Annotated in this window: 110 protein-coding genes and 1 pseudogene (2 of these 111 running past the window's edge); 50 read left to right on the top strand and 61 right to left on the bottom strand. The window is 64.1% G+C overall.

Translation table 11 applies throughout. From position 1 onward, the window contains the following. The 5 genes from amrB to NKK50_RS06475 all read right to left on the bottom strand — a co-directional run. Positions 1-1,044 carry the 5' portion of an AmmeMemoRadiSam system protein B gene (gene amrB / locus NKK50_RS06455; RefSeq protein ID WP_352543195.1) on the bottom strand. Its footprint begins 675 nt before the window's first position, so only the first 1,044 of its 1,719 coding nucleotides appear in the window; the start codon lies at positions 1,042-1,044; its stop codon lies off the left edge, out of view. Positions 1,045-1,193: 149 nt separating this feature from the next. Then, positions 1,194-4,157 carry a hypothetical protein gene (locus tag NKK50_RS06460; protein WP_352543196.1) on the bottom strand — a complete coding sequence of 988 codons (2,964 nt, stop codon included), beginning with the start codon at positions 4,155-4,157 and terminating at the stop codon, positions 1,194-1,196. Positions 4,158-4,229: 72 nt separating this feature from the next. Then, entirely contained in the window at positions 4,230-4,943 is a 714-nt protein-coding gene (locus NKK50_RS06465; protein WP_023712320.1) for a DUF4760 domain-containing protein, read from the bottom strand. Beyond that, positions 4,940-5,332 carry a hypothetical protein gene (locus tag NKK50_RS06470; RefSeq protein WP_031207749.1) on the bottom strand — a complete coding sequence of 131 codons (393 nt, stop codon included), beginning with the start codon at positions 5,330-5,332 and terminating at the stop codon, positions 4,940-4,942. The genes NKK50_RS06465 and NKK50_RS06470 overlap by 4 nt, the downstream gene beginning before the upstream one ends. An 89-nt stretch (positions 5,333-5,421) precedes the next feature. Beyond that, positions 5,422-7,641 carry a caspase family protein gene (locus NKK50_RS06475; RefSeq protein ID WP_023691987.1) on the bottom strand — a complete coding sequence of 740 codons (2,220 nt, stop codon included), beginning with the start codon at positions 7,639-7,641 and terminating at the stop codon, positions 5,422-5,424. 295 nt (positions 7,642-7,936) lie between these two features. Here NKK50_RS06475 and NKK50_RS06480 point away from each other — a divergent pair, with 295 nt between their 5' ends. Next, the gene (locus NKK50_RS06480; protein WP_023669789.1) at positions 7,937-8,341 is read left to right on the top strand and encodes a Fur family transcriptional regulator; all 405 of its coding nucleotides are present in this window, start codon (positions 7,937-7,939) and stop codon (positions 8,339-8,341) included. An 8-nt stretch (positions 8,342-8,349) separates the two neighbouring features. On the opposite strand, the gene NKK50_RS06485 is transcribed toward NKK50_RS06480, so the two are convergent. Together NKK50_RS06485 and polA are read right to left on the bottom strand one after the other, a co-directional pair. Next, on the bottom strand, positions 8,350-8,838 hold the full coding sequence (locus NKK50_RS06485; RefSeq protein WP_023691986.1) for a macro domain-containing protein: 489 nt from the start codon (positions 8,836-8,838) through the stop codon (positions 8,350-8,352). A gap of 7 nt (positions 8,839-8,845) precedes the next feature. Further along, positions 8,846-11,773: a DNA polymerase I gene (gene polA, locus NKK50_RS06490; protein ID WP_352499162.1), complete on the bottom strand. Its 2,928-nt coding sequence runs from the start codon at positions 11,771-11,773 to the stop codon at positions 8,846-8,848. Positions 11,774-12,217: 444 nt separating this feature from the next. On the opposite strand from polA, the gene NKK50_RS06495 reads away from it, so the two are divergent. From NKK50_RS06495 to NKK50_RS06525, 7 genes are all read left to right on the top strand, one after another. Beyond that, the gene (locus NKK50_RS06495) at positions 12,218-13,603 is read left to right on the top strand and encodes a M20/M25/M40 family metallo-hydrolase (RefSeq protein WP_352543197.1); all 1,386 of its coding nucleotides are present in this window, start codon (positions 12,218-12,220) and stop codon (positions 13,601-13,603) included. Positions 13,604-13,680: 77 nt separating this feature from the next. Next, the gene (locus NKK50_RS06500) at positions 13,681-14,301 is read left to right on the top strand and encodes a ribonuclease D (RefSeq protein WP_031245290.1); all 621 of its coding nucleotides are present in this window, start codon (positions 13,681-13,683) and stop codon (positions 14,299-14,301) included. An 80-nt stretch (positions 14,302-14,381) separates the two neighbouring features. Next, positions 14,382-14,588, top strand: coding sequence for a hypothetical protein (locus NKK50_RS06505; RefSeq protein ID WP_023683046.1), 207 nt, complete (start codon positions 14,382-14,384; stop codon positions 14,586-14,588). A gap of 105 nt (positions 14,589-14,693) precedes the next feature. Then, complete coding sequence (locus NKK50_RS06510; RefSeq protein ID WP_023704219.1) at positions 14,694-14,948, top strand: GlsB/YeaQ/YmgE family stress response membrane protein; 255 nt, start codon at positions 14,694-14,696, stop codon at positions 14,946-14,948. A 77-nt stretch (positions 14,949-15,025) separates the two neighbouring features. Further along, positions 15,026-15,172 (top strand): hypothetical protein, encoded by a 147-nt coding sequence (locus NKK50_RS06515; RefSeq protein WP_023686592.1) that lies wholly within the window; start codon positions 15,026-15,028, stop codon positions 15,170-15,172. A gap of 197 nt (positions 15,173-15,369) precedes the next feature. Next, positions 15,370-17,646 (top strand): transglycosylase domain-containing protein, encoded by a 2,277-nt coding sequence (locus NKK50_RS06520; protein WP_352543198.1) that lies wholly within the window; start codon positions 15,370-15,372, stop codon positions 17,644-17,646. 130 nt (positions 17,647-17,776) lie between these two features. Continuing rightward, positions 17,777-18,529: an SDR family NAD(P)-dependent oxidoreductase gene (locus tag NKK50_RS06525; RefSeq protein ID WP_023669777.1), complete on the top strand. Its 753-nt coding sequence runs from the start codon at positions 17,777-17,779 to the stop codon at positions 18,527-18,529. 15 nt (positions 18,530-18,544) lie between these two features. Here the strand turns inward: NKK50_RS06525 and NKK50_RS06530 are convergent, their stop codons facing one another. After that, positions 18,545-19,465, bottom strand: a complete 921-nt coding sequence (locus NKK50_RS06530) for a zinc-binding dehydrogenase (protein ID WP_352543199.1) — start codon at positions 19,463-19,465, stop codon at positions 18,545-18,547. A gap of 111 nt (positions 19,466-19,576) precedes the next feature. Between NKK50_RS06530 and NKK50_RS06535 the strand changes: the two genes are divergently transcribed. Continuing rightward, entirely contained in the window at positions 19,577-20,386 is an 810-nt protein-coding gene (locus NKK50_RS06535) for an AraC family transcriptional regulator (RefSeq protein ID WP_352543200.1), read from the top strand. 20 nt (positions 20,387-20,406) lie between these two features. Here the strand turns inward: NKK50_RS06535 and NKK50_RS06540 are convergent, their stop codons facing one another. From NKK50_RS06540 to NKK50_RS06550, 3 genes are all read right to left on the bottom strand, one after another. Continuing rightward, positions 20,407-22,197 (bottom strand): cation:proton antiporter domain-containing protein, encoded by a 1,791-nt coding sequence (locus NKK50_RS06540; RefSeq protein ID WP_352543201.1) that lies wholly within the window; start codon positions 22,195-22,197, stop codon positions 20,407-20,409. Between the two features lie 187 nt (positions 22,198-22,384). Then, positions 22,385-22,834: a baeRF12 domain-containing protein gene (locus NKK50_RS06545; protein ID WP_023726453.1), complete on the bottom strand. Its 450-nt coding sequence runs from the start codon at positions 22,832-22,834 to the stop codon at positions 22,385-22,387. A gap of 166 nt (positions 22,835-23,000) precedes the next feature. Then, positions 23,001-23,255, bottom strand: coding sequence for a hypothetical protein (locus NKK50_RS06550; protein ID WP_352543202.1), 255 nt, complete (start codon positions 23,253-23,255; stop codon positions 23,001-23,003). Here NKK50_RS06550 and cysG point away from each other — a divergent pair. The 5 genes from cysG to NKK50_RS06575 all read left to right on the top strand — a co-directional run bounded on the left by cysG (position 23,254) and on the right by NKK50_RS06575 (position 28,091). After that, positions 23,254-24,705 (top strand): siroheme synthase CysG, encoded by a 1,452-nt coding sequence (gene cysG, locus NKK50_RS06555; protein WP_023713439.1) that lies wholly within the window; start codon positions 23,254-23,256, stop codon positions 24,703-24,705. The genes NKK50_RS06550 and cysG overlap by 2 nt on opposite strands. Next, positions 24,702-24,995, top strand: coding sequence for a DUF2849 domain-containing protein (locus NKK50_RS06560; RefSeq protein WP_023669771.1), 294 nt, complete (start codon positions 24,702-24,704; stop codon positions 24,993-24,995). The genes cysG and NKK50_RS06560 overlap by 4 nt, the downstream gene beginning before the upstream one ends. A gap of 35 nt (positions 24,996-25,030) precedes the next feature. After that, on the top strand, positions 25,031-26,701 hold the full coding sequence (locus tag NKK50_RS06565) for a nitrite/sulfite reductase (RefSeq protein WP_023683051.1): 1,671 nt from the start codon (positions 25,031-25,033) through the stop codon (positions 26,699-26,701). Then, complete coding sequence (locus tag NKK50_RS06570) at positions 26,676-27,440, top strand: phosphoadenylyl-sulfate reductase (RefSeq protein ID WP_023669769.1); 765 nt, start codon at positions 26,676-26,678, stop codon at positions 27,438-27,440. The genes NKK50_RS06565 and NKK50_RS06570 overlap by 26 nt, the downstream gene beginning before the upstream one ends. A gap of 117 nt (positions 27,441-27,557) precedes the next feature. After that, positions 27,558-28,091 carry a DUF934 domain-containing protein gene (locus tag NKK50_RS06575; protein ID WP_023669768.1) on the top strand — a complete coding sequence of 178 codons (534 nt, stop codon included), beginning with the start codon at positions 27,558-27,560 and terminating at the stop codon, positions 28,089-28,091. A 319-nt stretch (positions 28,092-28,410) separates the two neighbouring features. Here NKK50_RS06575 and NKK50_RS06580 read toward each other — a convergent pair whose 3' ends face one another. Both NKK50_RS06580 and NKK50_RS06585 read right to left on the bottom strand, forming a co-directional pair. Beyond that, on the bottom strand, positions 28,411-29,433 hold the full coding sequence (locus NKK50_RS06580) for a fatty acid desaturase (protein ID WP_023669767.1): 1,023 nt from the start codon (positions 29,431-29,433) through the stop codon (positions 28,411-28,413). 84 nt (positions 29,434-29,517) lie between these two features. After that, positions 29,518-29,718, bottom strand: a complete 201-nt coding sequence (locus tag NKK50_RS06585; RefSeq protein WP_023669766.1) for a hypothetical protein — start codon at positions 29,716-29,718, stop codon at positions 29,518-29,520. A 259-nt stretch (positions 29,719-29,977) separates the two neighbouring features. Here NKK50_RS06585 and grpE point away from each other — a divergent pair, with 259 nt between their 5' ends. Both grpE and NKK50_RS06595 read left to right on the top strand, forming a co-directional pair. Then, positions 29,978-30,607 carry a nucleotide exchange factor GrpE gene (gene grpE, locus NKK50_RS06590; RefSeq protein WP_023691975.1) on the top strand — a complete coding sequence of 210 codons (630 nt, stop codon included), beginning with the start codon at positions 29,978-29,980 and terminating at the stop codon, positions 30,605-30,607. Positions 30,608-30,733: 126 nt separating this feature from the next. Beyond that, positions 30,734-31,366 (top strand): trimeric intracellular cation channel family protein, encoded by a 633-nt coding sequence (locus NKK50_RS06595; protein ID WP_023683056.1) that lies wholly within the window; start codon positions 30,734-30,736, stop codon positions 31,364-31,366. 86 nt (positions 31,367-31,452) lie between these two features. Here NKK50_RS06595 and olsB read toward each other — a convergent pair whose 3' ends face one another. The 6 genes from olsB to NKK50_RS06625 form a co-directional block, all read right to left on the bottom strand. After that, positions 31,453-32,328, bottom strand: a complete 876-nt coding sequence (gene olsB / locus NKK50_RS06600) for a l-ornithine N(alpha)-acyltransferase (protein WP_023683057.1) — start codon at positions 32,326-32,328, stop codon at positions 31,453-31,455. A gap of 276 nt (positions 32,329-32,604) precedes the next feature. Next, positions 32,605-34,893: a response regulator gene (locus NKK50_RS06605; protein ID WP_352543203.1), complete on the bottom strand. Its 2,289-nt coding sequence runs from the start codon at positions 34,891-34,893 to the stop codon at positions 32,605-32,607. A 141-nt stretch (positions 34,894-35,034) separates the two neighbouring features. Beyond that, positions 35,035-36,024, bottom strand: a complete 990-nt coding sequence (acuI, locus tag NKK50_RS06610) for an acrylyl-CoA reductase (NADPH) (protein WP_352543204.1) — start codon at positions 36,022-36,024, stop codon at positions 35,035-35,037. Between the two features lie 105 nt (positions 36,025-36,129). Next, a complete protein-coding gene (gene lspA, locus NKK50_RS06615; protein ID WP_023669760.1) occupies positions 36,130-36,618 on the bottom strand; it encodes a signal peptidase II in 489 nt (162 codons plus the stop codon). Then, complete coding sequence (locus NKK50_RS06620; protein ID WP_352543205.1) at positions 36,615-37,472, bottom strand: TrmH family RNA methyltransferase; 858 nt, start codon at positions 37,470-37,472, stop codon at positions 36,615-36,617. The genes lspA and NKK50_RS06620 overlap by 4 nt, the downstream gene beginning before the upstream one ends. Before the next feature lie 34 nt (positions 37,473-37,506). Next, complete coding sequence (locus tag NKK50_RS06625) at positions 37,507-38,589, bottom strand: RsmD family RNA methyltransferase (protein ID WP_023817165.1); 1,083 nt, start codon at positions 38,587-38,589, stop codon at positions 37,507-37,509. Positions 38,590-38,716: 127 nt separating this feature from the next. Here NKK50_RS06625 and NKK50_RS06630 point away from each other — a divergent pair, with 127 nt between their 5' ends. From NKK50_RS06630 to NKK50_RS06645, 4 genes and pseudogenes are all read left to right on the top strand, one after another. Then, positions 38,717-39,415 carry a helix-turn-helix transcriptional regulator gene (locus NKK50_RS06630; RefSeq protein ID WP_023698199.1) on the top strand — a complete coding sequence of 233 codons (699 nt, stop codon included), beginning with the start codon at positions 38,717-38,719 and terminating at the stop codon, positions 39,413-39,415. 91 nt (positions 39,416-39,506) lie between these two features. Next, positions 39,507-39,917: pseudogene (locus tag NKK50_RS06635) on the top strand (VOC family protein). Next, positions 39,914-40,333 (top strand): EVE domain-containing protein, encoded by a 420-nt coding sequence (locus tag NKK50_RS06640; protein ID WP_023683065.1) that lies wholly within the window; start codon positions 39,914-39,916, stop codon positions 40,331-40,333. The pseudogene NKK50_RS06635 and the gene NKK50_RS06640 overlap by 4 nt, the downstream one beginning before the upstream one ends. A 133-nt stretch (positions 40,334-40,466) precedes the next feature. Continuing rightward, positions 40,467-40,889, top strand: a complete 423-nt coding sequence (locus tag NKK50_RS06645) for a VOC family protein (protein ID WP_023683066.1) — start codon at positions 40,467-40,469, stop codon at positions 40,887-40,889. On the opposite strand, the gene lhpI is transcribed toward NKK50_RS06645, so the two are convergent. The 4 genes from lhpI to sppA all read right to left on the bottom strand — a co-directional run bounded on the left by lhpI (position 40,879) and on the right by sppA (position 43,595). Further along, positions 40,879-41,844, bottom strand: a complete 966-nt coding sequence (lhpI, locus tag NKK50_RS06650; RefSeq protein WP_023683067.1) for a bifunctional Delta(1)-pyrroline-2-carboxylate/Delta(1)-piperideine-2-carboxylate reductase — start codon at positions 41,842-41,844, stop codon at positions 40,879-40,881. The genes NKK50_RS06645 and lhpI overlap by 11 nt on opposite strands. 31 nt (positions 41,845-41,875) lie before the next feature. Further along, positions 41,876-42,220, bottom strand: a complete 345-nt coding sequence (locus NKK50_RS06655; protein ID WP_023698203.1) for a lipopolysaccharide assembly protein LapA domain-containing protein — start codon at positions 42,218-42,220, stop codon at positions 41,876-41,878. A 53-nt stretch (positions 42,221-42,273) separates the two neighbouring features. Beyond that, the gene (locus NKK50_RS06660; protein WP_023700102.1) at positions 42,274-42,558 is read right to left on the bottom strand and encodes an integration host factor subunit beta; all 285 of its coding nucleotides are present in this window, start codon (positions 42,556-42,558) and stop codon (positions 42,274-42,276) included. Between the two features lie 80 nt (positions 42,559-42,638). After that, positions 42,639-43,595 (bottom strand): signal peptide peptidase SppA, encoded by a 957-nt coding sequence (gene sppA, locus NKK50_RS06665; protein ID WP_023700101.1) that lies wholly within the window; start codon positions 43,593-43,595, stop codon positions 42,639-42,641. A gap of 295 nt (positions 43,596-43,890) precedes the next feature. Between sppA and lptC the strand changes: the two genes are divergently transcribed. The 6 genes from lptC (at position 43,891) to ptsN (ending at position 49,285) form a co-directional block, all read left to right on the top strand. Next, positions 43,891-44,604, top strand: a complete 714-nt coding sequence (lptC, locus tag NKK50_RS06670; protein WP_023669748.1) for an LPS export ABC transporter periplasmic protein LptC — start codon at positions 43,891-43,893, stop codon at positions 44,602-44,604. Further along, entirely contained in the window at positions 44,591-45,175 is a 585-nt protein-coding gene (locus NKK50_RS06675; RefSeq protein WP_023683069.1) for an LptA/OstA family protein, read from the top strand. The genes lptC and NKK50_RS06675 overlap by 14 nt, the downstream gene beginning before the upstream one ends. Then, entirely contained in the window at positions 45,172-45,990 is an 819-nt protein-coding gene (gene lptB / locus NKK50_RS06680) for an LPS export ABC transporter ATP-binding protein (RefSeq protein WP_023669746.1), read from the top strand. The genes NKK50_RS06675 and lptB overlap by 4 nt, the downstream gene beginning before the upstream one ends. Before the next feature lie 213 nt (positions 45,991-46,203). Next, positions 46,204-47,730: an RNA polymerase factor sigma-54 gene (gene rpoN, locus NKK50_RS06685; protein ID WP_023735117.1), complete on the top strand. Its 1,527-nt coding sequence runs from the start codon at positions 46,204-46,206 to the stop codon at positions 47,728-47,730. Positions 47,731-48,127: 397 nt separating this feature from the next. Further along, positions 48,128-48,712: a ribosome hibernation-promoting factor, HPF/YfiA family gene (hpf, locus tag NKK50_RS06690; RefSeq protein WP_023683071.1), complete on the top strand. Its 585-nt coding sequence runs from the start codon at positions 48,128-48,130 to the stop codon at positions 48,710-48,712. A gap of 108 nt (positions 48,713-48,820) precedes the next feature. Continuing rightward, entirely contained in the window at positions 48,821-49,285 is a 465-nt protein-coding gene (ptsN, locus tag NKK50_RS06695) for a PTS IIA-like nitrogen regulatory protein PtsN (RefSeq protein ID WP_023669743.1), read from the top strand. A gap of 71 nt (positions 49,286-49,356) precedes the next feature. On the opposite strand, the gene NKK50_RS06700 is transcribed toward ptsN, so the two are convergent. After that, a complete protein-coding gene (locus tag NKK50_RS06700) occupies positions 49,357-49,614 on the bottom strand; it encodes a BQ00720 family protein (protein ID WP_023683072.1) in 258 nt (85 codons plus the stop codon). Between the two features lie 64 nt (positions 49,615-49,678). Then, positions 49,679-50,104: an Hsp20 family protein gene (locus NKK50_RS06705; protein ID WP_023669741.1), complete on the bottom strand. Its 426-nt coding sequence runs from the start codon at positions 50,102-50,104 to the stop codon at positions 49,679-49,681. Positions 50,105-50,248: 144 nt separating this feature from the next. Here NKK50_RS06705 and NKK50_RS06710 point away from each other — a divergent pair, with 144 nt between their 5' ends. After that, positions 50,249-51,190: a nucleoside hydrolase gene (locus NKK50_RS06710; protein ID WP_023698210.1), complete on the top strand. Its 942-nt coding sequence runs from the start codon at positions 50,249-50,251 to the stop codon at positions 51,188-51,190. Between the two features lie 209 nt (positions 51,191-51,399). Here the strand turns inward: NKK50_RS06710 and NKK50_RS06715 are convergent, their stop codons facing one another. The 5 genes from NKK50_RS06715 to NKK50_RS06735 form a co-directional block, all read right to left on the bottom strand. After that, a complete protein-coding gene (locus NKK50_RS06715) occupies positions 51,400-51,714 on the bottom strand; it encodes a hypothetical protein (protein WP_023728527.1) in 315 nt (104 codons plus the stop codon). 106 nt (positions 51,715-51,820) lie between these two features. Further along, positions 51,821-52,435 carry a LysE family translocator gene (locus NKK50_RS06720; RefSeq protein WP_023669737.1) on the bottom strand — a complete coding sequence of 205 codons (615 nt, stop codon included), beginning with the start codon at positions 52,433-52,435 and terminating at the stop codon, positions 51,821-51,823. 98 nt (positions 52,436-52,533) lie between these two features. Continuing rightward, positions 52,534-53,994, bottom strand: coding sequence for an amidase (locus NKK50_RS06725; RefSeq protein ID WP_352543206.1), 1,461 nt, complete (start codon positions 53,992-53,994; stop codon positions 52,534-52,536). After that, complete coding sequence (locus tag NKK50_RS06730; protein ID WP_023740841.1) at positions 53,991-54,899, bottom strand: ribokinase; 909 nt, start codon at positions 54,897-54,899, stop codon at positions 53,991-53,993. Before NKK50_RS06730 ends, NKK50_RS06725 begins: the two co-directional genes overlap by 4 nt. A 141-nt stretch (positions 54,900-55,040) precedes the next feature. Then, the gene (locus tag NKK50_RS06735) at positions 55,041-55,928 is read right to left on the bottom strand and encodes a methylated-DNA--[protein]-cysteine S-methyltransferase (RefSeq protein ID WP_502896566.1); all 888 of its coding nucleotides are present in this window, start codon (positions 55,926-55,928) and stop codon (positions 55,041-55,043) included. A gap of 133 nt (positions 55,929-56,061) precedes the next feature. On the opposite strand from NKK50_RS06735, the gene NKK50_RS06740 reads away from it, so the two are divergent. Next, on the top strand, positions 56,062-56,877 hold the full coding sequence (locus NKK50_RS06740; protein WP_023683077.1) for a class I SAM-dependent methyltransferase: 816 nt from the start codon (positions 56,062-56,064) through the stop codon (positions 56,875-56,877). A gap of 10 nt (positions 56,878-56,887) precedes the next feature. Here the strand turns inward: NKK50_RS06740 and NKK50_RS06745 are convergent, their stop codons facing one another. Then, positions 56,888-57,382, bottom strand: coding sequence for a DUF2244 domain-containing protein (locus NKK50_RS06745; protein ID WP_023700093.1), 495 nt, complete (start codon positions 57,380-57,382; stop codon positions 56,888-56,890). Between the two features lie 22 nt (positions 57,383-57,404). Between NKK50_RS06745 and nth the strand changes: the two genes are divergently transcribed. Beyond that, positions 57,405-58,238, top strand: a complete 834-nt coding sequence (nth, locus tag NKK50_RS06750) for an endonuclease III (RefSeq protein WP_023691952.1) — start codon at positions 57,405-57,407, stop codon at positions 58,236-58,238. Here nth and NKK50_RS06755 read toward each other — a convergent pair. From NKK50_RS06755 to NKK50_RS06770, 4 genes are all read right to left on the bottom strand, one after another. Beyond that, a complete protein-coding gene (locus NKK50_RS06755) occupies positions 58,198-59,706 on the bottom strand; it encodes a tripartite tricarboxylate transporter permease (protein WP_023683079.1) in 1,509 nt (502 codons plus the stop codon). The genes nth and NKK50_RS06755 overlap by 41 nt on opposite strands. A gap of 9 nt (positions 59,707-59,715) precedes the next feature. Next, positions 59,716-60,189 carry a tripartite tricarboxylate transporter TctB family protein gene (locus tag NKK50_RS06760; protein WP_023683080.1) on the bottom strand — a complete coding sequence of 158 codons (474 nt, stop codon included), beginning with the start codon at positions 60,187-60,189 and terminating at the stop codon, positions 59,716-59,718. A 98-nt stretch (positions 60,190-60,287) separates the two neighbouring features. Beyond that, positions 60,288-61,265 carry a tripartite tricarboxylate transporter substrate-binding protein gene (locus NKK50_RS06765; RefSeq protein WP_023683081.1) on the bottom strand — a complete coding sequence of 326 codons (978 nt, stop codon included), beginning with the start codon at positions 61,263-61,265 and terminating at the stop codon, positions 60,288-60,290. A gap of 178 nt (positions 61,266-61,443) precedes the next feature. Beyond that, positions 61,444-61,899, bottom strand: coding sequence for a DUF2214 family protein (locus NKK50_RS06770; protein WP_023735112.1), 456 nt, complete (start codon positions 61,897-61,899; stop codon positions 61,444-61,446). A 141-nt stretch (positions 61,900-62,040) separates the two neighbouring features. Between NKK50_RS06770 and NKK50_RS06775 the strand changes: the two genes are divergently transcribed. The 3 genes from NKK50_RS06775 to NKK50_RS06785 all read left to right on the top strand — a co-directional run bounded on the left by NKK50_RS06775 (position 62,041) and on the right by NKK50_RS06785 (position 64,174). Then, the gene (locus tag NKK50_RS06775; protein WP_023683083.1) at positions 62,041-62,271 is read left to right on the top strand and encodes a YdeI/OmpD-associated family protein; all 231 of its coding nucleotides are present in this window, start codon (positions 62,041-62,043) and stop codon (positions 62,269-62,271) included. Positions 62,272-62,413: 142 nt separating this feature from the next. Beyond that, the gene (locus NKK50_RS06780) at positions 62,414-62,953 is read left to right on the top strand and encodes a GNAT family N-acetyltransferase (protein ID WP_023726468.1); all 540 of its coding nucleotides are present in this window, start codon (positions 62,414-62,416) and stop codon (positions 62,951-62,953) included. 120 nt (positions 62,954-63,073) lie between these two features. After that, entirely contained in the window at positions 63,074-64,174 is a 1,101-nt protein-coding gene (locus NKK50_RS06785) for an OmpA family protein (RefSeq protein WP_352543208.1), read from the top strand. Here the strand turns inward: NKK50_RS06785 and NKK50_RS06790 are convergent. Next, positions 64,161-64,934: an IclR family transcriptional regulator gene (locus NKK50_RS06790; protein WP_023683085.1), complete on the bottom strand. Its 774-nt coding sequence runs from the start codon at positions 64,932-64,934 to the stop codon at positions 64,161-64,163. The genes NKK50_RS06785 and NKK50_RS06790 overlap by 14 nt on opposite strands. 206 nt (positions 64,935-65,140) lie before the next feature. Between NKK50_RS06790 and NKK50_RS06795 the strand changes: the two genes are divergently transcribed. The 5 genes from NKK50_RS06795 (at position 65,141) to NKK50_RS06815 (ending at position 70,359) form a co-directional block, all read left to right on the top strand. Further along, positions 65,141-66,118 (top strand): Bug family tripartite tricarboxylate transporter substrate binding protein, encoded by a 978-nt coding sequence (locus NKK50_RS06795; protein ID WP_023726470.1) that lies wholly within the window; start codon positions 65,141-65,143, stop codon positions 66,116-66,118. A 125-nt stretch (positions 66,119-66,243) separates the two neighbouring features. Beyond that, entirely contained in the window at positions 66,244-66,780 is a 537-nt protein-coding gene (locus tag NKK50_RS06800; RefSeq protein WP_352543209.1) for a tripartite tricarboxylate transporter TctB family protein, read from the top strand. Positions 66,781-66,784: 4 nt separating this feature from the next. Beyond that, the gene (locus NKK50_RS06805; RefSeq protein WP_023686551.1) at positions 66,785-68,308 is read left to right on the top strand and encodes a tripartite tricarboxylate transporter permease; all 1,524 of its coding nucleotides are present in this window, start codon (positions 66,785-66,787) and stop codon (positions 68,306-68,308) included. A 15-nt stretch (positions 68,309-68,323) separates the two neighbouring features. Then, on the top strand, positions 68,324-69,502 hold the full coding sequence (locus NKK50_RS06810) for a CaiB/BaiF CoA transferase family protein (protein WP_031196007.1): 1,179 nt from the start codon (positions 68,324-68,326) through the stop codon (positions 69,500-69,502). Then, complete coding sequence (locus NKK50_RS06815) at positions 69,499-70,359, top strand: citryl-CoA lyase (protein WP_352543210.1); 861 nt, start codon at positions 69,499-69,501, stop codon at positions 70,357-70,359. The genes NKK50_RS06810 and NKK50_RS06815 overlap by 4 nt, the downstream gene beginning before the upstream one ends. 6 nt (positions 70,360-70,365) lie before the next feature. On the opposite strand, the gene NKK50_RS06820 is transcribed toward NKK50_RS06815, so the two are convergent. Then, on the bottom strand, positions 70,366-70,842 hold the full coding sequence (locus NKK50_RS06820) for an NUDIX hydrolase (protein WP_023669717.1): 477 nt from the start codon (positions 70,840-70,842) through the stop codon (positions 70,366-70,368). Between the two features lie 122 nt (positions 70,843-70,964). Beyond that, positions 70,965-71,267, bottom strand: a complete 303-nt coding sequence (locus NKK50_RS06825; protein ID WP_023683090.1) for a hypothetical protein — start codon at positions 71,265-71,267, stop codon at positions 70,965-70,967. Positions 71,268-71,485: 218 nt separating this feature from the next. Between NKK50_RS06825 and NKK50_RS06830 the strand changes: the two genes are divergently transcribed. After that, a complete protein-coding gene (locus NKK50_RS06830; protein ID WP_023669715.1) occupies positions 71,486-72,076 on the top strand; it encodes an invasion associated locus B family protein in 591 nt (196 codons plus the stop codon). Positions 72,077-72,091: 15 nt separating this feature from the next. On the opposite strand, the gene NKK50_RS06835 is transcribed toward NKK50_RS06830, so the two are convergent. The 6 genes from NKK50_RS06835 to NKK50_RS06860 form a co-directional block, all read right to left on the bottom strand. Next, the gene (locus tag NKK50_RS06835) at positions 72,092-72,784 is read right to left on the bottom strand and encodes a response regulator transcription factor (RefSeq protein WP_023833663.1); all 693 of its coding nucleotides are present in this window, start codon (positions 72,782-72,784) and stop codon (positions 72,092-72,094) included. Next, complete coding sequence (locus NKK50_RS06840; RefSeq protein WP_352543211.1) at positions 72,781-75,513, bottom strand: DUF4118 domain-containing protein; 2,733 nt, start codon at positions 75,511-75,513, stop codon at positions 72,781-72,783. The genes NKK50_RS06835 and NKK50_RS06840 overlap by 4 nt, the downstream gene beginning before the upstream one ends. A 66-nt stretch (positions 75,514-75,579) precedes the next feature. Further along, on the bottom strand, positions 75,580-76,146 hold the full coding sequence (kdpC, locus tag NKK50_RS06845) for a potassium-transporting ATPase subunit KdpC (protein ID WP_023744101.1): 567 nt from the start codon (positions 76,144-76,146) through the stop codon (positions 75,580-75,582). Between the two features lie 12 nt (positions 76,147-76,158). Continuing rightward, positions 76,159-78,252, bottom strand: coding sequence for a potassium-transporting ATPase subunit KdpB (gene kdpB, locus NKK50_RS06850; RefSeq protein ID WP_023824613.1), 2,094 nt, complete (start codon positions 78,250-78,252; stop codon positions 76,159-76,161). Between the two features lie 232 nt (positions 78,253-78,484). Continuing rightward, positions 78,485-80,188: a potassium-transporting ATPase subunit KdpA gene (kdpA, locus tag NKK50_RS06855; RefSeq protein ID WP_023699137.1), complete on the bottom strand. Its 1,704-nt coding sequence runs from the start codon at positions 80,186-80,188 to the stop codon at positions 78,485-78,487. A gap of 18 nt (positions 80,189-80,206) precedes the next feature. Continuing rightward, on the bottom strand, positions 80,207-80,296 hold the full coding sequence (locus tag NKK50_RS06860) for a K(+)-transporting ATPase subunit F (protein ID WP_023669708.1): 90 nt from the start codon (positions 80,294-80,296) through the stop codon (positions 80,207-80,209). Between the two features lie 402 nt (positions 80,297-80,698). On the opposite strand from NKK50_RS06860, the gene NKK50_RS06865 reads away from it, so the two are divergent. Then, positions 80,699-82,486 carry a flavin-containing monooxygenase gene (locus NKK50_RS06865; RefSeq protein WP_023714112.1) on the top strand — a complete coding sequence of 596 codons (1,788 nt, stop codon included), beginning with the start codon at positions 80,699-80,701 and terminating at the stop codon, positions 82,484-82,486. A gap of 208 nt (positions 82,487-82,694) precedes the next feature. Here NKK50_RS06865 and NKK50_RS06870 read toward each other — a convergent pair whose 3' ends face one another. Then, positions 82,695-83,927: an amidohydrolase/deacetylase family metallohydrolase gene (locus tag NKK50_RS06870; protein WP_023710832.1), complete on the bottom strand. Its 1,233-nt coding sequence runs from the start codon at positions 83,925-83,927 to the stop codon at positions 82,695-82,697. Positions 83,928-84,030: 103 nt separating this feature from the next. Further along, positions 84,031-84,396, bottom strand: coding sequence for a RidA family protein (locus tag NKK50_RS06875; RefSeq protein ID WP_023683098.1), 366 nt, complete (start codon positions 84,394-84,396; stop codon positions 84,031-84,033). A 175-nt stretch (positions 84,397-84,571) separates the two neighbouring features. On the opposite strand from NKK50_RS06875, the gene NKK50_RS06880 reads away from it, so the two are divergent. Further along, a complete protein-coding gene (locus NKK50_RS06880; protein ID WP_023710833.1) occupies positions 84,572-85,057 on the top strand; it encodes a hypothetical protein in 486 nt (161 codons plus the stop codon). Positions 85,058-85,188: 131 nt separating this feature from the next. Here NKK50_RS06880 and NKK50_RS06885 read toward each other — a convergent pair whose 3' ends face one another. Further along, positions 85,189-85,419 carry a hypothetical protein gene (locus tag NKK50_RS06885; RefSeq protein ID WP_023669703.1) on the bottom strand — a complete coding sequence of 77 codons (231 nt, stop codon included), beginning with the start codon at positions 85,417-85,419 and terminating at the stop codon, positions 85,189-85,191. Positions 85,420-85,565: 146 nt separating this feature from the next. Between NKK50_RS06885 and NKK50_RS06890 the strand changes: the two genes are divergently transcribed. From NKK50_RS06890 to NKK50_RS06900, 3 genes are all read left to right on the top strand, one after another. Further along, a complete protein-coding gene (locus tag NKK50_RS06890; protein WP_023683099.1) occupies positions 85,566-86,207 on the top strand; it encodes a glutathione S-transferase family protein in 642 nt (213 codons plus the stop codon). A gap of 137 nt (positions 86,208-86,344) precedes the next feature. Next, positions 86,345-87,847, top strand: coding sequence for a helicase HerA domain-containing protein (locus tag NKK50_RS06895; RefSeq protein WP_023683100.1), 1,503 nt, complete (start codon positions 86,345-86,347; stop codon positions 87,845-87,847). Between the two features lie 128 nt (positions 87,848-87,975). Then, complete coding sequence (locus NKK50_RS06900) at positions 87,976-88,941, top strand: hypothetical protein (RefSeq protein ID WP_023683101.1); 966 nt, start codon at positions 87,976-87,978, stop codon at positions 88,939-88,941. 70 nt (positions 88,942-89,011) lie between these two features. On the opposite strand, the gene NKK50_RS06905 is transcribed toward NKK50_RS06900, so the two are convergent. Then, positions 89,012-89,455, bottom strand: coding sequence for an SRPBCC family protein (locus NKK50_RS06905; RefSeq protein WP_352543212.1), 444 nt, complete (start codon positions 89,453-89,455; stop codon positions 89,012-89,014). A gap of 416 nt (positions 89,456-89,871) precedes the next feature. Between NKK50_RS06905 and eglC the strand changes: the two genes are divergently transcribed. From eglC to NKK50_RS06920, 3 genes are read left to right on the top strand one after another with little or no spacing between them, the layout of a single operon-like run. After that, complete coding sequence (gene eglC, locus NKK50_RS06910) at positions 89,872-91,296, top strand: endo-1,3-1,4-beta-glycanase EglC (RefSeq protein WP_033001007.1); 1,425 nt, start codon at positions 89,872-89,874, stop codon at positions 91,294-91,296. Then, positions 91,297-93,057, top strand: coding sequence for a type I secretion system permease/ATPase (locus tag NKK50_RS06915; RefSeq protein ID WP_352543213.1), 1,761 nt, complete (start codon positions 91,297-91,299; stop codon positions 93,055-93,057). 3 nt (positions 93,058-93,060) lie between these two features. Continuing rightward, on the top strand, positions 93,061-94,380 hold the full coding sequence (locus tag NKK50_RS06920; RefSeq protein WP_023735099.1) for an HlyD family type I secretion periplasmic adaptor subunit: 1,320 nt from the start codon (positions 93,061-93,063) through the stop codon (positions 94,378-94,380). 296 nt (positions 94,381-94,676) lie between these two features. On the opposite strand, the gene NKK50_RS06925 is transcribed toward NKK50_RS06920, so the two are convergent. Both NKK50_RS06925 and NKK50_RS06930 read right to left on the bottom strand, forming a co-directional pair. Then, a complete protein-coding gene (locus NKK50_RS06925) occupies positions 94,677-94,958 on the bottom strand; it encodes a type II toxin-antitoxin system ParD family antitoxin (protein WP_023669694.1) in 282 nt (93 codons plus the stop codon). A gap of 68 nt (positions 94,959-95,026) precedes the next feature. Further along, on the bottom strand, positions 95,027-96,022 hold the full coding sequence (locus NKK50_RS06930) for a GlxA family transcriptional regulator (RefSeq protein ID WP_352543214.1): 996 nt from the start codon (positions 96,020-96,022) through the stop codon (positions 95,027-95,029). Positions 96,023-96,300: 278 nt separating this feature from the next. Here NKK50_RS06930 and NKK50_RS06935 point away from each other — a divergent pair, with 278 nt between their 5' ends. The 3 genes from NKK50_RS06935 (at position 96,301) to NKK50_RS06945 (ending at position 98,777) form a co-directional block, all read left to right on the top strand. Next, complete coding sequence (locus tag NKK50_RS06935; RefSeq protein ID WP_352543215.1) at positions 96,301-97,449, top strand: amidohydrolase; 1,149 nt, start codon at positions 96,301-96,303, stop codon at positions 97,447-97,449. Positions 97,450-97,537: 88 nt separating this feature from the next. Beyond that, positions 97,538-97,897 (top strand): protein kinase family protein, encoded by a 360-nt coding sequence (locus NKK50_RS06940; RefSeq protein WP_023826351.1) that lies wholly within the window; start codon positions 97,538-97,540, stop codon positions 97,895-97,897. 445 nt (positions 97,898-98,342) lie between these two features. Beyond that, positions 98,343-98,777 carry a lipid-binding SYLF domain-containing protein gene (locus tag NKK50_RS06945; RefSeq protein ID WP_023744110.1) on the top strand — a complete coding sequence of 145 codons (435 nt, stop codon included), beginning with the start codon at positions 98,343-98,345 and terminating at the stop codon, positions 98,775-98,777. A gap of 292 nt (positions 98,778-99,069) precedes the next feature. Here NKK50_RS06945 and NKK50_RS06950 read toward each other — a convergent pair whose 3' ends face one another. From NKK50_RS06950 to NKK50_RS06985, 8 genes are all read right to left on the bottom strand, one after another. After that, a complete protein-coding gene (locus NKK50_RS06950; RefSeq protein WP_352499040.1) occupies positions 99,070-100,050 on the bottom strand; it encodes an ABC transporter permease in 981 nt (326 codons plus the stop codon). 262 nt (positions 100,051-100,312) lie between these two features. Beyond that, positions 100,313-101,284 (bottom strand): ABC transporter permease, encoded by a 972-nt coding sequence (locus NKK50_RS06955; protein WP_352543216.1) that lies wholly within the window; start codon positions 101,282-101,284, stop codon positions 100,313-100,315. Continuing rightward, a complete protein-coding gene (locus NKK50_RS06960; protein ID WP_352499042.1) occupies positions 101,281-102,831 on the bottom strand; it encodes a sugar ABC transporter ATP-binding protein in 1,551 nt (516 codons plus the stop codon). The genes NKK50_RS06955 and NKK50_RS06960 overlap by 4 nt, the downstream gene beginning before the upstream one ends. A gap of 278 nt (positions 102,832-103,109) precedes the next feature. Then, positions 103,110-104,144 (bottom strand): ABC transporter substrate-binding protein, encoded by a 1,035-nt coding sequence (locus NKK50_RS06965; protein ID WP_023683115.1) that lies wholly within the window; start codon positions 104,142-104,144, stop codon positions 103,110-103,112. 78 nt (positions 104,145-104,222) lie between these two features. Beyond that, a complete protein-coding gene (locus NKK50_RS06970; protein WP_023671055.1) occupies positions 104,223-105,137 on the bottom strand; it encodes a sugar phosphate isomerase/epimerase family protein in 915 nt (304 codons plus the stop codon). A gap of 22 nt (positions 105,138-105,159) precedes the next feature. Then, positions 105,160-106,695 (bottom strand): mannitol dehydrogenase family protein, encoded by a 1,536-nt coding sequence (locus NKK50_RS06975; protein WP_023817200.1) that lies wholly within the window; start codon positions 106,693-106,695, stop codon positions 105,160-105,162. Then, on the bottom strand, positions 106,692-107,474 hold the full coding sequence (locus NKK50_RS06980; RefSeq protein ID WP_023704171.1) for an SDR family oxidoreductase: 783 nt from the start codon (positions 107,472-107,474) through the stop codon (positions 106,692-106,694). The genes NKK50_RS06975 and NKK50_RS06980 overlap by 4 nt, the downstream gene beginning before the upstream one ends. Before the next feature lie 79 nt (positions 107,475-107,553). After that, on the bottom strand, positions 107,554-108,441 hold the full coding sequence (locus NKK50_RS06985) for a MurR/RpiR family transcriptional regulator (protein WP_352543217.1): 888 nt from the start codon (positions 108,439-108,441) through the stop codon (positions 107,554-107,556). Between the two features lie 289 nt (positions 108,442-108,730). On the opposite strand from NKK50_RS06985, the gene NKK50_RS06990 reads away from it, so the two are divergent. Continuing rightward, a complete protein-coding gene (locus NKK50_RS06990; RefSeq protein WP_023820598.1) occupies positions 108,731-109,915 on the top strand; it encodes a Gfo/Idh/MocA family protein in 1,185 nt (394 codons plus the stop codon). Between the two features lie 6 nt (positions 109,916-109,921). Here the strand turns inward: NKK50_RS06990 and NKK50_RS06995 are convergent, their stop codons facing one another. The 3 genes in view from NKK50_RS06995 to NKK50_RS07005 are tightly spaced (each overlapping or abutting the next) and all read right to left on the bottom strand, a layout consistent with a single transcriptional unit that may run on beyond the window. Continuing rightward, positions 109,922-110,785 (bottom strand): carbohydrate ABC transporter permease, encoded by an 864-nt coding sequence (locus NKK50_RS06995; RefSeq protein WP_023710857.1) that lies wholly within the window; start codon positions 110,783-110,785, stop codon positions 109,922-109,924. Beyond that, complete coding sequence (locus NKK50_RS07000; protein ID WP_023698623.1) at positions 110,782-111,672, bottom strand: carbohydrate ABC transporter permease; 891 nt, start codon at positions 111,670-111,672, stop codon at positions 110,782-110,784. Before NKK50_RS07000 ends, NKK50_RS06995 begins: the two co-directional genes overlap by 4 nt. Continuing rightward, positions 111,672-112,202: the 3' end of an ABC transporter substrate-binding protein gene (locus NKK50_RS07005; RefSeq protein ID WP_352543218.1), read on the bottom strand. Its footprint extends 762 nt past the window's final position; the window shows 531 of its 1,293 coding nt (coding positions 763-1,293); its start codon lies off the right edge, out of view; the stop codon is at positions 111,672-111,674. Before NKK50_RS07005 ends, NKK50_RS07000 begins: the two co-directional genes overlap by 1 nt.

A 112,202-nucleotide genomic window follows, 5' to 3' on the forward strand; every position in this document is an offset into this window, starting at 1 on the left:
GGTCAGGGCCAGCACGCTTTCGACGATCTTCTCGGCAACACCGTCGCGGACCAGGATCTTCTTCATGGCGCGGGCGAAATTCACGTCGCCCGCGAAATAGTAGAGCTTGTCGTCGGGACGGGCAGGATTGTTGAAGCCGGGGCCGAAGGCGCCGAACAGCGCCACGACATAGCTGGTGGTGCGCTCGACATAGTCGCTTGAATGCGCCTGCGAGTTCTCGTTGGCGACGACCAGCGGCGCAGCACCGAACAGTTCGCGCTGCAGCCTGGTCTGGATATAGAGCGCACCGACCGAATCGGCGTGATCCGGCTGGCGCAGCGCCGCGATGCCGTCGAGCGACCCGGCGGCGAGCATGTTGAGCGTCTGCTGGTCGAAACGCCTGGCTTCGTGCTGCGGCAGATAGTGGGAGAAATCGGTGGATTCGACGATCAGCGTGTCCTTGTCGACGATCGCTTTCAGCGCCTGCGCCAGCCGGTCCCAGTCGGCTCGCTTGGCTTTGACCGACATCGCCACCGGCACGATTTCAGCTTCGGGGAAATAGTGATGCAGGAAAGGCAGCATCGCCTGCACGCCATGCTCCCTGGCGAACAGGCAGGAGTCTTCGACCATGTCGCGGTTCGCTTCCAGAAGGTGCACGGCTTCCGTGTCGGCCTGGACTGGACCGAGCACTGTTTCAAAACCGCGCGGCGTCGTGGCGAAGAGTTTCTGCGTCTCGTGGAAATGGTCCGGCGACAGGATGACGATGCGCTTGTAGCGGAAGCCGGACGCGGCGTGGAAACCGAGTGCGACGAGATCTGCGACGAGCAGGTGGTGGGGGACTGTGATGCCGGTGAGGCGTTGGTTGGACGGCTCGATTCTGGCGACGGCGGCGATGGCGTCGGTGAAGAGTGTGGGGTCGGAATAGAAGGACGGGAAGTTTGTGTCGCCGGGCGGGCAGGTGATGGGAGCGGCAGACGCTTGAGGCACTGAGAGGATAAGCAAGGCGGTGGCAAAGATCAGAATGCTGGTCCGTGCCCAGGCACCCCCCTCTGTCCTGCCGGACATCTCCCCCGCAAGGGGGGAGATTGGATGTCGCCTCGACTTTCGCCAATCATCAACCTTGAAAATAGATCTCCAACAATGAAGAGACCGATCTCCCCCCTTGAGGGGGAGATGTCCGGCAGGCGAGAGGGGGGTGCCTGGGCGCCGACCTCTCACGGCTCAGCCAGCACAATGTTCTCCACGCCGCCGACATAGTAGAACGGCTTCTGCTTGGACGCGGTCAGCCGCAGCACTTCGCGCGAGATGTAGTCGGCGAGGCCGAACAGCGTCACGCCGCCGTCGGAGGTCTTGGCCCGGCCGCGCAGGCCTTCGAGGATCGAATAGGTGAAGACGCCATGGCCGAGGTCGGGCAGTTCGGCGGCGGTGTTGTTGGCAGCGGTGGCCGAGAAGACGACGATGCGTGCGTCCTGCGCGTCTTTTTCCAAGCGCGGGTTGAAGGCGTTGGCGGCGTGGCAGGTGTCGAGCAGCATGAAGCGCATGCCCTTGGCCCGCTCAACCGATTTCTGGATGTCGCCCCAGTCGACCAGCGAGGAGCGCTTCCAGCGGTCGGGATCCTGTTTGCGGCCGTCCGTGGGGATGAAATAATAGTCTTCGTCGATGTTGATGCCGTGACCGGCGACGAAAATGATGGTGGTGTCGTTCTCGCCGGGTCTGTCGAGGAAATCGGCGAGCTGGTCGTCGATGGTGTCGGAATCCGGCTCCAGGATGCTGTCGGCGCTGGCGACCTTGAACACGTCCTTGCCGGCATCGGGCGCCTCATCCAGCGCTTCGCGGTTGACCAGAACCAGCGTCTCCATCGCCGAGAACAAGGGCGCGGATTTCTGCGAGATCACCTTGAGGAATTCGGTAGCGTCGTCGACGGGATAGCGCAGATCGCAGGCGTGGCCGGCGCATGCATCGGTGAGGAAAGGATATTTGTCGACGCCGATCACGGCGACGTAGAGCTTGCCCTTGTTGGCGGGCTTTTCGGTTTTCCTGCCAATTGCTGTGACACTGCGCTCGGTCAGATAGCCGAACTCGTTGGTGCCGGTGATGCGAATGGTATTTTCGCCATTCTCGACCGGCACTTCGACGATGGTGCTCTTGCCGCCATCGGCCGAGCGCGCCGTGACATTGCCGACATTGCGGCTGTTCGACAGGATCGAAAATCCGGCGACATCGGCGCCGGCTTCCTGCGCGCCCGAAATCTCGACGGCGACATAGCCCTCGCGGACGTTGCTCTGGTCGGCGGCAAGCTTGATGCCGAATTCCGGCGGTTTGCGCTCGAGCAGCTTTTCCAGCTGGCGGTCGACGCCGGGGCGCATTTCCTGGACCGCCTGTTCGGCGCTGCGCAGGATGATGGCCCGGCGCACCATTTCCGGGCTCCAGAGATATTTCTTCAGCTGGCCGGCGCTGATGAAACGCCCTTCGTGGTCGCGGCCCTGATTGACGTGCCAGCCGATCAACTTGTCGCCATCGGCGGAGGAATAATAGTAGCCCTGCGGCATCCAGGCGATCCATTCGGAGCCGGCGAAGAACATCGACACGATCAGTTTGTGGCTCTTCAAATTCCACAGCCGCACGGTCTGGTCGGCGCTGCCGGTGACCAACAGCCCTTCCTTCTCGACGGCAACCATGGCGTTGATCTCGCCGGTGTGGCCGGTGAATTCACCCGATACCTCGGCGGTCGCGGTTTTGTATTCCAACAGCGTGCCGTCGCTTCCGCCGGTGATCAGGCCAAGCCCATTGCCGATCAGCGTGTAAGCCGAATGGACGAAGCCATTGGTGGCGGCATTCTCGATGCTGTGCATCACCTTTCCGCCGCTCGCGATTTCGAGCACGGCATTCTCCAGGCCGTCCTTGCCGCCGGGGACGGCGCGAAGCGACCACTCACCGTCGGTCAGTGCGGCGCGGGTATAGGTGCCCTGTTCCGCCAACGCCTTCGGGTCTTCGAAGAACCGCTCGGCCGTCGGTAGTGCCAGCACCTTGTCCAGCGTGCCCTGCAGCTCGGGACAGGACACGCGTTCAGGGCAGGGGTTGGTGTTGCCCCAAGCGATGGAGCTGCTCGCCGCATCGATCCCGATCGCCGTCACCGGTTCGCCGACCCCTTGCAGCATCGCCTTGCGCTCGCCGGTCATGGCGTTCCAGACCTGGATGGCGTTGCGGGTGCCGCCGGCTGTCGCCACCAGCGAGCCGTCGGCATTGCCGGCGCCAGCAAAGACCGTGCCGTCATGGCCGTTATAGTCGAGCAGTTGCTCGCCGCTGTCGGTATTCCAGACCACCGAGCGATGCTTGTCGGCGCAGCGATAGCTGCATGACGCAACAAGCCGCGAACCCGTGGCGAAGCTCAGAGCGCCGATCTGGAAATCCTGCTTCGGCATGGCGCGGACGAATTTGCCCGTGCTGGCCTGCCAGAGCTGGACGTCGCCGTCCTTGCTGCCGGTGGCGAACAGGCTGCCATCCAATGACACGGCGAGTGCGGCGACGCCGACATCGCGCAGCGGCTCGGCCTCGGCGGGCAAAGGAATTTCCTCGGCCTTGGCGACGTCCCAGAGCCGGATGCCGTTGTCGGTGGTCGTCGCTGCCAGCCGGGTTCCCGCAGCGGCGAAGGCGAGCTTTTCCACACGCCAGGAATCGGCATCGAATTTTTCCGCCAGCGTCCAGCCCGACGCGGATTTGTCGTCCGCCCGCCAGAGGTAGACGAAACCATCGCCACCGCCGGCGGCGAGCGTGTTTCCGTCGGGTGAAAAGGCGACATCATAAATGGCATAGTCGGCGGCCTTGAGCACGGTTTTGATCTTGCCGGTGGCGAAATCGAACAGCCTGATATCGCCATAAGGGGGCTTGTCGCCGATGCCGGCGCCGAAATAACCGCCGGCGGCGATCGTCTTGCCATCCGGCGACACGGCGATCGCAAAGACCTTGCCGTCATTGCCATTGCCAAGATAGCCGCGGATGGTGCGGAGCGTCACCCCGCTCTGCCAGTCCCAGATGCGGATGGTCTTGTCGTCAGATGCGGAGACCAGTTCCTCGCCGTCCGGCGTGAAGGCAAGGTCGGTGACCCTGGCGCTGTGGCCGCCGGTGTTGAGATCGAGGTGGAAATCGAGGTCCTCGGCACCGGCCGTTGACGTTAACACCAGAAGACCGACCAGGATTAGCCACCGGATAGCACGCAAGGGATGGGAGCTGCCCGGCACCTTGTTGCGCCACTATTTGGAGTCGGTGGGCGGCGGCGACCCGTGACGCACATAATTCTCGATCGCCTGGGCATAATTGGCGGAACCGGCCTTGCGTTCTTTTTCGATGTAGCCGGCAAAATAGCTCCAGAACGACACCGCATAGTCGCGGAAATAGGCATCGGCGACATCGCGCGAACAGAGCTTGCCCTCGACGCAGATCGAGAGACGATTGAGGAAATAGACGATGCGATCGAAATTGTCGTTGAAGTCGGCGATCGGCATGGTGCCGCCGCCGGCAGTCATGGCCTCGATCCCGATGCGTTGCCGAAACACTTGTTCCTCGGTCGGCGACGGCGTGGCGCTGAGCAGATTGTCGTATTTGGCGTTGAGTGCCGACAGGCGCTCCTTGAGCGCGCGTTGCGCCTGCTGAAAATCCTTGCTTTCCCAGAGCTCGACCAGCGACATCGTCTGCTCGACGCGCTTCTGTTCCTGGTTTGCAAGAAACTGGAAGACCGAGAAGCCCAGGGTGAAGATGATCGCCAGGCGCACGGCGAGACCCGACCAGGCGTAGATCAGCATGCGCCAGTCGCGGTCGGTGAACGGGTTGGCTTCCTTCTTGATCTCGTGACTGCTCGGCCACGGAAAGCCTTCGGTGGTTTCGGGCAAGGTCGCCGGCTTCTTGGCCGGTGCCGGCGCCGATGTGGCCGGCGATTTTTGCGTTGCAGTGCCCCCCGGCTTTTTCACCCGCAGCTGTCCAGTTGGATAATGGCGGTGGGATCGAGCACGATGCCAGGTGTCTCCAGCTTCTTTTTCAGGCAATCGAGCTGCGTGCGCGAAATCATGAACTGCACGTCCGGTTCGGCAGCCGCCTTGCTTGGTGACGGCAAGGGCTCGACCACGCCGCGCGAGGCGCAGCTGGAGAGATCGACGACAACGGCCGTGTTGCCGGTCTTGGCGATCTGGTCGTACTGGTCGAGAAAGCAGGTGGCGAGCTCGGAATTGGTGACGATCTGCTTGGCGCACAGGCCGCAATTCTCGTCCGCCGAGGCGCTGGCAATCAGCAACAGGCTGCCGGCAAGGCCGGCCGTCGCTGCACGCCAGGAGAGCACGGGGATAGTCACTGATGTCCTCATCTGTTGCATCCAGCCGCGGCGCATAGAAGTGTCGCGAGCCGGGAATGTTCATATATCACGCCGGCAAGAGCCGGCGAAGCGATGTCAGGTCAGGCGCGGGGCACCGTCTCCATCGGGAAGATCATCACCGCGCCTTTGGGACCGCTCTTGTCGGCAAGCCGCATCACCGAGCGCGTCGCCGGCGCCATGCCGATGTCGGCCAGCATGTCGGAAAAACCAGGCGTTCCCGATGCGGCACGCGTCACGGCGCGCACGCCTTCCTGGGCAAGAAAGCTCAGGTCCTCTTTCTCGCTCTGCGGCGGCGCCTCGGTCAGCACGGCAATCATGCGCTCCATGCCGAAGCTGGTGTCGGTGAAGGCGAGCAGCCCTTCCTTCAGGCCCTGATCGGCCTGCTGGTTGATCGGCGCCAGCCGCTCGGCGACGATGTGGGTGATCGAATAGTCGCTGCCGATATAGAGCACGTTGATGTCGACGAACTCGTCGGACTCGTTCCTGGCCGCAATGTGTACCTGATCGCCCGGCGAAACGCGCGGCACCGTCGAGGATTCGATCGGCTCCAGCACATCGCTGTCCTGGCGCTTGATCAGGAACTGGACGCTGACCTCGTCCGGCCGGTAGTCGGACGCCGCGGCGAGCCGCGACAGGCCGGTGGCGCGGAAGATCGTGGTCAGGGTCTTGGCTGTGTTTTCCGCAAGCTTGTCGCGGCCATCCTGATGGATGACGATGCGCGGCGGCTTGCTGCCGTCCTTCAAGCTGATGTCGCCGGACGCCGGCAGGAACCACAGCGCCGGTTCGTCGCTGGCGTTGGCGGCAGCGCCGTCCATGGATTTTTCGCGCAGCACCGCAAGCCGCAGATCGGCGCTCTTGCCGGGCTCGACCAGTGCGATGTGGAAGCCGGACTTCGGCTTCGCCACCAATTCGTCCAGAACCGAATTGACCAGCTCGGTTTCCTTTTCGAGCCCTGCGGTCGGCGCCGGCTTTGCCACCAGCAGCTTGTAGTCGACCGCGAGTTCGGCAACGCGCGCATAGGCGCCGGCGGGCACCGCCGTCGGCGCAAGCGCCGGCTTGCCGTCGAATTCGACCGGTGCGAGCTGGCATTCGAGGTTTTTTGCCGATTTCACTTCGAGATAGCCGACGGCGTCGGAGAGCTTCGACAGCGCCGAAGGCAAAATGGCGAGCTTGCTGCCGGGGGTCAGACCCTGCAGCAGCCCGGCGCCGATCGCGACATCGCCGTCCTTGACGGCAATCGGCCATTGCATGACGGCGTCGGTCTTGTCGGTGCCGAACACGCGGGCGTCCAGTTCGCCCTCGAACAGGGGCGTCGGCCTTGTGCGGCCATCGGCCGAATATTGCTGCAGCACGGCCTGGCCGAGCTGGCGATAGGTGACGTTGGGGTTCTCGGCCAATTTCGACAGGATCGTGAAGGTGAACAGGCCGAAGCGCGGCGCGTCGGGCGTGCCCTTGGGCAGCGGCATTTCCGGCGTCGTCTCGACCGTCTGCGCGGCATAGAAGGCGACCAGCTTGCCCCTGGCGATCGGCTCTGCGCCGGTCGGCGTCAGGTTGAAGGCCGGCTTGCGGCCGCCATTCTCGTCGAAACCGCGCGATGCGCTTGCCGAGATGTCGTCATAGGCCTTCACCGCGGCTGCTCTCGCCGCGTCGTCGCCGCCGACGAGGTCGGCGAACTCGACCTTGCGCTCCAGTTCGTCATCGACTTCCGCGGCGCGCGTCGCGGTGCCGGAATGGCAGCAGTCGAACACCACCCAGACAAAGGCGCCCTTGTCGCGGATGGCGTCGAGTGCGGCGCCGACCTCGTTGTCGACCAGCGCGTTCGGCACGCCCTCTTCGCGGTTGATCCATTTGTCGATATCGGACGGCAGGAAAATCTCGTCGAGGCCGTCGGTCTCGTCACCGGCCTTGGCTTGCGGCTGCTGGGCGCCGTGGCCCGACAGATGCAGATAGACGAAATCGTCGCGTTGCACCTTGCCGGCGAGGTCGGCAAGAGCGGCCTTGATCGCCGCATGCGTCGGCGGGCCGTTGGCGCCTTCGACGTCCTTGGCGAGCAGGATCACGTTCTCGGCCGAGAACTTCACCGGATCGGGCGTGTTCTTCAGGAGATAGTCGCGCACTAGGCCGGCATCGTTCTTCGGCCCGATCAGCCAGTTCTTCTGCGGCAGGTTCGGATAGTCGGTGCAGGCAACCAGCAGCGCGTGATAGGTGCGCGAGGCGGCGAGGGCGCGGAACGAGACCGTACCGGCAGCCACAAGCGCCGACGTGCCGACGAGCAGCGTCCGTCGTGTCAGTTTGATCATAATTGCTTCCCCAAGCCCGATCGAATTTGCAAGTGCGGCACCTTTCGTCGCGAATTTTGTCAGTATTTTGAATGTGGTCGGTGCCGTCAATCGGCGGTGGTGGTCATGGTGTCGATGGCGATAACGGAAACAGTGGCAAAAAGCCCGCTTCATCGCTATCTCAAGGGAATTGAGACCGTCGCATGGCAGAAATGATTTGCGAGCGGCGCTGGATCAAACAGATAGAACATGATGTCGTCCGAGAACCGCTCCACACTTTTCGGCATCATGCTCTAAACGATCGGAAAACGGGATCATGGCGGCAAGGGATGTGCTGACGAAGAATCAGCTGAGCGTACTCGAAAAGCTCGAGGCCGCCAGCGGACCGCTCAGCGCCTATACGCTTCTCGACCAGCTGCGCGAGCGCGGTTTCCGCGCGCCGCTACAGGTTTACCGGGCACTCGACAGCCTGGTGAAGTCAGGCTTCGTGCACCGGTTGGAAAGCCTCAACTCCTTCGTCGCCTGCGCCGAACCGCACGACCATACGCATTCGATGACAGCCTTCGCTATCTGCGACACATGCGGGCAGGTGATGGAGATGTCCGACCATGACGTCGACCATCGGCTGGACGAATGGGTGCGCTCGACCGGGTTTGCTGCGAAGAAGGCGGTGATCGAGTTTCGCGGGACGTGTGCCAAGTGCCTGGCTGAGGCGGCTTAGCTTGCTTCCTACTTGAGCCGAGGCGGTGCGCTATTCTCGAATTCGTTCAAGAATGTCTCATAGACGACGTACCGCGTAGGCCCAGGTGTTAGCTGCTCCATAAGCAGGGGTTTCACCTCGTCGAGCCAAGATAATTTGCCAAGGCCAGACCCGATTTTTGGCAAGGCGATGGATTCTACCCGGTTTTTGTCGGCCCATTTCACAAGCCCGCGAACTGCTTTCCGTAAATAGGGAAGCGTGGCGTGATACATATCTGGCTGGGTTGCCAGATAAATGAAGCCCGGCTGATTGCCGTCTGGCTCCAATGTCCAGATATGACCCCCAATAAACCTGCCGGTCCGAGCATATTTCTTGAACGCAGCCTGCACATTCGGCCACTTTTTCGAAATCTTCAGCGCAAGTCCGGTGCCAAGGCCCTCTTGATTGCCCTCTGCCACGCCTTGAGCGATATAGCTTTCCTGGGCGGCCAGCAGGTCTCCGGTGACAAAGACAATCATCGCACCTTCAATGCGCCTCGTCCCAGTTGTTCGCTGCGCGGGCATCGACATGCAGCGGCACCGACATCGAGATGGCCGGCATCGGCGCGTTCTCCATCACCCTGCGCACCACGGGGATCGTCGCCTCGACTTCCGCTTCAACCGTCTCGAAGATCAATTCGTCATGCACCTGCAAGAGCATGCGGGCGGACAGGCCGGCCTTTTCCAGCGCCTCGTCCATATGCACCATGGCGCGGCGGATGATATCGGCAGCGGTGCCTTGCAGCCTGGCGTTGATCGAGGCGCGCTCGTTGAAGGCACGGATCGACGGGTTTGACGACCGGATCTCAGGATAGTGGATGCGGCGGCCGAAGATGGTTTCGACGAAGCCATGCTCGCGGGCATAGGCTTTTGTTGCCTCGATATAGTCGCGGATGCCGGGGAAACGCTCGAAGTATTTCTTGATGTAGGCGCCGGCCTCCTCGCGCGGGATCGACAGCTGGTTGGCCAGCCCAAAGGCCGAGATGCCGTAGATGATGCCGAAATTGATTGCCTTGGCGCGGCGGCGCACTTCGGAAGGCATGCCTTCGACCGGCACGTTGAACATTTCCGAGGCGGTGATGGCGTGGATGTCGGCGCCATCGGCGAAGGCCTGCTTCAGTTGCGGGATCTCGGCGACGTGGGCAAGCACGCGCAGTTCGATCTGGCTGTAGTCGGCCGAGACCAGTTTCTGGCCCTTGTCGGCGATGAAGGCCGTCCTGATCTTGCGTCCCTCCGCGGTGCGCACCGGGATGTTCTGCAGATTGGGATCGGATGAGGAAAGCCGGCCCGTCGTCGTCGCGGCCAGCGCATAGGAGGTGTGGACGCGCCTGGTGTCGGGATGGATGAAGCCCGGCAGCGCGTCGGTGTAGGTCGATTTCAGCTTGGTCAGCTGGCGCCAGTCGACGATCTTGCGCGGCAGTTCGTGGCCTTCGGCGGCGAGATCCTCCAGAAGCTGCGCGGAAGTCGACCATTGCCCGGTCTTGGTCTTGGAGCCGCCGGGCAGGCCCATGCGGCCGAACAGGATGTCGCCCAGCTGCTTTGGCGACCCGATGTTGATGCGCTCGCCGACAAGGCCGTAGATTTCCTCTTCCAGGCGTGCGGCGCCTTGCGCCAGCTCGCCGGAGAGCCGCGACAGGATCTGGCGGTCGACCGAGATGCCGCGCTGCTCCATCCGCGCCAGCACCGGCACCAGCGGCCGCTCCAGCCGCTCATAGACCGAGACCAGGCCCTTGGCGGCAAGTCGGGGCTTCAGCACCTGCCACAGCCGCAGCGCCACGTCGGCATGGCCGGCGGCGTAGGCGGTCGCCCGGTCGATGTCGACCTGGTCGAAGCCGACCGAGCTTCTGCCGGAACCGGCGAGATCCTTGAGCGGCGTCGTGGCATGGCCGAGCCATTTGTCGGCGAGCGAGGACAAAGTGTGGTGGCCGGTGCCGGCGTCGAGCACATAGGAAATCAACATCGTGTCGTCGAAGGGTGCGATATCGATGCCGTGGCGGCTCATGACGACGATGTCGTATTTGGCGTCCTGGGCGATCTTGAGCACCGATTTGTCTTCCAGCAGCGGCTTCAGCAGCGCCAGCGCCTCGCGGATCGGAATCTGGTTCTCCAGCGTGCCGCCGCCGAGCAGGTCGCCGGCGCCGCTCTTGTGGGCGAGCGGCACATAGGCGGCGCGGCCGGGGCCGATCGCCAGAGAGAAACCGATGAGGTCGGCCAGCATCGGATCGGAAGACGTGGTTTCGGTGTCGAAGGCGACGATGCCGGTCTCCTTGGCTTGGGCCAGCCATGTCTTGAGCGTCGCCGTGTCGCGGATGGCGACATAGGCGGCGGGATCGATTTTGGCCGCAGCGGCCGTTTCCAGGCGAAGTGCGGCAAGCAGCGAAGGGGCGTCGCCGGCTCTGGCGGTTTCGGTTTTGGCTTCATCCTGTGTTGCCGCAGGCGCCGCTATGCCGGAACCGACATCGGGGCCGTGCGCGGTGTCGGCGCGCTCGACGGTGACGGCGACAGCCTGCACATCGCCGGCTTCGGTGCTGGTCGCCTCGGCCACACGGCGGGTCAGCGAGGTGAATTCCATGGTTTTGAGAAAGCCGATCAGCTTCGGCCCATCCGGCGCATGCAGCACGAAATCGTCGAGCCCGTCGGTCACCGGCACGTCGTTCTTCAGCGTCACCAGCTGGCGCGATATGCGCGCCTTGTCGGCATTGGCGATGATCGATTCGCGCCTCTTGTCCTGCTTGATCTCGCTGGCCCGGGCGAGCAGCCCGTCAAGGTCGCCGAACTGTTCCAGAAGCTGCGCCGCCGTTTTCGGCCCGATGCCGGGTACGCCCGGCACATTGTCGACGGAGTCGCCGGTCAGCGCCTGCAGGTCGATCATCTTTTCCGGCGGCACGCCCCATTTCTCGATGACTTCGGGGATGCCGATCTGGCGGTCCTTCATCGGGTCGTACATGCCGACCGTGGGTCCGACCAGCTGCATCAGATCCTTGTCGGAGGAGATGATAGTGGTGTCGCCGCCGGCCTCGCACGCCAGCCTGGCATAAGTGGCGATGAGGTCGTCGGCCTCGTAGCCTTCGATCTCGATGCAAGGCAGGTTGAAGGCCACGGTTGCCTGGCGGATCAGACCGAATTGCGGGATCAGGTCTTCGGGCGGTGCGTTGCGGTTGGCCTTGTATTCCGGGTAAAGATCATTGCGGAAGGTTTTCGACGAATAATCGAAAATGACCGCTAAATGCGTCGGCACGATGCCTACATCGGTGTTGCGGGCGTCCTGCATCAGCTTCCACAACATGTTGCAGAAGCCGGAGACCGCGCCGACCGGCAGCCCATCGGATTTGCGGGTCAGCGGCGGCAGCGCATGATAGGCGCGAAAGATGTAGCCGGAGCCGTCGATAAGGAAGAGATGGTCGCCTTTTTTCATGCCGGCAGGGATAGCGCGCCGGGACGGCGCGGTCCATGGCAAAGGCGGGCTTCCAACAGGTGTTGCGGCGACATGCTGACAGAGCCTGCCTGCCGATAGGTCCTGCTGCTGTTTGCCTCGGCGCTCACGGCTATGTTACAAAAGTGTAATTTTTGTGCCCTTGAAACGCCACGATCCGAGACACAAATAAAGGTCATCGGCAGTTTTCGCCGAGTCCGGAGCAAGGCCCGTCCCCCGCCTATCCCGGACAATTGCGGCAGCCTATCCCCCCTCTCCGGGCTGCCGCATCGTTTCGAGTAAAAGACCGCCGTGGTTCCCCTCCACCACGGCGGTTCTTTTTTGCCTTCTGACAAGTGTTTACGGTCCGTGGTCCAACGATCGCGGGCTTTTCGTTTTGATGCGCTGCCTTTACGGTCCCGGCACCGAAAAGAAAGGCCCGCAGTAATGTCCACCATTTCCTCCGTCCTCGACCGTCTCGACAAAAATCTCGACCAGAGCCTGGAGCGCCTGTTCGGCCTGCTCCGCATCAAGTCGATCTCGACCGATTCCGACTATGCCGCCGACTGCCGCAAGGCCGCCGAATGGCTGGTGGCGGACCTCAAGCTGATCGGCTTCGACGCTTCGGTGCGCGACACGCCGGGACACCCGATGGTGGTTGCGCACCATGAAGGCCCCGCCGGTTCGCCGCATGTGCTGTTTTACGGCCATTACGACGTGCAGCCGGTCGATCCGATCGAGCTTTGGGAGAACGACCCGTTTGCGCCGGCGGTCAAGGAGATCGAGCCCGGTCACAAGGTAATCACCGGCCGTGGCTCGGCCGACGACAAGGGGCAGCTGATGACCTTCGTCGAGGCCTGCCGCGCCTGGAAGCAGGTGCATGGCAATCTGCCCTGCCGCATCACCATCCTGTTCGAGGGCGAGGAGGAGTCCGGTTCGCCGTCGCTCAAGCCGTTCCTCGAGGCCAATGCCGATGAGCTCAAGGCCGATTTCGCTCTGGTCTGCGACACCGGCATGTGGGACCGCGAAACGCCGTCGATCTGCGTTTCGCTGCGCGGAATGGTCGGCGAGGAGGTCACGGTCAAGGCTGCCGATCGCGACCTGCATTCGGGCCTCTATGGCGGCGCCGCCGCCAACCCGATCCGCATCCTGGCGAAAATCCTCGCCGACATCCATGACGAGAACGGCCACATCACCATTCCCGGCTTCTATGACGGGGTTGAGGAAACGCCGTCGCAGATCCTGAAATCATGGGAAACTCTGGGCGAGACCGCCGAAACCTTCCTCGGACCGATCGGCCTCTCGATCCCGTCGGGCGAAAAAGGCCGCTCGGTGATGGAACTGACCTGGGCGCGGCCGACGGCCGAGTTCAACGGCATCATCGGCGGCTATACCGGCAAGGGGTTCAAGACGGTGATCGCGGCGGAAGCGTCGTCGAAAATCTCCTTCCGCCTCGTCCACAAGCAGGACCCCGAGAAGATCCGCGCCGCTTTCCGGAAATTCGTCGAGGCGCGCATTCCCGGGGACTGTTCGGTCGAATTCCACCCGCATGGCGGCGGGCCGGCAATTCAGCTTTCCTACGACTCGCCATTCCTGGCCAAGGCCAAGACTGCGCTGTCGGATGAATGGCCGAAGCCAGCGGTGACGACGGGCAGCGGCGGCTCGATACCGGTGGTCGGCGACTTCCAGACCTATCTCGGCATGGAATCGCTGCTGGTCGGGTTCGGGCTCGACGACGACCGCATCCACTCGCCCAACGAGAAATACGAGCTGACCTCCTTCCACAAGGGCCAGCGCTCCTGGGCGCGCATTCTCGATGCGCTGACGCGCTGAGGAGGCTGGGAAGTTTTCTTGTTGATTTTTCAGCGGATCGCGGCGAGGACGAGTTACGCCGCGATCCGGAGAAAACCATGCCCGACATCCGCTTCCACAAGAACGATCTGCCCGACCTCGCCCACTACAATGTCGACGCGGTGGCCATCGATACCGAGACGCTGGGGTTGAACCCGCACCGCGACCGGCTGTGCGTGGTGCAGATCTCGCCCGGCGATGGCTCGGCCGACGTGATCCAGATCGCGCCCGGCCAGAAGAAAGCGCCGAACCTCGTCAGCCTGCTGCGCAACCGCGGCATATCGAAACTGTTCCACTACGGCCGTTTCGACCTCGCCGTGCTCTACAACGCCTTCGGCGTCATGCCGGAGCCGGTGTTCTGCACCAAGATCGCCTCGCGGCTGACCCGCACCTATACCGACCGGCACGGCTTGAAGGACATCTGCTTCGAACTGCTTGGCGTCGGCCTGTCGAAGGCGCAGCAGTCGTCGGACTGGGCGGCCGAGACCCTGTCGCCCGAACAGCTCGAATATGCCGCTTCCGACGTTCTCTATCTGCACCGTCTGCGCGAGGTCCTGGCTGGACGCCTGGCGCGGGACGGGCGCACCAAGGAAGCCGACGCCTGCTTCTGCTTCCTGCCGACGCGTGCCAAGCTCGATTTGATGGGTTGGGACGAAGAGGATATTTTTGCCCACAGCTGATGGCCTTCAGATAACGCTTCCGGCAGCCTTGCAACCAGACACGCGTCGTGGCGTTCTGTCGACTCAATGAGGGGGATGACGTGGCAGACCGCAAACCGATAGCGACCGCCCCGACGGATGGATCCAAGGTCACTGTTCTGTGGAAGGACGGCGCCGGCGTCGTCAGCGAATCCGTCGGGCAATATCGCGACGGCGCCTGGTGGGTCTACACCGACAGCGATACCCAGAAAAAGGTCGACCCGACCAGCTGGCGGCCAGTCTCCAGCGACGATGACGACGATCAATGAGCGCCGCTAGCGGGTGCAACTGCTTTCGCATAGCCTGAAGTCGTTGATATCGAGGCCGATTCGGGGCCTTCCGCTCCGTAGCCTCTCTTCCTGGAGGAACGCGTCATGGGCATCGAAAGCCTTCTCATCTTCATCATAATCGGCGCCATTGCCGGCTGGCTCGCCGGCCTCATCGTCTCGGGCTTCGGCTTCGGCCTCATCGGCAACATCATCGTCGGCATTATCGGCGCCCTGATCGCCGGCTGGCTATTTCCAAGGCTCGGTTTCGCTATCGGCGGCGGCATTCTGGCTGCCATCATCAACGCCACGATCGGCGCCGTCATCCTGCTGGTGCTGGTCAAGGTTCTGAAGCGAGCTTGACGCTCTAAGTTTCATTCAACGCAATTCCTCAGGAGAAAGCCTGTGCTTTCCTGGAATTGCTGCCGAAGGAGCGCGCCGTGAAACAGAACACTCTCTATCTCCTTGTCGGCGCGCTCGTTGTCGTGGTCATCGCGCTCGGTGCATATGTCTATCACGAACAGACCAAGCCCAAGGGCGTCGAACTGAAGATCGACGACAAGGGCATTTCGATCCAGCAGAATTGAAATATTCGGGGTAGCCAGGGCCTCTGCCTTTTGCGGCAGACAGGCCGCGAGGATGCGGCTTTCGGACCCAGTTGGCGGCAGCGGATTTTAGAAATTCTTAAGGAAAGGGTGCATAAACCCTGCTTTAACGCGCCCTTAAACCGCCGCATCTACCCTCCAACCCGAGCGCCATTGACACCGGGAAGACAGCGCAACGCATGGCGAACCGCAGAGACAGTCGCATCGAACCCAGCTTCGAGGGATCGCCAAAGGCGAAATCCGCGGCCGGTTTTTCGGTGAACGAGGAGGATCGGGTCGTGCCGGCCAATCGCAAATCATCTTCGGCGCGCAAAACCTCCAAGGCAAAATCATCGTCACGCGGCAAGCGAGGCAAAGCCCGGCGCGGCCTTTTCGGCGTAATGGCCCGGATGTTCTACTGGTGCTTCGTGCTCTGCATCTGGGGCGGCATCGCGGTGGCCGGCATCGTCGTCTATTACGGCGCCAAGATGCCGGCGGCCACCACCTGGTCGATCCCCGACCGTGCGCCGAACATCAAGATCATCTCGGTCGACGGCCAGCTGCTGGCCAACAGGGGCATGAGCGGTGGCGAGGCGGTCGGCCTGCACGAAATGTCGCCCTACATTCCCGAAGCCGTCATCGCCATCGAGGACCGGCGCTTCTATTCGCATTTCGGCATCGACCCGATCGGTCTGTCGCGCGCCATGGTGACCAATGTTCTGGGCCGGCGTTTCTCGCAGGGCGGCTCGACGCTGACCCAGCAGCTGGCCAAGAACCTGTTCCTGAAGCCCGACCGCACGCTGGAGCGCAAGGTGCAGGAAGTGCTGCTGGCGCTGTGGCTGGAGCACAAGCATACCAAGGACCAGATCCTCGAAATGTACCTCAACCGGGTCTATTTCGGCTCCGGCGCCTACGGCGTCGAGGCGGCTTCGCGCCGCTATTTCGGCAAGAGCGCGCGCGATGTCACGCTGTCGGAGGCAGCCCTTCTCGCCGGCCTCTTGAAGGCGCCGTCGCGACTGTCGCCGGCGCGGGATCCGAAGGCGGCGGAGGAGCGTTCGCAGCTGGTGCTGGCGGCCATGCGCGACGAAGGCAAGATCAGCGCCAAGGAACTGGCCTCGGCGATGAGCGCGCCGGCAACGCGCGCGCCATCCTACTGGACCGGTTCCGAAAACTACGTCGCCGACACCATCATGGAAGAGCTGCCCGATTTGATCGGCGACGTGCGCAGCGACATCGTCGTCGACACCACCGTCGACCTCAACCTGCAGAAGCTCGCCGAAGAGTCGATCCGCCGGCTGATCGACGAGAGCGGCAAGAAGCTCAATGTCAGCCAAGGCGCGCTGGTGTCGATCGACAATTCCGGCGCCGTGCGCGCCATGGTCGGCGGCTACGACTATTCGACGAGCCAGTTCGACCGCGCCTCCGAAGCACGCCGTCAACCGGGCTCGGCGTTCAAGCCGTTCGTCTATATGGCCGCGCTGGAAGCTGGTCGCACGCCCGACAGCGTGCGCAACGACGCACCGATCAAGATCGGCAAGTGGACACCGGACAATTACGGCGGCAAGTATTTCGGCAAGGTGACGTTGGCGACCGCTTTGGCGAAGTCGCTGAATTCCGTCGCGGCACAGCTAACCATGGAGGTCGGCCCCGACGCGGTGGTCGAGGCGGCGCACCGCATGGGCATCCAATCCGATCTGATCGCCAACACCTCGATCGCGCTCGGCACTTCGGAAGTGACGCCGCTGGAGCTGACATCGGCCTATGTGCCGTTCGCCAATGGTGGCTACAAGCCCGACATCCATTTCATCCGCCGCATCACCACGACCGAAGGCAAGGTGCTCTATGACGACAATGGCGGCAGCGCGCCGCGCGTCGTCAAGCAGAACATTGTCGGCATGATGAACTCGATGATGACCGGCACGGTCGAGATCGGCACGGCGAAGAAGGCGGCCTTCGCCTGGCCGTCTGCTGGCAAGACCGGAACCAGCCAGAATTCGCGCGACGCCTGGTTCGTCGGCTACACCGCAAACCTCACCACCGGCGTGTGGTTCGGCAACGATGACGGCACGCCGATGAAGAAGGTCACCGGTGGCGCGCTGCCGGCACAGGCCTGGCACGAGTTCATGGTGGCCGCGCATGAAGGTGTGCCGGTCCGGCCGCTGCCCGGCACCTGGAAGTCGACGCCGCCCGACACCATCGTGCCCGACGATATTCCGTCAGTCGATAACAATCAGGCGGCGCCGTTGCCTGCCGTGGCCGTCAGCCGTTCTGAGCCTGCTGCCGCGCCGGCACCTGCTGCTGTACCCGCACAAGCACCGGTCCGCCGTCCGGCCGAAACGGTCGATGCCGACGGTTTCGACATGCCGGGCGACGGCGGCACCACGGCCTCGATCAAGCACCCGGTACCGCCGGGCAGCGTCGGCGGCCCGACCAAGAAGCGGAAAACCTCGATCCTGGATATTCTCGGCGGCGGCTGAGCGGCTCGTCATTCTGGCTTCAAACCAATGGCGAGCTGGCAATCCGTTCCTCATATGAGAGCTGCGGTGACAATTCGGCCTCTCGCCACCTCCGCCGCATTCGGCTACATCTCCGGCCGGAGTGACAGACATGGCTGAGACCGACACCAGAAAAACCATCGTGCTGACCGGAGCCAGCCGCGGCATCGGCCATGCCACGGTCAAGCGCTTTTCGCGTGAGGGCTGGCGGGTCATCACCTGTTCGCGCCAGGCTTTTGCCGAGGATTGCCCGTGGCCGGCCGGCCCAGAGGACCACATCAAGGTCGATCTCGCCGACCAGGAGGATGTCGGCATCGCCGTCTCGGAGATCCGTCACCGGCTGGAAGCGCATGGCGGGCAATTGCACGCGCTGGTCAACAATGCCGGCATTTCGCCGAAGCTCAAGGACGGCAACAGCCGCATGGATTCGATCGACACGCCGATGCATGTCTGGCGCGATGTGTTCCAGGTGAATTTCTTCGCGCCGATCATGCTCGCGCGGGGCCTCTTCAAGGAGCTTGCTGCAGCGAAAGGTTCGATCGTCAACGTCACCTCGATCGCCGGCACGCGCGTGCATCCTTTCGCCGGCACCGCCTATGCGACCTCGAAGGCGGCGCTCGGCTCGCTGACGCGCGAGATGGCGCATGATTTCGGCCCGCACGGCATCCGCGTCAATGCGATTGCGCCGGGCGAGATCGACACCGCGATCCTGTCGCCTGGCACCGACAAGATCGTCGAGACGATCCCACTCAGGCGCCTTGGCGCCACCTCGGAAGTCGCCGACATCATCTTCTTCCTGTGCTCGCAGCAGGCGTCCTATGTGACGGGCTCGGAAATCCACATCAATGGCGGCCAGCACGTCTGAGCACTGACAGACTGCTCATTCGGCGATGGTGAGAACAGCCTTGCCGCTGAAGCTGCGCTGTCGCAGGGCGTCCAGAGCCTGGGCGATGTCTGTCCACGGCACGGTCATGGACACACGGGTTTTCAGCCGGCCAGCCGCGACCAGAGCGAGCAGCGAGGCGATGTCCGCGCCAATGGCTGGACCGGATGTGTAGTAGGCGAAGGTCTGAAGCCTCGCTCCCTCATGGCCGGGAACGAACTGTCTGAAGCCAACCGGCGTGAGTTCGCCGCTGCTCGAACCGAACATGACGATGGTGCCGCCGGGGGCGACGCGGTCGATGGCATGGGCGAGGCTTTGGCCGCCGACCGACTCGGTGATCAGAGAGAATGGCCCTTCGGCCAGTTCGATCGACTCGACGACCTCGTGAGCACCAAGACCGCGGAGATCCTCGGCGTGCCGGGCGGCGGCGATTGCAATCACCGCGGCGCCTTGCTCGCGGGCGATCTGGATCTGGAAACGGCCGACCGCGCCGCTGGCGCCGGTGATCAACACCTGCTGTCCCGCGAGGTCGCCGCCATGGCGCAAGACCCTGAGAGCCGTCGTGCCCGCGACCGGAAGCGTGGCGGCGGACCCGAAGCTGACCTCGTCCGGGATGACGGCGAGGCGGTCGGTCGGAACGGCGACCTGTTCGGCCCAGCCGGCCTCGTCGACCAAAGCCACAACCCGGGCGCCGACGGCAGGCCCGGAGCCATCGGCTGCCGCCCGCTTGATTACCCCAACCACGTCCTGGCCAGGTATCCAGCCTTCCGGGCGTATGGTGAGCAGGCGCAATTCACCGCGGTTCAAGGAGGTTGCGTGGACGCAGACAAGCGCTTCGTTGGGGAGGGGCCGAGGGTCCTCGACCTCGGCGAGACTGATCCGGGTGATGCTCTCGGGAGAGATGACAAGCGCGCGCATGGGAAGCCTTCCTGCCGGTTTGTGACATGCCAGCCACGAACCAGAGTCTATCGACTCCCCGCATCAAAGAATTTAGCTATCACGGCGAATAGTCGCTAAAAGCCATCAATCATGAGGCAGCCGCTCCGCTACCCCTGGGTCAATTTCGATGTCGATGATGTGCAGGCACCTGCGATTGCCGTGCGCGTCGATGTCACCGAAACCAAAGCGGAAGTCGCCGCCCATTGGCACCGCAAGGGCCAGCTCGTCTTCGCGCTCGGCGGTGGCGTCACTTGCCGCGTCCCGAGCGGCCTGTGGATGGTGCCGCCGCATTGCGGTGTGTGGATTCCCGGCAGTATGGAACACAGCAACATCGCGACCGCCAATGCGCGGATCTTCTTCGTCTATATCGAGCCGGGAGCCGCCGATCTGCCGGACCGGTGCTGCACGCTGTCGATCTCGCCATTGTTGCGCGAACTGATCATCGAGCTGGCCGATCGCGTGGAGGAAGATGAGGCGAGGGACGGGCTCTTGACCACGATCCTGCTTTCGGAACTGCCGCGCATGCCTGTCCAGCAGCTGCATCTGCCGATCTCCGCCGAGCCGCGCTTGCGGCGGATCGCCGAAGCGTTGGCGCAGAACCCTGCCGATCGCAGCACGCTTGCCGAGTGGGCCAACCGTGTTGCGCTCTCAGAAAGCAGCCTCGCCCGTCTCATCGTGAAGCAGACCGGCCTGAGCTTCGGCCGCTGGCGCCAGCAATTCCACCTGATCGTCGCCATACGGGAGCTGGCCTCCGGTGCGAGTGTCCAGCAGGTTTCGGGCGATCTCGGTTACGGCTCCGTCACCGCCTTCATCACCATGTTCAAGAAGGCGCTTGGCAAGCCGCCGGCAAAATATCTCGCCAGCGTCGCGCGAAATGGCGGCTCCGCCTTCGTGGCGTGATGGGATCGGCGGTACAAGCCTCAGGCCGGAGAGGGTTCAATGGCTTCGTGGCGCGGCATTGGCTTTGGCCCCAGCACTTCTTCGACAATGCCGCGGGCGATTTCGCGTTCACCCATGATGACGGTGTCGGCGCCGAGCCCCTTCAGGTGCTCGACCTCGGCATCGGAATGGGCTCGCGCGATGACGTTGATGCCGGGGTTGGCGGCGCGTGCCCTGAGTACGATCTGCCCGGCCTCGAAGGCGTTGGGTATGGCAAGGATCAATCGCCTGGCGCCCTGCGGATTCGCGGCGGCGAATACACCTGCATTGGCCGCGTTGCCGGAGACGATTTCGGCGCCGTCGTCTCTCAGCCTCGCCAGCGTCTTGTCGGCGTCCTCGATGACCAGGAAGGGCAGCGATGCCTGTTTCAGCGCCGCACCGACCAGGCTGCCGACGCGGCCGTAGCCGATCAGGATGGTGTGGCCCGAAAGCGTTGTGCGTGGCGGTGGGCCATTCTCTTTTGCCGCGGCGGCCACCGAGGCCACTTGTCCGGGCTGCGTCGCCGGGCCGACCGGCTTGGCCTCTTCCGGTGGTGCTGCCTTGGCGGCGCGCGCGTCCAGCCACGGCTTCATCCAGTCGAGGGCAAGGAACATCAGCGGATTGACCAGGATCGACAGGATGGCGCCTGCCATGATCAGGTCGCGTCCCTGTTGCGGCAACAGTTTCAGCCCGACGCCGAGCTCGGCCAGGATGAACGAAAACTCCCCGATCTGCGCGAGGCTGGCCGAGATCATCAAGGCGGTTCCCAGCGGATAGCGGAAGGCGATGACGATGACGAAGGCGGCCAGCGACTTGCCGATGACGATGATGGCCAGCGTCGCCAGGATCGGCCAGCCATTGCTCATCAGGCTGAACGGATCGAACAGCATGCCGACCGAGACGAAGAACAGCACCGAGAAGGCGTCGCGCAGCGGCAGTGATTCCTCCGCCGCGCGGTGGCTGAGCTCGGATTCGCTCATGATCATGCCGGCGAAGAAGGCACCGAGCGCCAGCGAGACGCCGAACAGTTTGGCGGCGCCGAAGGCGACGCCGAGCGCGATCGCCAGCACCGCCAGCCGGAACAGTTCGCGCGAGCCGGTATGGGCGACGTAATGCAGGATCCACGGAATGACGCGGCGGCCAACCACCAGCATGACGATGACGAAGGCGACGACCTTGGCCAGCGTGAGGCCGACGACGCCCCAGATGCCGAAGCTGGCCGGCAGCGACAAAAGGCTCGCATGGTCATCGACCTGCGGCTGGCCGCCGAGCACGCCGGCCAACGCCGGCAAAAGCACCAGCGCCAGCACCATGGCGAGGTCCTCGACGATCAGCCAGCCGACGGCGATGCGGCCGCGCTCGGTCTCGATCAGCCGTCGCTCCTGCAACGCGCGCAACAGCACCACTGTGGACGCGACGGAAAGCGCCAGGCCGAAGACGAGGCCTGCGCCCATCGACCAGCCGAGCATCCAGGCAAGGCCGGCGCCCAGCGCGGTGGCAAAGCCGATCTGGACGATGGCGCCGGGTACGGCGATGGCGCGGACGGAGAGAAGATCCTTCAGGGAGAAATGCAGGCCGACGCCGAACATGAGCAGGATGACGCCGATTTCGGCCAACTCATTGGCAAGACTGGCATCGGCGACGAAACCCGGCGTGTTCGGTCCGACCAGCACGCCGGCGACGAGGTAGCCGACCAGCGGCGGGATGCGAAAACGGTTGGCGAGCGCCCCGAAGATGAATGCCAGCCCCAGACCGGCGACGATGGTGGCGATAAGGGGCGTGTCATGCGGCATTGTCTATGGAGCGCCTTTCGGGAAATGTCGGGTGTGCGCCGCCCGAAGCCGCCGCCTTTTTCAATATGGTGGAGGGGGTGCGGGCGACGCAACCCGCAAGACGTAAATTGGTGGCCAGAGGCACCGAAAACGAAAGGCACGCGCAGCAAAACCGCTGCGCGCGCCAATACCGAATGATCGATGAGCGTCACGCCGCGTGCAGCATGGCCTCGATGTCGATCAGCGGGCGGTTGGTCAGTGTCTTTGGGATCTCCGCCTGCACCTTGTCGGTGACTTCCTTGTGCAGTTTCTTGCGCATGGTGCCGAGCACCAGCGGTGGCGCGACCAGCACGATGTCGTCGAAGATGCCGTGATGGGCGAGCTTGTAGAGCCGGTCTGCGATCTCTTCGGCAAATCGTTCCTTGCCCTGCCGGTGCCAGTCGGTTTCCTCAACCGCGCTGCGATGCACGGAGGGGCCGTCATTGTAGCGGCCGGGACTGTCGCTGCCTTGTTCGCGCGTTGCCGGATTGTCCTGTTTCATCTCCTGGAAGAGCTGCAGGTTCGGATAGAGATTGTCGCCCTCGTTCTTCAGGAACAGCGCTTTCTCGCCATCGGCCACCATGACCAAAAGGCCATGTTTCAGGTTGATCTTGCTCATTTGCGGGCTCCTGTTTGAAGGTTCAAATCCAGCCGACGATTGTCTGTTACGGCAGGGGCAGAACGCGTGGCGAAGCGGGAACGTTCCACTTCGTTCGCCGAGATCGCACGCAGCCATATCAAGCCCGATCTATCGTCTATCGGAGCAATGTCCGGAGGTCACGGCTTTAATCTACTAAATTGGTAGAATTTAGAAAAAATAATTTTGCAGCTTGGCCGGCTGCCGGATAAAAGAGCCGCAGAACAAAGCCTGCGGCAGCAGCTTGAATCCGCCTGATATGCGGATGTGGAATATTTTTCTCTTGGCCCTTAGGCTTGCGGAAAACCGATTGCCTCCCGTCAGGGGATGCGCGAGTGGGTTCCTTCAGCTTTTTCGCGTCCGCGCCTAAAACTGCCGAATTGTTCCGGAATGTGTTCGTCATGCCGCACGCCAATCCCAAGCTCACCGCGTTCCCGGTCTTCATGCGGGTCGAAGGCGAAGCCGTGGCCATCGTCGGCGGCGGAGGCGAAGCGTTGGCCAAGGCGCGGCTACTTGATCAGTCGAGTGCTGTGCTTCGCATCATTGCCGATGTTGCCGACGCCGAATTGCTGAGCTTCATCGCCACGACCGGCGCCATCCGTATCGACGCCCCCTACGACGCCGCGCATCTCGAAGGCGCGGTCCTGGTGTTTGCCGCCAGCGGCGACGAGACGCTCGACCGCCGCGTCGCCCACGATGCGCGCCGCCTTGGCATTCCGGTCAATGCCGTCGACCGGCCGGAGCTATGCGATTTCTTCACCCCGGCGCTGGTCAACCGCGCCCCGGTCGCCATCGCCATCGGCACGGAAGGCGCGGGTCCGGTGCTGGCGCAGATGCTGCGCAGCCGCATCGACCGCATGCTGTCGCCGTCGCTCGGGCCGCTGGCAGCGCTTGCCGCCTCGTTCCGGGGTGCCGCCGAAAAGCTGCTGCCGAAAGGCAACGCCCGCCGCCAGTTCTGGAGCAGTTTTTTCCAGGGTGCACCGGCGCGCGCCGTCGAAGCCGGCGAGCTTTCGCAGGCGCATGACGCCGCCGCCGATCTGTTGCTGTCGAAGGCTCCGGCTTCGGGCCATATCGCGTTGGTTGGCGCCGGGCCAGGTGCTGAGGATCTTCTGACGCTGCGCGCGCATCGGCTTTTGATGGAAGCCGACGTCATCGTCTATGACGCGCTGGTGCCGGAGGCGATCGTCGCCATGGGCCGCCGCGACGCCGAGCGGCTGCCGGTCGGAAAACGCAAGGGATGCCACACCAAGAGCCAGGCCGAGATCAATGCGCTGCTGGTCGATCTCGGCAGGCAGGGCAAGCGCGTCGTGCGGCTGAAGTCGGGCGACCCGCTCGTGTTCGGCCGCGCCGGCGAGGAGATGGCCGCACTGCGCGATGCCGGCATCGCCTATGATGTCGTCCCCGGCGTCACCGCCGCCTTTGCCGCCGCCGCCGACTTCGAGCTGCCGCTGACGCTGCGCGGCGTCTCCTCGTCGATGGTGTTCACCACCGGCCATGATCTGAAGGGCAATTCGCTGCCGGATTGGGCCAAGCTCGCCATTTCCGGCGCCACCGTCGCCGTCTATATGGGCCGCTCGGTCGCCGCCGAAGTCGCCGGACGACTGATCGAGGCCGGCCTGTCGCCGGACACGGCGGTTGCCGTGGTCGAGAATGCCAGCTTGCAGAACCGCCGCCGTTTCCACGGCACACTGGCCGATTTGCCGTCGCTGGAAGAGCGCGCCGATCTGGCCGGTCCGGTGATGACCATCATCGGCGACGCGGTTGCCGGCGCCAACTTTGAACGTTCCGAGCCGCTCGCGGCCCATAACTATGAGGGCGCCGCCAACGCGGCCGACGCAGAGGTCGAGCCATGAAGATACTGACCGCAAACCGCCTCTCCGACGGCATCGCCGTCTGGTACGCCGATGGCGGCTGGGCCGAGACGGTCGACCATGCCGACCTTGCCCATGACCAAGCGGCAGAGGACAGGCTGGAAGCAATCGGCGCCAAGGCCAACGCCAACAATCAGGTTGTCGACGTCAATCTGATCGACGTTGAAGTCATCAATGGCGTCGTCGTGCCGGTACGCTTGCGCGAAAAGATCCGCGCCGCCGGCCCGACCATCCGGGAAGATCTGGGCAAGCAGGCTGCGCGGGCAGCGTAACAAAATACGGGCGGACGCGCCCTGAAAGACGAAACATGTACCGCTACGATGAGTTCGACCACGATTTTGTCCAGGCCCGCGTCGCCGAGTTCAGCGACCAGGTCGAACGCCGGCTGTCCGGCGAGATCACCGAGGATCAGTTCCGGCCGCTGCGGCTGATGAACGGCGTCTACCTGCAGCTGCACGCCTACATGCTGCGCATCGCGGTGCCCTATGGCACGCTGAACAGCGCGCAACTGCGCATGCTCGGCCACATCGCGCGCAAATACGACAAGGGCTACGGCCACTTCACCACGCGCCAGAACATCCAGTTCAACTGGCCGGCGCTGTCCGACATTCCGGCGATCCTGGCCGATCTCGCCAGCGTCGAGATGCATGCCATCCAGACCAGCGGCAATTGCATCCGCAACGTCACCGCCGATCACTTTGCCGGCGCCGCCGCCGACGAGGTCGCTGATCCGCGCCCCTATGCCGAGATCCTGCGGCAATGGTCGTCTGTGCATCCGGAATTCTCGTTCCTGCCGCGCAAGTTCAAGATCGCGGTGACCGGGGCCGAGCGCGACCGCGCCGCCATCCAGACGCATGATATCGGTCTGCATCTGAAGAAGAACGCCGCCGGCGAGCTCGGCTTTGCCGTCTATGTCGGTGGCGGCCAGGGCCGCACGCCGATGGTGGCGCGCAAGATCCGCGACTTCCTGCCGGAAGCCGACCTGCTGTCCTACTGCACGGCGATCCTGCGCGTGTACAACCTCTATGGCCGCCGCGACAACAAGTACAAGGCGCGCATCAAGATCCTCGTCCACGAGACCGGCGTCGAGGAAATCACCCGCCAGGTCGAGGCCGAATGGCAGGAGCTGAAGGACGCCGAGCTGAAGCTGCCGGAAGCCGACATCCGTGCCATCGACGCCTATTTCGCGCCGCCGGCACTGACCGCCCGGCCGGAAGGCGACGCGGCGATCAAGCTGGCGCGGCTCGATTCCAAAAGCTTCTCGGATTGGCTCGACCAGAATGTCGTGACGCATCGCCATCCCGACTATGCCGCGGTGACGATTTCGCTGAAAGGTATCGGCGAAGTGCCGGGCGATGCCACCGACAGCCAGATGGAAGCGGTCGCCGACATCGCCGAGAAATACGCGTTCGACGAACTGCGCGTCAGCCATGAGCAGAACCTGATCCTGCCGCATGTGGCGCGCGCCGATTTGAAAGCGGTCTACGACGCTTTGGTCGACATTGGCCTCGCGACGGCCAATTCCAACCTGATCAGCGACATCATCGCGTGCCCTGGCCTCGATTATTGCGCGCTGGCGACAGCGCGCTCGATCCCGATCGCGCAGGAGATTTCGCTTCGCTTCGCCTCGCTGGAGCGGCAGCGCGAGATCGGCGAATTGAAGCTGAAGATTTCCGGCTGCATCAATGCCTGCGGACATCACCATGTCGGCCATATCGGTATCCTCGGCGTCGAGAAGAAAGGCTCCGAACTCTACCAGGTGACGCTTGGCGGATCGGCCGACGAGAACACCTCGGTTGGCGAAATCATCGGCCGCGGCTTCTCTTCGGAAGAGATCACGGACGCCATCGAGCAGATCGTCGACACCTATCTCGGCCTTCGGCTCGGTCCCAGTGAACGTTTTATCGACGCCTACCGCCGTGTCGGTCCCGCGCCGTTCAAGGAGGCGCTCTATGCTGGCGAAACCAAGGCCGCTTGACCGCATCGTCGACGTCGACGACAGCATCGCCGCCAAAGCGGCGGGCTTCGACGCGCTGTATGGACATCTGAGCCCGCTCGACATCATCGAACGCGCGGCGAGCGAATTGTTTCATGACGAGATCGCCGCCGTGTCGTCCTTCGGCGCGGATTCCGCCGTCCTGCTGCATATGATCGCCAAGGTCGACCGCACGCTGCCGGTCATCTTCCTGGACACCGGCAAGCATTTCGGAGAGACGCTGGGCTATCGCGATGCGCTGGTCGCCGATTTCGGGCTGACCAACATCAGGGTGATCAAGCCCGAAGACGCGGCGCTCGAGCGGGTCGATCCGACCGGCAATCTGCACCAGAGCAATACCGATGCCTGCTGCGACGTGCGCAAGGTCGAGCCGCTGGCGCGCGGCGTCGCCCCCTTCCGCGCCTGGCTGACCGGCCGGAAGCGCTTCCAGGCGGCGACGCGAGCCGCGCTGCCGGTGTTCGAGGCGGTCGGCCCGCGCGTACGCGTCAATCCGCTGGCGCACTGGACGACATCCGACCAGGCTGACTACATGCGCGCGCATGCGCTGCGCGAAAATCCGCTGGTTGCGTACGGCTATCTGTCGATCGGCTGCTTCCCATGCACGCAGCCGGTGCAGCCGGGCGAGGATGCGCGAAGCGGACGCTGGGCCGGTCATGCCAAGACCGAGTGCGGCATCCATCTGTCGGGACTGGAAGTATCGCTGACCGACGCATCCCTTTAAGCTATGGTGATATTCAGGTGAGGCTGGCCTGCAACGGCGGCTTCCGCTCGGAGGCCGCCGGTTTCGTGTGGACCGGCTTTCGCGGACTTTCGATTTTTAGGGCTTTAGGAATTTTCTATGACTGAACAGACCACAGCGGAGACCCGCCTCTGGACCCGGACGGGGTTTCGCGAAGACGAGTGGACACATGCCGAAAGTGCGGATGCACTGGCGGGCAATGGCCGCTTCATCCTGCCGTTGCAGGCATTTCTCGGCCTTGATGCCGAGGTGCGGCGCTCGGCCAAGGAGCGGCTGGGCGTCGCATTGCTGCCGGGCGACCAGCTGGAAAAGATCGTGGATCTGCTCGACCAGCTGTCGCTGGTGGCGCTGGCCTTTCCGGCCTTCAGCGACGGCCGCTCGTTTTCCAAGGGCGAATTGCTGCGCAGCCGCTACGATTTCGAGGGCGCGGTCCGCGCCACGGGCCAGGTGCTCGTCGACCAGCTGCCGCATATGCTGCGCCTCGGCTTCGACGAGTTCGAGATCTCCAACCCGGTTCTGCTGAAGCGCCTCGAAGAAGGCCGCACAGGCGGGCTGGGCCTTTACTATCAGCCGACCGAAGCGTCGGAGCCGAAGGGGCCGAAATACTCCTGGCGGCGCGTTCGCAACAGCTGACGCGACGGTAATTCCGCCTGTCTTTACAAAGACTGTGATCGGGCCTTCTCCTGGCTGTCCGGACGGAAATATCCGCCGGGCGCGAGGGAGGAATCGGCGCTCATCGGCGGCAACACCAATGCACCGTCCATCATGATCGCCGAAAAGGCGCCTGACATGATCAGGGCTGCAAGGTCTGGATGCGCGAGGAGCGCAAGGCTGCCTGAGCCGGTTTTTGGGAGATGCCGCCGCGCCTTCGGTGCGGCGGTTTTTTTCTTTGTCTTACGGAATTCCCAAGCGAAAGCCCGGAAAACCGCCTCACACTTTGCTGGAATTGCTTTTAGGCCAAGGCCCGCGCTTCGCGAAACGAGACCAGCTTGCGGCGGTTCTCGTCCCACAACGCAAGCTTGACGCAGCGCAGGCTGTCGAGGAGCGTGACGCGGCCGATGCCGCGCAGTTCGGGATAGTCGCGCAGCACTTCCTGCAGCCGGTACCCCGGCACCTTGGCGGAGAGATGGTGCACGTGATGGACGCCGATATTGCCGGTGAACCAGTTCAGCACCGGCGGCAAATCGTAATAGGACGAGCCGTGCAGGGCGGCACGCTGGAATTCCCACTCTTCGTCCTTCGCCCATTCCGTCTCCTCGAACTGGTGCTGGACGTAGAACAGCCAGATTCCGGCCGATCCGGCCAGGATCACGATCGGCAAATGGACGATCAGGAAAGCGCCGGGGCCGACCAGCCAGATAAGCAGCGCTGCCGCGACCGCGATGCCGAGATTGGTGGTCATCGACGACACCCAGGGCGTCAGGCCGCCGCGCATCATGCCGACGGGCAGCCTCTGCTCGAAGATGAACAGCCAGATCGGCCCAAGGCCGAACATCACCAGGGGATGGCGGTAGAGACGATAGGCAAGGCGTCCCCGCCAAGACAGCTGCCGGTATTCAGCAACCGTCAACGTCCTGATATCGCCCATGCCGCGCTCGTCAAGATTGCCGGCGCTGGCGTGATGGGTGGCGTGCGCGCGCCGCCAGCAATCGTAAGGGGTCAGCGTCAGCACGCCGAGCGCGCGGCCGATCCAGTCGTCGGCAGTGCGGTTGGCGAAGAAGGAGCCGTGGCCGCAATCGTGCTGGATCATGAAGATCCGCACCAGAAAACCGGCGGCGGGAAGGATCAGGATCAAGCCCCACCAGTGGCCATAGGAATAGGCTGCCGAAGACAGCGCCCACAGCGTAACGAAAGGAATAAGGGTGATGGCGAGTTCAAGAGTGCTGCGTCGCCGGTCGGGCTTCTTGTAGCGCGCCAGGATCTTCAACCAGGCGCGCTTGCTGTTGGCGGCCGTCTCGGGGGAAATCATGTTCATCAGGAAGCATAGGCGGGGCGTCCCGCTGCCGCAAGGAAAAGCTCACGCAAAATTACTGCGCGTAATTGTCGCGCGATAGCATCGCTATTGACGGCGTTGGCCGCCGGCCATGCTGGCTTCTATGCCGTCCAGCCGGTCGAGCAGATCCCGGAAACGGGCGGGAATGTCGGCCTCGGTGCGGAAGGCCGGCAAGGTGCGCAAGAAGCGCGTCGTCGCCTCGGTGCCGAACTGGCGCCTGATGTCGGCGGCGAGCTCTTCGCTTCTGTTGCCAGTATTGCGGTCCATTGTCTCAAATCCTGTGTCGGTTTCAAAACTCCTCCAAGCTTTGAATGGTTCCCCATAGCGGGGTATTGGCAAGCAAAGGCTGCCGTTACGGTAAAGTTTGAATTAATTTTGAACGTCCTTGCGCCCCGCACCAAGTCCGACGGGCAGCCCGCAACATTGCCTGCTGTGGGGCGTCCTCCTGGGCTTGCCCCTTGATTTTTGGCCGCCAAACCTCGATATCGGGCGCAAATCCAAACCATTCGAATGACGGGAAATGGCGATGAGCGACCAGACAAAAGACGAACGCGCGCCCGAGGATATCGAAACGGCCGAGGCCGAGCGCACGCAAGGCGGCATCGACGGCGACTATGAAGCGCTGGTGCGGCTGCTGAAGGAAAACGAGGAGCTGAAGGACCGCGCGCTGCGCGTCGCAGCCGAGATGGAGAATCTGCGCCGCCGCACCGCCCGCGACGTGCATGATGCGCGCGCCTATGCGGTGGCCAATTTCGCCCGCGACATGCTGTCGGTGTCGGACAATCTGCGCCGCGCGCTCGATGCTATCCCCGCCGAGGCGAAAGCGGCCGGAGATGCCGGCTTCAAGGCGCTGATCGACGGCGTCGAGATCACCGAGCGCGCCATGCTGTCGACGCTGGAACGGCATGGGGTGAAGAAGCTCGAACCGGAAGGTGAGAAGTTCGACCCGAATTTCCACCAGGCGATGTTCGAAGTGCCCAATCCCGATGTGCCGGCCAACACCGTCGTCCAGGTCGTGCAGCCGGGCTATTCGATCGGCGAGCGCGTGCTGCGGCCGGCCATGGTCGGGGTCGCCAAGGGCGGCCCCAAGATCGCGGCCACCGAAGCGCCGGTCGAGCCGGGGCCGGTGAACGAGCAGGCCGAGAAGGATGCGTGAGTAGGGTAGGCAGTAGGGAATAGGGAATAGGGAATAGGGAATAGGGAATAGGGGCAGGCGTATCAATCGCGCGGCTTCGTGTTATTCATACTTTCCCTAATTCCCAATCCCTACTACCTCATGTCCCTGACACCCATCGACCTCCTCGACTATGCCGGCGTCGCCGTCTTTGCCGCGACCGGGGCGTTGGCGGCTTCGCGCAAGCAGCTCGACATTATCGGCTTCCTGTTTCTGGCCAGCGTCACCGGCATTGGCGGCGGCACGCTTCGCGACGTCATCCTCAACCTGCCCGTCTTTTGGGTCGCCAACTCCGGCTATGTGCTGGTTTGCGCGGCGGTTGCGGTGCTGGTCTTCTTCATCGCCCACCGCGTCGAATCCCGCTGGAAATGGCTGCTCTGGCTCGACGCCATCGGATTGGCGGCCTTTTCCGTAATGGGCGCGGCCAAGGGGCTGGCCATCACCGGCTCGCCGGTCGTCTCCGTTGTTATGGGCGTGTTGACCGCCACATTTGGCGGCATCCTGCGCGATCTGCTGGCCGGCGAGCCATCGGTACTGCTCAGGCCCGAAATCTACGTCACCGCCGCACTCGCGGGCGCCGGCCTCTACACACTTGGCGATCTTGCCGGCCTGCCGCCGCTCGCCTCGGATATCGCCGGCTTCGTCGCGGCTTTCCTGGTGCGCGGCGGCGCGCTGAAATTCGGCTGGACCTTTCCGTCCTACAAGAGCCGCCCGGGACGGCGACCGGAGGATATTCCGTAGGGAGAGGGATTAGGGAATAGGGAATAGGGAATAGTCGGTAGTCAGCAATTCGCGGCAGCCTTCACTACTGCCTACTGCCTACTGCCTCACGCCGCAAAGCGCTGCGCTTCCCCGCCATAATAGTTGACGTAGCGGGCGCCGATTTCCTTGACCGGCATCACCACGAACACATCGACGGTGGAGAACTCACGGTCGATGACGCAGCCGTCGCCGATGCGGGCGCCGACGCGCAGATAGCCCTTGACCAGCGGCGGCATGGCCGCGATCGCCGCCTTGGCGTTGACCGCCTCGATCGGCATCAGATCCATCGAGCAATAGCGGCCGGAGACCGCCCGCACATCCCAGGCGGAGTTGGTCCGGCAGTGATGGGCAAGGTAGGTGAGCGCCTCGGCATGCGCAGCCGGCACCGTGCCAGGGAACGAGGCACAACCGGTCATCACGCCGATCTCATAGTGGTTGATGTAGGCCCAGATGCCTTGCCACAGCGCCTCAATGGTGCGCTTCGAGCGGTATTCCGGCAGCACGCAGGAGCGGCCGAGCTCAAGGAAGCGCTGGCCGGGATGGCGGGCGATCAGCTTGGTCAGTTCGAACTCGCCTTCGGAATAGAAGCCGCCGGCGGTCGCCGCAATCTCTTGCCGCAGCAGGCGGTAAGTGCCGACGATGCGGCGATGCTCGGGGCCGGAGATCGAGGTGTCAAGCACCAGGAGATGGTCGCACAGCGGGTCGAAGCGGTCGGCGTCGCGCCGGTCCTGCGCCTGGAACAGGTCCTTCCTGGCGCCAAGCTCGTCATAAAACACCCGGTAGCGCACTTCCTGCGCGGCGGCGATCTCGGCCTCATTGCGGGCAAGCCGCACTTCGAGATTGCCGATACGGCCCAGCGGTGCGCCTGTTGCGACGGCATCGGCGTTCCGCGCGGCGAGCAAAGCGCCGCCTGCGCTGGGCCGAGTGTCACATTCCGGCATAACTGTATGCACGAGTGATTCTCCTTCGAGCCATCCCTCTTGGCACGGGGATACGGTGTAGGTGCAACAGGATTGTGACAGTACCGTGATACGGCGCGACGGGCAATACTTCGTCGGCTGGCGAAAACCCTCATTCGGCTACCTACGTGACGCGAGGATTGCGCCAGCGTCACCTTGAAGCGCGTCGCGCTGGGACGATTCACGCGACGCGCTTCAAGTCTTTGTTTTGTGCATGTCGTCTTCTCAAAACCGGGGCCATTTTCGAGCGACATGAATTCAGGCGGCCACCTGGCCCTCGACGGCATGGACCAGCGCGTCGGGATCGAGCGGCTTGGTGACAAAGCCGCTGGCGCCATGGGCGAGCACGGTGTGGCGGGTCTTTTCCTGGCTGTCGGCCGAAAGCACCATGATCGGAACCGGCGGCACAGCCATTTCCTCCTCGTGGCGGCGGATGGCGGCGATCGCGTCCAGCCCGTCCATGACCGGCATGTGCAGATCCATCAGCACCACATCGAAGCGGTTTTTCAGCCCGGCTTCGGTCACCGCCTCGACCGCGGCCTTGCCATTGCCGACCACTTTCACGCGATGTCCCGCCTTCAAAAGCGTGGCGCGGGCAAGCATGGCGTTGATGTCGTTGTCTTCGGCGATCAGCACCGACAAGCCTTGCCGGCGCCCGCCATGGACACGAAGGGCGGACACGCCGCTCTTTTCCGGCTTGGGCTGGGGCAAGGCAGGGGCGTGATTGGTCAACAGCACGCGCAGCAGCGTTTCGCCGCGCACCGGCCTTGCCAGGAAGGTGGCGTAGCCGCTGGCGCGGAATTCGCCAAGCATGCCGCGGTCGGTCGGCGCGATCAGCGTGATCGCCTCGCAATCGGCAAAGCCACTCTGGCGCAGGCGCTTGAGCAGTCTGCCGTCGCCGTCCTCCAGGGCCGCGTCGATCAACAGCACATCGCAATGTTCGGCGAAGGGCGTCGCCTGGGAAGCGGTTGCGGCGACGTCGACGGCGCCGCCATGGGCGCGGATGGTGCGGGCGATGGCGTCCGCCTCGACGGCGTTCTTCGACACGATCACGGCGCGCCGGCCGGCCAGGATGTTCTGCCGGTTCTGCGGTGCTTCGGTTGCTCCTGCGGCCGGGATCTCGAAGACGAATTCCGATCCCTCGCCAAGCCGGCTCGACACCGAAATGGCACCGCCCATGGCGGCGACCAGGCGCCTCGATATGGCCAGACCGAGGCCGGCGCCCCCATGGGTGCGGGTCGAGGTGCCGTCGGACTGTTCGAACTCCTCGAAGATGCGCTCCATATCCTCTTCGCGCAGGCCAGGGCCGGTGTCGGCGACGGTGAAGCAGATGCGGTCGCTGGTCTCGGTGCGGGCCCGTGCAACCGAAACCAGCACGCCGCCGGTGTCGGTGAACTTGATCGCATTGCCGATCAGGTTGAGCAGCACCTGCCTGACTCTTCCCGGATCGGCCATGATCATCTGTGGCACGTCGGGCTCGACATGACAGCCGAGGCCGATGTTCTTGGCGAAGGCTTTCGCCGCCATCAGTTCGATGATGTTGTCGGCGATTTCGCGCAGCGATGTCGGCTGCGGCTCCGGGTCGAAACGGCCGGCCTCTATCTTGGAATAGTCGAGCAAATCCTCGATGAGCGCCAAAAGCGCGCTGGCCGAGGTCGAGACGGCGCCGACATAGGTGCGCTGCTCGGGCGACAGATTGGTGTCGGCCAGTAGCTTGGCCATGCCCATGATGCCGTTCATCGGCGTGCGGATCTCATGGCTGACGGTGGCGAGGAAGCGCGACTTGGCCTGGCTGGCATATTCGGCGCGCTCGCGCGCGGTGATCAGCGAGGATTCGGCGCGTTTGCGCGCGGTGATGTCGCGGGCAATCGCCCGGTGCGAGACGGCGCCGCTATCCTTGTCGCGTACCGACAGTTCGATCCACGAGAACCAGCGCGGACCGTTCGGCGTGCGGATGGAGACGTCGGTGGAACTCAGGCATTCGTGATCCGAAAAGGCGGCGTCGGGAACGATACCGACATCGATGCCGAGGTCGGCCAGAGTCCTGCCGGCAAGGTCGCGTTGGTCGGTTCCGACGAGGCTGGCGAAAACCTTGTTGGCGTAGACGATGTGGCCGTCGCGGTCGCGGTGGACGACGAGATCGCCGAGCGCATCGATCAGCCCGCGAAAACGCTCCTCGCTCTCCTGCATCTCCCACATGCGGTCGGCCAGCGTCTCGATTTCGGCGCGGCTACGGGCCGCGGTTTCGTCGAGCAAGGCCGCCGCGCGGCGGACGGTGCGCCGGCTGCGCAGGTGCATGGCGACGCCGGCAAGGCCTGTTGCCAGCAGGCCGAGGGTGATGAAGATCGGCGCACCGGTGAGGTGGGAGAGGCCCGCCAGCACGACACTGGCGACCACCGTCAGGAACGGCAGGCCCTCGGACGTGGCGCGCGGCAAATCCGGCGCCAGCGGCGGCGGCGCAACACGCTGCCGCTTCGCCGTCGCCGGACTCGGCCCGTCGACGCTTTCGGCACGGCTCTTCTCTTTCCTGGCGGACTCCGCGATCATGCGGAACTCCTTGCCAGATAGAGATTATGGAAAAGCGCGGCGGATCGTTCGAATTTTAGCGGTCATGCATTTTTGGCGGTTTTCCGCATCGCCTGATCTTTTCCGAAACCTGATTCCCTTCGGGATCATGCTTCGGGAGCCTCACATATCGACAACCACGCGGCCCCTGATCTTGCCCTCGACGATGTCATGGGCGGCGGTGATGATGCCGTCGAAGCCGATGGTCGTCGAGAGGCCGGCGAGCTTCTTGAGATCAAGATCGCTGCCGATGCGGCGCCAGGCTTCCAGCCGCACAGCCTTTGGCGCCATCACTGAATCGATGCCGAGCAGCGAGACGCCGCGCAGGATGAACGGGGCGACGCTCGACGGCAGATCCATGCCACCCGCCAGGCCGCAGGCGGCGACCGCGCCGCCATAGGCAGTCATCGACAGCACATTGGCCAGCGTGTGGCTGCCGACGGCATCGATGCCGCCGGCCCAGCGCTCCTTGGCCAGCGGCTTGGCCGGCTGGGAGAGTTCCTCACGCGAAATCACTTCGGCGGCACCGAGGTCGATCAGATAGGGGCTCTCGGCGTTGCGGCCGGTCGAGGCGATGACGTGATAGCCAAGGCTGGACAGGATCGAGACCGCGACCGACCCAACGCCGCCGGCCGCACCCGTCACCACCACCGGGCCGCGATCCGGCAGGATGCCGTGCCGCTCCAGCGCCATGACGCTGAGCATGGCCGTATAGCCGGCGGTGCCGACCGCCATCGCATCGTGCGCGCTGATGCCGTCGGGCAACGGCACCAGCCAGTCGCCGTTGACGCGCGCGCGCCCGGCATAGGCGCCGAAATGCGTCTCGCCGACGCCCCAGCCATTGAGGATGACCTTGTCGCCCTTGCGCCAGTCGGCATGCGATGAGGAGAGGACGGTTCCGGCGAAATCGATGCCCGGCACCAGCGGCCAGCGGCGGATCACTGGCGCTTTCCCAGTGATGGCCAGCCCGTCCTTGTAGTTGACCGTCGTCGCCTCGACGGCGACAGTGACGTCGCCTTCCATCAGATCGGCTTCGCCGAAATCGACGACCTCCACCGACTGTTTCTTTTCGGCGTCGCGCGAAACGAGGATGGCTTTGAAGGTTTCAGGCATCTCTTCTCCTCGGCTTCGCAAAGGCTGGCGGTCGGCATTGGCTGGCTCTGGCCGAACTGTGCGGCGACCGTCCGGCGAGGTCAATTGGTCAAAAGAGTCGGGCCGTCAGGCTTCTGGGCCTTGCGGCTTGGCCTCGCGCCGCCAGCCGATGAACTCGTCGAAGACGACCAGCGCCGCGCCGACCGAAATGAAGGCATCGGCAAGGTTGAAGACGGCGAAGGACCATACCGGCGTGTGGAACAATATATAGTCGATGACGTGGCCGTAGACGGCGCGGTCGATCAGATTGCCGATCGCGCCGCCGATGATCAGGGCAAAGCCGATGCGGGCCAGCACATGGCCGGAGGGCGTGCGCGTCGCCAGATAAAGCACGAAGGCAACGACCACGACCGCGATGACGACCAGGCCGGTGTCGCCGAAGGACGAGAACATCGAGAAGGCGATGCCGGTATTGTAGGTGCGAAACAGCGCCAGGAATGGCACCAGGTCGAGCTTTTCCTGGAAGACGAGGCCGGTCTCGATCAGATGCTTTATCCACTGGTCTAGCGCGATTGCCACCACCACCAGCAGCGCATAGGGAGACCATGATTTCACGATGTGGCGTCCTCGGGGGCAAGTTTCAGCGCGCCGCGCCGGATCTCGAACAGCATGATTCCGGTGGCGACCGCCAAATTGAGTGAATCGGCGCGGCCGGCCTGCGGAATCCGCAGCAGCCGGTCGCAGCTTTCCGCCAGATTGTCGGGCAGGCCCTGCTGCTCATTGCCCATCATCAAGAGCACCGGTCCTCGGGAGAAATCGACCGAGCGGTAGTCGACCGCACCCTTCAGATGGGTGCCGACCACCAGGCCCGAGAAGCTGTTTCGCCAAGCCAGAAATGCTTCCGGCGTCGCCTTGGTCACCGGCACGGCGAAGATCGAGCCCATGGTGGCGCGCACGGTCTCGACAGAAAAAGGATCGGTAGTCTCGCCGACCAGGATGACGCCCTTGGCGCCCACGGCATCGACGGTGCGGATGACGGTGCCGAGATTGCCGGGATCGCGCACCCGGTCGAGCGCCATCCAGACGTCGCCGTCGTGAGCGCGGATGTCTCTTAGCGGCAGCAGTTTTTGCCGGAAGACGCCGACCACCATTTGCGGATTGTCGCGGCGGGTGATGGCGCCCAGCACTTTTTCGGACACTTCGAGCACGGTGCCGCCGGCGGCAACCGTGCGCGCAGCCACCTTTTCGACCGCCGCATTGCCGCGTCCGGCCTTGGCGAAAACCAGCGTCCTGATCGACCAGCCGAGGTCGAGGGCGTCGATGACCAGCTTCAGCCCTTCGGCCATGAAGGCGTTCTGCTGGTCGCGGAATTTCTTCTGGGCGAGCGCCTTGATGTCCTTGATCAGCGGATTGGCAAGGCTGGTGACTTCCTTGACCTGCCCGGGCGCACCTGCGTGCCGCTCATTCATTCGGGACTCCCGGGCCTTCAGGTCTCCCGGGCATTCAGGCCACCCAGCGCGAAAACAGCGATGTCGACAGCGCCCGGCCGGCGGATTGCTCGCGGATGATCAGTTCGCCTGATTCAACGGTGCCGCCCATGCCGGCAAAAGTGTCGCGCATCAAGGCATGGATGGCGAAGAAGGAGGCGCGGATGGAATAGGCGGTCAGCACCACGGCGAGCGGTTTCGGCGTCAGAATCGCGCGGCAAAGATCGGTCAGGCCGGGCAGGTCCTCGAACAACTGCCAGACCTCGCCCTTGGGGCCGCGGCCATAGGCGGGCGGGTCGAACAGGATGATGTCGTAGCGGCTGCCGCGGCGCTCTTCGCGCTCGGCGAATTTCACTGCATCGTCGACGATCCAGCGGATCGGCTTGCTGCCGAGACCGGCCATTTCCTGGTTTTCGCGCGCCCAGCCGACCGCCTTCTTGGAGGCATCGACATGGGTGACCTCGGCACCGGCGCGGGCCGCAACCAGTGAGGCGAGACCGGTATAGCCGAACAGGTTCAGCACCTTGACCGGGCGTTTCGCCGCCGCGATCAGGCTGGCCATATGGTCCCAGTGCGAAGCCTGCTCGGGGAAGACGCCGACATGGCGAAACGAGGTGAAGCGGCCGAGATAGTCGATGCCGTCATGCTTCATCGGCCAGGTCTCGCCCAGCGATACCTTCGGGAACCGCCAGCGGCCGATGCCTTCCTCGTCGGTGTCGCCGGTGAAGATGGCGTCGGCGCGGTCCCAGTCCCTGGCGGGCAAGGCCTTTTGCCAGATCGCCTGTCCCTCGGGCCGCACGATGCGGTAGGGGCCGTATTGTTCGAGCTTCTCGCCGGCGCCGCTGTCGAGCAGTGCATAATCCTGATTGGGCGCCACTTCGAGGATCACCGGCAGGCGCTCAGTGGGCAGGATGCCTTCGCGACGCGCCAGGATACGGGGGGCGGGCTTCGGATCAGACCGGTCGTCCGGTTTTGTTTCGTGGCGTGGCTGTCTGGCTTCGGGTCGGACTGGTACGGTCTCCGGCTGCGGCCGCGCCTGTTCGGTCCTGCCCTTTGCGGGCGGACGGTTGTCGCGGCGTTTGTCGCGAAAGGACTTCAAGCAGGAGCGTCTCCGGAGGCGGCAGGCCGCTTTTGACATAGGGTCACCGGCTGCGCAAACAAAATGGTCCAGCGTGCGAATGTCTGAGGTGGTGGACCTCGCTGAGGAAACAGGCAAATCTGGAATCATGTCCCGTTCCGAACGCCTGCTCGACTTGATCCAGATCCTGCGCCGGCATCGCCGGCCGGTGAGCGGTCGCACGCTTGCCGGCGAGATGGACGTTTCGATCCGAACGCTCTACCGCGACATTGCCACGCTGCAGGGGCAAGGCGCGCCGATCGAGGGCGAGGCTGGGCTGGGGTATGTGCTGAAACCCGGCTTCATGCTGCCGCCGCTGATGTTCACCGACGAGGAGATCGAGGCCATCGTTCTGGGATCGCGTTGGGTTGCCAGACAACCGGACAAGCGGCTGTCGGCCGCCGCCACCGACGCGCTGGCCAAGATCGCCGCTGTGCTGCCGGATGATCTGCGCGAGGACCTCGATGCGACCGCGCTTTTGGTCGGGCCGCACGGCGATGCTGTCGAAAGCATCGACCTTGGCCTGGTGCGCCAGGCGATCCGCAACGAGAGAAAACTCGGCTTTCTTTACCGCGACGCCGGCGGCGCCGCCTCCGAGCGCTTGATCTGGCCATTCGCGCTCGGCTTTTTCGACAAGGTGCGGGTGGTGGTGGCCTGGTGCGAGACGCGGCAGGATTTCAGACATTTTCGCTCCGACCGGATGTCGGGGCTCAACACCACGGATATCCGCTATCCGCGTCGTCGGCAGGCGCTGCTGAAGGAATGGCGCGCGACGCTGGACGCACCGAAGCGCCAGCCTGGCGCTTAATGCTCCTTTCCACGCGCCCACAAGACGCTGCTGCCAGAATCTGACAGTGGGGTCACCTATGCTCCTCCAATCGAAACCCTGGAGAGCAGACATGAACACCCCCAATTTCGTCATCCTTTAAGTCGACAGCCCGGAGCGGAGCGGCGCCTTCTACGGTGCGCTGCTGGGACGCCAGCCGGTGGAGACGTCGCCGACCTTCGTGCTGTTCGTGCTCGACAATGGCTTCAAGCTCGGCCTGTGGTCGCGCCACACGGTGGAGCCGTCGGCCGCGGCCGCGGGCGGCGGTGCGGAGCTCGTCTTCGCGTTGGACCGGCCTGATGCGGTGGACGCCGCCTACACGGACTGGGCAGGACGCGGCTTGACCGTTCTGCAGACGCCGACCGACATGGACTTCGGCCGCACCTTCGTTGCGCTCGATCCCGACAAGCACCGGCTGCGCGTCTACTGGCTGAACGACGGAGAACAGGCCAATGGGGAACAGGCCAATGGAGAACAGAAATGAGTGCGCACTGGATCGCGGTCGCTTCCGCCGAACATGTCCGGCGCGGCCGCGAGGCCGGCTTCATGCAGGTCAACCACGGCAAGGCGGCACCTTTGCGCCGCATCAAGCCCGGCGACGGCATCATCTACTACTCGCCGACCACAATTCTGCGCGAGAAGGACGGCCTGCAGGCCTTCACGGCAATCGGCACCGTGCGAGAAGGCGAGCCCTATCAGGGCCACATGGGCGGTGGCTTCACGCCGTTCCGCAGGGATGTCGAATGGGCCAAGGCCGAGGAAGCGCCGATCAAGCCGCTGCTCGAGCAGCTCGACTTCACCGCGGGCAAATCGAACTGGGGTTACCAGCTGCGCTTTGGCCTGTTCGAAATTACCGCGCATGATTTCGCGCTGATCGCCGAGGCGATGGCGCGGCCATGAAGGCAGGCTGAAGCATCCAGCCGCCGGATGGGCAAGGCACACCGTGACAAGGCTGCTGACACCAAGTTGTCAGCAGCCTTGTGCGACAAGCGATTGTCTTCAGATAGCGTCGCGCTTGCCCCAGGAGAATAAGATGGACTTCGTCTCGATCCGCATCATTACCGACCAGATCAAGCCCTTGGTGGCATTCTACGAGACGATCACCGGGCTTACCGCAACCTGGTTCACAGACGATTTCGCCGAACTGGCAACGCCGTCCTGCACACTGGCGATCGGCAGCACCCGCACGCTGGCCCTGTTCGGAACTGATGTGGCGCAGCCGGCCGCCAATCGCTCAGCGATCATCGAGTTTCGCGTCGCCGATGTTGATGCTGAGCACAGCAGGCTGGCGAAAATCATCGGCGATTTCGTACAGACGCCGACGACGATGCCATGGGGTAACCGGTCGCTGCTGCTGCGCGATCCCGATGGCAATCTGGTGAACTTCTTCACCCCGGTCAGCGCGGAAGCGATCAGGAAGTTCGATCGCAGAACCGGCGCAGACGCTACTGCTTGAGCGCGTTGTAGACGGCAATGCCGGCGGCAAGGTCCTCAAGCGCGGCGCCGACCGACTTGAACAGCGTGACCTCAGTGGGGCTCTGCCGGCCCTGTTTTTCCCCGCGCGCCAGCTCATGCAGATCGGCGACGATCGCTTCCGGCTTCAGCACGCCGGAGGCGAGCGGCTGGACGATGTCGCCGGCTTCCTTGGTGGCGCCGGCGCGGGTGTCGACATAGACGCGGGCGCGCGCGATCGCGTCGTCGTCGCTCTCGCGCATGGTCGGCGTGAAGCCGCCGACCAGATCGACATGCGCGCCCGGCTTGAGCAGCGCACCCTTGACCAGCGGCGTCGTCGTGATCGTCGCCGATGAGACGATGTCGGCCTCGGCGAGTTCGGCGTCGAGATCGCTTGCGGCCTCGGCGTTGAAACCGTCCGCGCGCAAATCAGCCGCGACCTTTTCGGCATTGGCGGGCGTGCGGTTCCAGATGCGGATGGTCTTGATCGGCCGCACCGCGGAGTGCGCCTTGGCGAGGAACGGCGACAGCGCGCCGGCGCCGACCACCAGAAGCCGCGATGCGTCCTCGCGGGCGAGATAGGAGGCCGCCACCGCCGAGGCGCAAGCGGTGCGCCACTGTGTCAGCCGTTGGCCGTCGATCAGCGCTTCGGGCTCGCCGGTGGCGCCGTTGAGCAGGAGGTAGAGCCCCATTACCGCCGGTTTGCCGATGGCGTTGTTGTCGGGCGATACGGTGACGATCTTGACGCCGATATGACCCCCGACCGACGTGCCGGCCGCATGGAAGTCGGTCCACGCCGGCATCAAAAGCAGCGTGGATGTGGCACCGTCGGGCCGCTCGACCCCGTGATGATGGCGGACGGGTTGCACAGCACCCTCGCGGAAGGCCGCGCGCAATGTCTCGACCAGCCCGGGAAAGGTCAGCGCCTGGTCGACAGCGTCGGCCGAAATGGTCAGCATGCAAAACTCCGCGAAGATAAAAGCGCCGGCTTCAGGCCGTTGGCTTCGGCAGCGCCGGCCCCTGGCCCGAGCCTTGCGGTGCGGCGGGTACCCGGCTGACCGCCTGGCGCAAATTCTCGGCCTCGACGCCGCGCTGGCGCGCCAGCTTGCGGTAGCGGCCCTGCTTGACCCAGGTCGCCAGGCTGCCGACGACCATGCCGATGGCGAGCGCCACGAACAGGAAGATGAACAGCGGCAAGGTCAGCGTCAGTTTCGGATTGCCGGGGTTGAACGGGTCGAGCGTGAAGGCGACCAGCTCGCGGTTGGCGACGGCCAGCGCAATCAGGATGACGGCGAGCGGCACGAAGACCACGATAAGTATGAAGCGGTTCAACATAGAGATTCCCTGGAGAAGGCAGGCCTTGATAACGCCGGCGCGTTGGTCCGCGCCTACTTGCCGCCATTCAGCCTTTCACGCAATTCCTTGCCGGTCTTGAAGAACGGCACCCACTTCTCCTCGACGTCGACGGATTCGCCGGTGCGCGGGTTGCGGCCGGTGCGGGCAGGGCGATTTTTCACCGAAAAAGCGCCGAAGCCACGCAACTCGACCCGATTGCCTTCCGCCAGGGCATCGGTGATCTCGTCGAAGATCGCTCCCACGATGTTTTCGACGTCGCGCAGGAAAAGATGCGGGTTGCGCGTGGCAATGATCTGCACAAGCTCGGATTTGATCATCAGAAAGGTCCCCGTGAAAGCGCTGCGGTCAAATTATCAGGATGATTTTATTTGCTTTTTTACTCGCCCCAACCGGCAGATCAAGGGTGCCAGACGGAAACGAGACCGTCAAGAAACAAGCGATCCGCGCCAATTTCGTGAAGCACGTCGCTGCCGGCCTCCGACAGGCCGAGCGCGCTGCCGACGCTGCGCGCTATTGCTTTCGAGAACAGGAAGCCACCACGCCGCTCGGTGTCCTTCCATTCCACCACCTTGAGCTTGGCGTCGACACCCTTGGTCGCCAGCCAGTCGATCGCCACGCTCTCGCCGCCGACAGCGTCGATCAGCCCGTTGGCAAGGCCCTGGCGGCCGGTGAAGATCGAGCCGTCGGCAAGGGCCAGTGCCTGATCGCGGGTCATTTTGCGGCGCTCGGCGACGATGCCGACGAACCAGTCATAGCTGTCGAGGATGAGCTTGCGGACCATGGCTCGCTCGTCTTCATTGGTCGGTTTGAAGGGCGAGGGCGATGCCTTCAGCGGCGAGGATTTCACTTCCTCGAGCTTGATGCCGACCTTGTCCATCAGACCGCTGACATCGGGATACTGGATGAGCACACCGATCGAGCCGACGATCGACGTCTTGCGGGCAACGATATGGTCGCTGGCGCTGGCGATCATGTAGCCGGCCGATGCGGCCAGCGTGCCGACCTCGGCCACCACCGGCTTGTCGGCGGCAAGCTTGCGCACCTCCTCGTAGATCGATTCGCCGCCGACCGTGGTGCCGCCGGGCGAATCGATCGCCAGGATGACGCCCTTGACCTGCGGGGATGTGCGGATGGTTTCCAGCCGCTTGATCAGTTCCTCGTCCTCGGCGATGGTGCCTTCGATCCTGACCTTGGCGATGTGGTCGACGGAAGAACCGCCGAGGTCGCCCCCATAGAACCAGCTTGCAAGCGCAATCACCCCAAGGGCCACGATGGCAATGGCGGCGCCGCGCCAGAAGGTCAGCTTGCGCCGCAAGCGGCGGCGGTCGATCAGGTCGTCGGCTCTCAGTGCCATGGTCTGCCTCACAGTCGGTGGGAAGCGATGCTTTTAAAGCAAGCGTCCGCGCCCGGCTACCTCTTCCTCAAGAGCCTGCGACGAAGCGACCTTCGCGACGGAGGCATTTCACGAAAAAATGACGCGGCGCGTTCGTTTCTGCTATGAAGTGACGAAATTGTGTCGCCTGAGTTCCGTCTGTAAAACAGCGGCCGTCACATTTTTGCGGTTTTCCTCCGCTTGTGCTTGCTTGCGGGGGCCGGCAACCCACCTATAGCAGGTGTTTTGGCGGACAAGGGTTTATTAGAAGTCAGTCATGCTTGCGCGATCGAACGAACCGACCAACGCCGATGCGGCCTTGGCGCCCACGGCGCCAGCGGGCACGCGCGGCGACGCCTTCGACCGCGCCCAGCGCCACTCGCGCCGCGTGCGCGTGCTTAAGTTTGCCGTGCCGGTGCTTGCCGCCGGGATCGCGGTTGCGTTTCCGGTCTATTCCTATCTGGCGGCGCCGATCAACATTTCGATACAGGCAGACGGCACCGCTTTCGCGGATGGCAAGCTGGTGATGGCCAATCCGAAGCTCAACGGCTTCACCAAGGACAAGCTGCCCTATTCGCTGACGGCCTTGCGCGCCATCCAGGATGTCGGCAAGCAGGACATCATCGAACTCGAAGGCATCCATGCCAAATTGCCGCTGACGGCCGACAATGTGGCGACCGTCGACGCCAAGCGCGGGATCTACAACAGAAACGCCAACACGATGGACATGACCAGCGACGTTACCGTCACCACCACCGACGGCGTCGCTGCCATCTTCAAATCGGTCTTCCTCGATATGGGCAAAGGCTCTATGAAGACAGGTGATGCGGTCGATGTCAGCCGTAACGGCTCGCGGATCACCGCGGGTTCAATGTCGGTCGAAGACAATGGCAAGGTCATCGTTTTCGAGAACAAGGTAAGCGTTCACATCGATCCGGCCACTATGAAGGCGGCAGAGGCAAAGAGCGGAGAAACGAATGCGTCCCAGTAATTCGGCACGGCTTGTCGCCGCAGCTTCGGCCTTGCTGTTGCTGGGTATGGCGCCGTCCTGGGCTCAGTCCAGCGCCAGCAGCCAATCCGGGCTCAAACTGTCGGGCGACCAGCCGATCCAGATCGAGAGCGACAAACTTGAGGTCCGCCAGGCCGACAGCATGGCGCTGTTCAGCGGCAACGTCACCGTCACGCAAGGGCCGACGCTGCTCAAGGCCGGCAGCATGGAGGTCTACTACGTCAAGGACCCCAACGCCGCCAAAGGTGCTGCCGCCGGCGCTTCGGCGATGACCGGTTCGGCCAATATCGACCATCTGGTGGTCAAGAACAAAGTCTACATCAAGTCGAATGACCAGATCGCCACCGGCGACAACGCCACGTTCGACATGAAGACGCAGGTGCTTGTTCTGTCGGGCAAGGAGGTCGTCTTGTCCCAAGGACCCAACGTCCTCAAGGGCTGCAAGCTCACCGTGCAGATGAAAAGCGGCCTTGCTCAGGTCGATGGCTGCGGCGGGCGCGTCATCATGTCGATGACGCCGCCACCGAAATCCGAGGCCCCGAAGCCCGAATGACTGGCGTGTCTTCGCTGCTGACCCGCCTTCCGGGACGGGCGGCCAGTAAACTTGCAGCACCGGCCACAGTCACCGTTGATTCCTCGAAGTTCAAGGGCACCCTGATCGCCAAGGGTCTGACCAAGAGCTACAAGGGCCGCAAGGTGGTCAGCGGTGTCACCATCGGCGTGCGCGCCGGCGAGGCTGTCGGGCTGCTCGGGCCGAACGGCGCCGGCAAGACCACCTGTTTCTACATGGTCACCGGCTTGGTGCCGGTCGATGAGGGCACGATCGAGATCGACGGTTTCGACGTCACCTCGATGCCGATGTACCGCCGCGCCCGCCTCGGCATCGGCTATTTGCCGCAGGAAGCCTCGATCTTCCGCGGCCTGAATGTCGAGCAGAACATCCGCGCCGTGCTCGAAGTGGTTGAGAAGGACCGCAAGGTGCGCGAGCGCAATCTCGACGAACTGCTCGAGGAATTTCACATCAGCCATCTGCGGAAGTCGCCGTCCATGTCGCTGTCGGGTGGCGAGCGGCGGCGTCTTGAGATCGCCCGAGCTTTGGCGACGCGCCCGGCCTACATGCTGCTCGACGAGCCGTTCGCCGGCATCGACCCGATTGCCGTCGCCGACATCCAGCAGCTGGTTCGTCATCTAACGGCGCGCGGCATCGGCGTGCTGATTACCGACCACAATGTGCGCGAAACGCTCGGCCTCATCGACCGCGCCTACATCATCCATGCCGGCCAGGTGCTGACTCATGGCCGTGCCGACGAGGTGGTGGCGAACCCCGATGTGCGCCGGCTCTACCTCGGCGAAGGTTTCACGCTCTGAGCGTGAAATTTGTTTCCTGACGTGATTTTTGCCGCCCCGCCGGGCTTTTTCTCCGATTTTGCGTGAGATAATGCTTCGGTAGGGGCCTTTTGCCATCGTTCGCCTTGACAAGCAAAAGCCGGGCCAGTTTCTATGGAAGGTCGGAAAAATTCATTTTCCGGCAGCTTCTGATGTGTAGGCTTCCGGGTGCAGAAGGGCGTTTGAAACCGAACCATGGCGTTGGCGGCGAAACTACAGCTACGACAATCCCAGTCGCTGGTGATGACGCCGCAGCTGATGCAGTCGATCAGGCTGTTGCAGCTCACCCATGTCGAGCTCGACCACTTCATCGACGACGAGATCGAGCGCAATCCGCTGCTGGAGCGCGCCGAGCCCCAGGATGACGCCGCAAGCGACCAGGTGCAGAAGGGCGATGCCGCTCCTGAGCCTGCCGCCGATGGCGACTGGTTCGAAAACGAGACGGCGTGGAGCGCCGAAGCGATCTCCGACAAGCTCGACAGCTCGCTGGAAAATCTGTTCCCCGACGATCCCGGCACCAGCGAGCGGCTCGGTCCGGACCTGACGGCGCAGTGGAAGTCGGCCACCGGCAATAGTTCGTCCGGTTCTTCCGAAGGCTTCGACGTCGGCGACATGGCCGCCGCGGCGATCACGCTGCGCCAGCATGTCGGCGAGCAGATCGCGCTTGCCTTTGCCGATCCGGCCGCAAGGCTGATCGCAGCCGAACTGGCCGACGGCCTGGACGAGGCCGGCTATCTGCGCGCCGATCCCGCCGAGATCGCCAAACGGCTCGGCGCCGATCAGGCGGTGGTGGCCAAGGTGCTGGCAGCCTGCCACACATTCGAGCCGGTCGGCCTGTTTGCGCGCGACCTTGCCGAATGCCTGTCGCTGCAACTTGCCATGCGCGATCGTCTCGATCCGGCGATGAAAACGCTGATCGGCAACCTCGAACTCCTGGCGCGGCGCGATTTCCAGACGCTGAAGCGGCTTTGCGGGGTTGACGAGGAGGATCTTCTCGACATGCTGGCCGAAATCCGCGCGCTCGATCCGCGTCCGGGCACGGCATTTTCAGGCGGCGCCAGCGATGCCATCGTCGCCGATGTCGAAGTCCGTGCCGCCAATGACGGTAGCTGGACGGTCGAGCTCAATGCCGAGACGCTGCCGCGCGTGCTGGTCGATCACATCTATTTCGCCCAGGTCTCGCCGCATGCGAAGAATCAGGCGGAGAAGGATTTCCTGGCCGAATGCCTGCAGAATGCCAACTGGCTGACGCGGAGCCTCGACCAGCGGGCAAAGACGATCCTGAAAGTGGCGTCGGAAATCGTGCGCCAGCAGGACGCTTTTCTCGTCCATGGCGTGCGCCAGCTCAGGCCGCTCAACCTGCGCACGGTGGCCGATGCCATCGGCATGCATGAATCGACCGTCAGCCGGGTGACGGCCAACAAATACATGCTGACGCCGCGTGGCGTGTTTGAGCTGCGTTATTTCTTCACGGCTTCGATCGCGGCGTCGGGCGGCGGTGATGCGCATTCCTCGGAAGCGGTGCGCGACCGCATCAAGCAGCTGATCGACGAGGAAAAGCCCGCCGATGTGCTGTCCGATGACGCAATCGTCGATATGTTGAAGGAAAGCGGCGTCGATATTGCCCGGCGCACGGTGGCCAAGTACCGGGAGGGTATGAATATTCCCTCGTCGGTGCAGCGGCGGCGTGAAAAGCGCGCTCTGGCGAGCGCGGGGCGCTAGGTCTGCTTGCCCGGCAAGGCTTTTGCTATGGCTGGATTCCACAACTTTCCGACCTTAAAGCGCATCGCGCTGAAACGGATTCATACGACGCGCTTTAAGTCTTTGTTTTGATGCATGTCGTTGTCCCAGAACCGCAGCGCACTTCTGGGCGACATGCATTAATTGACAAGCTGCAATGAAGTGTCTAGAAGCCCGCCCGCATGAGACGGGCTCGCGGCCCGCATGCGGATGGTCCGTCACGATGAAGGCCACGGGACGGCCAAGAAGGCGGATTGTGATCAACCGGAAAGTTCGGATCTAAAATCGGCGCGAGTTGACGCCGCAAAGCTTGTGCGCACGGATCACGAGTATAAACTCTGGCCAGTTTGAAGCCTGAGCAAGGAAGGTCAGTTTTCAGATGAAATTGCGCATATCGGGTAAACACATGGATATCGGCGATGCGTTGCGTACGCGCATTACCGATCGTGTCGGCGAGGCGATTGGAAAATATTTCGATCGCGGTTTTTCAGGGCACGTCACGGTCATCAAATCGGGGTCGCGTTACTCGGCCGATTGCATGATCAGGCTGGATTCCGGCGCTTCGCTGCAGGCAACCGGCGATTCCCAGGATCCGACACTTGCCTTCGAGGCGGCCGCGGACCGCCTCGAAACCAGGCTGCGGCGCTACAAACGCCGTCTGAAATCGCACAATTCAGGCACTGGAAATGGTGAAATCACCGACATCGCCTATACGGTGATGGCGCCGCTGACCGATGACGATGAGGACATTCCGGAGGACTACGCCCCGGCCATCGTCGCCGAATCAACCATGACGCTGCAGACCATGTCGGTGGCGTCGGCGGTTATCGAACTCGACACCAAGGACAGCCCGGTTTTCGTCTTCCGCAACGCCGGAAACGACCACCTCAACATCGTCTATCGGCGGCCGGACGGAAATATCGGCTGGATCGACCCGTCGACGACCAAAGTCGCACAGGCGTGACGACAACGACAATGGTCGCACAGGTGACGACAATGGTCGCACAGGGATAATAGCCAGCCGCGCGAGGGGCGAGGACTGGCGACGGCAGGCGAATAAGGGATTTCAAATATGGATCTGAGCGATCTTCTCAACGTTCCGGCGATCTTGCCGGCGTTGAAGGCGAACTCCAAAAAGCAGCTTCTGCAGTTGCTGTCCGAGAGAGCGGCGGCGATTTCCGGCATTCCGGAGCGCGAAGTGTTCGACACCATCCTGCAGCGCGAACGGCTGGGCTCCACCGGCGTCGGCAACGGCATCGCCATTCCGCACGGCAAGCTCGCCGGGGTGAAGCGCATCGCCGGCGTCTTTGCCCGTCTGGAGACGCCGGTCGATTTCGAGGCCTTGGATGACCAGCCGGTCGATCTGGTGTTTTTGCTGCTGGCCCCGGAAGGCGCCGGCGCCGATCACCTCAAGGCACTGTCGCGCATCGCCAGGGTTTTGCGCGACGCCGACACGGTGGCCAAGATCAGAGGCACGCGCGACGCGGTCGCCATCCACGCACTGCTTTCGGACACGCAGGCCTCGCACGCCGCCTGAAGTTCTTCGGATTTAAGTCTTCCAGGGGCCGCCGAAGGCGGCCCTCTCCATTTCAACCGCCAGCAGTCGCCTTAGTGAATGGCGACAGTGGTCAGGTCGTTTTCCATGGCGCCGGCCAAAGCCCGGTCTTTCGCATCCGAAAGCAGGATCGGCTGGCCGTTGGCGGCAAACAGGGCCCACAGGACCATACCAGGCGCTATTTCGCCGAGGTTGGGGAAGCGCCCGAGCAGCTCGTCGCTCGAGACCTTGCGGAGATAAGCGACCGAGCCTTCGCCGAGATGGGCGAATTCGCCGCTGGTCATGGTGATGGTTTCGTCAGTTCTGGTCATTTCAAGCCTCCTTGGCGCGAGGACGCCGCTCAAGGCCATCCCGCATGAGAGCCATCGGTAAAGATCAGTCTTTCACCGATATATTTATTTTCCGTACCAGCCGTTCGGTATCCGGCCGATCGAGATCGATCGACAAAAGGCCGTTCTTCAGTTCCGCTGCGATCACCCGCATGCCGTCTGCCAGCACGAAACAGCGCTGGAACTGGCGCGCGGCGATGCCGCGGTGGAGGAATTCGCGCTCAGTGTCGTCGGTTTGACGGCCGCGCACGACCAACTGGTTTTCCTCCGTGGTGACATCGAGATCGCTTTCGGCGAAACCCGCGACAGCCAGCGTAATGCGCAGCCTTTCGGCCTTGCCGTCAGCACCGCTGAGGCGCTCGATGTTGTAGGGAGGATAACTGTCACCGGATTTCGCCAGTCGTTCCAGGGTCTTTTCCATGGCATCGAAACCAAGGAGAAGCGGGCTGGAGAAGGGCGTCATTCGGCTCATGTTACACTGTCCTCTTTGGAGCGACATAAACTGGAAAAACCCGGATGGCATTTTTCCCGATGGTCTTGATATGGTCCGCGCCGCGGCCAAGTTCAAGCCGCCGAACACCCCCGCCAAAAAGACTCCCCCGCATAAGGAAATGAAATGCCCCAGACCCGCAAGATCATCATCGACACGGATCCCGGCCAGGACGATGCCGTCGCCATATTGCTGGCGCTCGGCAGCGCCGAGCTGGAGATCGTCGGCATCTCTGCTGTTGCCGGCAACGTGCCGCTGAAATTGACCGAAAAGAACGCCAGGAAAATCTGCGAACTGGCCGGCCGGCCCGACATCAAGGTCTATGCAGGCGCCATCCGCCCGTTGGCGCGCGAGCTGGTCACCGCCGAGGAAGTGCATGGCAAGACCGGCCTCAACGGCCCGCAACTGCCCGATCCGAAGATGAAGCTGCAGGGCCAGTATGCGGTCGACTTCATCGTCGAGACGCTGATGAAGGAAGAGGCCGGCACGATCACGCTGTGCGCGCTCGGCCCGCTCACCAATGTCGCGCTGGCGCTGATCCGTGAGCCGAAGATCGCGCCGCGCATCAAGGAAATCGTACTGATGGGCGGCGGTTTCTTCGAAGGCGGCAATGTCACGCCGACCGCAGAATTCAACATCTATGTCGATCCGCAAGCCGCCGACCTGGTGTTCAAATCCGGCATTCCGATCGTCATGATGCCGCTCGACGTCACCCACAAGGCGCTGACCACGGCCAAGCGCACGCAGGCCATCCGCCAGCTCGGCACCCGGGTCGGCACCGCGACGGCCGAGATGCTGGAGTTCTTCGAGCGCTTCGACGAGGAGAAATACGGCACCGATGGCGGCCCGCTGCACGACCCCTGCGTCATCGCCTATCTGTTGAAGCCGGAGCTGTTCAAGGGCCGCAACTGCAACGTCACCGTCGAAACGACCTCCGAACTCACCATGGGCATGACCGTGATCGACTGGTGGGGCGTGACCAAGCGGCCGAAGAACGCCATGGTGATGCGCGACATCGACCATGACGCGTTTTTCGCGCTGCTGGTTGAGAGGTTGGCGCGGCTTTAGCTCTGTCTTTCCTTTCTCCCATTGTGGGTTCCGAAGGGACGGGGCGAGACAAGTGGCTCGCCCCCGGGCGGCGTCGCCGAAGGCGACGGATGTGGGGTGTTCCAGGGAACGCCCACGTCTCACTCCGCTGGAACACCCCTCATCCGTCTCGGCGCTATCGCGCCGATCCACCTTCTCCCACAGGGGGAGAAGGAAGGCGCCGCCGCCGTTCACTTTGCAAATCGATAGAAGACCATTCCATTCTCGCGCGTGACGCGCTCCATGTTTGCCGTCGCGCCGATCAGATGCGGCCGGTCGTCATCGACAAGAATGGACGAACCGCTTTCGAGCGAAACCAGATAAAGGGTGTGGTCGTGGTCCGATTGGGCGCTTTTGACCGTTGCGTGGATTGGCTCGACTGACCGGATAGGGCTCGCGTCATTCGTCCATTTGTAGAGCGCCGAAGGAACCATCATCGCGAACATGGCGACGATCAGGACCACGCCGGGCGCGTTCCTTTTCAAATCCCTATAAGTCCATGACATTTGAAAGAATCCCCAGCACAAAGTCATGTGGTGGCGTGGAGACTGACTTTCAATCAGCCTTCACGTACGGGCTCATTCTGCCGTTGGAAACGACCGTCCACGGTTGTTACTTCGCCTTCGAAAAAGCTAGCCACAGGCCGCCGCCGACCAGAAAGCTGCCGCTGATCCTGGACATCAGCTTAATGCGGCTTGCCGAGAGCAGGCGGCCGGCGCGGCTGGCGGCGAGAGCATAGGTGGAATCCGAGACGGCGGCGAAGATCATGGCGGTGAGGCCCATGACGACGATCTGCAGGGTGTAATTGCCCTGCGGGGCGATGAATTGCGGGAAGAAGGCGCCGAAGAACACCAGGGTCTTGGGGTTGCTCAGCGCCACCAGCAGGCCCTGCAGGAAGAAGCCGCCGCGCGGCTTTCTCGCGGTGCCGTCGGCATTCAGCGCGCCCTTGGAACGGAACATCTGCACCCCCATCCAGATCAGATAGGCGGCGCCGATCAGGCGTACCCATTCGAACCAGTGGCCCATGCCCGATATCAGCGTGTTGAGGCCGATGCCGACAATGGCGATCATCACGGCGAGCCCAGCCTGCGTGCCGGCGACATTGGCAAGGCCGGCGCGGTAGCCATGGCGGATGCTGTTGGCGATGATCAGCGTGACAGTCGGACCGGGCACCAGGATGATGACGATGCAGGCAAGGACATAGGCGGCGTAGAGTTCCAGCGACATGGGGGATTTCCTCGAGGATGCGCTTAGGCGGCTGGCTGCAATCAATGCATGGCGGCGGGGCTGGTGCAAGCCGGTCGCAGACCGTGCCGCCCCTCGCGTCAGGACGCCCCCACCTGCCAAGGCAAGGTCGCCTCATAGGCCGCTCCGGCCCTGAGCACGGCGAGGTCGCCGCGCGGCCGGCCGATCAGCTGCATGCCCAAGGGGCGGCCTTTGTCGTCGAAGCCGACGGGCACGTTGAGCGCCGGACAGCCGCCGAGCGTGGCGAAGGCCGAAACCTGCATCCAGCGATGGTAGCTGTCCATCGTCCGTCCGGCGACCTCACTTGGCCAATGCGTGCCGACTTCGAAAGGAAAGACCTGCGCCGTCGGCAGCGCGATGAGATCGAAGTGCTCGAACAGCGACAGCAGCGTCCGGTGCCAGGAGGTGCGGATGACCGAGGCCGCGCGGATCTGCGGCGCCGTCAGCCGCATGGCGTTCTCCACCTCCCAGACGGCTTCCGGCTTCAGCAGGGCGCGCTTGTGCGGGTCGTCATAATGGACTTTCAGCGCCGAGCCGCTGCTCGCCTGCCGCAGCGTCACGAAGGCTTGCCACAGTGCCTCGAAATCGAAATCCGGCAGCAAGGGCTCGGTCAGGAAGGATGCCTCCGCGAAGCGGCCGAGTGCGGCCTCGCACAGATCGAGGATGCCAGGCTCCACCGGCAGGTGACCGCCGAGATCACCGAGCCAGCCGACGCGGCCGCCGCTTGCCGGCGTTGCCAGCCCTTCGAGGAATGAACCAGGCTTTTCCCAGGACAAGGGCGCATGCGGATGGTAGCCCGCCTGCACGTCGAGCAGCAGCGCCATGTCGCTGATGCTGCGGCCCATCGGCCCGTCTATGCCCATCTGAGCATGAAAGACTTCCAGGTCCGGCCCTCCGGGGACAAGGCCCTGCGACGGGCGGAAGCCATAGACATTGTTCCACGCCGCCGGATTGCGCAGCGAGCCGCCGAAATCGCTGCCGTCGGCGACCGGGACCATGTCGAGCGCAAGGGCGACCGCTGCGCCGCCGCTCGAGCCGCCGGCGGTCAGCGCCGGATCGAACGCGTTCAGCGTCGGTCCGAAAACATTATTGTAGGTGTTGGATCCCAGCCCGAATTCGGGAACGTTGGTCTTGCCGATGATGATGGCGCCGGCCTTGCGGATGCGCTCGACGAAGAAATCATCCTCCTGCGGCACGAAATCGGCGAAGATCGGCGAGCCGAAACTGGTCCTCAAGCCGCGCGTCATGGCGAGGTCTTTTATCGCCATCGGCAGGCCGAACAGCGAGCCGGCCGGCCCGCCTTGCGCTAGATGCGCGTCCGCCGCGTCGGCCTCGCGCAGGATGTCGGAGCGCTCGCGCAACGAGACGATGGCGTTGACCAGCGGGTTTACCGCGTCGATGCGGTCGAGGAATGCGGCGACCAACTCGCGCACGGACAGGCGGCGCAGCCGGATCGCCTCGGCCAGGTCGACAGCGGACATCCGGCAGATGTCGCCGGCGGGGGGCACGGCGTGCTTCGTTGCGGGGCGCAGGGCTGTCATCCGGCGTTGTTGCGCAGGGCGGTGTCCACATCCGCGGCCAGCGGGATGGCCGGCTGGGCGCCGGGCTTCAGGCAGGCGAGCGAGCCGGCGGCTGCGGCGCGGGTGAGAGCCTGCTCCAGCGGCAGGTTGGACGCCAGCCCGGCGGCGAGATAACCGCAAAAAGTATCGCCGGCCCCGACGGTGTCGACCGGCGTGATCTTCAGCGCCGGCACGGTCAGGAAATCCTCCGGGGTCGCCGCCAGCACGCCGTCGCCGCCGAGCGTGACGACGATGGTGCGGCCGGTCTTGCGGGCGAAGTCGCGCATGCGCGCCGGGCGGTCGCGGCCTTTCAGCGACAGCGCCTCGCCGTAAAGGTCGAATTCGGTTTCGTTGGCGACGGCGTAGTCGGCCTTGCCGAGCAACGCTGCCGCCTCGCTACGGAACGGCGCGGTGTTGAGCACGGTGACCGCGGCGGCGGCGCGTGCGGCGTCGAGCGCTGCATCGACAGTCTGCAACGGGATCTCGTGCTGCAGCAGGACGACGTCGCCCTTCGCAAGGAAAGCCTTGGCGAGATCGCCGGGCAGCACCGAATCATTGGCGCCCGGCACCACGGCAATGACATTCTCGCCATCGGCGCCGACGAGGATCAGCGCCGTGCCGGTGGAGGCGAAGCTCTGGCCGACGCCGGAGAGATCGACCTTGCCGGCCACGAGCAAAGCCAGGGCTTCGGTTGCGAAATTGTCCTTGCCGACGGCGCCGACCATGCGCACCTTGGCGCCGGCGCGCGCCGCAGCCAACGCCTGGTTGGCGCCCTTGCCGCCGGGCGCCGTGGCGAAGCCGGAGCCGCGGACCGTCTCGCCCGGCGAAGGCAGGCGGTCGACATTGGCGATAAGGTCGAGGTTGATCGAGCCGACAACGATGATCAAGAAAGCCTCCTGCGGAATGCGCGGGAAGCTAACCTGTAAGCCGGCGGCTTGCCAGAGCGTGCGGATGTTTTGCGCCGGGAGCTCGCAAAAAGAACAACACCGGCGAAGGGATTTCGCCGGTGTTGTTTGATGCGGGCAGCTTCAGGACGCGGTCTGGCCCGCTTCCCAACCGAGGATGGCGCGTTTGCGGGTCAGGCCCCAGTGGTAGCCGGTGAGTGCGCCGGACTTGCCCAGCGCCCGATGGCAAGGGACGACGAATGACAATGGGTTGGCGCCGACCGCCGCCCCCACCGCCCGGCTGGCGTTTGGCGCGCCGATCCTGGAGGCGATCGAGGAATAAGTGCAGGCCTTGCCCATCGGGATCCTGAGCAGCGCGTCCCAGACGCGCAGCTGGAAGTCGGAGCCGATCATCACCACGCGCAGCGGCTGGTCGGCGCGCCACAATGTCGGATCGAAGATGCGCGCCGCATAGGGCTGGGTGGCGCTCATGTCCTCGACATAGGTGGCGTTCGGCCAGCGGCCCGACATGTCGGCGAACGCCGCCCGCTCGCCGCCCGGATCGTTGAAGGCGAGCCCCGCAAGGCCACGGTCGGTGACCATGATCAGGGCGATGCCGAAGGGCGAGATGTGGTAGCCGTAGCGGATGGTCAGGCCAGCGCCGCGCGTCTTGTAGTCGCCCGGCGACATCGCCTCGTGGGTGACGAACAAATCGTGCAGCCGGCCGGGGCCGGACATGCCGAGTTCGAACGATGTTTCGAGGAGCGGCATGCCGGAATCGAGCAGTTTGCGGGCATGGTCGAGGGTGACCGCCTGCAGGAAGGCTTTTGGCGACAGGCCGGCCCAGCGGGTGAACAGCTTTTGCAGGCCCGTGGGTGTCTCGCCGACATCGGCTGCCAGGGCTTCCAGCGAGGGCTGGTCGCGATAGTCGAGGCTGATCTTCTCGATGGCGCGGCGCACGACCTCGTAGTCGCTGCCCTCGGGGGTGATGTCGTGCTGCAGGATCGCTGTCGGTTTCATCTGCGAATTCATGGTCATCTGGGCGTTCATGGCAATATCTCCTTGACCGCGAATATCGGTCTTTCCGCCCCTTGCAACCACCCGAAACTTGCCTTGTTGCCGCCTGTTACCAGATAAATACTGGATTGCGCCCCGGGAGATGCCAATGGCCGGCGAAAGGGTGAATCTGAGCGGAGCAAGGGAGACCTTGCTGATGACGCTTTATGGCAAGGCACTGGAAAGCCGGCTGCCGCATTCGCTGCTCGGGGATCGCTTCGCCGACGAGGCCGTGCGCAAGATCGACTATGATTTCTCGCGCCTCAAGGTCGACACCAATCTCGGCATCGGCCTGGCGATCCGGGCCAAGACGTATGATGTCCGCGTTCAGGACTTCATCGCCAGAAATCCCGGCGCCATCGTGCTGCATCTCGGCTGCGGGCTCGATACGCGCATTTTCCGTGTCGATCCACCCGAAGGCGTGGAGTGGTTCGATGTCGATTTTCCGGATGTCATCGCGCTCCGGCGCAAGCTTTACCCGTCCCGGGACCACTACCACCTCGTCGGCTCTTCGGTAACCGACCCAGACTGGCTGGCAGAAGTGCCGCGCAATCGTCCGGCCGTCGTGGTGATGGAGGGGTTGACGCCTTATCTCCCGGTAGAGGAGGGGCCACGGCTGCTGTCACGCCTTGTCGCGCATCTTGCCGGCGGCGAGCTGATGTTCGACGCCTACAGCCACTTCGGCCTGAAGATGCTGCGCCTCAATCCGACCATCAGGGCGACGGGCGCCGAGGTTCACTGGGCGATCGACGACCCGCAGGTACTGGAGCGTGCCGTTCCGAAGCTGCGCTTTGTCGATGACATCTCGGCCTACAGCGCCGAACGCACCGCGCACATGGGCTGGTCCGCGAAACTGTTCATCGGACTGTGGAGACACATTCCCGCATTGCGCAAGGTCGGCAGGATTTTACGCTACCGGTTCTAATGCGGCGGCTCTAGCGCGTCCTGGCTTTTGTCAGTGCCCGCGAAAAGGCCACAGCAAAACTCTCGCGGGAGTCTGGGTCCAGGAATGATCCGATCGGCACATTCTGTCCTTGTGCTTCCACCGTCATCCTGGTGATGCCGATCTCGGCATGGCGAGCGACGGAAAAGCGCGCCCAGAACGGGTTGAAGCGATGCGCTTCCGACTTTCCCGAGGGCGCCGTCTTGCGGATGTCGAGGCTGGTGCGCGACACCGACACTTCCTCGCGGGCACGGGCGGCGCGATAGTTGGCGCGGAAGGCGACGTAGACGGCGATGACGTCGAGGCCGAAGAAGCCGAACACCGGCCAGGCGCCGCGCGACAGGAAAAACGCCCCGGTCACCACCCAGCCGAACAGCAGCGCGCCCATTAGCACGGCAAAGCCGGTGCGGCCTAGCGAGCGGTGCGGTGTCAGCAGCGCCTGGAAGAATGGCTCGTCGGCCTGAAACGAGGCGTTTGTGTCGCTCATCCCAGGATATTATAGGAAGGGAATGGCCAGCCCCAAGTCCAAAAATCTTTCCCTATCCAAAAGTGAACTGCCGCCCGGGCGGCGCGACGGCTCGAATGCCAAGCCGCGACCGGCGCCGGCGCGGGTCCGTTCGCTCTACAGCGCCGCCGAGGTGCATGAGATCTTCCGGCGGTTTTCGGTGCAGCGGCCCGAGCCGAAGGGCGAGCTCGAGCACGTCAACGCCTTCACGCTGCTGGTGGCCGTGGTGCTGTCGGCGCAGGCGACCGATGCCGGCGTCAACAAGGCGACGCGGGCGTTGTTCAAGGTCGCCGACACACCTGAAAAGATGCTGGCGCTGGGCGGAGCCAGGGTTGGCGAGTACATCCGCACCATCGGACTCTGGCGCAACAAGGCCAAGAATGTCGTGGCGCTCTCGGAGGCGCTGATACGCGATTACGGCGGCGAGGTGCCCAGCGAGCGCGATGAGTTGGTCAAGCTGCCGGGGGTCGGGCGCAAGACCGCCAATGTCGTGCTCAACATGGCGTTCGGCCAGCACACGATGGCGGTCGACACCCATATTTTCCGCATCGGCAACCGCCTCGGCCTGGCGCCAGGCAAGACGCCCGAACAGGTCGAGCAAGGGCTGCTGCGGATCATCCCGGACGAGTATATGCGCCATGCGCATCACTGGCTGATCCTGCATGGCCGCTATGTCTGCAAGGCGCGCAAGCCCGATTGCCCGGCCTGCGTCATCGCCGATCTCTGCAAGGCCGAGGTGAAGACGACAGACGTGCCGGCGCCGCTCGTGGAAATCGCGGCGCCCGGCGTCCCGACAACTAGCTTTCCTCCACGAACACCTCTTCGCGCTTCTTCTTGACCGACGGCAGGAAGACGACGACGAGCACGGCCAGTGCGACGAGCAGCAGGCCGGCGCTGATCGGCCGCGTCACGAAGGTCGAGGGGTCGCCGCGCGACAGGATCATGGCGCGGCGCAGGTTTTCCTCGAGCAGCGGGCCGAGCACGAAGCCGAGCAGCAGGGGTGCGGGTTCGCAACGCAGCTTGGTCAGGATGTAGCCGAGCAGGCCGAAGAATGCGACCGCGTAGAGATCGAAGGCGTTGGTGTTGACGCTGTAAACGCCGATCGAGCAGAACGCCATGATGATCGGGAAGAGCACATAATAGGGGATCGTCAGCAGCTTCACCCATAGCCCGATCAGCGGCAGGTTCAGCACGATCAGCATCAGATTGCCGATCCACATCGAGGCGATGATGCCCCAGAACAGCGCCGGCTGCTCGATCGCGACATTGGGGCCGGGCACGATGCCCTGGATTATCATGGCGCCGATCATCAGCGCCATGACCGGATTGGCCGGAATGCCCAGCGTCAGCATCGGAATGAAGGAGGTCTGGGCGCCGGCATTGTTGGCCGATTCCGGTCCGGCGACGCCGGCGATGGCGCCCTTGCCGAACTCCTCCGGGTGTTTCGACACGCGCTTTTCGACCGTGTAGGAGGCAAAGGCGGCAAGCACCGCGCCGCCGCCGGGCAGGATGCCGAGCGCCGAACCGATGATCGTGCCGCGCACGATGGGTGCTGCCATCGCCTTGAAGTCGTCGCGGGTCGGCATCAGGCCGGAGACTTTTTTGATCATCACCGAGCGCTCGTGCTCGTTTTCGAGATTGCGCAGGATCTCGGCGACGCCGAAGACGCCGACCGCCACCGCCACGAAGTTCAGCCCGTCGGCATATTCGCGGATGCCGAGCGTGAAGCGCGGCGTGCCGGTGTAGATGTCGGTGCCGACAATGCCGAGCAGCAGGCCGAGCACGACCATCGCCAGCGCCTTGACGATCGAGCCATGGGCGAGAGCGATGGACGAGACGAGGCCGACGATCATCAGCGAAAAATATTCGGCCGCGCCGAATTGCAGGGCTATTGCCGTCAGCGGCGGGGCAAAGACGGCGACCAGGAAGGTCGACACCGTGCCGGCGAAGAACGAGCCGATCGCGGCGATCGCCAGAGCCGCCCCGGCGCGACCGTTCCTGGCCATCTGGTAGCCGTCGATGGCGGTCACGGCCGAGGAGGATTCGCCGGGCATGTTGATGAGAATGGCGGTGGTCGAACCGCCATACTGGGCGCCGTAGTAGATGCCGGCCAGCATGATGAGGGACGAGACCGGGTCGCCGATCTGGAAGGTGATCGGCAGCAGCATGGCGATGGTTGCGGTGGCGCCGATGCCGGGCAGGACGCCGATCAGCGTGCCGAGCAGAACGCCGATGAGGCAAAAACCCAGATTGGCCGGCGTGGTGGCCGTCGAAAAGCCGAGTTCGAGGTTCCTGAGGAGGTCCATCTCAGCGCCTCACAATGCCAGCCATTGGGGCAACCAGGGGCCGAAGCGCTGGAATGGCAGCCCGAGCGCGTAGCTGAAGACCAGCACCGAAAACAGCGTCAGGCCGGCCGACAGCAGAAGTGCCGTCAGCGGCTTCATGCGGGCGCTGGCAAAAGAGGCGATCAGCGCCGTCAGGAAGATCGACGGGACGAAGCCGAGGCCGCGCACGGTCATGCCGAAAAAGATCGGCGCCGGCAGGATGAACAGCATGCCGCGCCACGCAATGGGGCCGATCGGCTCGCCCTCGACGCGCACCGCCTGGACGAGGATGATGGCGCCGAGCACGATCAGCACGATCGCCAGCACCAGCGGGAAATAGCCCGGTCCCATGCGGAAGGCGGTGCCGATTTCGAGGCCGAGCGATTGTATCGCGAAAAAGGCGCCGAAAAAGATGAACAGCGCGGCGCACAGGCCGTTTGCCCTGTCGATGGCGAAAGGTTTCATGGCGGTCCTCCCCTGACCCTTGCAACGGGCTTGCCGTTGCAAATGTGAAAACGGACGTCGAAGCGAAAACGGGGCGCCGGCAGCGCCCCGTTCAAGCCTCAGTCGGCGTATTGGCCGGCGGCTTCGATGATCGGCTTCCAGCGCATGATCTCGCCTTCCAGCTTGGCCTTCAGCGCTGCCGGCGTCGCGTCGGCCTCGGACGACGGCTTGGTGCCGAGTTCGGCGAAGCGGGCGATGACGTTGGGGTCCTTCAGCGCGACCTGGAGCGATTTCGACAGTCGGCCGGTGATCTCGGCCGGCGTGCCCTTCGGCGCATAGAGGCCGTGCCAGATGCCGACCTGCACCGCGGGCAGGCCGGCTTCGATGGTCGTCGGCACGTCCTTCAGCACGTCGAGGCGCTCCGGCGTGGTGACGGCATAGGCCTTGATCGTGCCGCCCTGGATCTGCTTGGTGGTGTTGGTGGTCTGGTCGCACATAATGTCGACCTGGCCGCCGAGAAGGTCGGTCATGGCCGGACCGGTGCCCTTGTAGGGCACGGTGACCAGCGGCGTGCCGATGGCGCTCATGAACAGCATGCCGCACAGATGCGAGGCAGCGCCGATGCCGGCATTGGCGACGGTGATGGTGTCCTTGTTGGTCTTGGCGTATTCGACCAGCCCTTTCAGGTCGGCCGGCTCCAGGTCCTTGCGGGCGACGATGGCCATCGGCACCTCGGTGACGAGGCCGACATACTCGAAGGCGTTCAGCGTGTCGTAGGCGAGTTTTCTGTAGAGGGTCGCGCTGGTCGCCATGCCGATGTGATGGAGGAGCAGCGTGTAGCCATCCGGGTCGGCGTTGGCGACGCGGCCGGCGCCCAGCGTGCCGCCGGCGCCGCCGACATTTTCGACGATGATCTGCTGGCCGAGATCCTTCGACATGGCTTCGGCGACGAGCCGCGTAACCGTGTCGGTCGGACCGCCGGCCGCAAACGGCACGACGACGGTGATGGTGCGCTCGGGATAGGTCTGTGCGCTGGCGGTGAACGAATAAAGCGTGACGGCCGCGGCGGCGGCCAGGGCGGCTACAATTTTCCTCATCGTAATTCTCCTCCCAGGATATCAATCTCCGATCGCTGTGCAGGTCAGGCAGCGAGGGTGCAACAAAGGCAAGCTAACAGATTGTCGCCTGACGCAAACTGCAAAATACAGTCGTGCGCAACCATGGCGATCAGTGGGGAGTATGCCCGGAGGAGATGGGTTTGGTGTTGGCGTTGCTTCAATAACCGTAGCCGCGCGCCATCGCCGCCGCGAAGATCGGGATCAGCAGGAAGATGAAGGCTTCGGCGCGCACATAGGTCTTCACCGAGGCGAGTTCCGCAACCGGCACCTGAAAGCCGGGATTTGCACTGGCTTGCCGGTTCCAGGAGATGAAGCGGATGGTCGGGATGATCGACAGCAGGCCAACGATGCCGAATGCCGCCATCTTGGCCCAGAACACCCAGTTGTAGACGTAGAATTCCCAGCCCTTCAGGCCGTAGATGACGCGGCAGATGCCGATGATGATGATCAGCATGGCGATGATGCCATAATGGCGGTCGATGCCGGCAAGCCGCTTGAGCGTGGCGGCGGAGAGGTCGCCGCGGATCAGGACAAATTCGGCGCCGATGATGCCGGCCAGCGACAACACCAGCAGATGATGGAAAATGGCAAGCACGAGATCGGTGGTGTCCATGGCGTTCTCCTCCCATTGGCGGTATCGAGACCGGCCCTTGCCGGACCGGTTGCGAAAGGTAGCATCGTTCGGCAGAATTCCCAGAGGCGGACCTGGGTTGGACCATCGGCGTCGCCATCCTGACAGCTGGGGTTTTCTGAAATGACCGGACTGAAGCGCGCCCTGAACCCGATGCCGGACGACATCCGCATCGCCCTGACCGAAAAAGGACTGACAGCGGCCTACGAGGCGCGGCCGGACTACCAGAAGAACGATTATCTCGGCTGGGTCGCCCGCGCCAAACGCAGCGACACCAGGCAGAAGCGGCTCGACCAGATGCTGGACGAATTGCGGCGCGGTGGGCTCTACATGAAGATGGTCTGGCACGGCTGAAAGTAAGCCGACGCTGTTCGCTTCGACCGCCTGGTCGCGCCAGGCCGTTCGGAAGCTTCCCTGGCTGAATGATGATCCGGCTTGGCCCTTGTCCGGGCGCGCTGGTTTGCTAAGCGCTGACCGTCAACGGAGGCAGAGTTTCATGGGCAGTCCAAAAACAGCCGGCGTCCCGGTTCTCGAAACGGAACGGACCATCATGCGGGCGCACCGGATCGAAGACTTCGACAACTATGCCGTCATGTGGGCCGACCCCGTCACCACCCGTTTCATCGGCGGCAAGCCGCGGACGCGGGAGGAAAGCTGGATGCGGTTCCTGCGGCATGCCGGCCTGTGGTCGCTGCTTGGCTACGGCTTCTGGGCGGTCGAGGACAAGGCCAGCGGTCGCTTCATCGGCGAGGCCGGATTCCACGACCTGAAGCGCGACATCGAGCCGTCGCTCGAGGGCATTCCGGAAGCCGGCTGGGCGCTGGCGCCGCAAGCGCATGGCAAGGGTCTTGCCAGCGAAGTCGTCAGAAGGGCCCTGGCCTGGGGCGACGAAACCTTTGCCGGCGCGAGAACCGTCTGCATCATCGATCCGGAAAACACCGGCTCGTTGAACGTCGCGGCAAAGTGCGGCTACACCAAGGTCCTGGAAACCACTTATCACGATGGGCCGACGATCCTGCTCGAACGGCGGGTGTGAAGCGCTTCATCGACGCAATTTCCACGTTCTGCCAGGGTTGGCTATTCTAATCTAGCTACGCAATTCCTGTGGGAAAACCGCTCACACTTTTCCTGGAATTGCTCTTTGGGGGAGCCGACCATGCGTGCAATCAATGCGATATTTCTGAAGCTTTTCTGGGCGGGGCTGCTGCTCCTGGCGGCCGTGCAACTGGCGGGCGCCGATGCGACGGTGCCGACCGCCGACATCGAGGGCGGTGCCGACAATCATCTGGCCAAGCGCTATGAGGGGTCGTTCATCGTCTCCTACGAAAAATTCGCCTATACCGATTTTACAGTGCCGCTGTCGCCGCTGAAGCCGAGCGCCGATCCGGATGCCCGTGACACGATGAACAACCGTGTGTTCGCGCCGGACAAGAAGGCCGAGGTCGAAGGCGCGCTGACCCGCATCGTCTATGTGCTGCCGGCCGAGCGCTCCCCGCTCGAAGTGCTGCGCAACTACCAGGATGTGATCGCGGCCGCCGGCGGCGAAGTCCTGTTCGAATGCAAGAAGGAAGAGTGCGGCGGCGCCGCCGACCGGTCGTCGAGCGGTGGCGGCGGCGACATGAGCCTGATGATGTATTTCTTCCATGAAAGCGACGTCAAGGACGCGGCCTTTTCCAATGGCGCCTGTGCGGTAACCACCGGTATCAACGACCAGCGCTTCTTCGCTGCCAAGCTGCCGCAGGATGGCGGCGACGCCTATGTCACGGTTCAGGCCTATTCGCTGATCGACGACCTCTACTGCAAGGAACTCAACGGCCGCACCATCGCCGTCGTTCAGGTGCTGGAGCCCAAGGCGCGCGACAAGAAGATGGTGGTGGTCGAAGCGGCCAAGATGGCGGAATCGCTGTCGGCCACCGGCTCCATCTCGCTCTACGGCATCTTCTTCGACACCGACAAGGCCGACATCAAGCCGGAATCGGAACCGACGCTGAAGGAGATCTCGACGCTTCTGACCAACGAGCCCGGCATGGCGGTGATCGTCGTCGGTCATACCGACAACCAGGGCGCCTTCGACTACAATATCGATCTGTCGTCGCGGCGGGCGCAGTCGGTAAAGGCGGCGCTGGTCTCGAAATACGGCATCGATGGCGGCCGGCTGACCGCCGCCGGCGCCGGCATGATGGCGCCTGTCGCCAGCAATGATGACGAAACCGGCCGCGCCAAGAACCGCCGCGTGGTGCTGGTCAAGGCGAACTGAGGCCGATCACGGTTTCAGCGCCGGCTAGGCGCGCTGCCTGCTCCAGCATCGAGGCATCCTCGCCGAAGGCGCGGGTGGCGCGAGCGGCGGCCTCCAGCAGGTCCGGTGTCATGCGGCGCAGGAACGCCGTATCGACGCGTGTCGACGGGCCGGCGAGCGTCAAGGCGCCGAGCAGAACGCGGCCCGGTCCGAACACCGGCACCGAGACGCCCGCCGTCTCAGGGTCGCGGTCGCCGATCGACAGATAGTGGCAGGCCTTGCGGATGGTCTCGTATGGTTCGCCCGGCTGGCCTGAAAACGCTGCCAGCACGCGGCCGCCCGAGCCGGTGAGCAACGGCAGCAGGTCGCCTTCCCGGATCGTGTAGCGGATAGGATGCTTGGATTCGACGCGGTAGAGACAGGTGCGGGCGTCGCCCGAGCGGACATAGAACGCCACGCTTTCCCAACTGCGTTCGGCAAGATCACGCATGATCGGCAGCAGGATGTCGACCGCCACGACCGAGCGCTGGTAAAGCGCGCCAAGCCGAAAGGTGGCGGGTCCGATGCGGTAGCGGCCATCGTCGAGCCGCTCCAGCAACTGCCCGCGCAGCAATGAGTTCGCCAGCCTCAAAATGGTGCTTTTGTAGAGCCCGGTGCGCGCCGCGATCTCGGCCAGGCTGAGCGAGCGGTCGGCGGTCGCGAACGCGTCGAGAATGGCGATCGCGCGGTCGAGCGCGGCAACACCATCGGCCGGCAACGGCTGGGATCGCGCTTCGGTCATCTCACGAACAGTTTCATTCCAGTTTACCTGCCCGGACAAAGGCCGGCCGAAGCGATTGTGCCGCACATCCATGGTTCTGTCTAGTAGAACAGCGTTCCTGTTGACAGAACGTACCGAAATCGGCATGAATTTTTGCCGAGCGGGTCTGTTTTCAGGCTACGTTTCTGGCAGGCACCGGAGGAGGTGTCGTGATTTGGAGGAATCCCATGCTGAACAGACGCAGATTTTTGATGAGCACCGCGGCCGCAGGCGCTGCCGGATTCGTTGCAACGCATTTGACGCCCGCCCTCGGTCAGGATGCACCGCAGATCCAGATCTTCGTGCCGGCCGCGCCCGGCGGCGGCTGGGACCAGACGGGGCGCACCATCGACCAGGTGCTGCGCAGTGAAAAACTGATCTCCGGCTCGCAGATCACCAATGTCGGCGGCGCCGGCGGTACTGTCGGCCTGCCGCAGTTCATCAGCCAGTGGAAGGGCAAGGGCAATTCGCTGATGGTGGCCGGCATGGTCATGGTCGGCGCCATCATCGCCAACAAATCGGCCAACAACCTCTCCGAAGTGACGCCCATCGCTCGCCTCACCGGCGAGTTCGAGGCGCTGGTAGTGCCGGCGGATTCGCCGTTCAAGACGGCCGGCGATTTCGTTGCGGCGCTCAAAGCGGATCCGACCAAGGTTCCGGTGGCCGGCGGCTCGGCCGGCGGCTCCGACCACATCCTGTTCGGGCTGATCGCCAAGACGGTCGGCGTTCCGGCAACCAACCTCTCCTATGTGCCTTTCGCCGGCGGCGGCGAGGCGCTGTCGGCGCTGCTCGGCAACCAGGTGGCGGCCGGCATTTCCGGCTTCGGCGAGTTCTCCGAGCAGGTCAAGGCGGGCGCGCTTCGGCTGTTGGCGATCTCCGCCGACAAGCGCCAGGACGGCATCGACGCACCGACGATGAAGGAAGCCGGCATTGACGTCGAACTGTTCAACTGGCGCGGCGTCTTCGCACCGCCAGGCGTCTCCGACGCCGACAAGGCGGCGATGGTCACGATGATCGAGACCATGGCCAAGAGCGATGCCTGGGCAGCCGAATGCAAGAACCGCAACTGGACGCCCATCCTGCTCACCGGCGACGACTATGCGAAATTCCTCGTCGACGACACCGCCCGCATCACCGCGATCCTCAAGGATCTCGGCCTCGCCTGATGTCTTCAGGGGCGGCCACGGCCGCCCCTTCCGACATTCGCCTGCGGCATGGACATATCATGCGCTGGGAGTGAAACTGCGGATGCGGCCGGCGGGAGGATGCCGGCCATCTCGGGAGGACATCGATGAGCACCAGCGACCAGCAGCCGGCGCCCCCGCGCCTTGCCATGCCCGAATTGTTGATCGGCGTCGGGCTTCTCGCCTGTGCCGCGGCCGTGGCTTGGCAGACCCTGGCGATCCCGGTTTCGCCGCTCTATTCCAAGGTCGGGCCGACCGTCTTTCCCTACATCACCATGACAGGCATGATCGTGCTTTCGCTGCTGCTCATCGTCGCCGCGCTGCGCGGCGGCTGGCAGCCGCAGGAAGAAAAGGAGACGCCGACCGACTGGAAGGCGATGGGCATCGTCGTTGCCGGCCTGGTCGCCAATCTGGTGCTGATCCAGCCGCTCGGCTTCACCGCCGCCTCGGTCATCATGTTCGTGCTCGTCTGTTATGGCTTCGGCAGCAAGCACACGCTGCGCGATGCGCTGACCGGCCTGATCCTGGCGCTTGCCGCCTATTTCGGCTTTGCCAGGGCGCTCGGCGTCAACATTGGCGCCGGCTTCATCGAAAACCAGCTGAACACGGTGATCGACGCGATCATCGCCACTGCGAGGGGCTGACGCCATGGAGACGCTCGGCCATCTCGCCCACGGATTTTCCGTCGCTTTCTCGCCGATGAACCTGCTGTGGTGCCTGGTCGGCACCACGCTCGGCACCGCCATCGGCGTGCTGCCCGGCCTCGGGCCGGCGCTGACCATCGCGCTTCTGTTGCCGATCACCTACCAGGTGGCGCCGGAGGCTTCCTTCATCCTGTTCGCCGGCATCTATTACGGCGCCATGTATGGCGGCTCGACGACCTCGATCCTGCTCAACACGCCGGGCGAAAGCGCCACCATCGTCACCGCGCTGGAAGGCAACAGGATGGCCCGCTCGGGTCGCGGCGGCGCGGCACTGGCGACCTCGGCGATCGGCTCCTTCGTCGCCGGCACCATCGGCACGATGGGCGTCGCCTTCCTGGCGCCGGTGGTGGTGAAGTTCGCGCTCGCCTTCGGGCCGGCCGAATATTTCTCGCTGATGGTGCTTGCCTTCATCACGGTGTCGGCGGTGCTCGGCTCGTCCTCCGTGCGCGGCCTCACCAGCCTGTTCATCGGCTTCGTCATCGGCATGATCGGCGTCGACCTGCAGACGGGACAGCCGCGCTTCACCTTCGGCATGAACGAACTGCTCGATGGCGTCGATGTCATCATTGCCGCGGTCGGCCTGTTTGCCGTCGGCGAGACGCTCTACATGGCCTCGCGCCGCTATGCCGGCAAGGACGAGATCGTGCCGCTCAAGGGCTCGCTCTACATGACCGCGGCCGAATGGGGGCGCTCGTGGAAGCCATGGCTGCGCGGCGCTTTCATCGGCTTCCCGATCGGCGCCATGCCTGCCGGCGGCGCCGAAATCCCGACCTTCCTGTCCTACGCCATCGAAAAGAAGCTGTCGAAGCACAAGGAGGAGTTCGGCACGGTCGGCGCGATCGAGGGCGTTGCCGGACCGGAAGCCGCCAACAATGCGTCTGCCGCCGGCGTGCTGGTGCCGATGCTCACCCTTGGCCTGCCGACCTCGGCGACCGCCGCAATCATGCTGTCGGCCTTCCAGAGCTACGGCATCAATCCGGGACCGCTGCTGTTGACGACGCAGGCCGATCTGGTCTGGGGCCTGATCGCCAGCCTGTTCATCGCCAACGTCATCCTGGTCGTTCTCAACCTGCCGCTGATCGGGCTGTGGGTACGGCTGTTGAAAATCCCGGCGCCGCAGCTCTATGCTGGCATCCTGGTGTTCGCCACCGTCGGCACCTACGGCATCTCGCAATCGCCGATCGACCTCGTCATCCTCTATCTCCTGGGGGCCGCCGGCTTCCTGATGCGGCGCTTCGATTTCCCGACCGCGCCGGTCATCATCGGCATGATCCTGGGGCCGCTTGCCGAAACGCAGTTCCGCCGGGCGATGACGATCTCGAACGGCGACTGGTCGGTGTTCTACACCCACAAGCTGTCGCTGGTGCTGCTGATCCTTGCCTTCATCGGGCTCGCCGGTCCGCATATCTGGGCCTTCATCGAGCATCGGCGCCGGCGCGGACCCGAGCATGTGCCGGGCGATGCCTGAGCGACCTGGAGCATCATGACCGATCTGCTTGCCGGCATCCGCATTCTCGACCTGACCAATGTGCTGGCGGGCCCTTATTGTGCCTACCAGCTGGCGCTGCTCGGCGCCGATGTCATCAAGGTCGAGACGCCGCAAGGCGGCGATCTGGCGCGCCAGCTCGGCGCCTCGCCGGCGCTCAACGAGGCGGGGATGGGCGCGTCGTTCCTGGCGCAGAATGCCGGCAAGCGATCGGTGGTGCTGGATCTCAAAAGCGAAGCCGACCGCGAACGCTTCCTCGATCTCGTCGCCTCCGCCGATGCGCTGGTCGAGAACTTTCGACCGGGCGTGATGGGGCGGCTGGGGCTTGGCTATGAGGCGCTGAAAGCGGTTCGTCCGGGTCTCGTCTATTGCGCCATATCGGGGTTCGGCCAGACCGGGCCGATGCGCGACAATCCGGCCTACGACCAGATCATCCAGGGGCTGTCCGGCATCATGAGCATCACCGGCACGCCGGAGACCGCACCCTTGCGGGTCGGCTATCCCGTCGCCGACACGCTGGGCGGGCTGGTCGGGGCCTTCGCCATCGCCGCGGCGCTGGTCAAGCAGAAGACCTCGGGCGAGGGCGCGTTTCTCGATGTCTCGATGCTCGAATGCACGCTGTCGGCGCTGGGCTGGCCGGTGTCCAACTATCTGACCGCCGGCGTCGAGCCGCAGCCGATGGGCAATGAGAACATGACGGCTGCGCCCTCCGGCGCGTTTCGCACCGGCGACGGCCTGCTCAACATCGCCGCCAACAAGCAGGAGCAGTTCGTCACGCTTTGCCGGCTGATCGGCCAGCCGGAACTGGCCGACGATCCGCGCTTTGCCGAGCGCGAGACGCGCAAGCAGAACCGCGCTGTGCTGAAGGTGCTGATCGAGACGGCCTTGGCGAGCGCCTCGGCCGCAGCCTGGGAGGAAAAATTCAACCGCGCCGGCGTGCCGGCGGGCCGGGTGCTGACGATCCCCCAAGTGCTTGGCGAGCGCCAGGTCGTCGAGCGCGACATGACCACGCGTTTCCAGGGTCTGCCCGGCATGGCGCAGCCGCTGACCGTGGTGCGCGGCGGCTTCATGGTCGATGGCGCGGCACCCTTGCCGGTCCTGCCGCCACCGGTGCTGGGTGAGCATATGGACGAGGTTTTTTCCACCCTGCCGCCGCGCGCCAGGAGAAGCGCGTGAGCGAGAGAAAAACCGGCCGCGAGCGCGGCGAGGAGTGGTGGCAGACCGGCATCATCGAGATGAGCCCCGGCATCATCCGGCTGCGCGGCTATGAAATCCAGGAGCTGATCGGCCGCGTCAGCTTTCCGGCAACGATCTGGCTGATGCTGCGCGGCGAATTGCCGAGCAAGGAGCAGGCGGCGCTGCTCGGCATTGCGCTGGGGGCGGCCGTCGACCACGGGCCGCAGGCGCCGTCGATCGCCATTGCCCGCATGGCCATCACCTGCGGCGTCGGCATCAACAGCGCCATGGCGTCCGCCGTCAACGTGCTGGGTGACGTGCATGGCGGCGCCGGCGAACAGGCGCTGTCCTTCTATGGCGACATTGCCGTGGCACTTGACCAGGGTGTTGCGCTGGACCAAGCCGTAGCCGCACGGCTCGACCGTTTCTTCGCCGAGGAGAAAGGCTATGTGCCGGGATTTGGCCATCGCTTCCACCCGGTCGATCCGCGCGCGCCGCGCCTGATCGCAGTGACGCGCGAGTTTGCCGCGCGCGGCGTCGTCAGCGGACGCTTTGCCGACATCGCCGAGGCCGTCGAATCAGAGGTGGCACGGCGCAAGGGGAAGAAAATACCGCTCAACATCGACGGCGCCACCGCCGTCATCTATGGCGAGCTCGGCTTTCCGCCGCCGTTGACGCGCGGCCTGTTCGTGCTCTCGCGCTCGGTCGGCATCCTGGCGCATGCATGGGAACAGTCGCAGCAAAGCGAGCGCAACAAAGGGCCGCTGCCGCGCGAATGGCTGTGGGCCTATACGGGCACGCCGCTGCGGCCATTTCCAGGGGACCAGGGTCCCGCTGAAGGGGACGAGGGCAAGTGAGGTTGGTCAGGCCGGGTCCGGCACTGCCGGCTGAGGCGGCGCCAGGTTGGCCATCAGCGTCGAGAGATCCGGCTCATCGATGAGCAACGCCGCGTCCTGCGGCTTGAGCCATGCCCGCTGGCGGCTCTTGGCCTCCTGCCAGTTGGCCAGTTCCTCGGACACCTCCAACAGATAGACGACGACGTCGACGCGCACGAAATTGTGCTCCAGCCGTTTCCAATAGGAATAGCTGCCGGCCGGCGCCTTGCGGGTCTTGCCGAGCACGCCGGCTTCTTCGCGCGCCTCGATGGTGGCGGCCTTGCGCCCGCTCTTGCCTTTCATGGGCCAGCCCTTGGGCACGATGAACCGCTTCGTCGCTCGCGACGTCACCAGCATCACTTCGAAATTGCCTGAAACGTCCAGGCGAAAGGGAATGGCGGCGACCTGGCGAATGCGTTCGCCTCGCCTTGCCTTGCGTACCGCCTTTTTCTTGGTCGTCGCCATGTGCTGAAAATCCGGTCGGCGGGCGCACCGCCGCACGCCGCCTGCAAACCCCTGATATGCCCGCGAGGCAATGAGGCATTTTTAGTAAATAAGTCGACTAAGTAAATCGCAAGCGACCGATATCAACGGCAAACACGCACAATCTGGTTGTTGACGATCTGAATCGGACAAGCTTGCCGGACGACGGGCACTTCGGGGCGCGGCTGCGGCACGATCCGACGGTCCTGCTCGCGATATTGCTGCTGCTGTTGCTGGAACTGCTGCCGCTGCAGGCTGTTGCGCAATTGCTGCAGCTGGTTCTGCTGGATCAGCCGGTTGGCGCTGGGATTGACGGACTGAGCCGCAGCAGATTGCATGATGCCGGCGAGCGTTGCCGCCGCCAGCATTGCCGACATGAGAACTGTCGATAGGCGAAGCGTCGACATCAGTTCATTCCCGTACAGATATAACCTCCTCTCTATATAGGGCGTTCGTCTCGATCTGCCATGGGCCGGTCTGCCATGGGCCGATCTGCCACGGGTTGGCGAAATCCCTGAGGAAGCGGCCCGGCCGCACTTGACAGAAAAGATCGATTGACCGCTCTATCGGGCGCGGATCTCGGGCTCAATCGCGGCTGACTCGAGGCACAATCGGGAGCATATTGATGAAAAGCAGGCAAGTATATTTCGCGGCGCTACTGGGCAGCATCTGTATTCTTGGCCCGGTGGCAGTCGCGGCGCAAACCAAGACCGACAAGGCGGCGCCTGCCGCCGCAGCGCCCGCCCCTGCTGCCGGCCCGACATTGCCTGGCGGCGCCTCGGCGCTGTCCGAGACACATGGCGACTGGACGGTCAATTGCCAGGTAACCGGCACGGCCAAGGTTTGCAGCCTGTCGCATCAGCAGTTCAACAAGCAGTCCAACCAGCGCCTGCTGGCGATCGAGCTGTCGAGCAAGAGCGGCGAGGATGCCGCCGGAACGCTGGCGCTGCCGTTCGGCCTGGCGCTCGCCAAAGGCGTCAGCCTGACCATCGACGACCAGAAGCTGGAAGGCAGCCTGCCGTTCAACACCTGCCAGGCCGTCGGCTGCCTGGTGCCGGTGGCGTTCGATGCCAGCGTCACGCCGCTGCTGAAGGCAGCCACCACGCTGAAGATCGACGCCTTCGCGGCCGACACCGGTCAAGCGGTGAGTTTCACCATCCCGCTCAACGGCTTCGGCGGCGCACTGGCACGGACCGCGGAACTCTCGGCGGACTGAGCGGAAAACGTCCGGTCACTCAACCTCGCGTAGCCGGTACCCCACCCCGGTTTCGGTGGTGATGTAGCGCGGCTGGTCGGGCGACTTTTCGATCTTCTGCCGGAGCTGGCGGACATAGACCCTCAGATACTGCACGTCGGTCGAATCGCCCCACACCTGCTTCAGAATGAAATGGTGGGTCAGCACCTTGCCGGCATGCTGCACCATAATGCGCAATATGTCGTACTCCTTGGGGGAGAGCTTTATCTCCTTGCCTTCGACCTTGACGATGCGCTTGACCAGGTCGACCGAGAGATCGCCGGTCTGAAACACCGGCTTCTCGCCCTGCTGCTGGAATTTGTGGCGCAGCGCGACGCGGATTCTGGCGACCAGTTCGTTCATGCCGAACGGCTTGGTGATGTAGTCGTCAGCGCCGAGTTCGAGCGCCGCGACGATGCCGGCTTCGTCGGTGCGGCTGGACAGGATGACCACGGGCACGTCGAGGCCTTCGTCGCGCCATTTGCGCAGGAGATCGAGGCCACCCATGCCGGGCAGGCCGAGGTCGAGCAGGATCAGATCCGGCTTTTGTGCATCGACGAGTTGGATCGCAGCCTTGGCGTTGGGCGCTTCGCTGACCGCATAGCCCTGGCTGCCGAGGCCGACGCGCAGCAGTTTGCGGATCGGCGGCTCGTCGTCGACGACCAGTATGCTGACGTTGGAATTTGTCATGCCGGATCACCAGAGTTTTGCCCGTCGGCGTTCCGTTCGTCCAGGCCGGGCGATCGTGCCGGCTTCGGCATGCGGATGGTGAAGACCGCGCCTTGGCGATCGCTGCGGTTCGCCGCCATGATCGTGCCGCCCATCGCCTCGATGAAGCCCCGGCAGATCGACAGGCCGAGCCCGGTGCCGGCCTGGACCTGATCGCGCTTGCGCACCCGGTAAAAGCTGTCGAAGACGCGCTCCAGGTCGGCGGGCGGAATGCCCGGTCCCTCATCCATGATCTGCAGCGCGACGGAGCCATTGTCGGCCCAGCCCTGCAGCCGGATTGTCGATCCCTGTGGCGCGTATTTCGCGGCATTGTCGAGCAGATTGAACAGCATTTGTTCGAACAGCACGGGATCAAGCTTCAGCATCGGCAGGTCGGCCGGAATATCAACCTCGGTCTTGTGCCCGGCAGTGATCTTGCGTGCCCGCTGCAAGGCCGAGCCAACGACATCGCCGACATAGTGCAGGGCGAAATTCGGTTCCATGGCGCCGGATTCGATCTTGGTCATGTCGAGCAGATTGGCGATGAAGCGGTTCAGCCGTTCGGACTCGTCGAGCACGGTGGTCAGCAGCTCGGCCCGATCGTTCTCGGGCAGTGCCTGCGCAAATTCCCTGAGCGTGCCGGCCGCGCCCATGATGGCCGCCAGCGGCGTCTTCAGATCATGCGAGATCGACGTCAGCAGTGCCGAGCGCAAGCGGTCGGCCTCGGCCGCCAGCCTGGCGCGGTCGACATCGGCGACCAGCTGGATGCGCTCGATGGCAACCGCCGCCTGGTCGGCCAGCGCGTCGAGCAGGCGCTGTTGCTCGGGCGTCAGCAGCGGGCCTTGCTTGTCATTGTCGAGGCCGACGACGCCGACGGCCGCGCGTGCGGTGCGCAAGGGGAGGTAGAGGCGTTTTGCCCCGGGCAGGGTATCGGCGCCACGGCCGGCAGCCCGGTTGTGTTCCCAAGCCCAGCGTGCAGCCGCGATGTCGGCCTCGGCCAGCGTGTCATCGGGGGGATAACCGGCCTTGACGGTGATCGTGCCTTCTTCCGGCAAAAGCAGCACCACGCGCAGCTTCAGCATCGAGGCGATCTGGAAGGCTGTGGCCCACAAAACGTCGTCGAGCGTGCCGGCGCCGGCGAGCTTCTTTGAAAAGAGGTAGATGTCCTCGGTGGCCCGGGCGCGTGAACGGGCGGCGGCTGCCTGACGCTGCACACGCGCCGTCAGATTGCTGGCGATGACGGCAACGACGAGGAAGACGGCGAAGGCAACGATGCTCTCCGGATCGCGGATCGTCATCGTGTAGCGCGGCTCGAGAAAGAAGAAGTTGAAGGCAATGGCGCTGAGGAAACAGGCGTACAGCGCCGGCCACAGGCCAAAGGTCACTGCCGATGTCAGCACCGCCAGCAGCAGCACGCTGGCAAGGTTGCGAACGTCGAGGAACTGATCGAGGACGGCGCTGACGGCAAGCGCGCCGGCGACATAGACGGTCGAGAAAAGATAAGGCCAGATTTGAAATGGCGTCTGCTCGGCCGCCGCCTTGACCCTCGACGTGGCCTCGTTGTCGCGCTCCGTTCCTGAAATGACATGGACGCTGATATCGCCGGCATTGCGGATCAGATCGTAGGTGAGCGAACCCTCGATCAGTTCGCGCCAGCGCGAGCGGGTCGGCCTGCCGACGACGATATGGGTGAAGTTGTTGGCCGTGGCGTGGCGGACGATGTCCTGGGCGACGTTCTGGCCCGGAATGGTCGTCACCTCGGCGCCGAGCTGCTCGGCCAGGCGCAAGAGCGTGGCCAGCTGGTCCTTGTCTTCCTCCGACATGGCGGCCGAACGCGGCGTGTCGACATGCAGCGCCGTCCACGGTGCGCGCAGCCGGTCGGCCAGCCGGCGCGCATAGCGGACACGAGACGCTCCGCCCGGACGCGCATCGACGCAGACGAGCACCCTTTCGCCCGCCGCCCAGGGGCCGGGAATGGCGTGCGACTGCATGTGGTTGAGCAACTGCTCGTCGACGCGCTGGGCGGTGCGGCGCAGCGCCAATTCCCGAAGCGCGGTCAGATTGCCCGGCGAGAAATAGTTTTCGACTGCGCGCTGGGCAGTGTTGGGGAAATAGACCTTTCCCTCTTTCAGCCGCTTGATCAGGTCGTCGGGCGTGAGGTCGATGATCTCGATGTCGTCGGCCTGGTCGATGATGGAGTCCGGGACCGTTTCGCGCACCCTGACGCGGGTGATCTGCGCCACGACGTCATTCAGGCTCTCGACATGCTGGATATTGAGCGTGGTGTAGACGTCGATGCCGCGCGCAAGGATTTCCTGGACGTCGAGATAGCGCTTGGGGTGGCGGCTGCCGGGTGCGTTGGTGTGGGCGAGCTCATCGACGAGCACCAGCGCGGGGCGGCGGGCGAGAATGGCATCGATGTCCATCTCATTCAGCACGCGGTCCTTGTAGTCGACCTTCTGGCGCGGGATGACCTCGTAGCCTTCGACCAGCGCCAGGGTTTCCTTGCGGCCGTGGGTTTCGACGATGCCGATGACCACGTCGATGCCGTCGGCAAGCATGGCGCGGCCGGCCATCAGCATTTCGTAGGTCTTGCCGACACCGGGTGCAGCACCCAGAAATATCCGCAGGCGGCCGCGCTCTTCCCGTTCCGCATGCTCGAGCAGCGCGTCCGGAGAGGGTCTGGTATCGTTGCTTCTGGCGTCCGGCATCAGGCTCGATCATGAACGGCGCCGAGGATCGTGTCGATCCCCGGCCCTGGCTTCAGAGATTGTCTCTCACTGCTTGGTATCGTCCAGTGCCAGGTTGAGCGCCAGCACATTGACGACCGGCTCGCCGAGGAAGCCGAGTTCGCGGCCTTCGACATGGCTGTCGACAAGCGCCTTGACCTTGGCTTCGTCGAAGCCCCTGGCCTTGGCCACCCGAGCGACCTGGAAATAGGCGGCGTCCGGGCTGATAGCGGGGTCGAGGCCGCTGCCGGACGTCGTCACCAGATCCATCGGCACCGGCTGGTTCGGGTTCTCCGCCTTCAGCTTTGCAACATCGCCCTTGATGCGGTCGATCAGCTTGGGGTTGGTTGGACCGAGATTGGAGCCGCTGGACGCTGCGGCGTTGTATCCGTCGCCGGCAGCCGAGGGGCGGCCATGGAAATACTTGTCGTCGGCAAAGCCCTGGCCGATCAGTTCGGAGCCGATGACCGTGCCGTTTTTCTCGATCAAGCTGCCATTGGCCTGGTGCGGAAACAGCGCCTGGGCGATGCCGGTCATGCCCAGGGGATAGATCAGGCCGGTCAAAACGGTGAAAAAGACGATCATGATAACAGCGGGTCTTATCTGAGTGAGCATGGACGTATTTCCTTAAGCGAGGCCGAGGCCGGTGACGATCATGTCGATCGCCTTGATGCCGGCGAACGGAACGATGATGCCGCCGAGGCCGTAGACCAGGAGGTTGCGGCTGAGCAGCGCGCCGGCGCCGATGGCGCGGTATTTGACGCCTTTCAGCGACAGCGGGATCAGAGCGATGATGATCAGCGCGTTGAAGATGATGGCCGACAGGATGGCGCTCTGCGGCGTCGCCAGATGCATGATGTTGAGCGCTTGCAGGGGGCCGATTGTATGTCCCGGCGCAACGTAGAAGACGGCAAACATGGCCGGGATGATGGCGAAGTATTTGGCGACGTCGTTGGCGATCGAGAAGGTCGTTAGCGAGCCGCGCGTCATCAGCAGCGCCTTGCCGATCTCGACGATCTCGATCAGCTTGGTCGGGTCACTATCGAGGTCGATCATGTTGCCGGCCTCGCGGGCGGCAACCGTGCCGGTGTTCATGGCGACGCCGACATCGGCCTGCGCCAAGGCCGGCGCGTCGTTGGTGCCGTCACCGCACATGGCGACCAGCTTGCCCTTGGCCTGTTCGTCGCGGATCAGCTTCAGCTTATCCTCGGGCGTGGCCTGGGCGAGGAAATCGTCGACGCCGGCTTCGGCTGCGATCGCCGCCGCAGTCATCGGATTGTCGCCGGTGATCATCACGGTGCGGATGCCCATTTTGCGCAGTTCGGCAAAGCGCTCGCGGATACCACCCTTGACGATGTCCTTGAGGTGGACGACGCCGAGCAGGCGGCCGTCACGCTCGACGGCCAGCGGCGTGCCGCCCGACTTGGCGATCTCGTCGGCGATCGCCTGGAGATCCTTGACGGTGTCGCTGCCAGGGCGCGTGCCGTGAGTGGCCGATGTCGACTGGCTGACATAGGCGAGAACCGAATCGACGGCGCCCTTGCGCACCGACGAGCCATCGATGTCGACGCCGCTCATCCGGGTCTGCGCGGTGAAGGGCACGAAGCTGGCATGCAAGGTTGCCATGTCACGGGCGCGGATGGCGTATTTCTCCTTGGCCAGCACGACGATCGAGCGTCCCTCAGGCGTCTCGTCGGCGAGCGAGGCGAGCTGCGCGGCATCGGCCAGTTCCTGTTCGGTGACGCCCTTGACCGGGCGGAATTCGGTGGCCTGGCGGTTGCCGAGCGTGATGGTGCCGGTCTTGTCGAGCAAAAGCGTATCGACGTCGCCCGCCGCTTCGACGGCACGGCCGGACATGGCCAGCACGTTGAAGCGCACCAGGCGGTCCATGCCGGCAATGCCGATGGCCGACAGCAGGGCGCCGATGGTGGTCGGGATCAAGGTGACGAACAGCGCGACCAGCACCGTCACCGGGATATAGCCGCCGGAATAGGAGGCAAAGCTCGGGATCGTGGCGGTGGCCAGCACGAAGATCAGCGTCATGCCGACGAGCAGGATGTTGAGCGCGATCTCGTTGGGCGTCTTCTGGCGCGAGGCACCCTCGACCAGCGAGATCATGCGGTCGAGGAAGGTGTGGCCGGAGGCGGCTGATATGCGCACGCGAATCCAGTCGGACAGAACCTGCGTGCCGCCGGTGACCGCGGAACGGTCGCCGCCGGATTCGCGAATGACGGGTGCGGACTCGCCGGTGATTGCCGCCTCGTTGACCGAGGCCACGCCTTCGACCACTTCACCGTCGGACGGGATAATGTCGCCGGCTTCGACCAGCACGATGTCGCCAACCTTCAGGCTGGTGCCGGGCACCAGCTTGAACCTGGAGCGGTCTTCGCCGGCAAGCAGCTTGGCCTGGGTTTCGGTGCGCGCCTTGCGCAGCGAATCGGCCTGCGCCTTGCCGCGGCCTTCGGCGACGGCCTCGGCGAAGTTGGCGAACAGCACGGTGAACCACAGCCAGATGATGATCTGCAGCGTAAAGCCGAAATCGCCGCCGCCGGTGGCGAGATCCTTGACGAACAGGACCGTGGTAAGAAGCGAGACGATGGCGACGACGAACATCACCGGGTTCCTGACCAGCGTGCGGGGGTCGAGTTTCCTGAAGGCGCCGCCGATGGCCGGCCACAGGATGCGGGCATCCATGATGCTCGCGGATTTGGACTGGCTCATTTGGTGGCTCCAGTATCTGAACTGTTGGCCGGCACCGACCGATCGGATGCCGAAAAGAGGGGCGGCGGACCATAGGCCAGCAGCCAGATCACGATCATGACTGCCGCGAGGCCGAGGAAGGTAGATACGCTGGGGAAGGGAGGGGGCGTTTCCTCCCCCTCATTGCCGGCTCGTGGGCCGGCTCGCGGCCGGGCCTTCATGCGTTTTGGGTAGAACCAGGACATGACAAGCCTCAGAATGTCTGGCCGTTGATGGCAGCCAGGTGCTCGACGATCGGTCCGATCGCCAGTGCCGGGAAGAAGGTCAGGCCGACGACGATCAGGATGACGCCGACGAGCAGGCCGACGAACAGCGGGCCGTCGGTCGGGAAGGTGCCGGCGGAAGCCGGAACCGTCTTCTTCGTCGCTAGCGAGCCGGCAATGGCAAGCGCTGGAATGATGACGAAGAAGCGACCCACCCACATGGAGATGCCGAGCGTGATGTTGTACCAGGGCGTGTTGCCGGAAAGGCCGCCAAAGGCCGAGCCGTTGTTGGCCGCCGCCGAAGTGTAGGCATAAAGAACCTCGGAGAAGCCATGCGGACCGCCATTGGCCATCGAGGCGACGGCGCTTGGCAGCACGACCGCTATTGCCGTGAAGACCAGCATGACCAACGGCAGAGCGAGGATGGCGAGCATTGCCATCTTGACCTCCTTGGCCTCGATCTTCTTGCCGAGATATTCGGGCGTGCGGCCAACCATCAGGCCGGCGACGAACACGGTGATGACGATGAACATGACGATGCCGTAGAAGCCGGCGCCGACGCCGCCGACGATGACTTCGCCGAGCTGCATGTTGAGCATCGGGACCAGGCCGCCAAGTGCTGTGAACGAGTCATGCATGGCGTTCACCGCACCGCAGCTCGCAGCCGTGGTGATGACGGCGAATAGTGCCGAAGCGGCAATGCCGAAGCGGCTCTCCTTGCCTTCCATGTTGGCGCCGTCGACGCCCAACGCATGGACCAGCGGATTGCCCGCGGCTTCCGCCCAGTAGCAGATAACGACGCCAGCGATGAACAGCACACCCATCGTGGCCAGGATCGCCCAGCCCTGGCGCTGGTTGCCGACCATGCGGCCGAAGACGTTGGTGAGTGCAGCACCCAGCGCGAAGATCGTCACCATCTGGATCATGTTGGAGATGGCGTCGGGGTTTTCGAAAGGATGCGCGGCATTGGCGTTGAAGAAGCCGCCGCCATTGGTGCCGAGCATCTTGATGGCGACCTGCGAGGCGACCGGCCCAAGGGCGAGCGTCTGCTTGGCGCCCTCCAGCGTGGTGGCGTCGACATAAGGCCCGAGCGTCTGCGGCATGCCGAGCCAGACATAGACAAGGGTGAGCACGATGCTGAGCGGCAGCAGGATGTAGAGCGTGCAGCGGGTCATATCGACCCAGAAATTGCCGATCGATTTGGCCGAGGCGCGGGCGAAGCCGCGGATCAGCGCCACCGCAATGGCAATGCCGACGGCGGCGGACATGAAGTTCTGAACAGTCAGGCCGGCCATCTGCACGAGGTAGGACAACGTGCTTTCGCCGCCGTAATTCTGCCAGTTGGTGTTGGTGACGAAGCTGACGGCAGTGTTGAAGGCGAGATTGGGTTCGACCGATGCCATCCCGGCCGGATTGTAAGGCAGGACGCCCTGCAGGCGTTGCAGAAAGTACAGCACCAGGAAGCTGGCAAGGCTGAAGAAGATGATTCCTGCCGCGTAGGTCGTCCAGTGCTGCTCCTCGCGCTCGCTGGTTCCCGAAATGCGGTAGAGGCCGCGCTCAACGGGCCCGAGTATGGGCGAGAGAAAGGTGCGATCGCCATTGAAGACGCGGTACATGTAGCCGCCGAGCGGCTTCACCAGCAAAACGACGATCCCGCAATAAACCAGGATCTGTATCCATCCGTTGAGTGTCATGGGTTTCCGTGCCTTGCTTCAGAAGCGTTCTGGGCGAACGAGGGCGTATGTCAGGTAGACGAGCAGGAACAAGGTCACGCCGCCACCGAGGATGTAATCGACAAGCATGGTGCGATCCTTCCGCTTAAAGAGCGTCGCAAGCTTTGATGTAGGCGAGGGAAAGACCGAAGAACAAAACCTCGATCCCGATGACGACGATGTCCATTTGTGTTGGTCCTTGCTTCTGCTTGTATTTGGCGCCAGCGACTGGCGAGCCAGAAATTCCATGAGAACGGCCCGCCGTAACTCTGGGGTCACGGCGTCCGCAGCGTTTTGCTCGAGATGGAATATGGACCCGATCGCCATAAAGGTTCGAGACGGGGCCGGGAGGAAAGATATAAAATTCCTATAAAGATTTCCGGGAGATGGCTCCGTTCCGGGCCGCTAGAAACCGACGCCATGATATCGCGACCCCTCTTGCGGCGGCTCCGTCTTTCGAAACAATGGGAACGCAAAACGAGGGAAAAACAGATGCTCGACATGGCACCATCGAAACAGGCGGCGACATGGCTTTGCGCGCTTGCACGGGCGCTGGAAGCTGATGACGCCGAGGCGGCCGCCAACCTGTTCGTCGAGGATTGCTACTGGCGCGATCTGCTGGCTTTCACCTGGAACATCACCACGATGGAAGGCCGCGATGAGATCCGCGACATGCTGCAAGCGACGCTGGCGGAAACGAAGCCCTCACACTGGACGCTGTCCGGCGAGGCGACCTCGGATGAGGGCACCGTCGAGGCCTGGTTCACGTTCGAAACGGCGGTCGCGCGGGGCGAAGGGATTGTGCGCCTTACGGACGGCCGCTGCCGGACCTTGTTCACGGCGGTGCGTGAGCTCAAGGGGTTCGAGGAACAAAAGGGACCGGCGCGGCCGCTTGGTATCCGTCACAAGGCCGATCCGAAGCGCGAAACCTGGGCGGAGGCGCGGGCGCGCGAGACGCGCGACCTCGGCGCCACCGAGCAGCCCTATTGCCTGGTGATCGGCGGCGGGCAGGGCGGCATCATGCTCGGCGCGCGGCTGAGGCAGCTCGGTGTGCCCACCATCATCATCGAGAAAAATGCGCGCCCCGGCGATTCCTGGCGCAACCGTTATCGCTCGCTCGTGCTCCACGATCCGGTCTGGTACGACCATCTGCCCTACATTCCGTTCCCGGAGAACTGGCCGGTGTTCACGCCCAAGGACAAGATGGGCGACTGGCTGGAGATGTACACCAGGGTGATGGAGCTCAACTACTGGGTCGCCACCAAATGCCTCAGCGCCAGCTATGACGAGGCCGAGAAGGTGTGGACTGTGGTGGTCGACCGCGTCGGCCGGCAGATCACGCTGAAGCCGAAGCACATTGTCTTTGCCACCGGCGCCTATGGCCCGCCACGCCAGATCGCGCTGCCCGGCGCCGAGACCTTCAAGGGCGAACTCCTGCATTCCAGCCAGTATGCAAGCGGCGAGAAATTCCGCGGCAGACGTGTCGCTGTCATCGGCGCGGCAAGCTCGGGGCACGATGTCAGCGTCGACCTCTGGGAGAGCGGCGCAGACGTCACCATGATCCAGCGGTCGCCGACGACAGTGGTGAAATCCGACACTCTGATGGAAGTCGGCTTCGAGATCTTCTCGGAAAAGGCTTTGGCGCGCGGCATCAGCACCGACAAGGCCGACCTGATCGTCGCGTCCACGCCGTTCGCGCTTGTACCCAAGGGCCAGCGGGATCTTTACGAGGTGATCAAGGCACGCGACGCAGACTTCTACGACCAGCTACGCGCCGCCGGCTTCGCCATCGATTTCGGCGAGGACGAGACCGGGCTGTTGATGAAGGCCTACCGCACCGGCTCCGGCTACTACATCGATGTCGGCGCCTGCGAACTGATCATCAATGGCGAGATCAAAGTGAAGAGCGGCGTCGGCATCAGTTCATTGACGCCGACCGGCATCCTGTTCGACGACCGCAGCGAGCTGGCCGTCGATGCGATCGTCGCCTGTACCGGCTACCAGTCGATGAACGAGACCGTGGCGGCCATCGTCTCGCGCGAGGTCGCCGACAAGGTAGGGCCATGCTGGGGCCTCGGCTCCGGCGTCAAGGGCGATCCCGGTCCTTGGCAAGGCGAGCTGCGCAACATGTGGAAGCCGACGGCCCAGGACGCGCTGTGGTTCCACGGCGGCAATCTGGCGCTGTCGCGGTTTTACTCGAAATATGTGGCGCTGCAGATCAAGGCGCGGATGGAAGGGATTGCGACGCCGGTGTTTGGGGCGGTGAGTAATTCGGGGTAAGGTTCGACCCCCACTCCGTCGAGCTTCGCTCGACACCTCTCCCCCGATCGACGGGGGAGAGGAATGGCGCGAAGCGATTCCAGCTGGCGCCTTTCCTCTCCCTCCGGAGGGGGGAGAGGTGGCTCGGCGAAGCCGAGACGGAGTGGGGGAAGGCGGTCCTCAAACGCGCCGCCGAAAGACAGACCATCTCCCATGAAGGGGAGACCAGCTAATCGTGCCTACGCCCGAAATGCCGTGCCGCGACCTCGACATGCGTATGGTGCGTGTGGGCCTCGAAGCGCTCGGTCTCGTTGTGGTCGGCGGCTTCGTTCGGCCACCAGACACCACCCACGACGATGCCGTCCGATGTGAGCCGCTGATCCGCGATCAGCGCCGCACCGACCGCATCGACGAAGGTAAAGCGCCCGGGGCGCAGTCTCAGCACCGCGACATCGCCGACACCGCCAACTTTCAGCGTCCCAAGCTCCGGCCTGGCGATCGCCTCGGCTGGCCTTTGCGTGGCGGCGCGCAGCACCTCGACCAGCGGCATGCCCAGCGCCATTAGCTTCGACATGCAGACCAGTATGTCGAAGGCCGGACCGTCGACGCAATAGAGATGCACGTCGCTGGAGATGACGTCGGGCGCGAGGCCCTCGGCCAGCATCGCTTTCGCCACGGCGAAGTCGAACGATCCCATGCCGTGGCCGATGTCGAAGATGACGCCGCGTTCGCGGGCCAGCCGCATGTCCGGCCGCACCGCGCCGGAGGCGAAGACCGGCGCGTTGGGGAACGGGCGAAAACAGTGCGTGAGGATGTCACCCTTGCGCAGCCGCGGCAGCACTTCGGAGCGGCCGGGCGGCGGCTCGTCTATATGCGCCATCAGCGGCAGGCCGGCCTGGTCGGCGGCTTCCAGCGCGAGATCGACCGGCGCGATGCCGCTGGCGCCGCCGGCATGCTTACCGGAGCGCACTTTTACGCCGACGACGACATCGGCGTGCTCGCGCACCGCAGCCACCGTCTCGCGTGGCTCGCAGAGCCTGAGATCGCTGCATTCGCCGACAGAGACGCTTTGCGAGAAGCCGAATATGCCGGCAAAGGAGATGTTGACATAGGCCAGGATGCGCACCTTCGAGCGCTCGATGACATGGCGGCGAAAGCCCAGAATATTGCCGGCGCCGGCGCTGCCGGCGTCGATGAAGGTGGTGGTGCCGCTCTTGGCCGCCAGCCGGTCGGCATCGACGCCAAGCGAGGTGCCGCCCCAATAGACATGGCTATGCAAATCGATGAGGCCGGGCGTGACGATGCAATCACGAGCGTCGACTATCTTGGTGGCGTGCTCGGCATCGATCGCCGCCTCGATGGCCACGATGCGTCCGCCCGCAACGGCGACATCGCGCGGCGCGTCCAGGCCCGAGGCCGGATCGATCAGGCGGCCGCCCTTGATCAGGAGATCGAACTGCATCGGCGCCTGCCTCTCTTTGTTTCGGGGCATGATCTTTGGACAAAACGGTTTCCGTTTGTCCGAGAAAACCGGTTTCCACTTTTCGGGATCATGCCCCGACTGGTCAAACCGGCCGGTAAGCGACGGCTTCGACCTCGATCTTGATGTCGATCATCAGCCGCGATTCGACCGTGGTGCGGGCCGGCGGATTTTTCGGGAAGTGCTTGGCGTAGACGGCATTGAAGGCGCCGAAGTCGCGCGCGTCCTCGAGCCAGACCGTGGTCTTGACGACATCGTCCATGGTGCAGCCGGCCAGCGCGAGTGCTGCCTTCACATTCTGCAGCACCTGCTCGGTCTGCTCGGTAATGCCGCCCTTGACCACAATGCGGTCGCCGTCGACCGGCACCTGACCTGAGATGTAGACGAAATCCCCGGCGCGCACGGCCGGCGACAGCGGCACGTGGGATGTTCCAAAACACTCTTTGGGCAAAGGAAACTCCTGTTCAGAATGGCGGGCCGCGCCCCGTTTTCGACGACCGCTCTACGCCTGTCCCGGTGATCCTCATAGGGGGCTTTTTGGAAAGCAGCATTTTTCCAAACGCGTGTTGCTTTATCGCAGGCTCGCCAGCATCTTGCGCGTCGCATTTTCCCGACAGGAGATTTCAATGACCTTCGACAAGAACCCGTTTCCAGAGGGCGATGCCGATCGCCACGCGCTCTGGGAAATGTTGGTGCGGCGCGACATCGACGCCTTTATCGGTCAGGACTGGTCGATGGTCGAGGATGATTTCCTCGCCGACAGCTTCTTCGGCATGCATGCGCATTTCCTCAGCGATGCCGACGCTTGGCGTCTGCAATTCCCGAGCCTTGCCGTCTATCGCGACGAATGGCTGCGCCAGGCCAAGGAGACGGCGACGACCAGATTCGCCGAGCCGCTGCGCGAGGCGCTGTTTCGCGTCACCAACATGCGCGACATCGATGTCGATGGCGACCGCGCCGTGCTGCACAAGAAGTTCAACGGCTCGGTGGCCAAGGCCGATGGCAGCGTCGACAAGCTGAAATGGCAGACGCTGTATTTCTGCAGGAAGGTGGCGGGCCACTGGAAGATCGGCGGCTTCGTCGGCTACATGCCGCATCCCTTGGGGAACTGAGGTTTACCCGCTGATGCTATTGCCGGCCTTCGCGCACGAGACGTCCGCTTCCGGGCTGCAGCTGTAAAAGCTCGCCAACCGAACCCACTCGAGCTCAAGCGAGTTGAACGGGACAGGTTCGTCCAACAGGGCTAGCGGGAGCGGTGGTCGAACACAACCGCCATGGTCTTACCAATTGCCGCCATGACGACGAGTTCGACGAGATCGTCGTCGCTGTCGACACAGGTTGGATCCATGCGGCGGATGGCGTCGAGCGCCGCCCTGGTCGAGACGGTATCGCCGGCGCGGAATCTGGAAAGCGCAGAGGAAACAAGGTTCTGGGTTGTCACGTCGATGACAGGTACGCTCGGCACTACGTTCATGGCTTCCTCCTGCCAAGAACCCTCTCCCGAAGGAAATAATACGCCGAACGACGGCGTGTGCCAGCGGAATCGTGGTCCGACCAGATTGCCGAGAGGGCACGTTTGCGTGTTTGATAGGATCGAGCCCACAGCGTCCAGGACACGACATGAAACTGTACTTCAGCCGCAATCCCAATCCGCGCCTTGCGGTAGCAACGGCACGTCATCTGCAGGCCAAGGTCGAGTGTGAGTTCGCGGCACCCATGGCGCCCGGACAGGCTGAGCGGTTTCGTCAGCTCAATCCCAATCTTACCCTGCCGATATTGGCATGGACGGGCGGCAGCCTGTGGGAAGCCGACGCCATAGCCTGCCTTCTGTCGCGCGAAGCGGGTTCGGATTTCTGGCGCGGCGGCGGCGACCAACCCGACATGATCCGCTGGCTGAGCTGGGGCAAGGAAAATTTCGTGCGGGCCTGCGACACCGTGCATTTCGAGCGCGGAACCAAGCAGCGCTACGGGATTGGGCCTGTCGACCAGGGCAAGGTCGAGGAGGGGCTGGCGGAGTTCCGCATCGCGGCAGCGATTCTCGAGGCGGAGCTCGCCAAGCGGCCATGGCTTGTGGGCAAGTCGCTTTCCTATGCCGATTTCCGCATGGCGACTTTTTTGCCGTTCAACGATGCAGCCGGCCTGCCGCTGGCGGACTATCCCTATGTTCTGGGTTGGTATCGCCGGCTCGAAGCCATCGATGCCTGGCGCGATCCCTTCGACGGGCTGGACGCGCCGCTTCTGCCGCCGGTCAACTCCGCTTGACGTGCCTTCCCTTTGGGCAGATGGGCTGATGTGTGGCGCTTTGGCAGCATAGGTGTGGAACAGCGGGCGAGTTGCCATGGCGCGCTCGACGGCTCGCGGCCGGGTTGATAAGCCCTGTCCGCAAGGAGAGTCGTGACATGACCGTAGCCATCGAGATGGGACAGACGACGGCGGGTGCGTCGGCGGCGCTCGACCTTGAGGAGCTGCTGGCCACCCGGCTTCTGGTGCAGGGCAATTCCGGCTCCGGCAAATCGCACCTTTTGCGCCGGCTACTGGAGCAGAGCGCGCCCTGGGTGCAGCAGACCATCATCGACCCGGAAGGCGATTTCGTCTCGCTGGGCGACCATTACGGCCATCTGGTCATCGATGCCGAGGAGCATACGGAGCGTGGCCTGCAAGCAGCCGGCGAGCGGGCGCGCATCCATCGCGTCTCCACCGTGCTCAATCTCGAAGGGCTCGATGCCGAGAACCAGATGCGCCGCGCCGCTGCCTTTCTCGGCGGGTTGTTCGAGGTTGCCCGCGAGCATTGGTATCCGATGCTGGTGGTGGTCGACGAAGCGCAGCTGTTCGCGCCCGCCGTGGCAGGCGAAGTGTCCGACGAGGCGCGAAAGCTCTCGCTCGGCGCCATGACCAATCTGATGTGCCGCGGCCGCAAGCGCGGCCTTGCCGGCATCATCGCCACGCAGCGGCTGGCAAAGCTCGCCAAGAATGTCGCGGCGGAGGCGTCCAACTTCCTCATGGGCCGTACCTTCCTCGATATCGACATGGCGCGCGCCGCCGACCTTCTGGGCATGGAACGGCGCCAGGCAGAGGCGTTTCGCGATCTGGAGCGCGGGCACTTCATGGCGCTGGGACCGGCGCTGTCGCGCCGCCCGCTCGGCGTGCGCATCGGCCAGACCGAGACCAGCCCGCGCAACGGTACGCCGCGGCTGATGGCAATGCCGGAAACAGCGCTCGAGGACGCACGGGCCATCATCCTGGCAGCGCCGCCGCCCGAGACGATGCGCGCGCCGCGCCGGATGGCGTCGCCCGATTTGCTCGACCAGCTGATGGCGGCGAAGTCTGCGGCGATGGAGATCCGCCCGGAACCTGCGGAACCGGCGGTAAGCGCCGAGGATATCGCCGACCGGCGAGAGCGGGTGGACCGTGTCCTGCGCGCCATCCTGGCGCAGCCCGATGCGGGTTTCCGCGTCATCGGCGTGCTTTATCAGGAGTTCGTCGTCCGCTGCCGCATCGAAGGCCTCGCTTCGGTGGTGCCGGACCTCTCAGAATTCCGTCGCATGCTGACGCGTGCCCGCGCCGGGCTCGGCGCCGACATGGCAGGCGATGACGCCTGGCAGGACGTTTCCGTGCGCGCCTCGCTGCTGCCCGAGGACATGCAGGGCGTGTTCATGATGATCGCCCGCGCCGCCAAGGAGGGCTGGCCGTGCCCGAGCGACGCGGCGATCGCGCGCGCCTACGGCTCGCATTCGCTGCGGCGCGCCCGGCGGCTGCTCACCTATATCGAGGAGCAGGGCCTCATCGTCTGCCAGCTCGACGGCACCGGCCGCCGCACGGTGACGCTGGTCGAGCTCGCCTGGGCGACGGCGCCGGGCGACCCCAATGCCGCGGAGGCGGAACAGGGCAGCCTGGCGCTGTGAAAGGCGAACAGGCAGCTACCTGACTTGCTTGCGCGGTTCTGAACAAGATGTGTTTCGCCGATCGGCGCGCGACGATTTATGATGGGTTTCCGAGAATCGCAGAACGGTTCGGGCGGGAGGGTTGTCCGGTGCGGTTGAAATCTCTGGCTGTCTTTGTCTTTGGCCTCCTCGCCGTCGCCGGCATCGCCTTGACGATGTCTGCCCGGTCTTTTGCCGCGTCCTCCGATATACCGGCCTGGCTGCAGGCCCATGTCGGCAATGACGACGGCGAGATTTCGCAAGTGGTGCTGGAGCGGGCGCGCGCGCTTTACCTGAAGAAGGTCGCGCAAGGCGCGGTCCACAATGGCTGCTATTTCGCCATGGATGCGACTCGCCCCGGCGATCTCGGCAATGGCGTGCTAGGGCGGCGCTACTACGTCATTTGCGAGGCCAAGCAGTCGTTCAGGGCGATCTCGTCGGGCCATGGCGGCGGCCGCAATTTGAAAGGCGTGGTCGATTTCTCCAACGGCAAACGCTGCGCGAAAAACTTCGGCAATGCCCTGGACTCGTCCTTGACGACCGGTGGCGCCTATATGACCGGCGAGGCAAAGATCTCATTCAAGGGTTTTTACCGCATCGGCGCAAAAAAGGACCAGGCGCTGCTGCGCACCTTCATCCAGTTCGACGGTGAGGGGGAGACGGCGAATGCCAGGCAGCGGGTGATCGGTGGCCACGCGGCGCGGCTGTTGCGCGGCATGTGCCTGCGCAAGAACCCGAACAGCTCCTATGCCGACCATGACGGCTTCGTGCCATACGGCAAGCTGGTGGATTATGCCGGCGGCCGCAGCAATGGCTGCACCAGCTGGTCGCCGTCCGACGCCGACCAGATCATTTCGATGGTGAAGGGCAATCCGACGACGCTCTATATCTACCCGGAATCGCGCGACATCACCGCCGTTGGTAAATCGGGCGCCTATTGGAATGCGTCCTGCCTGAAGGAGATCGGCAAGCCGAAATTCTGGCCGCGAAAGAGCCTTGAGCCGATCATCGCGCAATACGCCAAGGACAACCCGCCACCGCCGCCACAACCGTTGCCGATCTGCACCGGGCCGTGAGGGATGAGTCCTCGGCTCGGCATTGTCGGCGGCGCGGACTGGCTGGGCGGCGCCGCCGATCCGATGGGCTCTACTGATTGATCTCGGGTTCGACGAGCTTTGCCAGATTGCGCAGCGACTCCTGCCAGCCGAGATAGCAGGCTTCGGCCGGAATAACGTCCGGAATGCCGGCCTGCGTGATGTCGAGTTCCGTGCCGACCGACACTTTCTTCATGAGCACGGTCACTTCGATCTGGCCGGGCAAATTGGGGTCGTCGAACCTGTCGGTGTAGCGCAGGCGCTCGCCGGGAACGAGTTCGAGATATTCGCCGCCGAAGGAATGGCTGCCGCCCGTCGTGAAGTTTCGGAACGACATCTTGAAGGCGCCACCGACTTTCGCGTCGAAGCTGTGTACCGTGCAAGTGAAGCCGTTCGGCGGAAGCCATTTCGCCAGCGCGTCGGCTTCTGTGAATGCGCGGTAGACCTTCCCCGGGCTGGTCGTCAGAACGCGGTGCAAACGTACGGTGCTTGGCATCTCTTCGGTATCCTTTGTGGTTTCGTTGTCCGATGCCCCAAGGACGGGTGAACCTCACCCGGTCCGACATAGCCTGTCAAATTTTCTTGAGCCCTTTGCCCGCGGCCATCCGCCCGCGACTTCGAGTCGCCGCCTCAGGCAGGCGGTCGTGTCGCGTCAAATTGCATGAATCATTGACAGGTTGCCTAACCTTTCGGCGCGGATCTCACAATTTATTAAAATTGTAAGTCTCTCCTACAAAGTTGTATTAGGATCAGCTTAACGCCCTCGGCATTATCTATTAAATGATGGGCGACGATCTCCTTGGTGTACTATAGAATGATTCCCTGGAACGACGGATCAATTTAAGAGTTGATCCGAAATGGTCGCTCGAAGGTTGTCGAACGACCAAGGCAGCACGCGCAAGGAGTGTCGGAATGACCACAGTCCTCAACGCCAAAGGCATTCCACTTCCGTATACCGGCGCTTCCACCCATTGGTTCTCGGCGACTGGAGGCGCGCCTTACCGCTACGGCACCTCGGGCAACGATTCCTTCTGGGGCGACACCAACGTCAAGGTCACCATGTATGGCGGCGCGGGCGACGACTATTACCATCTCTATTCGACGATCAACAAAGCGGTCGAGAACTACGGCGCGGGCGTCGACACGATCGATACCTGGATGAGCTACAAGCTGCCCGCGAATTTCGAGAACCTCGTCGTCACCGGCGACGGCCACTATGCCTTCGGCAATGGTCAGGACAACATCATAACGGGCGGCGCTGGCAGCCAGACGCTGGACGGCGGCAAGGGCAATGACGTGCTGATCGGCGGCGCCGGCGCCGACACCTTCATCATCACCAAGGGCAATGGCAGCGACCTTATCTCCGATTTCGGCGCGACCGACACGGTGCGCCTCAACGGCTATGCCTTCACCTCGTTCGAGGCCGTCCACGCCAATATGGTCCAGGTGGGATCGAACGTGCAGCTGAACCTCGGCTCGAGCGAGGTGCTGGTGTTCCACAACACCACGATCGACAAGTTTCAGCCCGGCCAGTTCGAGCTGCCGATCGACAAGACCGGCATGACGCTGTCTTTCAACGACGATTTCAACACGCTGAGCCTGTGGAACGGCCAGAGCGGCATCTGGGATTCCAATTTCTGGTGGGGGGCGCAGAACGGCAGCTCGCAGCCCCAGAACGGCGAGCTGCAATGGTATATCGACGCCAATTATGCGCCGACCAGCTCGGTCCATCCGTTCAGCGTCGCAAGCGGCGTGCTCACCATAACCGCGGCGCATGCGCCCGACGACATCAAGCCGCTGATCAACAATTACGAATACACTTCCGGCATACTGACGACGCACGACACCTTCTCGCAGACCTATGGCTATTTCGAAATGCGGGCCGATCTCCCGGAAAACGCCGGCGCGTGGCCGGCCTTCTGGCTTCTGCCCGAAGACGGTTCATGGCCCCCGGAACTCGACGTGATCGAAATGTATGGGCAGAACCCGAATGCGCTTCTCATGACCGCGCACACAAATGAGACGGGAACCCACACCACGGTCGGGTCGACGGTGAATGTCTCGAACACCGACGGCTATCACACCTATGGCCTGTTGTGGACGCCGGACAAGCTGGTCTGGACCTATGATGGCGTCCAGGTCGCGGAAGCGGCGACGCCGTCCGATATGAACAAGCCCATGTATATGCTGGTCGACCTTGCGGTCGGCGGTCAAGCCGGCGCGCCGCCCGACCATCTGGCGACGCCCGCGCAAATGAAGATCGACTATATCCACGCCTATACGCTGAACGATTTGCAGCAGAGCCATCTGAGCACGACAGCCGAGCACGCGGTCTAGATGTCGCGAGACCGCGCGCCAATCAGCGATGCGGCCATCGGCCTGCGCCCGGTCTTCCTGCGTGGCATCGCCGACATCGGCATCTTTTCGTTGCTGATCAACATCCTGCTCCTGGTGATCCCGCTCTATCTGCTGCAGGTCTATGACCGGGTGTTGCCGTCCTCCAGCGTCGAGACGCTGCTTTATCTCTCGGCCATGGCGGTCCTCGCGCTCGCCTTCCTCGGCCTGCTGGACGCGGTCCGCGCCATCTACGCGCAACGTGTTGCGGCCACCGTCGACCAGAAACTGGGCGCGCGGACATTCGCCGCCTCGCTTGGCGCCAGACATGCCGGCAGCGGGCTGTCGCCGCTGAACGACCTTGCCACGACTTGCGCCTTCATCAGGTCGCGCGGCGTGGCGGTGTTGTTCGACCTGCCGTTTGCGCCCGTCTTCCTGGCCTTGCTCTATTTCATCCATCCCGTCCTGTTCTGGCTGACGCTCGCCGGCGCCGTGCTGCTGTTTCTCTTGGTCGTGGCCAACCAGCTTGCCATCGGCAGGAACGATGCCATGTCGGCGGAACGCTCGGCGGTGGCCAGCCAGGCGGAGCAGGCCTTCGCCCGCAACACCGACACGCTGCGCGCCATGGGCATGGTGCAAAATGCCGCCGCGGTCTGGGGACAGCACGTTGCTGAGGCGCTGACCCTGCATGACCGTTCCGGAAGCGCCAATGCGATCTTCAGCGCGACGTCGCGGGCGCTGCGCATGATGCTGCAACTGGCGATCCTCGGCGCCGGCGCGTGGCTGGTGCTACAAGGGCAGATGACCGCCGGCATGATCTTCGCTTCGTCGCTGGTGTCGTCGCGCGCGCTGCAGCCGCTCGACCAGCTGATCGGATCCTGGCGGCAGATCGTCGACGCCAAGCGATGCTGGAAGCGGCTGGACACCGCCCTTGCGGCGCAACCAGCGCAGGGGCGCAAGCTCGCACTGCCCGATCCATTGGGCGCGATTTCGGTGCAGGATCTGTTCTTCATCGCGCCGACTGCGGCTTTCGGCACGGAGCCCATCCTCAAGCGGTTGAATTTTGCCATCGGCGCCGGCGAAGCGGTGGCGATCGTCGGCCCGAGCGGGGCCGGCAAATCGACGCTGGCGAAATTGCTTGTGGGCGCGCTGCAGCCGACCGGCGGCGCGGTCAGGGTCGACGGCGCCGACCTGAGGAGCTGGGACGAAACCCAGCTTGGCAGGCATATCGGCTATCTCGCGCAGGAGGTGGAGCTTTTCCCGGGATCGATCGCGCAAAATGTCGCCCGCTTCGAACCCGACGCCGATGACGCCGCGATCGTCGAAGCGGCCAGGCGCGCCGAGGCGCATGAGGTGATTCTCACGCTGCGCGACGGCTATCAGACCATGATAGGCCCGTCGCATACCGTGCTGTCGGGCGGCGAGCGCCAGCGGATAGGGCTGGCGCGCGCCTTCTACGGCAAGCCACGCATGCTGGTGCTGGACGAGCCCAACGCCCATCTCGACGGCAGTGGGGAGGCGGCGCTCGAAGGGATGCTTTCGGCCGCGCGAAGTGTAAGCGTCACGACAGTCGTCATCACGCATCGCCCTTCGATCGCCGCGGCCTGCGACCGCGTCATGGTCCTGCGCAACGGCATGGTCGAAGCTTTCGGCCCTGCGAGCGAGGTGCTGAGGCAACCGGCGGCCGGCAAGGCCGGGAGCGCGGTGGTGACAGGCTCGTTCGTGCCGACCGTGCGCCCGCACAGCGTCCGCTTCGGGTCATAGACGATGATGCAGCAGAGCCTCGCCTTCGAAGGTCGACCGCGCACCGACTTCCGCCGCATGGCCGTCGTCGGCTACGTGGCCATAGCGCTCTTCGTCGGCTGCTTCGGCTATTGGGCGGCGAACGCGCCGCTCTCCGGCGCGGTGATCACCTCCGGCACGATCTCGGCGACGGGCGGCAACATCCTCATCCAGCACCCCGAGGGCGGCATCATCGAGCAGTTGCTGGTGCATGAAGGCGACCGCGTGCAACAAGGCGAACCGCTGGTCCTGCTCGACCGCAGGGCGGCCGAGACCGACCTCAACCGGCTGACCAGACAGACGATCGCGCTCAGGGCAAGTGCCGCGCGACTTGAGGCCGAGCGCGACGGATCGGACAGGCTGGCGCCGATCGCCGAAGCAGCACCCGCGCCGTTCCAGCGCGATTTCGACAATCTTGTGCACGAACAGCAGAAGGAGTTCGAGGCCAGGCTCGCCCGGTTCCGCTCCGAGCAGTCGATCCTGGCGCAGCGCGTCGCCATGCATCGTGAGTCGGCGCTGGGACTGGAGGCGCAGAAACTCGCCATCCAGCAACAGGCCGAGATCGTGAAGAAGGAACTCGGCATCAAGACCGGCCTGCTCGACAAGGGTCTCACCAACCGCAGCGAATATTCGCAGCTTCTGCGCAGCGAGGCCGATCTGGTCGGCCAGGCCGGCGCGCTGGAGGCGGATATCGCAGCGACCAAGACGCAGATCGTCGAAGCCCAGGCGCAGGTCGAGCGCGCGACCACGCAGCGCGTCGAGGACGCGCTGACCAAGCTCGACGAGGTTCGCACCAGCCTGGCCGACATCGGCGAACAGATCACCGCAGCCGAGGCGGTGCTGGGGCGCACGACGATCAAGGCGCCGGCAGCCGGCATCGTGGTATCCTCGATCTACAACTCCAAAGGCAGCGTGATTGCGCCGGGGCAGAAGATCATGGAGATCCTGCCCACCGCGTCGGGCCTCATCGTCGACGCGAAGCTGCGGCCGAAGGACGTGGATCTGGTTCGCGTCGGCCAGCCGGCGAAGCTCAGGCTGTCCGCCCTGAACGCGCGCCTCACCCCTGAGGTCCCGGCTACGGTGACGCAAATTTCCGCCGACAGGCTGATCGATGAAACCACGCATGAGGCGTATTTCCGCGCCAGGCTGAAGATCACCGACACGCTGCCGCAGGGCGTGAAAGCCGAGCAGCTTTACCCGGGAACGCCGGTCGAGGCGTTTATCAGCACCGGCGACCGAACCTTCCTCGAATATCTGGCGCGGCCGATGCTGGACTCGTTCGCGCGGGCGTTCACGGAGCGATAGGCGCCAACTCGTCCTCCCAGTTGACGCCGCCGTAGAACACCCTGAGAATCACCACCTGGTCGCCTTCTACGGTGAAGGCCACAGTCAGGCGGCGCTCGAAGCCAACGATGCGAAGCCCGGCCGCACATCATCCCTTAGGGTTCCGCGTTCCGAGGCATAGTCGAGACCCAGGCAAAATCGCTCGATCCGCTCGATGTAGCGAAGGGCGGTGAGGTTGCCGGATGCGTGAACGACCGTATCGTATATCCATACCAGGTCCGTCTGGGCTTCCGGCAAAAGGACAACATGCCGGCGCTTCACACGTTCCCCTTGAGGCGAGCTGCGTGATGTGCGCGGATGCTGTCAAAAGACTTGTCGGCCGGGATGGCCTGGGAGGGGTCTGCCTTCCACCTATCATAGGTCGGCGCGACCTCCTCACGCAGCCAGCGCTCCACGGCGGCGTCGCGTTCCTGCAATGCGCGAAGACCGGCGCGGATCACTTCACTGCTGGTCGCGTATGTGCCGGACCGAACGAGCTGGTCGATGAAAGCAGCCTGCTCGGCCGGCAGGCTGAAGGTGCGTTTTTCGGTGGCGGAAATGGATCCCTCCTATCAGGTTGGTATGATATTATCATACCAACGGCGAGATCGCACGCCCCAATATAGGCTTAGGGACCGCTCCCCTTGCCGTCGGCAAAGACACCCGACATTCGGTTCGGATGCCTGAGATGGGTCGGCGTGATGCCGGTCTGCTGGCGGAAGACACGGCTGAAATGGCCGGCATTGGGAAAACCGCAGCGGTAGGCGATGTCGCCGATTGCCAAGTCGCTCCCCTCCAGCAGCGACTTGGCCTGATGCACGCGCAGCGCAAGATAGGCGGCCATCGGGCCGATGCCGAGCTCGGCGCCGAACAGCCGCTCAAGCTGGCGCCGGGATAAATGCAACCGGCCCGCGATCTCGGCGACCGACAGCGTCTCCTGGAGATTGCTTTCCATCAGAAGCAGCGCCCGTTTCACCGCTCGGCTCGACGCGGCCGGAAAGAGATCGCCGACGGGCTGCACATCCAGGCTCGAGCGGATGCGGTCGAGCACGAGGATCTTGGCGGCTTTTTCCGCCGCCTTGCGGCCGATGAACTGCGACACGAAATGGCCGGCAAGGTCGGCCGCACCCGTGCCTCCGGCGCAGGTCGAGCGGCCCCTATCGACGGAAAACAGGCTGTCGGCATGGGCGTTCACATCAGGGAATTGGCTGCGGAAAGCCTTGATGTGAAACCAGCTGACGGCAGCACTGTAGCCATCGAGCAGACCGTAGCGCGCGAGCACGAAGCTGCCGGTGCAGAGTGCCGTCAGCGGCACGCCCTTTTCGGCCGCCCGCAACAGGAAGGCCTCCTTTTCGGAGCTGAGGCTGCGGTTGGTGTCGAGCAGGCCACCGACCACGACGACATTGTCGAACTCCTGCGGATTGCCGATCGCCTTGGTCGGCAGCAACTCGACACCGCAACTCGCCCGGATCGGCAGGCCACGCTCGCCGACGATCTCCCAGTCGAACTCGATCCGGCGGCTGCGGTCGCCTTCATCGCCGGCCAGCCGCAGCGTGTCGATGAACAGCGACAGCGGCGACAGCGTGAAGTCGCGAACCAAGAGAAACGCAAACCGCCTGGCCATTGTTGCTCCGAAACGTTCCTTCGGGTGGATGGAAGCAAAGATGTCGCACAGGCGAGCACGCGGCGCTTTTCAGGAGAAGCCACCGGATGTCGGAGATGAGATCGACGGCCTCAGTGCGGAGCTGGAAATTCTCTGGGTTGTGTGGTGGTCATGGGATGTCGTCATCTACGCTCACACAAGACAGGCAGATGGACCAGTGGAATTGATCAGCATGGCACGGCGTGAGAAAAACCCTATCGTGTTTGTGTAACCTGCAGCACCAAAGCGGAGCCCAAGCCATGACCCTCACCAATCGCGATATCATCGAGCTGACGGCATGGCGCCGCAAGCTGCACCAAAACCCGGAAATCTCCAACGAGGAAGAACAGACCGCCAAGGAAGTCGTCAGCTTCCTCGCCGATACAGCGCCGGACAAGGTGCTGACCGGCCTCGGCGGTCATGGCGTGGCGGCGGTCTATGACAGCGGCAAGGCGGGACCGACGGTGCTGTTCCGCTCGGAGATCGATGCGCTGCCTATCGAGGAGCTTTCGGGCGTCGAGCATGCCTCGCAGGTGCCGAGAAAATCGCATATGTGCGGCCATGACGGCCACACCGCGATCCTCGCCGCACTTGGCCGCCAGCTCGGGCGTGAGCGGCCGGCCCGCGGCCGCGTCGTCTTGATGTTCCAGCCGGCGGAGGAGACCGGCAATGGTGCGGCCGGCGTCGTCGCCGATCCACGCTTTGGCGAGATCGCGCCGGACTTCGCCTTCTCGCTGCACAATCTGCCGGGCGTGCCGTTCGGCGAGGTGCGTCTCAAGCCCGGCGTCGTCAACTGCGCCTCGCGCGGCATCCGCATCGTGCTGGACGGCAAGACCGCGCATTCCTCCATGCCCGAAACCGGCGTGTCGCCGATGCCGGCGATCAGCCAGCTGATGCCGGCGCTTCCGGCACTGGGGCGCGGCACTTTCGCCGATGACGATTTCAGCATGGTCACCGTCACCCACGCGACGATGGGCGAGGCCGTGTTCGGCATCGCGCCCGGCTACGCCGAGGTTTGGGCGACGCTGCGCACAAGGCGTGACGAGCGCATGGCGGAGCTGGTCGCAGCTGCGGAGGCGCTGGCCGCCAGGATAGCGGCCGAGCACCGCCTGTCCGTGCGCTGCGACTATCACGAAATCTTCGTCGCCAGCGTCAATGCGCCGGACGCGGTGGAACATCTCAACCGCGCGCTGGACGAAGAGGGCGTCGCGCGCAGCGAGGAAGCCCTGCCGATGCGCGCTTCGGAAGATTTTGGCATCTTCGGCCACAAGGCGAAGTCGGCGATGTTCTTCCTCGGCGCGGGCGAGCGCACCCCGTCATTGCACAATCCCGATTATGATTTTCCCGACGATCTGATCCCGATCGGTTCGAAAATCTTCATGCGCACGGCGCGCAACCTGCTGGGGTGAGCGGCCCTGCAAAATCCGCATCCTGAAGCTGCCTTTTTCCCGCTGGAATCGTCTTGTAGTCGCGTCCTACATTAGGAGGGGCTTGCGGATGAGAATTGCAATGGTCGTCGCGTTGACCGCGACGGTGGCAGGGTGCGTATCGTCTCCAGTCCAGTATGGAGCCTCGCTCTCGACCCAAGACCCGAAATGGGCGACGCCGGAATGCCAGCAGGCCCGCACGGATGCCTTGAACTACGACCGGCGCGAGAAGGAGCATCCGGGATGGGCCGCCGGCGTCGTGCTGGGGCCCTACAGCATGGGTCTCGTGGCGGCGATCAAGGAGCATGAGCAGCAGCAGCGAAGGCTGTTGGCGCGCCAGATGCATCTGCAGTGCTCGAGCCTGCCGCTGCCGAAGGATTTGGACTTCGATCCGCAAATCTACGCACCAAAGCCGGGGAAATATCCGTAGGGCTGGGATTGGTTTGCACAGGGACCATAGCGGAGGCTTGCGCCCTACGAATACCCCACCCTCAATCCCTCCCAACAAGGGGGAGGGAGACTAGGTTGGCGCTGATTTCCGCAAAACCGTCTAAGTCGACTTAAAAAAGGGCTGGGCGTGCGGCAGCGTTCCCTCCGCCTTGTGAGGGTCCGAAGGACGGGCGAAACCCTGGCTCGCCCCGGCAAGTTAGAGTGGGGGTCCTCTTCGTAAAAGCTCATATGCGATAGCCCTTGCCCCGAGGCATTGGCATTGCCAGCTCTGTATGAAGCGCTCCTCCGCTCTCCCCACCAGCTTTGCGCCTTGACCCACCGAGGGCTCTCCCTGGAACCAAATCCAAGCCTAAACTGTTCAAGTTGGCTACGACGCCGACGAGCCCTGCCGGTTGGGTGAGCGGCGCACTTGAGGAGCTCCCATCATGACCATCTCGTCCAGCTTTCGTTCGCTCGCGGTTGCGGCCATCGCCACTGTTGCCGTTAGCAGCGCCGCGCATGCCGATAGCGGCACGATCCGCTTTGCCGTTTACAAGGCGGCCTTCTTCGTCGGCGGTTCCGGTGGCGAGGGCACGCTGACCTTCCATGGCCGCAGTTACCCCATCACGATCGGCGGCGTCTCGGGCGGCTTCGCTTTCGGCGTTTCCAAGACCTACTTCAAGGGCACCGTGCGCCATATCCGCAGGGTGCGGGATGCGACCGGGGTTTATGGCGCGGCGGGTGGTGGCGGGGCGCTCGGCAAGGGGGCGCAGGTGATCGTCATGACCAATGACAAGGGCGCCACGCTCGAGCTTACGGGCCGGCAGGTGGGGCTGCAGGTGAATGCGGATTTGAGCGGGTTGGCGATTTCGTTGAAGTAAGGGGCGCTCCCTCGCGTTCTCGGTGGGGTAAGCTCGTCTGGGGCGATGATAATCGCCTATGGCTGCGCCAGCCCCCTCATCCGGCCGCTTCGCGGCCACCTTCTCCCCGCTGGGGAGAAGAGGCTGGCGTTGACGCTGGCGCCCTCCTCTCCCCTCGGGGAGAGGTCGGATTGCCCCGAATTGCCCTTCGCAATTCGGTTGGCAATCCGGGTGAGGGGGAACTTGCTCCCGTGCGCTTGGCCTGAACCTTGGATGGGGAAGCTTCGCCCAATGCAGCGTCGGGCGCCAGCCCCTACCGCTCCTCCACAATCCGCAAATACGCCGCCGTCACGAAAAGCACGATCAGCCCGAACAATATCCGCCTCGCCCCCTCCGGCATCTGCAGGATTGTCAGCAGTGTCGTCAGCACGGTCAGGATCAGGGCGCCGATGATGGTGCCGGTGTAGCCGCCGCGGCCGCCGAAGATGGAGGTGCCGCCGATGACGGCGGCGGCGACCGAGGGCAGCACCAGCGGTTCGGCGAGCGACAGCGAAGGCGCCTTGATCAGGCCGATATAGAGCAGGCCGGTGATGCCGGCGAGCACGCTGGAGGTGACGTAAAGCGCGGTGATGACCTGCCAGTATTGCACGCCCGACAGGCGGGTCGCGCGCTCATTGTCGCCGACGGCGTAGAGCAGGCGGCCGAAGCCGGTGCGGGCGAGCGTGAAGACGATGAGGGCGGCGAGCGGCACGAACAAAAGCAGCGCGTTGGGGAAGCCCCATGTCACGCCGGTGCCGAGCCAAGCCAGGAAGTCGGGGATTTTTGCGCCCGACGCGATCACCGTGCGCTGGTAGACCTGCAGGCAGCCGGTGCCGATCAGGCTGGTGCCCAGCGTCATGATCAGCGGGTGGACGCGGAAGACGCCGACGCCGATGCCGTTAACGAGGCCGATCAGCACCGCCGGCATCATCGCCAGGAGGAACGCCACCGCCGGGTCCTGGTTGACCACTTGCGTCGCCATGATGAAGGCGCTCATCGTTGCCACCGTGCCGACCGACAGGTCGATGCCGCCGGTCAGCATGGTCATGGTCTGGCATCCCGCCAGGATCGCCAGCGGTATGGCGAATTTGACGGTGTTGGCGATCCAGCGCTCGTTGACGATGCCGGGGCGCAGGATCTGCAGGATTATAACCAGGATGGCGAGCAGGACGATCAGCGGGATGAGCGGGCGATCGGCCATGAAGCGCTTTATGCGGCGGCCGAAGGGGACCGGGGTGATGGCGGTGGTGCTCATGGGGCGGCTCTTGCTCGCGATGAGGTTTGCAAGGTGCGGCAAGTTGGCGAGGACAGTGCTCTACGGCGCCCCCCTCTGGCCTGCCGGCCATCTCCCCCACTTGTGGGGAGATTGGCAGCTTTAGCGCCTCGCTCATTCTTGCAAGGTTGGAGATTGGCGAAGGTCGTCGCGACATCCGATCTCCCCCCTCGTGGGGGAGATGTCCGGCAGGACAGAGGGGGGCGCGAAGGAACGCCGACGTCTCTCTGCGACAGCACACCCATCATTGCCGCCCCCGCATCGTGATAAACGCCCCGAACATCACCACCGCCACCATGATCAGCCCCTCGATAATAGCCGTGACATTCGGGTCGATAGCGAGCAGCGTCAAATCCGTGCGCACCAGGCGCAACACGAAGACGGCGACGATCGGGCCGAGCAGGCCGCCCTTGCCGCCGCCGAGCGCGACGCCGCCCAGCACCACGGCGGCGACGCTGGCGAGCAGATAGGGGCCGGGGATGGGGGCGCCGATGCCGGTGCTCATGGTCAGCGCCAGGCCGCCAAAGGCGGCGAACAGGCCGGACAGCGCATAGGCGATGATGCGAGTGCGCTTGACCGGCACGCCGGAGCGGAACGCCGCCAGTTCGCTGGAGCCGATGGCGTAGATGGAGAGGCCGAGGCGCGAGCGCCGCAGCGGTATCCAGATGATGCAGAGGCACACGATCAGCACCAGCAGCGCCTTGGGCAGCCAGGCGTCTATGGTGTCGGGCAGGCCGGGGATCGGCACGGTGCCGGAGATCAGCGCCTTCAGCCATTCGGCGATGCCGCCGCCCGGCGCATCGAGCACCAATAGCGCTGCCCCCTGCAGCACGAACAGCATGGCCAGTGTGACGACAATGTCGGGCACGCGGGTGACGACGATGAGCAGGCCGTTGAGCGCGCCGAGCACGAAACCCATGGCGAGCACGAAGGGCACCACGAACAGCGCGTATTCCTCGCTCGCGCCATTCATCATCGACGCCGCGGTGACGCTGGTCAGCGCCATCATGGCGGCGACCGACAGATCGATGCCGCCGGCGATGACGACCACCGTCTGCGCGGCGACTGCGAAGGCATAGGGCAGAACGGCGCGGGCGAGCGAGCCGAAATCATTGCTGCCATAGGCCGGCTGGATGATCCTGGTGGCGATGAACAGGACGATGAGCAGGGCGAACAGGCCGACGACCCAGCCTTGGCGGCGCAGGAAATGGCTCATGGCGCGGCCTCCGGCGAAGCCGAAGTGTTCGCGGTCGGATCAGCCAATATGCCGATATCGGCCTTGGCGCCGCGCGGCAGGCCGTAGGCGGCGCGCATCAGCGCAGGCTCGTCGGCCTCCTCGACCGGAAAAATGTCGACGAGGCGGCCGCCGAAGATGACGATGACGCGGTCGCAGACGCGCTGCACCTCTTCGAGTTCCGAGGTGTAGAACAGCACCGACTTGCCGTTGCCGGCGAGTTCGCGCAGCAGCTTGTAGATCTCCTGCTTGGTGCCGACATCGATGCCGCGCGTCGGGTCGAAGCACAGGATGGTGCGGGCATCCGCCGCGATCCAGCGGGCGATGGTCACCTTCTGCTGGTTGCCGCCGGACAGGCGCTGCACCTCGCCTTGCGCGCGGGTGTCGATCTGCAGCCGCTCGATGGCGCTGAGCACCGTGGCGCGCTCACGTCGCATGTTGATCGGGCCCCAGTTGCGCAAGGCAGCGCTGAAGGGCAGGGCGATGTTTTCACGCACCGAGCGCTGCATGGCGAGCGCTTCCGAGCGGTCGCCCGGCACATAGGCAATGCCGGCGCGGATGGCGCCGATCGGATGCGAGAATTTCACCGGCTGGCCATCGACTTCGATCGCGCCGCCGGAGGGCCGGATCGAGCCGGCAAGGGCGGCGAACAACTCGTCCTGGCCCTGGCCTTCGAGCGCGACGACGCCGGCGACTTCGCCGTCGGCGAGATCGAAGGAGACATCGCTGAGCTTGGCTCCGACGCGGAGATTGCGCACCGAAATGCGCGGCCGGGCAGCTGCGGGCGCGGCCTTCTCGGCGGCACTGCGGGCGGCGACATGGGTTTTGACGATGCGGGTGCCGAGCATCAGCTCGACGATCTTTTCTTCCACGCCCGGCACGATGTCGACGACGCCGACGGTCTCGCCGTCCCGCAGCACGGTGGCGCGGTCGCACAGCGCCGAGATTTCGACGAAGCGGTGCGAGATGAAGATCACGGCGCGGCCGGCATCGCCCTGGCGGCGCACCACTTCCAGCACCCTTTCGGCAAGGTTGGCGGGCAGGGCCGCCGTCATCTCGTCAAGCAGCAGCACGTCGGGCTCGACGGCGAGCGCCCGCGCAAGGTCGAGCACGCGCAGCACGGCGAGCGGGATGTCGCGCGCGGTGTCGCGCAGATCGAGGTCGGTGATGCCGAGCTCGCGCACCCAGGCGCGGAACGGCTCGACCGGCGTGCCGGTGAGCCTGAGGTTGGAGAGAACGTCGAGATCGGGGATCAGCGACGGCTCCTGGTAGACAGGCAGCAGCCCGGCGCGGCGCGCGGCGGCCGGCGAGCGAATGTCGCGCGCTTCGCCGCGGATCAGGATGTGGCCGGCGTTCGCCGGAATGGCGCCGGTCAGGATCTTCACCAGCGTCGACTTGCCGGCGCCGTTGGCGCCCATCAGCGCGTGGACCTCGCCCGGCAGCACGGAGAGCGACGCGTTGCGAAGCGCTGCAACCGCGCCGTAGTTCTTGGCGACGCCGGTGGCGTCGAGGAGGGGGCTGGTGGTCAAATGGTTTGTTGTCAAAATTGACGGTTCCAGAAACTAATGTCGGCGCTCTACGGCGCCCCCCTCTGTCCTGCCGGACATCTCCCCCACTTGGGGGGAGATTGGCAGTTCCGGCGCCGCCCCTCGTCTTGCGACGTAGAAAATTAGCGAAAGCCGAGATGACAGCCAATCTCCCCACCTGTGGGGGAGATGTCCGGCAGGACAGAGGGGGCGCCGTAGAGCGCTAGTCTGTGTGACGAGGACGGCCGTTCGCCGTCCTCGCCAGTTCATTCAAACCAGGCTTACTCCCCCGGCCCCTTGCAGGCCACGATCTGGTCCTTCGTGTAGGTCGTCCACTCCGGGATCGAGATCGAGACCGGCCATTCCGGGCTCAGCGACGGGTCGGCGGCTGCCTTCAGCTTGGCCTTGCCTTCGTCGGTGGCGTTGTCCCACAGCTGCGGGTCGACCAGCACTGTCTGCTGCGCCGGCTTCTTGCCATCGAGGATCTGCAGCGCCAGCGTCACGCCCGCGCCGCCGATCGAGCCGGGGTTGGTGACGGCTGCACCGACGAGACCTTTCACCGAGCTCAGCTGGCCGACGAAGCCGGCATTGTCGGCGCCGACCACCGGCACCAGCGGCGCCTGCGATTCGACCAGCGCGTCGACGATGACGTTGTCGATGCCCGACGTCCACACGCCGTTGAACGGCGTGCCGGTGGCCAGGAACGACAGCATCTGCTGCTTGGCCTGATCCTGCTGCCAGCCGGTGAAGACTTCCTGCGCCACCTTCACGCCGGGGTTTTCGGCCAGCGCCTTCTTGAAGCCTTTGTCGCGATCGCTATCGGCCGAGGCGCCGGCGGCGCCGCGCATGTAGAACACTTCGCCCTTGCCGCCCATCTGCTGGAACAGCCATTTGGCGCCGAGATAGGCATACTGTTCCTGGTTGTTGGAGATGATGTAGGCCGACGGTTCGGTCACCGCCTGGTCGACGGCAACGACGACGATGCCGGCCTTGGTGGCTTCTTCCAGGCCCGCCTTGATGCCGGCGGGATCAGCGGGGTTGACGACGATGGCGTCGACCTTGGCGCTGATCAGATTGCGGATGTCTTCGAGCTGGCCGGCGGCATCGGTGTTGCGGTGGGCGATGTTGAGCTTCGTCACTTCGCCCGAAGCCAGCGCCTGCGCCTTCATGGCGCAGACCATTTCCTCGCGCCAGCCATTGCCCTGCACGGTGTTGGAAATGCCGATCGTATATTTGGCTTCGGCCGACGACACGCCCATCGATGCCAGCAAGGCAGCGCCCGCAAGCAACGGGACCATGGTCAGTATTTTCTTCATCTCAGTACTCCTCCACATTGTTGTTTTTCGTCTCAGGGCCAGACCCTTCGGCAGGATCAGACCAAGTCATTCACCTCGTCATTTGACGAAGGGGCGCAGCACGTCGCGGGCGAGCAGAAAGCCCCGCTTCACCGCATCGTCGCTGCCTTCGAACCGCCTGTCCTCATGTTCGATGATGACCGAGCCGTCATAGCCGGCGCGGTAAAGGCCGGAGAAGAAGCCGCTCCAGTCGACATCGCCCAATCCCGGCATGCGCGGCACCTGCCAGCCTATCCCGGCGGAAAGGATTCCGCGCTCATACAAACCATCATGATCGATCATCAAATCCTTGGCGTGGACATGCAGCATGTAGGGGCCGAACTCCCGGATGAAACGGCCCTGGTCGATCATTTGCCAGACCAGGTGCGAGGGGTCGAAATTCATGCCGACCTCGCCGCCCCAGGCCTCGAGGATGCGCCGCCAGATGCAGGGCGAATAGGCGATGTTGTGCCCGCCCGGCCACTCGTCATAACTGAAGATCATCGGGCAGTTCTCGAAGGCGAGTTTTACCCCGTGATCGCGCGCATAGGCGACGGTCTCGGGCCAGACTTTCAGCGCGTCCTGCCAGTTGACGTCGACGGTCTTCGAGGCATCGCCACCGCAGAAGGTGTTGACCACCGGCACGCCCATATTGGCGGCCAGCACGATGACCTTCTTCAGATGGCCGATGACGGCCTCGCGATGGGCGGGGTCCGGATGCAACGGGTTGGGATAGTAGCCGAGGCCGGAGACCGTCAGCTTCTTCTCCGTCAGCGAAGCGACGATCTCCTTGGCCTGCGCCGCCGAGGTGGAAGCGGCATCGATATGGCTGGTGCCGGCATAGCGCCGCGTCGCGCCGGAGGTCTTCGGCCAGCAGGCGATTTCCAGCGCCTCGAAGCCGGCCGAGTGCGCCCAGCCGGCGACCTCGCCAAGCGGCGTCTCCGCAAACGGTGCTGTAAGCACTCCAAGTTTCATTCTGCCTCCCTAGACCCGACGACTATAATGCCGATTGTTTGGATCGCTTCAACCTCGCGACCTCATCTTGTTCAAGACTGTGCCGGACAGCCGCCATCGGATCGTCCGACAGCAGGTCGCCCAGCGCCGATGTGACGGCCGCGCGGAACGTATCGTCGGCGGCAAGGCCGGGGTCGAATATCCCGTCGATGGCAAGGATGGCGGACACCAGCGCGCTGGCATCGTGACCGGTCGCATCGGCGATCGCGGCGACCTTGCCGGCATAGGGGTCCGACACCGGCCAGCGTCTTTCAAAGCGATCCGAGGCCCGGATCAGATAGGCCATCCAGCCGGCGACCGGCACCGATAGCAGGCCTATGCTCTGGCCCATTGCGAGCCGGTCGCGGATCGGGTTGAGCAGGCGCTGGACGATCTTCTGCGAACCGTCGGTTGCGACCTGGTGGTTGCGGTGGCGGATCGCGGTGTTCTTCAGCCGGGCAAGACTCTGCTCGACATAGGCAAGCGGCAGGATGCCCGGCACCGGCATCAGCGTCGGCACAGTCTCTTCGACCAGCATGCGCCGGATGAAGTCCGACAGCAGCGGGTCGGCCATGGCATCCGATGTGTGCTCGAGACCAGCCAGAACGCCGAGCGTGGCGAGTGCCGTCTGGGCGCCATTCAGCACCCGCATCTTGAGATGCTCAAACGGCGTGACGTCGTCGACGAAGGTGGCGCCGACCAGATCCCAGCGCGGCATGCGGCCGGCGAATTTTTCCTCGATCACCCACTGCCGGAACGGCTCACCGACAGCGACGGCGGCATCGTGGTAGCCGAACCATTGCTCGACACTGTCGAGGTCATCTTGCGTTACCGCCGGCGCGATGCGGTCGACCATTGACGAAGGGAAGGCGGAATTGGCTGCGATCCATGCGGCCAAGCCATTGCCGCGCTGCCTGGCGAAGGTCTGCACGACATTGGCTAGGATAACGCCATTGGCCGGAATGTTGTCGCAGGACAGCAGTGTCAGCGGCCGCCCATTTGTGGCCCTGCGCTGCTCCAGCGCCCGCACCAGCAGGCCGGGGACGCTGCGAGGCGTCTCGGGGTTGGCGAGGTCGTGGACGATATCGGGATGGCCAAGGTCGAGTTCGCCGCTGGACGGGACGTGGCAATAGCCTTTTTCGGTCACCGTCATCGTCACCAGCTCGATATCGGGTGAGATCAGCACACCCAGCGCCGGTGCGGCACTCTCCTGGCTGTCGACCACCCGGACGATGCTGCCGATCACACGTGCCTCGATATGGCTGTTCTCGCGGATCAGCCTTGTGTACAGCCCGCCCTGCCGTCCCAGCGTGTCGGCAAGGCTGGGCGGACGGATGTTGATGCCGACGATGCCCCAGCGGTCGAAGCGCAGCGAGATGAGATCGTCGGTGTATTCGGCCTGGTGGCAGCGGTGGAAGGCGCCGACGCCGAGATGCGCCATCCCTGCGGCAAGCACGGTGCGATCGTAGGACGGTGTCTGCACCGATGCCGGCAAGCGATCGAGCAGCGCCGGCCCAAGCGTTTCGGTGGAAGCGCTCACCGGTTCGCCCCGATCACCGCCTGCTCCTGGTCGATGACCGCGCCGGTCATCGGGCCGGCCGCGTCGGACAGCAGGAAGACGGCGAGGCTGGCGATGTCGTCCGGCGTCAGCAGCCGGCCGAAAGGCTGCGCGGCATTGGCCTTGTCGAGCCAGCCGGGGCCGTTGCCCAATGTCTCCGCCTGCATGATGCGTTCGGCCGGCGTGTCGGTCCAGCCGACATTGATGCCGTTGACGCGGATGCGATCGAAACGGTGGGCGTTGGCGGCGTTCCTGGTCAGCGTCGCCAGCGCGCCCTTGGTGGCGGAATAGACGGCGAGTTCCGGCGAACCGCAATGGGCGTTGATCGACAGGATGTTGAGAATGGCGCCGCCCTGTCCGCGCTGCTTCATGTCGGCAATCGCCGCCTGCATCAGGAAGAACGGCGCGCGCGTGTTGACGGCAAACAGCGCCGCCCAATCGTCGAGGCTGGCGTCGAGGAAAGAGGCGCGATCGGTCAGGCCGGCGGCGTTGACCAGCGCATCGATGCGGCCGAAGCGCTCGATGCAGGCCTGCGCCAGAAGGGTGGGGGCGTCAGCATCGGCAAGGTCGGCGGTGACGAAGATGGTCGGCGTGCCCAATTGCGAAAGCTCGGCCGCCACGGCCTCGCCACGCGCCCTCTCGCGCCCGGTGACCAACAGCCCGGCGGCACCGGAACGCGCCAGCGTCTCGGCAATGGCGCGGCCAATGCCTTGCGTCGACCCGGTGACCAGAGCCACCTTGCCGTCAAGCCGGATCTCCATTCCTCCTCCCGGGAATAAAGTTTCTATTTTGAGAAATATGGAACGACAATTCCCGATAGTCAATTGGACCAGTGATGCCTCATTCGCCGCGCCGCGCCGCCACGCCATGGACCAGCGCCATCCCAACGGCGAGCGAGGCCGCCAGTGAGCGGAAGCCGGCAAAGTCGGATTCCACCACTTCCAGCCAGCTGTCCGAGAGCGGGATCAGCGGGCTGAAGGTGCTGTCGGTGACGGTGACGATACGCGCCTTGCGCTCATGCGCCACCGCGACGAGATCGGGCGTGATCGAATTGTAGGGGCTAAACGAGACAGCGAGCACGGCATCCCGGCCGCTGATGCAGCCGATCTGGTCGAGTGCGGAGGAGCCGACATTGTCGACCAGCACATTGCGCACGCCCTGCTGCGACAGTGTCAGGGAGAGATAGGCGGTGACCGGAAAGGCGCGCTTGGAGCCGATGACATAGATCAGCTCGGCGGCCGCCAGCAGCGTTACCATCTTGTCGAAACTCGCGACGTCGAAGCCGGCTTCGATGCGGCCAAGCGAGGCCTGCGATGCCCCGACCATGCCGTGCAGGAAATGCAGATTGGGCTCCGTCTCGGTGCGCGGCTCGCCGCGCCCTTCCGGCCACGATCCCTTGATGTGCTCCTTGAACAGGCCCTGGAAATCGGAAAAGCCGGAATAGCCGAAGATCTGCGCAAAGCGTACCAGCGTCGAGGGCTGCACGCCGGCCTGTGCCGCCACCTGCGCGATGGTGCCGAGCGCGACATCGCTCGGATGCTGCCACAGGAAGATCGCCACCTGGCGCAGCCGCTTGGGGAAATGCACCGTGCCCGACGACAGCACGGCGCGCAGCTCCTCGTAGGTCTGCGGCTGGATGTAGCCGAGCGCCGCCAGAGAGCGCCCGCGCTTGCGCGTCGCCGCCTCGTCGGTGCTCGATCGCCCGGATGCCTTGCTTGCCCCACCCATGATTTCAGGCTAGCGCGGTACGATCGTTTTACAATATGAAAATTGGAAATCGCGTTCGAAAGGGGTGCGGTTTCCCAACGTCGTCATCCTAGGGCGAAGCAGGAGCGAAGCTCCGTCGCGGAGACCCTAGGATCCATGCCGTGACGATGGTCGAGGAATGCAGCGGACGAGAAGGTTCTGCACCGTAGCATCGCTCTGATGTCACGGCATGGATCCTGGGGTCTGCGCTGCGTCGCTGCGCTCCTTGCTACGCCCCAGGATGACGAAGCCACAGGTGGAGGAGTTTGAAATGGTCTACGCAACATCGGACGGATCGGCGGGCAAGCGGCTCAGGGTCGGCATGGTCGGCGGCGGGCGCAATGCCTTTATCGGCGCCGTGCATCGGCTCGCCATGCGCCTGGACGACCAGATCGTACTGGTCGCCGGCGCGCTGTCGTCGGACCCGGAGAACGCCGCCGCCTCGGCCGCCGAGATCGGCATCGCGCCCGAGCGCAGCTACGCCGACTATCGCGAGATGGCGCAGGCCGAAGCCGCGCGGCCGGATGGTATCGAGGCGGTTGTCATCGTCACGCCCAACCATCTGCACGCGCCGATTGCCACGGCCTTTCTCGAGGCCGGCATCGACGTGATCTGCGACAAGCCGCTGTCGACGACGCTGGCCGACGCTGAGGCGCTGGTGGCGCTGGCGAAGGCGAAGAAGCGCCGCTTTGTCGTCACCCTCAACAACACCGGCTACGCCATGGTCCGCCAGGCGCGCGAGATGGTGGCGGCGGGTGCGCTTGGGCGGATCGTTTCCGTGCACGGCGCCTACATCCAGGACTGGCTGACCAAACCGATCGACGCCGACGGCCAGAAGCAGGCGGAGTGGCGCACCGATCCGGCGCGCGCCGGGCAGTCGGCGGTGCTGGCCGATATCGGCGTGCACGCCTTCAACCTGGCGAGCTATATCTCCGGCTGCGAGGCCGAGGCGGTGTCGGCGGATCTGTTCACCGCCGTGCCGGGACGTCGGCTCGACGACAATGCACATGTGCTGCTGCGCTGGACCGGCGGCGCGCGCGGCACGATCCTGGCCAGCCAGACCTCGCCCGGCCACTACAATGATCTCTCCGTGCGCATCTATGGCGACAAAGCCGGGCTCGAATGGTCGGGCGGGCGGCCGGAGGAACTGCGCTTCTCCATCCATGGCGAGGAAACCCGCACTTTGGTGCGCGGCGGCCATGGCTCGACGGCGGAAAGCCAACGCGTGTCGCGCATGCCGGCGGCGCATCCGGAAGGCTATATCGAGGCCTTCGCCAATTTCTACCGCGACGCCGCCGATATCATTCGCGCGCACCGTTCGGGCGGGACGGTTGATCCGGCGCGCGCGGCACAGGTGCCCGATGTCGTCGATGGCGCGCGCGGGGTGAAGTTTGTGGCGGCGGCGGTGGAGTCGAATGCTGCGGGTGGGGCTTGGACGGCGGCAAGGTTCGGGTGAGGCGAGCTATCCCTTGATCGCCGAGCCGACGATGGAATCGACGAAGAAGCGCTGCAGGAAGACGAACAGGATGAGCGGCGGCAGCACGGCCAGCGTCGCGCCGGCCATCACCAGGCCGGTGTTGACCGCACCTCTGTTGTAGCTGAGCAGGCGGCTCAGGCTGATGACGATCGGATAGGCGTCGGCATTGCCCTGCAGCACGGTCAGCGGCCACAGATAGCTGTTCCAGTGGTAGACGAAGGCGAAGAGGGCCAGAGCCGCGATTGCGGGGGCGATGCTGGGCGCGACGATCTTGTAGAGGATCAAGAACTCCGAGGCGCCGTCCATGCGCGCGGCGTCGATGAGCTCGTCGGGAACGCCGGAGATGAACTGGCGCATCAGGAAGATGCCGAAAGCATTGGCGAGATTGGGCACGATGATGCCGGCGAGGCTGGCGTTGAGGCCGATCGAGCCGACCAGGCGATAGAGCGGGATCAGCGTCACGATCGGCGGCAGGAACATGGTGGCGATCAGCACAGAGAACAGCAGCGACTTGGCGGGGAAGTGGTATTTGGCGAAGGCGTAGCCGGCCATCATGCTGGTCAGCAGGATGCCGGCGGTGGTGATCGAGGCGATGACCAGGGAATTCCACATCGAGCGGCCGACATTGACCACGCCCGACACCTTCTCATAGGCGTCGAAGCTCGGCGTAAGGGGGATCCACACCGGCGGCACCTGCATGCTCTCGGCCGGCGTCTTGAGGCTCGACAGCACCATCCATACCAGCGGGAAGGCCGAGGCGACGGCGACCAGCAGCATCAGCGTCGCCAGCAGCGCCTTGCGGCCCGACGGGCGCCGGCGCGACAGCCGGCTCGACGATCCCGCGCTCATTCGTCGTTCTTCCGGTTGGCGAAGGCAAACAGCGCGCAGACGACGACAATCAGCGAAAGCATCAGCATCACCGCCATGGCCGAACCCAGTCCACCCTGCGCACGCTCGATGCCGACGCGGCGGATGTGGTAGGTCAGCACATTGGTCGAGCCGACCGGCCCGCCCTGCGTGATCAGGGCAACCGGCTCGAACACCTGCACGGCGTTAATGATGGCGATGACGGCGCTGAACAGAAGCGTGCGCCGTATCAGCGGCAGGGTGATGAAGCGGAACTGCTCGAAACGGTTGGCGCCGTCGAGCTTTGCTGCTTCATACAGGCTGCCGGGGATTTGCGTCAGTCCGGCGATCGCCAGCACGGTGAAATAGCCGACCTGCTGCCAGACATTGAGGAAGACGATCGAGATCAGCGCCGAGCGCGGCGACGACAGGAAAGGCTGCGGGCCGATGCCGATAAGGCCGAGCATCTGGTTGAGAGGGCCTTCGCTCGGCGAATAGAGTTTCGACCACACCAGCGCGACAGCGATCATCGGCACCATGTAGGTGGCAAACAGCACCGTGCGCAGCGCCGTGCCGCCGGCGACGTCGCGCTGGTAAACCATCAGGCCGAAGGCCACCGACAGAGGCAGGATGAGGACGACGGAGAGCGCGGTGTAGACGGCTGTGTTGGCGAGCGCGGCCTTGAAATCGCGGCCGACCGAGGAGACCCCAAAAATCTCGCGGAAATTGTCGACGCCGACGAAGCCGGCGCTGGAAAACGGTGTCTGCGTCGACCAGTCCTGGAACGACAGCCAGACGGTGAGCAGCATTGGCAACAGGACGAAGATGCCGATCAGCGTCACGGCGGGCGCCAGCATGATGCCCGCCGAGGCACGGTACCTCTGAATCATTATTTGGCGGCGCGCTCCAGGATCGAAATGGCGTCGGCCTGCGCCGTCGCCTGCGCATCCTTGGCCGAGACCTGGCCATACTGCAACGCCTCGAGCGTCTGCTGCAGCGATTCCGAGAATTCCTGGCCGCCCGGCACCACCGGGAACGGCTTGGCGTCGGTGAGCACGCTGACATAGCCGGAGAGGAATTCCGAGCCGAGCTTGTCCTTGTGCGCCTCGATGTCGGAGAGGCGTGAGGGCAGGATGCCCATCGACATGAGGATATCCGACATCGCGGAAGCGCCGTTCTTGCCGGACTTTGGATTGTTCAGCCAGGCGAGGAAGTCCCACGCCGCCTTCTGCTCGGCGGCACCTGCATTGGCGTTGACCACGGTCATCCAGGAGTAGGAGATCGAATGCGGCTTGTCGCCGCTCGGGCCGACGGGAATCGGCGCCGTTGCAATGTCGGCGAATCTGTCGCCCATGCCGGCCTTCAGCGCGCTCTCCCACCAATTGGCCATGATGATCATGCCGGTCTTGCCGGAGACGAA

The sequence above is a fragment of the Mesorhizobium sp. M0001 genome (assembly GCF_040324255.1).
Taxonomy (GTDB): domain Bacteria; phylum Pseudomonadota; class Alphaproteobacteria; order Rhizobiales; family Rhizobiaceae; genus Mesorhizobium.

Coding starts and splice junctions, on each gene's coding strand:
- NKK50_RS06470 (WP_031207749.1), bottom strand. CDS start 5,332: ATGAGGACATCAGTGACTATCCCCGTGCTCTCCTGGCGTGCAGCGACG.
- NKK50_RS06475 (WP_023691987.1), bottom strand. CDS start 7,641: ATGATCAAACTGACACGACGGACGCTGCTCGTCGGCACGTCGGCGCTT.
- NKK50_RS06480 (WP_023669789.1), top strand. CDS start 7,937: ATGGCGGCAAGGGATGTGCTGACGAAGAATCAGCTGAGCGTACTCGAA.
- NKK50_RS06485 (WP_023691986.1), bottom strand. CDS start 8,838: ATGATTGTCTTTGTCACCGGAGACCTGCTGGCCGCCCAGGAAAGCTAT.
- polA (WP_352499162.1), bottom strand. CDS start 11,773: ATGAAAAAAGGCGACCATCTCTTCCTTATCGACGGCTCCGGCTACATC.
- NKK50_RS06495 (WP_352543197.1), top strand. CDS start 12,218: ATGTCCACCATTTCCTCCGTCCTCGACCGTCTCGACAAAAATCTCGAC.
- NKK50_RS06500 (WP_031245290.1), top strand. CDS start 13,681: ATGCCCGACATCCGCTTCCACAAGAACGATCTGCCCGACCTCGCCCAC.
- NKK50_RS06510 (WP_023704219.1), top strand. CDS start 14,694: ATGGGCATCGAAAGCCTTCTCATCTTCATCATAATCGGCGCCATTGCC.
- NKK50_RS06520 (WP_352543198.1), top strand. CDS start 15,370: ATGGCGAACCGCAGAGACAGTCGCATCGAACCCAGCTTCGAGGGATCG.
- NKK50_RS06525 (WP_023669777.1), top strand. CDS start 17,777: ATGGCTGAGACCGACACCAGAAAAACCATCGTGCTGACCGGAGCCAGC.
- NKK50_RS06530 (WP_352543199.1), bottom strand. CDS start 19,465: ATGCGCGCGCTTGTCATCTCTCCCGAGAGCATCACCCGGATCAGTCTC.
- NKK50_RS06535 (WP_352543200.1), top strand. CDS start 19,577: ATGAGGCAGCCGCTCCGCTACCCCTGGGTCAATTTCGATGTCGATGAT.
- NKK50_RS06540 (WP_352543201.1), bottom strand. CDS start 22,197: ATGCCGCATGACACGCCCCTTATCGCCACCATCGTCGCCGGTCTGGGG.
- NKK50_RS06545 (WP_023726453.1), bottom strand. CDS start 22,834: ATGAGCAAGATCAACCTGAAACATGGCCTTTTGGTCATGGTGGCCGAT.
- cysG (WP_023713439.1), top strand. CDS start 23,254: ATGCCGCACGCCAATCCCAAGCTCACCGCGTTCCCGGTCTTCATGCGG.
- NKK50_RS06550 (WP_352543202.1), bottom strand. CDS start 23,255: ATGACGAACACATTCCGGAACAATTCGGCAGTTTTAGGCGCGGACGCG.
- NKK50_RS06560 (WP_023669771.1), top strand. CDS start 24,702: ATGAAGATACTGACCGCAAACCGCCTCTCCGACGGCATCGCCGTCTGG.
- NKK50_RS06565 (WP_023683051.1), top strand. CDS start 25,031: ATGTACCGCTACGATGAGTTCGACCACGATTTTGTCCAGGCCCGCGTC.
- NKK50_RS06570 (WP_023669769.1), top strand. CDS start 26,676: ATGCTGGCGAAACCAAGGCCGCTTGACCGCATCGTCGACGTCGACGAC.
- NKK50_RS06575 (WP_023669768.1), top strand. CDS start 27,558: ATGACTGAACAGACCACAGCGGAGACCCGCCTCTGGACCCGGACGGGG.
- NKK50_RS06580 (WP_023669767.1), bottom strand. CDS start 29,433: ATGAACATGATTTCCCCCGAGACGGCCGCCAACAGCAAGCGCGCCTGG.
- NKK50_RS06585 (WP_023669766.1), bottom strand. CDS start 29,718: ATGGACCGCAATACTGGCAACAGAAGCGAAGAGCTCGCCGCCGACATC.
- grpE (WP_023691975.1), top strand. CDS start 29,978: ATGAGCGACCAGACAAAAGACGAACGCGCGCCCGAGGATATCGAAACG.
- olsB (WP_023683057.1), bottom strand. CDS start 32,328: ATGCCGGAATGTGACACTCGGCCCAGCGCAGGCGGCGCTTTGCTCGCC.
- NKK50_RS06605 (WP_352543203.1), bottom strand. CDS start 34,893: ATGATCGCGGAGTCCGCCAGGAAAGAGAAGAGCCGTGCCGAAAGCGTC.
- acuI (WP_352543204.1), bottom strand. CDS start 36,024: ATGCCTGAAACCTTCAAAGCCATCCTCGTTTCGCGCGACGCCGAAAAG.
- NKK50_RS06620 (WP_352543205.1), bottom strand. CDS start 37,472: ATGAATGAGCGGCACGCAGGTGCGCCCGGGCAGGTCAAGGAAGTCACC.
- NKK50_RS06630 (WP_023698199.1), top strand. CDS start 38,717: ATGTCCCGTTCCGAACGCCTGCTCGACTTGATCCAGATCCTGCGCCGG.
- NKK50_RS06640 (WP_023683065.1), top strand. CDS start 39,914: ATGAGTGCGCACTGGATCGCGGTCGCTTCCGCCGAACATGTCCGGCGC.
- NKK50_RS06645 (WP_023683066.1), top strand. CDS start 40,467: ATGGACTTCGTCTCGATCCGCATCATTACCGACCAGATCAAGCCCTTG.
- lhpI (WP_023683067.1), bottom strand. CDS start 41,844: ATGCTGACCATTTCGGCCGACGCTGTCGACCAGGCGCTGACCTTTCCC.
- NKK50_RS06655 (WP_023698203.1), bottom strand. CDS start 42,220: ATGTTGAACCGCTTCATACTTATCGTGGTCTTCGTGCCGCTCGCCGTC.
- NKK50_RS06660 (WP_023700102.1), bottom strand. CDS start 42,558: ATGATCAAATCCGAGCTTGTGCAGATCATTGCCACGCGCAACCCGCAT.
- sppA (WP_023700101.1), bottom strand. CDS start 43,595: ATGGCACTGAGAGCCGACGACCTGATCGACCGCCGCCGCTTGCGGCGC.
- lptC (WP_023669748.1), top strand. CDS start 43,891: ATGCTTGCGCGATCGAACGAACCGACCAACGCCGATGCGGCCTTGGCG.
- NKK50_RS06675 (WP_023683069.1), top strand. CDS start 44,591: ATGCGTCCCAGTAATTCGGCACGGCTTGTCGCCGCAGCTTCGGCCTTG.
- lptB (WP_023669746.1), top strand. CDS start 45,172: ATGACTGGCGTGTCTTCGCTGCTGACCCGCCTTCCGGGACGGGCGGCC.
- rpoN (WP_023735117.1), top strand. CDS start 46,204: ATGGCGTTGGCGGCGAAACTACAGCTACGACAATCCCAGTCGCTGGTG.
- hpf (WP_023683071.1), top strand. CDS start 48,128: ATGAAATTGCGCATATCGGGTAAACACATGGATATCGGCGATGCGTTG.
- ptsN (WP_023669743.1), top strand. CDS start 48,821: ATGGATCTGAGCGATCTTCTCAACGTTCCGGCGATCTTGCCGGCGTTG.
- NKK50_RS06700 (WP_023683072.1), bottom strand. CDS start 49,614: ATGACCAGAACTGACGAAACCATCACCATGACCAGCGGCGAATTCGCC.
- NKK50_RS06705 (WP_023669741.1), bottom strand. CDS start 50,104: ATGAGCCGAATGACGCCCTTCTCCAGCCCGCTTCTCCTTGGTTTCGAT.
- NKK50_RS06710 (WP_023698210.1), top strand. CDS start 50,249: ATGCCCCAGACCCGCAAGATCATCATCGACACGGATCCCGGCCAGGAC.
- NKK50_RS06715 (WP_023728527.1), bottom strand. CDS start 51,714: ATGTCATGGACTTATAGGGATTTGAAAAGGAACGCGCCCGGCGTGGTC.
- NKK50_RS06720 (WP_023669737.1), bottom strand. CDS start 52,435: ATGTCGCTGGAACTCTACGCCGCCTATGTCCTTGCCTGCATCGTCATC.
- NKK50_RS06725 (WP_352543206.1), bottom strand. CDS start 53,994: ATGACAGCCCTGCGCCCCGCAACGAAGCACGCCGTGCCCCCCGCCGGC.
- NKK50_RS06735 (WP_502896566.1), bottom strand. CDS start 55,928: ATGAATTCGCAGATGAAACCGACAGCGATCCTGCAGCACGACATCACC.
- NKK50_RS06740 (WP_023683077.1), top strand. CDS start 56,062: ATGGCCGGCGAAAGGGTGAATCTGAGCGGAGCAAGGGAGACCTTGCTG.
- NKK50_RS06745 (WP_023700093.1), bottom strand. CDS start 57,382: ATGAGCGACACAAACGCCTCGTTTCAGGCCGACGAGCCATTCTTCCAG.
- nth (WP_023691952.1), top strand. CDS start 57,405: ATGGCCAGCCCCAAGTCCAAAAATCTTTCCCTATCCAAAAGTGAACTG.
- NKK50_RS06755 (WP_023683079.1), bottom strand. CDS start 59,706: ATGGACCTCCTCAGGAACCTCGAACTCGGCTTTTCGACGGCCACCACG.
- NKK50_RS06760 (WP_023683080.1), bottom strand. CDS start 60,189: ATGAAACCTTTCGCCATCGACAGGGCAAACGGCCTGTGCGCCGCGCTG.
- NKK50_RS06765 (WP_023683081.1), bottom strand. CDS start 61,265: ATGAGGAAAATTGTAGCCGCCCTGGCCGCCGCCGCGGCCGTCACGCTT.
- NKK50_RS06770 (WP_023735112.1), bottom strand. CDS start 61,899: ATGGACACCACCGATCTCGTGCTTGCCATTTTCCATCATCTGCTGGTG.
- NKK50_RS06775 (WP_023683083.1), top strand. CDS start 62,041: ATGACCGGACTGAAGCGCGCCCTGAACCCGATGCCGGACGACATCCGC.
- NKK50_RS06780 (WP_023726468.1), top strand. CDS start 62,414: ATGGGCAGTCCAAAAACAGCCGGCGTCCCGGTTCTCGAAACGGAACGG.
- NKK50_RS06785 (WP_352543208.1), top strand. CDS start 63,074: ATGCGTGCAATCAATGCGATATTTCTGAAGCTTTTCTGGGCGGGGCTG.
- NKK50_RS06790 (WP_023683085.1), bottom strand. CDS start 64,934: ATGACCGAAGCGCGATCCCAGCCGTTGCCGGCCGATGGTGTTGCCGCG.
- NKK50_RS06795 (WP_023726470.1), top strand. CDS start 65,141: ATGCTGAACAGACGCAGATTTTTGATGAGCACCGCGGCCGCAGGCGCT.
- NKK50_RS06800 (WP_352543209.1), top strand. CDS start 66,244: ATGAGCACCAGCGACCAGCAGCCGGCGCCCCCGCGCCTTGCCATGCCC.
- NKK50_RS06805 (WP_023686551.1), top strand. CDS start 66,785: ATGGAGACGCTCGGCCATCTCGCCCACGGATTTTCCGTCGCTTTCTCG.
- NKK50_RS06810 (WP_031196007.1), top strand. CDS start 68,324: ATGACCGATCTGCTTGCCGGCATCCGCATTCTCGACCTGACCAATGTG.
- NKK50_RS06820 (WP_023669717.1), bottom strand. CDS start 70,842: ATGGCGACGACCAAGAAAAAGGCGGTACGCAAGGCAAGGCGAGGCGAA.
- NKK50_RS06825 (WP_023683090.1), bottom strand. CDS start 71,267: ATGTCGACGCTTCGCCTATCGACAGTTCTCATGTCGGCAATGCTGGCG.
- NKK50_RS06830 (WP_023669715.1), top strand. CDS start 71,486: ATGAAAAGCAGGCAAGTATATTTCGCGGCGCTACTGGGCAGCATCTGT.
- NKK50_RS06835 (WP_023833663.1), bottom strand. CDS start 72,784: ATGACAAATTCCAACGTCAGCATACTGGTCGTCGACGACGAGCCGCCG.
- NKK50_RS06840 (WP_352543211.1), bottom strand. CDS start 75,513: ATGCCGGACGCCAGAAGCAACGATACCAGACCCTCTCCGGACGCGCTG.
- kdpC (WP_023744101.1), bottom strand. CDS start 76,146: ATGCTCACTCAGATAAGACCCGCTGTTATCATGATCGTCTTTTTCACC.
- kdpB (WP_023824613.1), bottom strand. CDS start 78,252: ATGAGCCAGTCCAAATCCGCGAGCATCATGGATGCCCGCATCCTGTGG.
- kdpA (WP_023699137.1), bottom strand. CDS start 80,188: ATGACACTCAACGGATGGATACAGATCCTGGTTTATTGCGGGATCGTC.
- NKK50_RS06860 (WP_023669708.1), bottom strand. CDS start 80,296: ATGCTTGTCGATTACATCCTCGGTGGCGGCGTGACCTTGTTCCTGCTC.
- NKK50_RS06865 (WP_023714112.1), top strand. CDS start 80,699: ATGCTCGACATGGCACCATCGAAACAGGCGGCGACATGGCTTTGCGCG.
- NKK50_RS06870 (WP_023710832.1), bottom strand. CDS start 83,927: ATGCAGTTCGATCTCCTGATCAAGGGCGGCCGCCTGATCGATCCGGCC.
- NKK50_RS06880 (WP_023710833.1), top strand. CDS start 84,572: ATGACCTTCGACAAGAACCCGTTTCCAGAGGGCGATGCCGATCGCCAC.
- NKK50_RS06885 (WP_023669703.1), bottom strand. CDS start 85,419: ATGAACGTAGTGCCGAGCGTACCTGTCATCGACGTGACAACCCAGAAC.
- NKK50_RS06890 (WP_023683099.1), top strand. CDS start 85,566: ATGAAACTGTACTTCAGCCGCAATCCCAATCCGCGCCTTGCGGTAGCA.
- NKK50_RS06895 (WP_023683100.1), top strand. CDS start 86,345: ATGACCGTAGCCATCGAGATGGGACAGACGACGGCGGGTGCGTCGGCG.
- NKK50_RS06905 (WP_352543212.1), bottom strand. CDS start 89,455: ATGCCAAGCACCGTACGTTTGCACCGCGTTCTGACGACCAGCCCGGGG.
- eglC (WP_033001007.1), top strand. CDS start 89,872: ATGACCACAGTCCTCAACGCCAAAGGCATTCCACTTCCGTATACCGGC.
- NKK50_RS06915 (WP_352543213.1), top strand. CDS start 91,297: ATGTCGCGAGACCGCGCGCCAATCAGCGATGCGGCCATCGGCCTGCGC.
- NKK50_RS06920 (WP_023735099.1), top strand. CDS start 93,061: ATGATGCAGCAGAGCCTCGCCTTCGAAGGTCGACCGCGCACCGACTTC.
- NKK50_RS06930 (WP_352543214.1), bottom strand. CDS start 96,022: ATGGCCAGGCGGTTTGCGTTTCTCTTGGTTCGCGACTTCACGCTGTCG.
- NKK50_RS06935 (WP_352543215.1), top strand. CDS start 96,301: ATGACCCTCACCAATCGCGATATCATCGAGCTGACGGCATGGCGCCGC.
- NKK50_RS06940 (WP_023826351.1), top strand. CDS start 97,538: ATGAGAATTGCAATGGTCGTCGCGTTGACCGCGACGGTGGCAGGGTGC.
- NKK50_RS06945 (WP_023744110.1), top strand. CDS start 98,343: ATGACCATCTCGTCCAGCTTTCGTTCGCTCGCGGTTGCGGCCATCGCC.
- NKK50_RS06950 (WP_352499040.1), bottom strand. CDS start 100,050: ATGAGCACCACCGCCATCACCCCGGTCCCCTTCGGCCGCCGCATAAAG.
- NKK50_RS06955 (WP_352543216.1), bottom strand. CDS start 101,284: ATGAGCCATTTCCTGCGCCGCCAAGGCTGGGTCGTCGGCCTGTTCGCC.
- NKK50_RS06965 (WP_023683115.1), bottom strand. CDS start 104,144: ATGAAGAAAATACTGACCATGGTCCCGTTGCTTGCGGGCGCTGCCTTG.
- NKK50_RS06970 (WP_023671055.1), bottom strand. CDS start 105,137: ATGAAACTTGGAGTGCTTACAGCACCGTTTGCGGAGACGCCGCTTGGC.
- NKK50_RS06980 (WP_023704171.1), bottom strand. CDS start 107,474: ATGGAGATCCGGCTTGACGGCAAGGTGGCTCTGGTCACCGGGTCGACG.
- NKK50_RS06985 (WP_352543217.1), bottom strand. CDS start 108,441: ATGGGTGGGGCAAGCAAGGCATCCGGGCGATCGAGCACCGACGAGGCG.
- NKK50_RS06990 (WP_023820598.1), top strand. CDS start 108,731: ATGGTCTACGCAACATCGGACGGATCGGCGGGCAAGCGGCTCAGGGTC.
- NKK50_RS06995 (WP_023710857.1), bottom strand. CDS start 110,785: ATGAGCGCGGGATCGTCGAGCCGGCTGTCGCGCCGGCGCCCGTCGGGC.
- NKK50_RS07000 (WP_023698623.1), bottom strand. CDS start 111,672: ATGATTCAGAGGTACCGTGCCTCGGCGGGCATCATGCTGGCGCCCGCC.